The following is a 112,393-nucleotide window of genomic DNA, read 5'->3' as shown; positions in this document are numbered from 1 at the left end:
TAAGCTTTGATGACGTGATTGAGCGACTGACAAACGAGGAATGCTTTGAGGCCATAACCGGCCATGGCGCCCATCATCTTTTCGAAGAAGTCGAGACGGCCCAGTTGAGGAAACTCGTCGAGCATCAGCAACAAGCGGTGGCGCTTCTCACGGCCATGGCCGTCCCGGGTCTGATCTTCCATCAATGTGCGCGCGACCTGACCGATGAAGAGACGCATCAGCGGCATGAGGCGTGGGCCATCTGACGGGGGCGGCTGGAGGTAGAGCGTTGCCGGCCGCTCTGCGCACATAAGGTCGCCGATGCGGAAGTCCGAGCGGCTCGTTTTCTCGACCACGACGGGATCGGCGAAGATGCCAAAGAAGGATTCCGCAGTTGCTTTGATGCCCGAGCGGAGACGCTCCTCGCCGGTTAAATAGGAGGTGGAGGCGTGCAGAACTTCAGGATGCACCTCTGGCATGTTGGTGCGCGGATTGAGGCGATGAAGCGTCAAGCGCATCTCGTCGGCGGCGCGGTCGAGGTCGGCCAGCTTTTCCCGCACGACCGCAAGCGTCTTGCGCTCCACCGGTTCAGTGTAGAGCACGTGCAGAATGACGCCGGTTAGAATGTTCTTGGCGCTGTCGTTCCAAAACCGCTCGCCGCCACGGGTTTGCCCGTGTGGATCGATGATGATGTCGACCACATTCTGGACATCGCGGACTTCGTTTTCGTCTTTGCGAATTTCGAGGAGCGGATTGAAGCAATTGGATGAGCTCTGGGTCGGGGCAAAGCGCAAGACTGGTCCCAACAGCGCGCGATACCCAGACGCGCCCGGAAACCCGTGCCGGCGGTCGCCGTGGTCGAGTTCTCCTTTGACGTCGAGCACGATTACCGATCCGCTCCATGACAGAAGCGTCGGCACGATGTGCCCGCGGCCTTTACCCGAACGCGAAGCGCCGATCAGAATCTGGTGGCCCGGCCCGTCATAAGCCAGGATTTCACCCTGGAACCTGCCGAGGATGGCGCCTTGCTCTGCAAAGAGCCCGGCTGACTCTATGTCGGCGAAGTTTGCCCATGCGTCCTTGCCGAACGGTTTGAGCTGAAACCGTTGTCGTAACCCGAGAGCCGCGACAAGAATACTCGCCGCGAAGCCGGCAAGCACGACAAGACGTGCGACCGCGAATGGCTTGGGAAAACGATCTGACCAGCGCTCAGTCCATTCGAAGACCGCCCAAGGTGCATAGAGAGCGCCCGCTTCCGTTCTCATCCACGGTCCACCCAGCGCCGGCTGATACGCGAAAACCTGCGCCAGATATTGCGTGGCGGCCCCTGCGCCGATCAGCGCGATCAAAAGTGAAACCGCAATGATGATTGCGCTGCGCATGTCCGCTCGCGTTTGGCGTCGCTGGGCACTGTGAGCCGTCGGGCGCACGGCGTCTTTGGGCCGAAGGGCCCATTGCCAAAGGGTTCTTTCCCTAGCTACGGGAATTGCGCGAACGCTTGATCATCTTCCGCTAACGTGCAGACTTTCGGCGGGAAGCGTATTCGCATCTTTCAGTTTGATGCTGCGGCGTGAGCAAATAGGCTTCGACCCGATGAAACACGCAACACAGTCTGGATCTGATCCGCTCGGTGATGTGGCGCGCCTCTGCGAGGAGCATTTCAGAACACACGGCCTAAATATCTTCGCCCGGGTGCGGGAGTCAGATCGAGCTATGGACCTAGCGCTCAGTTCGACCGCTGGGGATGTTCTAACCGTTGTACGCTGCGTCGTGCGGATTGAACCCGCCGATTATCGCGCTCTGCGGACGATGCTCATCCAAGGGGACTTCAACGGCGCGGCTCTGGTCTACACGGCGGAAGACCAGCCACACCTTGCAAATGAGATATCATCCTATTCTCTGGGTCGGGTCGATGAACTTGCTGCTTTCCTCTCCAGGGACAGCGCCAAATAGCCAACGCGTTCCACTTGGCCATGCTCTTCAAAGTAGGCGCTCGCGGCTAACTCACCACCGCCCTCACATGTCGCTCGAAGATCTGGCCACAGCGGTGCCGCGACTGATGCTTTCACGTTGAAGCCGTGGCTCAAGTCCGAAGGGCTGGTTCGCGAACGGACGTCTAGCGCTTCAAACGTACACCTGCGCCACCGTCTTTGCTCGACTTGGGCTCAAGGAAAATTACGCCCGCACCTTCCAGCGCTCGGCGAACGGCTTCCACATTCGCCTCCGTACTACCCGACGGGCCGCGCGCGCCCTCCATCCGCTTGATGGTCTGCACAGAAAGCTTTGTTGCCTCGGCAAGCTGCTGTTGGCTCCAATTAAGAAGCCCGCGTGCTGCCCTGATTTGTCCGGCCGTCAGCAAATGTCACCTTTAGCGCCACAAGTCACTTTTAGTTTGACCAAAAGGGCCAGAAGGACTAAAAGGCGACTCCTGTAGCTGAAGGTTACCCCAAATGACCCGACGCCCGCCATCGGCGGCGAACGCGAGTGCGTGCCGAAACGAACCTACCCGTCGACTGATCCTGGGAGCCGCCGCCGCGCCGCTCATCCCTGGCGCCGCGCTCGCTGCCGACCCTGCCGCTGAGGCGTGCCACGCTTGGCTCGCGCGCAACGCCGAACATGAGCGGCTCGCGGTTCAATGGAGCCGGCTGGAGGCCCGCCTGCATCGCGAGCACAACTGGATGAAGCTAACGCGCGCTCAACGCCGGCGTTTTCCTGAGAGCCGCGAGTTGGACGATCTCGACGACCGCATTGAGGTACTTAGCGACGAAAACGGCGCCTTGCTCAAGGCGCTTCCAGCCATCGTCGCCGCGTCGCCGTTTGGCATTTGCGGCAAGCTCACCATCGCCGTCCTTGAGACGAAGAACGATTGTGAGGATGTGCACAGGCTGATCGCGAGCATCCTGCGCGATTATCGCGCACTGCATGGAGACGCGTGAGGCCATGGCCCGCGCGTCCCGCCGTAACGTGATCGCCGCGATCGGCGCGGCGCCCGTCTTGGCGCAAGGCGACTTCGCCAAAGCCGCTCTGGCTGATCCGGTCATTGTCCTTTGCGCCCATCTATTGCGCCGCCGCGAGGCGCTGATGGGCGCTTGGAGCGACCACGAGCTTGCGGACTCTCGATGGACCATAGAATGGAAGGTTGAGGCCTGTGCCGAAACCCAATTCGAGCACCACACCTTCTGGCGTCGATGATGTAGCTGTTCAATGCCGATATGCTTCAGCCGGTAGAGAAAGAAGATGACGCCGCTGATTTCCTGAATGTATCCCTTGTCGCCCTCCGCGACCACCATTGTGTGGGCGCTATTGTTTCGGGTGTTGCTTTTATCATTCTCAGCCTAAAGGTCGCGCTTGCGCGCCAGCGTCATCAACGTCCAGCCCCAGCCAAGACGTTCCTTGAAACGCTTTGGGCCCTCGCCGAACAACGCCTTCAGCGCTTTGTCCACTTTGTTGTTGGAAACAAGCTTCCAGGGAAAACGATTGGCGCGCGGCGTAATCGCGTTGAGCTCCCACACATCAAAGTGAGGCGACAAGAGCGCATTGAGTTCATCGCGATCCACCCATTGGCGAATTGCGCCTGGCTCGGGCGGCGGCACGCGATTTAATCGCTCCAGCACCGGGCGGTTTTGTGTCGCCAGCATCAGCATGCCGCTGGGCCGCAAGAGCTGCGCAAGCTTGGCCACGAACGCGGGTTGATCGGCGACGTGGGAGAGCACTTCGAGCGAAACGACAACGTCGATTAAGGACGCCTCAAACGGCAGGCTCATAAAATCGCCGGCGACAAAGCGCACCTCCGGCATCCGCACTTGCGCGCGCGCCAGAACGTCTGCCGAGAAGTCGGTTCCAGTCACCCGGCCGAAGTTAACAAGCGAGGGACAGAGCCACCCTGCTCCGCAACCGACATCGATGATATCGAGATCGGTGCGGCCCAAGCGCTGAAGCCAGGCCACGACGTAATCGCGTTGATCGGTGCTCACTTCGCCCAAGCGCTGCTCGCGCGTCTCCGCGTTCCATCGTTCCCAGGCCGCGCGCTGCGCGGCGAGCGGCGGCTGATCGGTCACGAGGCGCCTCCCGTTCCGGTCGGAGCGACCGGGGTCTGTTCCCAGCTTTCGAGTTCTTGCTCTGCGTCGCGATGAACCAGGCGATAGAGCGCGGGCAACACCAGCAGGGTGAGGATGGTCGAGGAGATAATCCCGCCGATCACCACCGTCGCCAAAGGCCGTTGCACCTCGGCGCCGGCGCCGACATTGAACGCCATCGGGATGAAACCCAAACTGGCGACCAAGGCGGTCATCAGCACAGGCCGCAACCGCGTCAGCGCGCCCTCACGTATGGCGTCTTCGACAGAACTGCCCTCCGCACGCAGCGAGCGGATGAAGGAGAGCATGACGACGCCGTTCAACACCGCCACACCTGAAAGCGCGATGAAGCCCACCCCCGCCGAGATCGAGAGCGGCAATCCACGCGCTAGCAAGGCGAGCACGCCGCCGGTCAATGCCAGCGGCACGCCGGAGAAAACAATTGCCGCGTCCTTGGCTGAGCGGAAGAGCGCATAGAGAAGCCCAAAGATCATCAGCAGCGCCAACGGCACGACCAGCGCCAGACGCTGGGCGCCCGAGATCAATTGCTCGAACGTGCCGCCATACTCGACCCAATAGCCTGGCGGCAGCTCGACCTCCGCGCCGACGCGGCGCTGCACGTCTTGCACAAACGAGCCCAAGTCGCGGCCCCGCACGTTGGCGGTGATGACCACACGGCGCTTGCCGTTCTCGCGGCTGATCTGATTCGAACCGACCGAGAGTTCGATTGTTGCAATCTCGTGCAAAGGCACGAAGCCGCGAACGCCGTCAGCGGCGCCTGGCAGTGGGATGCGAAGCCTGCCGATTGCATCGACATCTTGGCGGATTTGCTCTGGAAGCCGCACGACCACATCGAAACGGCGATCGCCCTCGAAGATCTGGCCTGCCACTGCGCCGCCCAGCGAAGCGCGAAGCGTGTCTTGCACATCGGAAACGTTGAGACCAAACCTCGCCAAAGCGGCGCGATCGGGCGTGACTTGAAGCACCGGCAAGCCGGTGATCTGCTCGACCTTAACGTCCTGCGCGCCCGGAATGGCCGCAACAATGTCTTCGATCTCCGCGCCCGTCGCCAGCAAGGCATCAAGATCGTCGCCGAAGACCTTGACCGCGACGTCGGCGCGAACACCTGATAGCAATTCGTTGAATCGCATCTGGATGGGCTGGGTAAATTCGTAATTGTTGCCTGGAATTTCTTGAACCGCCGCCTCCATTTCGGCGAGGAGATCGGCGCGAGAGCGCCAGCCATTCGGCCATTCGCTGCGCGGTCGAAGGAAAATGAAGGTGTCCGCCACGCTCGGCGGCATCGGATCGGTCGCGACTTCAGCGGTGCCGATCTTGGACACCACGCGCTCGACTTCGGGAAACTGGCGAAGGCGCTCTTCGAGCTGGGTTTGCATCTCGATGGCTTGGCCCAAGCTGGTGCCAGGGATGCGCAAGGCGTGGAGCGCGATGTCGCCCTCGTCCAGGTTCGGAATAAATTCCGATCCCATGCGTGAGGCGATGAGAGCAAACACGACGACAAGGCCGACAGCGCCGGCGACGACCAATGTGCGCGCCCGCAGCGCCCATTCAAGCGCAGGCTCGTACCATCCGCGCGCCGCACGCATGACCCGGCTTTCCTTTTCGTCGACCTTGCCGGTCACGAACATGGCGACGGCGGCAGGCACAAAGGTGAGCGACAAAATGAGCGCCGCCGTCAGCGCGAACACGACCGTGAACGCCATCGGATGGAACATTTTGCCCTCCACGCCTGAGAGCGCAAAGATCGGCAGATAGACGAGCGCGATGATCATCACGCCGAAGATCGAAGGACGGATCACCTCAAGGGTGGCGCTTTCGGCGAGTTGGAATCGCTCGTCATGCGTCAGCAATCGTCCGAGCCGGTGTTGCTCCATGCCGTAACGCCTGAGGCAATTTTCGACGATGATGACCGCGCCATCGACGATCAGTCCAAAGTCGAGCGCGCCAAGGCTCATGAGATTGCCGGACACTTCATTTTGAACCATGCCGGTGATGGTGAGCAGCATGGAGAGTGGGATGACCGCCGCCGTGATCAGCGCTGCACGGATATTGCCGAGCAACAAGAAGAGCACGACAATGACAAGGAGCGCGCCTTCGAGCAGGTTTTTCTCAACCGTTTCGATGGTGCGGTCGACGAGTTCGGTGCGGTCATAGACGGGGGAAGCGATCACACCCTCAGGCAATGCGCGTGAGGCTACTTCGAGGCGTGCGGCCACAGCCTGTGCGACTTGCCGGCTATTTTCACCCATCAGCATAAAGACGGTGCCGAGCACGACTTCACGCCCGTTCTCGGTCGCAGCGCCGGTGCGCAGTTCCTCGCCCATGATGACGTCGGCTACGTCCACGATGCGAACGGGCACGCCGTTGCGATTGGCGACGATGATGCGTTGAAGGTCTTCGATGCCCTGCGCTTGGCCTTGCGAACGCACAAGCAATTGCTCGCCGTAGCGCTCGACATAGCCTGCGCCGACATTGGCGTTGTTCTCCGCCAACGCCTCGATGACGTCGTTCATCGAGAGGCCAGCCGCAGCCAAACGATCAGGCCAAGGTGTAACGTGATATTGGCGTTGGTAGCCGCCGATGGTATTGACCTCGGTGACGCCGGGCGTGTTGCGCAATTGCGGGCGGATCACCCAATCTTGCAGCGTGCGTAGATCTTCAGGCGTCCATTCCGAGCCATCGGGCTTAAGCGCGCCCTCTTCGGCTTCGATCGTGTACATGAAGATTTCGCCGAGGCCGCTAGCGATCGGGCCAAGTTCAGGCTCGACGCCTTCAGGCAATTGGCTGCGCACCGCGAGCAAGCGTTCGTTGACGAGCTGACGGGCAAAGTAGATGTCGGTGCCGTCGGCAAAGACAACGGTCACCTGGCTCAAACCATAACGAGAGATCGACCGGGTGTATTCAAGGCCGGGGAGGCCCGCCAGAGCGGTCTCAACTGGAAACGTCAAACGCTGCTCAGCTTCGAGCGGCGAATAACCTTCGGCTTCGGTGTTGATCTGCACTTGGACATTGGTGATGTCGGGCGTCGCGTCGATGGGCAGACGCTGGAAACTCCAAACACCGACGCCGGCGCTCAAGAGGACCAGAGCGAGCACGATCCAACGATGGCGGATCGCCAAATGAACGATACGGTCGAGCATGATCGCTTCCCCTTAGTGGTCGTGGCTCGCGCCGGACTTTTCGATATCGGCGCGGATGAGGAAGGCGTTGTCGCTCACATAGACTTCGCCGGGTGCGAGACCGGATAGGACTTCGGTCCATTCCGGTGTTTGGCGGCCGAGTTCGAGCATGCGCACTTCATAGGTCTCGCCGACGCGAGCGAAGACGACAGTGAAATCGCGGAAGCGCTGCAAGGCGCGGGTGCGCACCGCGAGCGGCGCCTCGTATCGTGAGACCACAGCCGCACCCTCCACCGCTTGCCCAGGGCGCCAAGCTCCGTCTGCGTTTGGCAAGTCAACATGGGCCACGATGGTTTGGGTCATCATGTCCGCGGTCGGCAAAATGGCTTCGATCTCGGCGCGTACGCTATGTTCGCCGCTTAAGCTTCGGACCACGACCGGCTGGTCTGCGCGCAGCCGTTCGGCGTCGCGTGGATAGACATAGAATTCAGCATGGACCTGCGCTGCGTCAGCAATGACGTAGATGGGCGCGGCGCCCGCTACATCGCCGACATTGGCGTTGCGAGCCATCACCACGCCCGCGATCGGCGAAGGGATTGCGTAGGTTTGGAGGCTCTCGCTTGAGGTGACGCTGGCGAGCGTTTCGCCGCGGCGCACGCGCTCGCCGATGGCGCGGTTCATGCCCACGATGCGGCCAGGATACCAAGCGGTGATCTCGGCCCGCCCTTGCGGCTGCAGTTCAACGCGCCCGGAAAGCGCTATGGTCTCCTCCAATGTCGCCGGACCCGCCGCTTCCACCCGAATTCCGGCGGCTTCGGCCTGCGCCGCGCCGATCGTGGTGCGGCCCTCATAGGAATCATAAGCCCATTCGTGGGTGGCGCCGTCATAGACCGCGCGCACCGCCACATCGAAGGAATGCGGCTCGGTCACAACGCCCGCGCCTTTGAGGTAGTCGGCTTCCGGGGCGAATTGGAACTGATCGACGGCCCCGCCCAGTCTCGTCAGCGCCACGCTCAACTGAACCTCGCGTGGATCGACAGGTTGATCGTTCCGATAAGCGTAGATGTGAAACTCCGGCGGCACGCCATCCTCGAAGATCGTCATCTCGATGGCGAACTCGCCGTCACGAAGCATGCGGCCTCGATGCGGCCCGCGCTCGTAGTCGGCGGTCGCGGCAGCGTCCTCACCCTCAGCGCCGTTGCCCGCACCGCAGGCGGCGCCGAGCGACAACATCAGCGCGACCGCAGCCGCGCGCATCCAGGAACGAGGCGTGTTCATTGGGAAATCTCCTCGGCGCGTACGCCGGAAAGGCGCTCAAGCGAAGCGAGCGCACGGTGATAGGAACGAAGCGAGGCGATGCGGCGAAGCCGCGCTTCAGTCAGCGCGCGCTGGGCTTCGAGCACGTCGATGTAGGAAAAGGCGCCGCGCACATAGCCGTCTCGGGCAAACCTTAGCGCCTCTTCGCTGCTTGGGATGACGCGCGCGTCGAGGCCTTCGACTTCGAGGCGTGCGGTGTCCATCTGATTGAGGAGCGCCCCACGCTGGCGCGCCGCGGCGCGCGCAAGGGCCTCGCGTTGATGCCCGGCGCGATCACGCTCGGCCCGCGCGCGCGTCACGTTATCGCTGTTGCGATCCCAAAGCTGGAGCGGCGCGGCGAACCCGACGACAAGAGCGGTTTCGTCGGTCTCGCTGAACTCACGCAAACCGACTTGCACATCTACGTCCGGAATGCGCCGCGCCCGCTCCAAGCGTAACTGTGCTTCGGCGCGCGCTTGGCGCGCTGCGCCAAGCTGAAGATCGGGGATGGGCGCCTGCAACACGTCGCGTGGCGCATCGCCAAGACGCTGGAACGAGGTCAGCTCGACGCGGAATTCGCTGGTGCCATTCCAATAGCTGGCGAGCCGCTCACGCGCGCTGATCGCCGCGCGTCGCGCGCTTTGCGCTTCGATCTCGGCTTCGGCGAGGCGCGCTTGGGCTCGCGATCCAGCCATGAATGGATCGCGCGCGGCCTGGACCCGTCGGTTCACAGCCGCGGCTAAGTCTTGCGCCACCGCCAATCGTTCCTCGGCCACGGCGAGGGTAGCCTCCGCCGCTTGTGCATCGATGAAGGCGTGCTCGACTTCTTCGACGACGTCGAGCCGCTCTAGCCCCGCGCCAAGGCGCGCGAGGTCGCGCTCACTCTCAGCAATGTGGCGGCGGGCGGACCGGTCACCGCCTAGTTCGAGCGGCTGACGCAAGCCATAGGTCGTCTCGGCGCGGTCACTTCCCGAGTAAAGACCCGAGCCCTCAAAATTCTCGCGCGTGATTTCGAGCGTTGGATTACTCCAGCGCCCGGCCTGACGCAGGCTCGCATCCGCAGCGCGCTCATTGGCGTCCGCCGCGGCGACGTTTGGATCGTCAGCAAGCGCGCGCTCAAGCGCGTCTTCGCGCGTCAGCGTCGGCGCTTGTTGCGCCTGCGCATGAGCTTCGCAGGCGACGCCCGCGAGGCTCGCGACCCCATAAAGGGCCGCCAATACTCTGGTAGACAAGGATCAATCCCCTCTGTCGCAAACAAGCGCGCACGATCCTCAGGATCGGCGCAGCGTTCGGATCAGAGGGTGGTGCGCGGTGGCCGCAGCGGCGGCGAACCCAAATAGGAAATCACCGATGCGCTTCGCACAGGCCATGTGAGCTCACGGAGCATCACCGGCGCTTTCAAAGCACTGTGGTTGCCGAGCGGCGTGAACTGAGGACACACGTGCACATGCGCGTGCTCACCATGACTGGTATCGTCGTCGGAATCAGGCGCTGACGTGTCGCCGAGAGCCAACGACTGGCCATCTTCATGGTCGTCGCCGCCGTCATCGTGATGAGTATGATGATCCGCGGCGCCATGCGCTTGCGAGAGCACGATTTCCCGGACGCCGTGCCCATCGCCGCTTTCGTGGGCGTGCGCCGGCGCGGTCGCCAAGACGCCGAAATGCGCCACAGCGAACACCAGAAGCCCAGTCAGGAGGCGACGAAGCGTAGACATTTTCCCGAGCTTTAACCTCGATTGGTTACCGCATCTTGAAGACGCATTCGTCCCGCCATAGTCGCGAGCGTCGGCGCGCGCAAGCCCGCTCGCCCAGTGATACAGGTTCAAGAATCCGAGCTGCGGCATCCCGCCCATGCGGGTTCGCTAATGAGCACCGCCTATCGGCGGTGACAACCCGATAGCGGAGTTGCGTCCGACTGCAGCATAGGGTACCCCCCTATACTATGTCCCATACGATAAAGTCAAAAACCCAATTGTTGGCGCGCGTACGGCGGATAGCCGGACAGTTGAAGCGGATTGAGGCAGCCCTGGAAGAGGAAGCTGGTTGCGAAACCGTGCTTCACTTACTCGCGGGCGCGCGCGGTGCGTTCATTGGCCTGAGCGAGGAAATCATCGCCGATTTTGTGCGTGAGCATGTCTCAGGCCCGCGCCTCAGTCCTGCTGAACGTCAGGCAGCGGGGGAAGAACTCATCACGCTTATCCGTCGATACGGACAGTGAGCACGCCGGTGACAATACCTCACTCCTTCACCCACGACCACGTGTTTCTCGCGCGAGATCATGACCGTAACACGCGGCGAACGATGTGGGTCGTCGTGCTGACAGTGATCATGATGGTTGCGGAGATCGTCGCCGGCGGCATCTACGGTTCGATGGCGCTGCTGGCGGATGGTTTCCACATGGCCACGCACGCCGGGGCGCTGGCGATTGCGTTTTTGGCTTACCGCTACGCAAAAAGGCATGCGCGCAATCCGAACTTTACCTTCGGGACCGGCAAAGTCGGCGATCTGGCAGGCTTTGGCTCGGCGCTGGTATTGGCCGTGATAGCGCTCGCCATAGGCGCTGAATCGCTTCAGCGACTATTTGCTCCAGGACACGTCGCTTTCGACCAGGCGCTGTTGGTCGCGATCGTCGGCCTTGTCGTCAATCTCGTCAGCGCATGGCTTCTGTCCGCCCAAGGCGGGAGCGATAAGCACGAAGACCATCCCCATCATCACAGCGATCATCACCACGCGCACGGGCACGACAACAATCTTCGCGGCGCCTATCTGCACGTGCTCGCCGACGCCCTTACTTCAGTGCTTGCGATCGTAGCGCTCGCGGCCGGCAAGTTTGGCGGCTGGATCTGGCTCGACCCCTTGATGGGCATCGTCGGCGCCCTCGTGATCGCCCGCTGGTCCTGGGGGCTCATGCGCGACACCGCTGAGGTCCTGCTGGACCGCGCCGATCCCCGCTTGGTTGCTGAAATTCGCGAACAGATTGAAGGCCCTGGCGATTGCCGCATCACCGATCTCCATGTCTGGCGCCTCGGGCCCGATGCGCACGCGGCAATTGTGAGCGTGATTACGGATGCGGAGCGCGCTCTTCTGCAAGCCCGTCTCGCACACGTGCACGAACTTGCTCATGTAACTTTGGAGATACGCGAAGCCGCAGCAGCGACGTAGTCAACAGGAAGATAGGGCGCGCGTCCTCAGCAGCATTATGTCGATACACCCGCCGCCGCCTTGGGCTTGGGGGCTTGGTGTAAAGGCGGCGGCGGGTGTCGAGACGCGGCGCCTCACGTATGCCATCGCCTCCGCCCCTTGTTAGCGCCACATGTGATGATGGCCAAGTTTTGGCTCTTTGCCTCGCATCACAATCTTCGCGTGGGCGACCAATCTGAGGGATCGGCCCGGTTCGTGCGGAAAAGTAAGGTGCACGGCGCCTCTCTCAAGCGGTCTGCCGCTGCGCCATAGCGACGCCGGCGATAATGAGCCCCGCGCCAGCGATTTCCGGAAAGCCAACACGCTCGCCGAAGAAGACACCGCCAAGCGCCAATGCAAACACCGGCACAAGGAAACTGAAAGCGTTGGCCGCGCTCAGAGGCGCCGATTTGAGCGCTTCGAACCAGAGCCAGAATGCGAGCGCTGTGCCAAAGAGCGATAGGACAGCGAGCGCCGCGACGAATTCACTCGACCAGGCAATGGCGATGTCTTCGGTTGCGGCCGATGCGATCGCCAGCGGGATTGCTCCAAGCGTAAGACTCCAGCCCACAGCGGTCGCCGCGTCCACGCTCTGACTGATGCGCTTCATGACCACATTGCCGACGGCCGTTCCCGCCGCCGCCGCGATCACGAAGCCCGCACCCGTCAGGTAGAGCGAAGCACTGGGCGAAGTGAGTTGGGGCCAGCTGGCGATGGCGACACCTGTAAAGCCCAGCACCAGCCCAAAAGCGCCCCGAGCGGTCAATCGTTCGCCAAGAAACATGCGCCCGAGCACAGCGGCCACGAGCGGCTGAGTGCTGAAGATGAGCGTGGCGAGGCCGGGCGAAAGGAAGGCCGCACCGTGAAACATGCCGAGAAAGCCGAGCGATGTCGCGCCTAAGGCCAAAAGGACAATCATGCCCCAGGCGCCGGCGTCTTTTGGCATCGGCCGGCGCAGGACCAGCGAAACGCCAATGAGCGCGATCCCGCCAGTGGCGGCGCGGAGCGCCGCAAACGCCAGATGTGGCGCAAGTTCAAGCCCTACGGCGATCAGCGGAAAGCACGACGCCCAAAGCGCCATCACTAGGACGAGACGAACTTGAGCGCCGAAGCTCACCGGAGCGATCCCGACAGAAAAACGGCGCGTGGTCGTGCGACGCGGTTGCTGCGCCCTTGGACGGCGCTAAGCCTCCTGAGGTTTGGGCCCCCCAACAACTTCACTGGGTTCCGCGGCGCTCGATCATGAGGGGACCACAGCGTTGGTGCGTATATGAGATGAGCGCGCCGGCCTGGGATCCAACCCTCGCGCCCCTCCCCCCGTAATGGCGCAACCTCGGGCCGCGCGCGCTCACTCGCTCTTGATCCTTTGGTCCGGTGACGTACGCGACGGAACCTTCTCATCCAGCGCGTTCCAGATAACGCCGTGTTCGGGGAACGGCGTCCTGGCGGCGCGCGAGTTGAATCTGAAACACTTCGTGGCCGCCATATCGAAACGCAGCTTCGCTTGCGGCCAGGTAAAAGCGCCACATACGGCAGAAGCGCTCATCGAACATAGCGCGCACATCATCAAGGCGCGCTTCGAAGCGCTCTCGCCATGCGCGGAGGGTGTAAGCGTAGTGAAGCCGCCAGACTTCGATGTCGGTCACATAAAGTCCGGCGCGCTCGACAGCAGGCATGATCTCAGACAGCGCGGGAATGTAGCCGCCAGGAAAAATGTAGCGGTCGATCCAGGGGCTGGTGGCGCCCGCTCCGTCCGCGCGTCCGATCGTATGCAACAGAGCAACGCCATCCTCGGCGAGCAGCGACGCAATTTGCCGGAAGAATTCGTCATAGTGACCGCGCCCGACATGCTCGAACATGCCAACCGATACAATGCGATCGAACGCGCCTTCGGTCTCTCGATAATCTTCGAGTACGAATTCGGCCTGTGCGGCCAGATTCTGCGCCTGGGCGCGCACCCGCGCCACCGGCAATTGCGCCTGCGAGAGCGTGATGCCGCGGACATTGACGCCCCGCGTACGCGCCAAGTGGAGCGCAAGACCGCCCCAGCCGCAACCTATGTCCAGAAGCGAAAGGCCCGGACGCAGGCAAAGTTTCGCCGCGATGAGCTCCTTCTTGGCGTCCTGGGCCTCTTCAAGCGTCTCCGCGCCGGTTTCGTAATAGGCGCAGGAATATTGCAGATCCTCGTCCAGAAAAACCCGATAGAGTTCGTTCGATATGTCGTAGTGATGCGCCACATTGCGTTCGGCGCGCTTTCTGTCGTTGATTTCGCGGCGCGGCGCCTCGAAGAGGCGCATGCCCGGTGGCGCGGCCCCGGTTTTGAAGCCATGGCGCCGAAGGTTTTGTAGAACGAGCGCCAGCAGGCCATCGATATCGTCGCCGTCGATGGCGATAAGGCCATCGACGTAAAGTTCGCCGAAAGCCAGTTCTGCATTGGCCATCAGCCGGCTAAGTGCGCTCGCATCTTTAATTGCGACAATAACGGCCGATCCGGCGTCCTCGCCGAATTGGCGCTGCTCACCGCTGGGAAACGTGACGACAAGGCGCCCGCGCGTAATGAGCTGATCGAGCGCTGCACTAAGGAGTGTCTCGGACGGGCGAAAGTGACGCTGTTGGCGGCGCGCGGCGCCGCTAGGTGGCGAGTCGGTTGATCGTTCAAGCATCGAAGTCGCGCTTTCCTCTCACGTGCGCTTCTGGGGGCGTACGCTCAAACGCACGTTCATATTGATTACGCACGACAGGGTGTTCGCCCTGGGTGAACGCCAACAAAGACTGCTGGTTCAGGGCAAGAGCAATCTGGCGCGTATTCTACTGCTGAGGCGCCGAGCGCCGTTGCGAGGAGATTGTCGATATGCCCGTGTTGAAAATCGTTGTTTCTGTCGTGTCCGCCGGCGTGCTGCTGGCGCTTGGCGCATGTACGACGCCGGCTGATACGCATCGCCATGGCCCCCGTGGCGCGGCTATGCGCGATTCCGCGATGCCAGCAGAGCCGACCGATTGTCCTTACGATACGGCGAGCCACGATATGAATCGGCCCCACGACAACGGTCGCATGCTGACCGCGGCTCACCCTGGCTGCCGTGAGCAACAAGCAGAGACTGAGGCCGCGCCGGCCGAGACGCCAGCTCAACCGCAATAATTCTTGCGCACCGGCCCTCCGCTCGCCGACTCATCGCCGGCGAGCGGAGCGTAGCTCAGCGCGAGCATGGCCACGCCCTATTGAAGATGGGTGGGCCTTGGGCGGTCGCGCGGCGAGCAGGCGCCGAGAGTTGGATCGAGCGCGCCGATGGTTGCGGTCGCCAAAGATTTCTTAACTCGCACTCTACGGCGCTTATTTTCTGTGGCCTTAAGTGGCGGATCGCTTTGCGCTCGATCCACCTCACGCGATCTAGAGCTTCACCCAGCGCAGCAGCAGCGCGTTGGCCGCCACGATCACCGAGCTTCCTGACATTGACAGCGCCGCGATTTCGGGGCTGAGCAGCAGCGGATAGAGCACGCCTGCCGCCAACGGGAAGGCCAGCACATTGTAGCCTGCGGCCCACCATAGATTTTGATGCATCTTGCGCAGCGTCGCGCGCGACAATTCGATGGCGCGCACGACATCATAGGGATCGCTGCGCATCAACACGACATCGGCGCTCTCCATCGCCACATCAGTGCCCGCACCGATGGCGAAGCCCACGTCGGCCTGCGTCAACGCCGGCGCGTCGTTGACGCCGTCGCCAACCATCCCAACCTTTTTGCCCTGCGCTTGCAGCTCCTTGATCTTTGCGGCCTTCTGGCCGGGCAAGACTTCGGCAAGCACTATATCGACCCCGAGTTCGGCGGCGATGCGCTTGGCCGTCGCCAGATTGTCCCCGGTCATCATCGCGACTTCGACGCCTTGGCGCTTGAGACGCTCGACCGTCGCCGCCGCGGTCGGCCTTGCTGCGTCGGCGATAGCGATGAGGCCGATGAGAGCTCCGTCGCGGGAGATGTGAGCGACGGTGCGCCCGGAACCCAGGAGACGATCGGCTTCGCCGGCGAGCCTGCCGAACGCCACCTTGTTGTCGGCCATGAGCATGCGGTTGCCCGAAAGGATCGTTGCCCCGCCAATGCGGCCGCTGACGCCCTTGCCTTCGAACGAGGCGAAGTCAGAAACCTCTGGCAGCGGCTGATCCTTGGCGCGTTCTTTTAGGGCGACGGCGATATGATGTTCTGAACCGCCCTCGACGGCGGCGGCCAGTGCGACAAGTTCGCTTTCGCTTAGTCCCTCGCCCGCGACCACCTCAACCACCTTCGGCGCGCCTAAGGTGAGCGTGCCTGTCTTGTCGAAGACGACGACATCGAGCTTGGCGGAATCCTCCAGCGCCACTGCATCCTTGATCAGGATGCCGTGACGCGCGCCGATGCCGGTGCCGACCATGATGGCCATGGGCGTGGCGAGCCCCAGTGCGTCAGGGCAAGCGATGACCAGCACTGTGATCGCCAGAGTGAGCGCAAACAGAAGCGGCTGACCGATTGCCAGCCACACCACAAACGTCGCCGCAGCGATGATGATGGCGGCGATCACCAGCCATTGCGAGGCGCGGTCGGCCAGCAATTGCGCCGGCGCCTTTGAGTTCTGCGCCTCCTGCACGAGCTTGACGATCTGCGCCAAAGCCGTGTCGGCGCCGATCTTGGTGGCGCGGTAGCGGATCATCCCGCTCTTATTGATGGTGCCGCCGATGACGGCGTCGCCCACGCTCTTGCTCACGGGCAACGATTCTCCCGTGAGCATGGATTCGTCGATGTCGGAGCGTCCTTCGATGATGACGCCGTCGACTGGGGCTTTGCCGCCGGGCTTCACCACGACAATTTCGTCGAGCTTCACGTCCGCTGTTGAGACCGCGACCTCCTGGCCCCCGCGCACGACGATCGCCATCGGCGGCGCTAGATCCATGAGCCGTCGTATGGCTTCCGAAGCGCCTGCCCGCGCGCGCATCTCAAGCCAGTGGCCGAGCAGGATGAAGACGAGCAGGACCGACGACGCTTCGTAGAATTGAGCGCCGCCCCAAATGAAGGTGGCGCCTATGGAAAAGAAGTAGCCAGCGCCGACGCTCAGCAGCACCAGCACCGCCATATTGAAGACGCCGTGCCTCAGCGCGCGCACCGCCGCCACAAAGAATGGCCAGCCTGGGTAGAGGATGGCGCCGCTGGCGAGAAAGAAGAGCGTGACTTCGAGATCCCAGCCGAACGGCGGATCGATCCGCATCGCCTCCATGCCCATCGGCGCCAGGAGAAAGATCGGAATGGAAAAGCCGAGCGCGACCAGAAAGCGATTGCGCATGTCCCTGGCCATGGCAGCCATGTCCATGCCCGCGCCATGGCCCATCTCGTGGCCCACGTCACTCGCGTCTTGATGACCGCGCTCGGAGGGCGCCGGCGCGGCCTTGTGCGCGTGAGCCTCGTGTTCACGCGCACGCGTCAAATGAAGGGGAGCCGACACGCCGCGGCAATGAAAACCGCAAGCGCTCACGGCCTCGCGTACGAGTGCGACGTTGGTCAGCGCCGGATCAAACTTAACCGTGACCGAGCCCGTTGCAAAACTGGCCTTCGCGTCAGCGACGCCCGGCGTGCGTTTCAAATGCCGTTCGAGCACGAGGGGATCGAGCGGCGTGACGAGATCGTCGAACGTCAAGGTTTCGGTTTGCATCGTTTTCTGTTCCCGCTCGCCGCGCCGGCAAATCGCTTTTAGGCCGCAATGATGGAGAGCGCGCGATTGGTTTTGGCCATTGATAGGGCCGCGTCTCGTTCTGCACCCGTCAGAGCTCGAATGGCGTCGATGGTCTCGGGGATGACAATCGCTTGATTGTCGACCATGTAAGCGCAAAACAATTCGCCGTTTTCGACCGTTAGCGTGTCTTCAAGCATGGCGACTTCATAAAGGTCGCCGCGCGGCCGGCCAAGATCGAGCATGCGCTCTTTGACGGCATTGAGAGCGCCAAGCCCCTCGCTCGCTTGCACGAACGCCACGCGCGGCGAGGCTGCGAGCACTGAACGTACGTCCTCCCGGCTTGGGCGACCGACAAGATCGGCCGACCAGAAATGCATATGCCCAAGCGTCTCGGGCACTTTGACCGCCATGGTGACAATATCGAGTGCGGGATCCACCGTTTGTGCATCGGGCCCTTGGTGACTGGGAACGCGCGTTTCCGGCACGAGCGTGTTCATGATGCCGCCGAGATGACTTTCCCAGGGATCGAGCGCGCGCCGCAGCAGTGTGCCGCGCGCGCGCAGTAAGAGGCCTGCGCGCCGCAGGGCGCCGAACACCCGCACGATCGAGGTCGTGTTGCACGATACGACGCGTGTGGACGGCCGGTCCAAGGCGCTTGCATAACTTGCTTCAGCCACGAAAGAGTGGCCCGTTACATCGTGTTTCTCGCCACCTTGGACGATGAACTTTCTACCGAGCTCACGATAAAGCGCCGCGTTCTTAGCCGCGACGCCTTTGGGCGTACAGTCGACAACAAGGTCTGCGCCGCGGGCCATGTCCTCCAGCGAACCGGCGCCGGCTTCGCCGGTCGCGGAATAGACGGGCACGCCGCGATCGCGCGCGACGGCGATGCGCCAATCGCCGGCTATGTCGCAAACGCCTGTCAGCACCATGTCGGCTTGTTGTGTGACCGCGTCGGCGACACGTTTGCCGATCACGCCATAGCCGTTGACAGCCACCTTAATCGTCATGCCCGCCCTCAAGCGCCGCGTCGCCGGCGATGTTGTTTCAGATGATGCGATCGGCGCGCGCGATAAGGTTATAGACCGGCGCGAAGATAAGCGCGGCAAACCAGGCGCCGACTGCGCTGAAGATGCTGCCTTCGATGAGCTGCTCTGTCGACCCGGCTGGTTCAGCGGAGAACAATTGCAGCCAAGCATGCGTGAAGGGCGCGGCAAATGGGGATGCGGCGACAAGCCAACAGGCGCCGTAGCCGGCCAACAGCGTCACCGCCAGCGCGATGCCCAAGGGCAGGACGCCGATGCCAGAGGGCCGTTCGGCGTTTGGTGGCTGGCTCATGGGATCCTCCTCAACAAAGGCCGCTCGCGGGCTCTCTCCCTTCATACGCGCCTCGTCGCAATTTCCCTGGGCGAGGTCCCAAAGCGATCAATTGAACCCGGTTCCAGGGAACGCGGTTCAGCGTGCGTATAAGATTGCGAGCGCGACAAACTGGGGCACCGATCTTCCGCCTTCCCCGCCTGTCGACCCGGCTTGGCGCGCTCACCCAGATCGCCGCCGAAGGATCAGAGCATGAGCCTGCACGCCCATCATGAACCCGCTTCGCCCGCCCCGCCCGGCGGCCAGCGCCCGCGCACGCCTTGGCTTGTGCGCCTTCTGATGTTCGCCGTACTCGGCGTAGGCGCCTACTACATCATTGCCGAACACGGCGCGCACCTTTTGGCGGCATGGCCGCTGCTTATCCTGCTTGCCTGCCCTTTGATGCACATCTTCATGCATGGCGGCCATGGCGGGCACAATCAAACACAACAGCGCAGCGAGGGGGGTAGCCAATGACTGAGCATGCCGCCTTCTCGGGCTATGGGTTATGGCTTTTGGCCTTCGTCAATTCCGTCTTCTTCATCGTGTTTGCGCTGAGTTTTGCTAAACCGCAAACGGCGCGCGATTGGCGCAGCCTTGGCGCCTTTTCCGCCTTCATCGTCGCGCTCTTCACCGAGATGTACGGCTTTCCGCTGACGCTCTATTTGCTTGCGCCTTGGCTGCAGAGCTTTGCGCCAGGCGCCGACATCTTGACGCACAATGCTGGGCACTTCTGGCCTACACTCTTGGGCTGGCGCGGCGATCCGCACTTCACCCCGATCCACTGGCTGAGCGACGGCCTCATTGTCGCGGGGCTCTGGCTTCTGGTGGAATCCTGGACCGTACTGCATCGGGCGCAAGCCGCCGGCGCCCTCGCCGTCGAGGGCCCCTACAAGGCGATCCGGCACCCGCAATATCTCGCCTTCATCCTGGTGATGATCGGGTTTCTGGTGCAATGGCCGACAATCTTGACCGCGCTCATGTTTCCAGTGCTGGTGTTCATGTACCTACGGCTGGCCAAGAGCGAGGAGCGCGAAGCGGAAGCGCAGTTCGGCGATCAGTGGCGCGCCTACGCGGCGCGCACGCCGGGTTTTCTGCCTCGCTTCCTCGGCGGACGCGTAACGCCGCCAGGTAATGTCGCCTCCGCGTCATAGATGCGCGCTCGAACTGGGGAGGCGGCAATCGCGATCTTTGAGACCATCAAGCGCCAGCTTGACGCCCTACTGGCAAAGACGCCGCTGCGTCCCGCCCAGCGCTGGCCGGCGGCGATCGGGGCGTTCATTGTCCTCATCGGCGCGACGCTCGGCTCGTACGTATGGCTAGCCTCGCCGTCAGATCCGCCCCCGGGCTTTGCTAAGGCGAACGGCCGGCTCGAGGCGCGCCAGATCGATATCATCGCCCGCTATCCGGGACGCCTGCTCGAAATCGCGGTGCAGGAAGGCGACGCGGTGGCCGCGGGCGAAGTGATCGCGCGTCTCGACACGCGCGAACTTGAGGCCGCTTTACGCGCCGCGGAGGCGCGCATTCAGCGGGCGCGCCAACAGCGCGCCATGAGCGAGGCGTCAATCGCCCAGCAAGGCAGCGCGCTTAGGCTTGCCACGCTTGAGTTCGGCCGCGCCGAGACGTTGCATCACCGCGGCTTTGCCCCCGAACAATTCTTGGATCAGCGGCGCGCCTCACAACAAACCGCGGCGGCTGGATTGCGCGCCGCGCAAAGCGCGCGCTCAGCCGCCGACGCCGATATCGCCGCCGCACAGGCCGAGGCCGATCGGATCAACGAGCAAATCGGCGAGGCGACATTGGTTGCGCCGCGCCCGGGGCGCATCCTCTATCGCTTGGCCGAACCTGGCGAACTCATAAATGCGGGCGGGCCGATCGCTACCTTGCTTGACACCTCCGACATCTACATGACCGTGTTTTTGCCCACGCGCGAAGCCGGCGCGATCGCCATGGGCGCCCCTGCCCGGATCGTGCTCGACGCCGACGCGAGCGCGCCCTTGCCGGCGCGGGTCTCGTTTATTTCGCCCGAAGCCCAATTCACGCCGCGCCAAGTGGAGACACGCGGCGAGCGCGACAATCTCATGTACCGCGTGCGCGTACGCATCCCCGAAGCGCTAGCGCTGAGCCGCACTGAACGGCTCAATGTCGGCGTCACCGGCGTGGCCTACATTCAAATGCGCCCGAACGCGCAATGGCCAGCGCGACTCGAATCCGAGTTGACGCGCCGCCTTCGGGATGCGCCGCGACCATGAGCGAGGCGCCGCCATGGGCCGCGCGGCTCACCGGCGTTCGTCACGCCTACGGAAACACTCCTGCTCTCGATGATGTCAGCCTTGCAGTCGCCGCCGGCGAGGCGCTGGTCGTTATCGGTCCAGACGGGGTCGGCAAGTCGACCTTGCTCGCTTTGATCGCCGGCGCCAAACGCATCCAACACGGCGCGGTGGAAACGCTCGGGCGCGACCTCTCGCAAGAACGCGCGCGCGCCGCCGTGCAGCCGCGCATTGCCTTCATGCCGCAAGGGCTTGGCCGCAATCTCTACGCTTCGCTCAGCGTCCGCGAGAACATCGACTATTTCGCAGCCCTGTTTGGCGGTGCGCCAAGCGCGCGCGTCGAGGCGCTGATGGACGCCTTGGGGCTTGCGCCGTTTGCGGCGCGCGCAGCGGGAAAACTCTCCGGCGGCATGAAGCAAAAGCTCGGGCTCTGTTGCGCGCTGGTGCATGACCCCGACATTCTCATCTTGGACGAACCGACCACGGGCGTTGACCCGCTGTCACGCCGTCAATTCTGGGATCTTGTCAGCGCCATTCGCGCCGCGCGTCCGGCGATGGCGCTGATTGTCGCCACCTCCTATCTCGATGAAGCAGAACGTTTCGGCCGTGTGGTCTTGATGCAGGCGGGCGCCATCATCGCCGATGGCGCGCCCATGGCGCTCAAAGCCGAACATGGCGCGGTCTCGATGGAAGCGCTGTTCATGCGTTTGACCGGCGCTGAGCTTGCCGCTCGCATTGCACGCAACGCGCCCGCTGCCGACGCGCCCATCGCTGTGGAGGCGCACGGGCTCACGCGCCGCTTTGGCGCGTTCGTGGCTGTAGACCAAGTGGAGTTCAGCGTTCGGCGCGGCGAAATCTACGGTTTCTTGGGCTCGAACGGGTGCGGCAAGACCACGACGATGAAGATGCTGACCGGGCTTTTGCCCGCGAGCGAAGGCGAAGCCCGGATGCTCGGGCGCCCCGTCGATGCACGCGATCTGGCAACACGCCGGCGCGTTGGCTACATGTCGCAGGGCTTTTCGCTCTACGGCGAATTGACCGTGCAGCAGAACCTCGATCTTCACGCCAAGCTCTTCGGCCTGGAAGACGATAAGGGCGCACTGCGCATTGCCGCGCTCAAGGAGCAATTCGGTCTCAACCCCCATGCAAGCGCCATTGCAGGCGCACTGCCGCTCGGCGTGCGCCAACGTCTGTCGCTCGCGATCGCGATTTTGCACGAGCCGGAAGTGCTTATCCTCGACGAGCCGACCTCCGGTGTCGATCCGGCCGCGCGCGAGGCGTTCTGGCGAGAAATAGAGAGGCTCGCCCGCGACAAAGAAGTCACGATCTTTATCTCGACGCATTTCATGAGCGAAGCCGAACGGTGCGACCGCGTCGCCTTCATGCATGCGGGCCGGGTCATCGCCGAAGGCGCGCCCGACGCATTGCGGCAAAGCCAGAACGCGGCGACGTTGGAAGACGCTTTCGTCCGCTACATGCAGATCGGCGGCGCCGGCGAGCCGCCGGCGCACGCCCTTTCTGCGCTCATCACCGGGGTCAGCGACAAACCGGCAAAGCAAATGCCGCGCCTCTTGGCCGTGGCGCGGCGCGAAATTCTCGAAATGCTGCGCGAACCGGTGCGCTTTGCGATGGCGCTCGCTGGCACGCTCGTCTTGGCCTTGGCCTTCGGTTATGGCATTTCCTTCAACGTTGAGGACGTTTCGCTTGCGGTCATTGACCGCGACCGCACCCCAGCGAGCCGCGCCTACGTTGAGGAATTTGCCTCCTCGCCTTATTTTGAACTGAGAGCAGCGCTCAACGACGACCGCGCCGTCGAACAGGCGTTGCGCAGCAACAGGGCGACGCTCGTTCTCGACATTCCCCCGGGCTTTGGGCGCGCACTTGCCTCCGGACGGGCGCCCCCGATTGGCGCCTGGGTCGATGGCGCCATGCCGTTTCGGGCCGAGACTGTGTCCGGCTATGCGCTCGCCCTGCATCAGCGCGCCATCGCGGCGGCCGCGGGCGGCAGAGCGCCTCTCCCCGCCGCCTATGAGCTGGAGCCGCGCTTTCTCTACAATCAGGCGTTCCGCAGCTTCAACGCCGTCGTGCCGATTATGATCGGCATTCTGCTCGCGATGATCCCGTCCATCCTCACTTCACTCGCCGTGGTGCGCGAAAAGGAGTTGGGATCGATCACCAACTTCTACGTGACGCCAATCTCGCGCACCGAGTTTCTGCTCGGCAAGCAATTGCCCTATATCGCGCTGGGCTTCGTCAACTTCTTGTTGCTCGTCGCGCTCGCGATCGTGCTCTTCGGCCTCAGCATCAAGGGCAGTCTGATCGCGCTATTGCTCGCCGGCCTTCTCTACGTGGCCGCCACCAGCGCCGTCGGCTTTGTCTCCTCGGCGCTGACCCGCTCGCAGACTGCGGCCGTATTCGGCACCGCCATCGTCATCATGGTGCCGGCGGTCGAATTCTCAGGGCTGATGCAGCCGCTCGCCAGTCTAGAGCCGGTGGATCGGGCCATAGGCGCGCTTTTTCCGACCTCGCACTTTAACCAGATCAGCACCGGCGTTTTCGCCAAGGGCCGCGGCTTTTTCGATCTCGCGAGCGAGCTCGCGGTGCTCGCACTCTTCTGGCTCGTTTTGTTGGCGATTTCCATTGCGCTTCTACGCAAGCAGGAGCGCTGAGATGAATTGGCGCATCGTCCTTGCTCTGGCGCTGAAGGAATTGCGCAGTCTCGCCCGCGACCGTTTCCTGCTCGGGTTTGTCATCTACGCCTTCACCGCTTCGATTTATGTGCAAGCCACCGGGAATGCGCAGGATATCCGCAACGCCAGCATCGTCATCGCCGATGAAGACGGCTCCGAATTGTCGCGCCGCATCGCGGGCATGTTGCCTCAGCAGCACTTTCGCCAACCCGTCATGGTCACGCCCGGCGAACTCAGCGGTCTGCTTGAATCCGGCGAGGCGACATTTGCGCTCGATATCCCGCCCCGGTTCGAGGCCGAATTGCTCGCCGGGCGAAGCCCCAGCATCCAACTCCTGATCGACGCCACCGCCATTTCGCAGGCGGGCCTCGGCGCCTCTCATATCGCCGCCAGCCTCAACCAGGAGGTCGCCGACTTCTTGCGCGCGCGCGCGCGCCCGCCGCCCCGCGCCCCGCCTTTTGAATTGCGCGCCGCCTTCAATCAGGGGCTGGTCAGCACCTGGTTCACCGGCGTGGTCGAACTCCTCGACACCACGACAATGCTTGCCATCCTGCTCGCCGGCGCGGCCATTGTGCGCGAGCGCGAGCACGGCACGCTTGAGCACTTGCTGGCCATGCCGGTGCGCCCCGTTGAGATCATGACGGCCAAGACCCTTGCCAACGGCGCCGTTATTTTAGCGCTCGCGGGACTTGCACTCGTATTCGTCGTTGAAGGCCTGCTCGGCCTTGAACCGGCAGGCTCGGTACCGCTCTTTCTCTTGGGCGTTGCAAGCTATCTTTTCTTTGCCGGCAGCTTCGGCATTTTCCTCGGCACAATTTCGCGCTCCATGCCGCAATTAGCGCTGATCTTCATATTGGTGGTGTTGCCGATGAACCTCTTGTCGGGCGGCAACACCCCACTTGAAAGCATGCCTACCTGGCTCCAGACGGTGATGCAGGCCTCGCCATCGACGCACTATGTCGCCATGACGCAGGCAATCCTGATACGCGGCGCTGATCTTTCGATCGTGTGGCCCCACTTTGCGGGCACGCTCGGCATTGGCGCGCTTTTCTTCGCCTTCAGTCTCTTCCGCTTCCGCCGCTTCCTCGCCTCCCAAGGGTAATCGCAGGCGCCTATGCCGGCGCAACCACACGCGGGGGCGTATCGGCGCCTTTGCGGAAGATCATCCACACCAGATAAGACGACATGATCGCCCCGCCCATGCAGAAGACGGAAATGTAGGCGTAGGAGAAGAAGAAGTAGGTGATGGCAAGCACAAGCGTCACCAGGGCGCCGAAGACACGCGCCGCGCGGTCGCTCGAGACAATGAGCGGCATGATGATGAACACGAGATAGAGCAGATAGGTTGCTTCGCGCGTCATCAGCGCGTCGAGTAATTGGGTGTCGCCATAGCTGATGGCGTTCGCGAGGAAGGTCGTCGTCAGCCAGCCCTCATGGGTAAAGTACGGGATATATTGCACCCCACCTAGCATCGCGCCGCCGACGGCGAAGGCGATGTAGAGCGGCCTCCGGCGCGGGGGTTCTAGGAAATAGACCGAGACCGGCACCCAGACCGGCCAAGCAATCCAGGAAAAGAACATGTAGGCGAGCGAGAAACGCTCGACCCAAGCCGCGTCGGGGCCGCCGCCGGCGACCCAAACCATGCCCTCCATCGCCTGCTGAAGTCCAAACAACAATGGAAGCGCACAGATCGGCGCATATTTGGGCGCGACCTTTGCCGCTCGAACCACTGCGAGCCCGCCCAGCGGAATCAACAGGGCGGCGGCGGTGAAACTTGCTTCGGCTGAAAAGCACATGATGTTCTACCTCGCCAGCATCGAAGCCGCGCGTGCGTTCTTGTCAAGGCGCGGCGCCAAATGCGCGCGGCGGCGCCCACTTCGTGCAAATTTTTCGAGGGGCGAAGGCGGCGCGTGCGTATTAGCTTTTAGACCTCACGCGAGAGCCGCCATGAGCGATACCGCAGCCCCACCCGTCCAAGCGCCTCAAGCTTCACCGCGCCCTGGCGGCCGGCTCATCTTTATGGTCGTCGGCGCATTGATGATCGCCTTCGGTGTCGCCGCCGCCTTCGCGCCAATGCTCGCCACATTCGCCGCGAGCGTATGGTTCGGCGCGGCGATGCTGGCGGCCGGCGTCTCCGGCCTGGCGCTTTTAATCGTCGATTGGCGCGCCAAGGGCTTTGCGTGGCGCTTGCTTTGGTCGGTGGTCGCGATCCTCGGCGGAATCTGTTTGCTTCTACATCCCTGGCCGGGGGCGCTCGCACTCACCGTGATACTTGGCGCGGCCCTTATCGCACAGGGAGCGATCGCGATTGGACACGCCTTGGCGCATCGCACGCACACATCGTGTCCGTGGGGGCGCATGGCCTTGGGCGGCGTACTCGCGATCGTTCTGGGCGGCTTGCTCATTTGGGCGCTGCCGCACTCAGGCATGATCGCGCCTGGCGTCTTCTTGGCGATCAACCTTATCAGCTTTGGACTTTCTCTCTTTGCAGCGGCGCCCGCGCGTCCGGCGCCATGAGGCTCGATCAAGCCCCGCGCAACTGCGTGCGCCGCCGGTTCATCGCAGCGTTCGTGCTGATGGCTCTTACGGCCTGCGCGCCCGCGCCGCGGCATGAGACCATGTTCGTCCAGACCGCTGATGGGGTCACGGCATATCTGGGGGTTGCCCCCAGCGCGCTGATCGCAACGCACGCGCCAAGTCACGCGGAGCGGCGCATGCATGCGGGCAAGGGCGGCGGCAACGCACATGTCATGATCGCGCTGTTTGACGCAAACACCGGCGCACGCATCGAAGATGCGGCGGTCGACGCGACTTTGCGCGGCGAACGCCACCGCGGTGCGCGCCGGTTGCGGCTTGAGCCCATGCACATTGAAGGCGCCCTCGCCTATGGCGGCTTCACGACACTTGCGCGCGACCGCTATCATTTGAGCATCGAGGCGCGCCGTCCCGATCAGCCAGTGGCGCGCCTGAACTTTGTCTATGACGCCGCGGCGCTGCCCTTGCCCGACTGATGCACAAGAACTTGCCGCGGGCGAGCAGGTGAGGAACACGCGCAAAGAGGAGCGACCGTGACGCGGATCTGCGAAGAAGAGAGTGCGCTGGGCGAGACCGCGCATGCCCTCAACCGGTCATGCCTCTGCCAAACGCTTGACGAGACCGCGCTTAGATCGGCGCTAGAGCGCGAGCTTGATGGCGACGCTCTGCTGGGCGATCGCCCCCACCTCTTCTCCAACGTCGCGGTGTTTGTCTCGCGTTCCGAAATCGAGACCATGGGCGAGGTCGTCGCCGCGATCGAAAGTTTGACGCGCCGCCCCGCCTATATCGCCGCGGCTCTGGCCTGGGCGCCTCCTATAGCGCGCCACGATTACGGGCCCCGCGGGGTGCTTATGGGCTATGACTTCCATCTCGGTGCGACGGGGCCCGCACTGATCGAGGTCAACACCAATGCGGGCGGCGCTTTTCTGAACGCGGCGCTGGCGCGCGCGCAGCGTGTCTGTTGTGAGGAAGCGCGAATCGCGCCGGCGCCGGCCGAACAATTCGAGGATACGTTCCTTGCCATGATCGAGGCGGAATGGCGCGCGCAGGGACGCGCGGGCAGCCCTGCTTCTATCGCGATCGTTGACGATGATCCAAGCGCGCAATTCCTTTACCCGGAATTCCTGCTCGCAGCGCGCGCGCTCGAACGCCATGGCGTCGAATGTATCGTGGCTGATGCGCGTGACCTTAAGTTCTCCGACGGGCGTCTCCGCGTCGACGGCCAAGTGATCGATCTTGTTTACAACCGGCTGGTCGATTTTTCTTTGTCGGAAGCCGTGCATGCGCCGTTGCGCGCCGCCTATGAATCGGGCGCGGCCGTGGTGACGCCCAATCCGCACGCGCATGCGCTCTTCGCCGACAAGCGCAATCTCACGCTGATGAGCGATAGCGCTTTGCTCCGCGCGTGGAACGTGCCTGAAGCTGACATCGCAGCGCTCGCGGCGATCCCGGGGACTCGCCGCGTCACGCCCGAAAGCGCGCCGGGGCTCTGGGCCGAGCGCAAGCATTGGTTTTTCAAGCCGGCCCACGGTCATGGCAGCAAGGCGGCTTATCGCGGCGATAAGCTCACGCAGCGCGTCTGGGCCGAGATCATCGCCGGCGACTATGTCGCGCAAACCATTGCCCCGCCGGGAACACGTGCGATTTTGATCGACGGCGCGCGCCAAGACCGCAAAGTCGATGTGCGGCTCTATACCTACGACGCCAAGATCGTGCTGGCGGCTGCCCGTCTCTATCAGGGCCAGACCACTAACTTGCGTACGCCTGGCGGGGGGTTTGCGCCCGTCTTTGTGATCTAGGCCCGCTACAGCCAAAGCGACGAAGACCAAGCCGCAACGCGGGGCCGCGGCCATCTCTGCCCTGCTTCATTTCGCGTCTCTTTGCGGCGAACGATTTCCACCAGGGCGTGAACGGCCCGCCCGCGTATAGCCAAGTGAGTCCGGCGTCCATTTCGGGCAAGGCCTCACCCCGCGGCCGCCAAGGAGGCGCCTCATGATCAAGTATCACCCGCTCCCCTATCTGCCGACGATGTTCGGCGCGTGCATGCTGTTTATGACCATCTATCTCGCATGCCTTGCGATCTGGACCTTCATGCCGGAGCTTCCCACGCACGCACTGCTCTCGACCATCTTCCCCCAATTTGAGCTGCTCACTTTGCCCAGCTTCTTCTACGGGCTCATCGCCAGCGCCCTTTATGGCTGGTTCGTCGCGGTCGTCTTCGTGTTCTTCTATAATCTTTGGGGCGCTATTGCCCGTGTCGTGGTCGGCGGCAAGGACGCGCAGGAGAATGCGAGGGCTGGCGCGCGCTGACACGCCGCGCGAGCGGAGGCTTTGTGCAACGCCAGCTTGCGACGTGCGGTTAGCGGCGGGCGCCGGCCAAATGCAACAGCCGGGCACCTTCCATCCTTCCGGCGCGAAGGGACAAAGATGAAGCTCGCGGTGTTCGAAACTGAGCAGTGGGAACATGACGCATGCCTGCGCCTAAGACCCGCTTATGAAGTGAGTTGCGTGCGAGATGTTCTCGACGAAGCGTCCGCTCGCATCCATGCCAAGGCCGATATCATCTCATCGTTCGTCTATTCGCAGCTCGACGCGCGCGTGCTGGCGCATTTTGCGCAGCTCCGGCTCATCGCCACGCGCTCGACCGGGTATGACCATATCGACCTTGGCTATTGTCAAAGCCGCGGCATCATCGTCTGCAACGTACCAGGCTACGGCGACACGAGCGTGGCCGAACACGTGTTTGCGCTGCTACTAGGACTTGCGCGCAAGATCGCCGGCGCCGCCGAGCGCACCCGGCGCGGCCGCTTCGATCAGGCCGGTCTTCGTGGCTTCGAACTGAAGGGTAGGACAATCGCAGTCATTGGCGCCGGACGCATCGGCCGGCGCGTGATTGAAATCGCGCGGGGCTTTTCCATGGATGTCATCGCGGTCGATGCCCGCCCCGACGAACTGGCGGCACAGCGTCTTGGCTTTCGGTACGCTTCCCTCGATGCGGCGCTTGGCCAAGCCGACATCGTGACCTTGCATGTTCCGGCAACGCCGGAAACGCGACGTCTTATCGCCGAGCGGGAATTTGCGCTGATGAAACCAGGCGCGGTGCTCATCAACACCGCCAGGGGCTCTGTAGTCGATGCGGAGGCGCTGGTGCGCGCGCTCGCCGAGGGGCGCCTCGCGGGCGCTGGCCTCGACGTCATGGCGCAGGAGGCCCAGCTACGCGACGAAGCCCAGATATTTCGCGCTGGCGCCGCGACCAACGCCGACCTTAGAGCCTTCGCCGCTAATCACGCATTGCTGGGTTTTGCCAACGTGTTGGTGACGCCGCACAATGCCTACAATACGACCGAGGCGCTCGCCCGCATCATCGATACGACGCTGGCCAACATCGAGGCGTTTGCGCGAGGAGCGCCGCGGAACGTCGTCGCCGCGCCTTGACCTCAGACCCGACGCTCGCGAACGCTCGCCCGCTTGCACCCGCGTCTTCTCGAACTATCACCTCCCGGAGGGCGCGGCATAGGCGCAACGCCCGTACCGTCCAGATGCGTCCCACCCCGCATGCGACCAGAGCACTCTCGCCGGGAAGAGCTGCGTCCACGCGCGGGTGCAGGCAAGCAGGGCTGATGAAACGCGGACAAGGCTCCAGGGGCGATCCGATCCGCTGCGTATCAAGAAATAAGGAGCGGCAAGTCCCGCCGCTCTCACAATGAGGTCGGTCATGGATTGGCTAGCCAGCAATTGGGCGTGGATTATCCTGATCATCGCCTTTTTCGCCCTTCACCTGTTTGGACATCGCCATGGCGGGCATCGCCACGGCCGTCGCATCACCCAACGCGCCGACGAGACGCCGGACGCGCACGCTGATCACGGCGGCCAACCGACATCGGACGCCGATCGCAGGCGCGGCTGCTAATCAGGCGCCATCGCTCCATTGCAGCGCGTGGCGGTTACGAAGGACGACTAACAGAGGAACAACCCACATGTCGCACTCACACGACGAGCGCTTCCCCGCTGCGCCAGCAGCACGCGCCGACATGTCGATCGATCTTGGGCTTCGCCGCTTTATGCTGGGCGTCTACAATAAGGTGGCGCTCGGACTTACACTGTCGGGGGCGCTTGCTTACACAACAAGCATGATCGCGCCTGTGCGCGATACCTTGTTTCGGGTGACACCCGAAGGCTCTTTCGCCGGCTACACGCCGGTTGGCCTCGCTGTCGTTTTCGCGCCGCTTGTCGTGCTCCTGGGCGCCATGTTCGTCATGCGCCGCCCGAACGCCAGCGGCGCGAGCTTCATATATTGGACGGTCGCGGCTCTCATCGGGGCATCGTTGGGGGTGCTCGGACTTGTGTACACCGGCGCCTCGCTGGTCTCGACTTTCCTGATCACGGCCACGGCGTTCGGCGCCCTTTCGCTGTTCGGCTACACCACGCGGATGGACATGTCGGGCTTCGGGAGCTTCCTGCTTGTCGGCCTCGTTGGACTGATCATCGCAACTTTCGTCCAGATGTTCTGGAATCCGCCCGGCTTTTCGTTCGTCGTCAGCGCTGCAGGCGTCCTCATCTTCGCTGGCCTCATCGCGTATGACACCCAACGGCTCAAGAACGCCTATTATCAGCTTGGCGGCGATGCGGCCGCCTTGGGCGCGGCCACCTCTTACGGCGCGCTTAGCCTCTATCTCGACTTCATCAATCTTTTCCAATTCCTGCTCGCCTTCTTGGGCGAGCGACGGAGCTAACCTCGCTGAACCAATCGATGCACTACAAGCGAGATCGCGGCGCTCGTAGTCCTCTCGCCCGACAACTCGCGCCGAGCCAGGCCTCACCGCACCGGCGAAAGAGAATGGCTAGCGAACGCCCGTCTTCGGTTCAAGCGTCGGCTCCGGGGATCGTCGAGCCTCACGCGTATAGCTTGGTGGGTCCGCGCTTCGTCCCCGGCCGATCAGCGCGTTGTGGGCTCGCCGCCGGGGCTAGGAGTTGACGACAAATGTCATTGCGGGAGCCTCGTCACAACGAACCTCGAAAAGGCGGAGCAGGCTCTCAAACCTCCTGGTTCATGCTCTTTTTTACGTCAGCAGCATTCTGGTTTGTGCGCTATCTCATCGTCGCGCTCTTGATTTTCGCATTGCTCGGCGCGCTTGCTCACTACGCCATCGTCGAACACGGCGTGCATCTGCTGGTGGTGTTGCCGTTGCTGATAGTCGCAGCGCTCCTCTTGGGCGTTTATCCTTTGTGGCGGCGCTCGCGATGATTGCAGTTGCGAGGACGAGCGGTCGCCAAGATCCAACTGCACCGCAGGCTCGCCTGCGCCCGGTCTCATCGGTCTCGCGCGTCACGCGGCGTTCTCCTGCAGCACGCGAAGGATGACGGGCATGACAAATCGCATCACAGATGCGGCGCACGAAGCTCTGGACCAATCCTTCCCTGCCAGCGATCCGCCCGCTTTTTCGCCCAGTCAACAGCGCAACACGAAGCCTCCAAAGAAGCCTACGGCTGCGGCACGAAGCCGTGAGAACCTGTGGGCCACGTTCGACTGCGCCGGGGCCGTTAGGGCGGCGTGCGTATAATCAGGATCAACATCGCGCCAAGGGAGATGACGGGCATGCATATATTGAGTTCAGGAGCGGTGCTGGCTCTGGCGTTTAGCCTCGGCGGCTGCGCCGGCATGGGCCATGGCATGCATGGCGCCCATCACGATGGCATGATGGGCGCCATGTCGGGAGAGCATGGTCAAGCGAACTGTCCAGGCGCTCAGCAAAGCGAACATGCGCCAGCGCCTGCGCCCTCCGGACAAGCACAGGGCGAGCATCAGCACGCCGATCCGGCGCCAGCGGAATGCCCGCCAGTTGCCGCCGACCCGCATCAACATGGCGAGACGCCGCAGCCGAACTGACGCCTGCGGGTGAGCTCCATGCGACAGCGGACGCGTGCTCATGTGCGCTGAGACGACAAGCGGCGTGTGTGCGCCAAGGCTTGCGTGCAGGCCTCACTCATTCTCGCATCTCGTCGAGAGCATCGCAGTGCTTGCCGAGGACGCCAGCATTGGCGAACCGACAAGCGTGAGCGTTGCCGACATAATGGCGGTGATCGGCCGGCGCTCCTATGGCCCATTGCTCCTGGTGCTCGGACTATTTTCCGTCTCTCCGGCCACCATATTGCCAGGCATGACTTCCGCTGCGGCGCTGGTGACGCTGGCGGTGTCTCTACAACTGGCCTTCGGGTCATCGCATCTTTGGCTGCCAGGCATGCTCTTGCGCCTGCGCATCGCTCGATCGTCCATTAAAGCGGCGACCAGTGACGGCTTGCGCAAGTGGGCGCGTCGGCTCGACCGTGTGCTTCAGCCCCGTCTTGTCTTTCTGTCCGAGACGCCGTTTGCGAACGCAGCGGGGCTCTTGTGCGCGCTCGCGGCGATCGCGACCTTTCCGTTGAGCTTAATTCCTTTGGCGCCGCTGATCCCCGGGCTTGCCATCACCGTGTTGGGTCTTGGGCTTTTTGCGCGCGACGGTTTCCTCCTCATTCTGAGTGGCGTCCTCATCGTGGCGGCAATTGGCGCGGCGCTAGCCGCCGCGTTGCCCGTGTGAGTTCGAGACGTTGCGTCCAAGTAAACTGTGAGACGCCGGTCACGCCGGCGCCAGCAGCGCCGCTACGCTAATGGCGTTCGAAGCATGCGGCACGGTGTCTGTCGAAACGACGCGCTCGCACAGGCTCAAGAGCTCGGCGTAGGATTGATCGGCAAAAAGCGCATGCACGGCGACACAAACCGGCTTGGCCATGCCAGCTGCGCTCAACTTGCGCGCAGTCTCGATCATGGTGCGCCCCGAGGAGACGATGTCGTCGACAAGAACCGCCCGCCTGGCGCGTAGAGCGGACAGATCCGGCAGGTCAATGCTCACGTCGCGGTCGCCGCGGCGGGTTTTGTTCGAGACGATGTGCGGCGCGCCTGCCCGCCCGGCGACCGCTGCAACCCATTGCTCGCTTTCCGCATCCGGTCCCACCACGAGGGGGTCGCTCACATTGTCCTTGATCCAGTCGGCAAGGAGCGGCGCTGCATGCTCTACGCGCGTGGCGATAGTGAATATTTCGCCCAAATCGCGGCGGCGATGCAGATGCGGATCGATAGTGATGAGCCCGTCAAACGATCGCGACAAAAGCCGAGCGAAATGCATCGAGGAAATCGCCTCGCCGTCCTTGAACCTCTTGTCCTGGCGCATGTAGGCTAAATAAGGCGCGATGAGATTGACGCGCGCCGCGCCCATCTCGCGCGCAGTTTCGGCGGCGAAGATAAGGCTCAAAAACTGCTCGTCCGGCCGCGCCAGCGTGCAGACAATCTCAACCTCGCGGCCCTCGACCGCCGAGAGAAGCCGGACATAGGCTTCGCCATCGGGAAAGCGGCGCGTCTCGATCGCGCCGAGTTCGGCGCCGGCCGAGAGAGCAAGCGCACGGGCGATGGTCTCGTTTCCGGGCATGGGGAGGTAAAGGCGCGTCACGTTCAAGCCTCGATTTCGAATATGTCTGGGTTGGCCGCCGCATAGGCGAGCGCATAGGCGAGTTGCCCAGGTGCTTGGGCGTGCACGGTCACAAGCGGGGCCCCGGCGACGACGCCATCACCTAACCGCACATGCAACACAATTCCGGCGGCGGGATCGTCGGGCGCGCCCGCGAGCTTAGCGAGGCGGGAGATCTTGCGATTGTTGATGTTGGTGAGAATGCCCGAACGGGCCGCCGCCCATGGGCGCGTGAGCGGCGCGCTCGGAGGCGTGCGCATGCCGCCCTGCGCTTCGCAGATGGCTTGAAACTTCGCCCAAGCGCGCCCGTCGTCGAGCGCAGCGCGCGCCAACTCATACCCTTGTCCGTCAGGCGCCGTTCCTGAAAGCTCAAGCACCGCGCCCGCGATCGCGAGCGCCCGCTCGCGCAAGTCTGTTGGCGCATCGGCAGCGCCGACGAGCACGGCGAGCACGTCCTTGGCTTCGAGCGCCGGCCCGATGCCGCGTCCAACGGGCTGCGCGCCATCGCTCAATACAAAGCGTGTCTTAAGACCAAACGCCTCGGCGACGGCGGTCAGGTGCGCGCTCAGATCGCGCGCCGCCTCCCGCGTGCGGATCTTCGCTGTGAGCCCCACAGGCAGATCGAGCACGACGTGACTGGCGCCCGCGGCGATTTTTTTGGACAGAACCGAGGCGATGAGCTGACCTTCGGTGTCGATATCAAGCGCGCGCTCGATGCGGATGAGCACGTCATCGGCTGGCGAGAGGCGCACGGCGCCGCCCCAGGCGATGCAGCCGCCTTCGGCCTCGACGACGCGGCGCATGGCGGCAAGGTCGAGATCGACGGGCGCCAAGGTCTCCATTGTGTCGGCCGTGCCCGACGGCGAGGTGATCGCGCGCGAAGAGGTCTTGGGCATGAGGAGCCCCAAGCTCGCGACGATAGCGACCACGATTGGTGTGGTGCGATTGCCAGGAAGGCCGCCCACGCAATGTTTGTCGACCACCATCGCCGAAGGCCAGGAGAGACGCTCGCCCACTTCCACCATGGCGCGCGTGAGCGAGGTGATTTCATCGAGATCGAGCGGAAAGGCCGAGCACGCGGCGATAAACGTGGCGAGATGAATGTCGACATAGCGACCACCGGCGATGTCGCCGATGATAGAGCGGAATGCGCGCTGATCGAGGCGGCCGCCATACATGCGCCGTCGCACGTCAGCAAGCGAGTCAAGGGGCGGCGCATGACTGACGGCTATGTGTTCACCATCGGCTACGGCCAGGCGTTTCCACGCCGCCTCGGACAACCCTGCTTCATCGACAGTCAGCCAATCGTTCTCGACCTGGTAGAGCGTTGCGATCACGCGCCGATCACCAGCGGTCAAGAGCACGCGCGCGCGCGCGGACAGCCCTTCGGACTTGCAGACGTGACAATCGGTGCGCATCAGAACGATCGCGTCGTCTTGCGAGAGAAGCTTGAGGCGCTTGGCCACAAGATGCGAAGCGTGTTCGCCCTCCCTGGTCGTTGGCGCGGCGCTCATGCGAGTTCATACCTGCGCTGATCATCGACAACCGCCGCGTCCCAGCCGAGTTCGCGCTCGATGCGCACGCGCAGCGCATCGGAAGCGTCCGGCTCGCCGTGCACTATGAAGGTGCGGCGCGGCGGCTTTTCAAAGCCGCTCAGCCAGCGGATGATCTCGCCGGCGTCGGCGTGGGCTGAGAGTTCAGGCAGGTTGGCGATTTCAGCCCGGATCGGAATCCATTGGCCAAACATCTTGATCTCGTTTTCACCAGCAAGCAGACGGGCGCCTCGCGTGCCGACGGCCTGATAGCCGGCAAACAGGATCGTATTCTTGGCCTCGGGCCCGAACGCCTTGATGTGGTGCAAGACGCGCCCGCCGGTCGCCATGCCGCTGCCTGCAATGACGATCTTGGGCATCGGATTTGACACAATGGCCTTTGAGTCTTCGACATCGCGCACATAGGTGGCGATGGCGCAGGATTGCTCGCAGGTCTCGGCCGAAAAGCGATGGTCGTCTAAATGGCCGCATAGGAGTTCGGTCGCATTGATCGCCATCGGACTGTCGAGAAAGATAGGCACGGACTGGATGCGTCCTGCGCGCTTCAGCATCCACAGGTGATAAAGGAGAACTTGAGTGCGCCCGACGGCGAACGCGGGAATAACGACGGTGCCGCCGCGGCGCACCGTCCGCTCCACGACCGCGCCCAAGGCTTCCATCGGATCGTTTTTGGGATGGATGCGATCGCCATATGTCGATTCAACGACCACATAATCGGCCGCGTTCACCGGCGCGGGATCAGGCATGAACACGTCATCATAACGTCCCAAATCGCCGGAAAATACGATTCCGCGCCCTTGCCAATTGAATTCGACCGTGGCCGCGCCGAGGATGTGGCCTGCACGGCGCAGCTGCATCTTGGCGCCGCCTTCAACGCTTGTTTCCGTCTCGAAGGCGATCGGCTTCAGCTGCTTCAATGCGGCCTCAGCGTCGCGCACGGTGTAAAGTGGAAGCGCGGGCTTATGCTTTGTGTGGCCTCTACGGTTGGCGTATTCGGCATCGTTCTCGGCTATTCTGGCGCTATCCTTCAACAGGATGTCGCAGAGATCGGCCGTCGCGGAGGAGCAATAGACGGGCCCCCTAAAGCCGTCGCGCACGAGCTTCGGGAGATAGCCGCTGTGGTCCAAGTGCGCATGCGTCAGCACCACCGCATCGATCGACTCCGGCGGGATCGCGAGCGGCGCCCAATTGCGCTCGCGCAGGACCTTAAGCCCCTGGAACATGCCGCAATCCACCAGAATGCGCCGGCCGGCCGCCTCCAAGAGGTGCTTTGAACCGGTGACCGTTCCCGCAGCGCCGAGACTCGTTAAAGTCAAACTCATGTCGTTGGCTTCTTTCTACTGAGGTGCAACGCGTAGAACATTGGGGTCGCCGCGTCCGTCGAGTGCGTTCAGTTCGACCTCCGACAAAAACTCCTCGCGACCACAGCCGAGGATGCGAGCTGCGGCCTCAAGCGCATGCGCCCAGGTCGAGTGGTTGGCGAACAGCATGCCGAATACGTCGAGCGTGCCGCCCCGATTGATGAAGCCAAGCGCGCTGGTGCGTGAAGGTCCGGCGTCGAGCCGGCGCAAGGCCCCAAGCAGAGGCTCTGGGCGAGTATGGGTGAGAAAAACGCGCGGCGTCCCCTCCGGGAAGAAATGTCTGCGCTGCGCCTCGCTCGCGGCATAGGCCGTTTCGATCTCGTCGCGCCCGGCGCGGAAGCGGCCAGGCTCCAAAAGCGCGGTGACGCATGCCGAACGGCCACGCGCCATCAAGCGTTCGCTCGCACGTAGGGCTTCCGCAGTTTGATAGGCGCCAATCGCGACGAATTGGAGGTCAGCCTCTCTAGGGTCGCCGAGGAGAAGTGCTGCGCCATCCGCAACGGCTTGTTGGGCGCGCGCCCCGCTGAGCAAGCGAGCCACAGCGCGCTTGGGCGTCACGAGGCACGCGATTTGACCATGCGAGGCGTAGACGCTTCGAAGCGAGGCCGCCGCGGAATTGGCGTCGATCGGAAACAGCACGCGCGCGGTATCCGCCATTTCGCCCAGAAGCGCCTCGGGCAAGGTCGGATCCTGGTGCGATTGTTCGTTCTTGGCGTTCTCCCAGGTATGCGACGTGGCGATAAGCGCCACCGACAGCCAGCGCGGCGGCGCGCCGATCTCACGTTGACGGCGGGCAAAGATGATGTCTTGGCGCAGCGCCCCCAGCATTTTCATGGCGAAGGCTTCGTAGCTCACGGCGAGATTGAGCCCGCCTTTATTGCCGAGCGCCGCGCCAATGACCGCTTCCTCATTGAGCGCGGTAATGACGGCGCCGTCCACCGCTTCCGGTGCGCCCGGCTCGGGCGCATTCACGCGGTGGCGTAACAAATCGAGCGTTGCGCCCATGTGATTGCTTTTCAACTCGTCAGGATTGCCGACACGCACGCGTAGATCCGGATTAGCTTTGACGATCTCAACGAAAAGTGCGTCGAGCGCCTCCATGGCGCAACTTGCGCCCCCCTCGGGCGCCCAAGCCGGCTCAGGCAAAACCGGCGATGGGATAGACCTCGCTGTCATCGGATGGCGGCTTTCGCGCGGCCGCTCTTGCGCATCGTGGACAGCAAACGCCTGCGCCGCCGCATCGAGTTCAGCTTTCGGCACAAAGAGAGCGCGCGCGCCCTCATTAAATTGCCGCCGCGCCTCGGCGTCGGCGCGAGGATTTCCGGCAAGCGGCAGATTGTGCGCGCGATTTGTGCCCGCCCCCGGAAAGCCATAGCCCTTGATGCAGCGCGCGATCACATAGGGAAGCCGCGCTGGATAGGTCCGCTCCGACATGGACGTGAAATGCATGAGCGCAGATTCGGCTTCGATGATGGCAGAGGCGTAGGCAAGCGGATCGTGACCGTCGATGATGATGGGATCAAAACCGCTTAGCCGCAGATGCTGAGCGAGCCACTCAGCGCCTCCCTCTTGGCCGATTCCGGTGCGCTGCTCGATGCGCCTGCCATTGAGGATCATGACGGGCACGACAAAGCCGCTATCTTCGGCGCGCCACCAGCGCGGCGACCAGTCGGAGCCACGCTGTTCTTCGAACGCTCCATCGCTCAAGAACGCAACCAAGCGCTCACCCGGCAAAGGCATATGAACGTATTGGGTTTCGGCAAAACCCAGATAGCCGCCTTCGGAGACGCCGCCTGCGGTGTGCGGATTGACGTGACTGCCGAGCGGCGCCGCTGGGCGCCCTTCTGGCGTCAACGCATAAGAATAAAAGTCGGCCGCGAGCCGCGAGAGACCAGCTTCGCTGCGCCCGTAGCGCCCCTGTTGGGCGGGAGATACATCCTCCAAGAGCGCGTTGACCGCTTCGATCGCAGCCACGCAATGGCCCTGCCCCAACACCCAGGCGCGCGTCTGCCCGGTGAGCGCGTTGGCAAGATGATAGCCGACAAAGGCGATGGCTGCGTTGAGCGAGCCGCCCATATGGCCTTCGGGCGCTGTCTTAAAAGCGTCCGCGGCCAAGTCTGCGCCGCTGAGATCGACGCGCGTGGCGTAACTCATGTGCGCTACGGTCCACAACGCGGCGCTGGCGAGGCGGTCAGCGGCCGCGCACAAGGCAAGCGCCCTGTCGCGATCAGCCAGCGCCCCGTCCATCCAGTGGCGCGCGACAAGGTTTTCGATTTTCGCGACGGTCTCGGGCCGGTGGCGGATGACGCCATACCCCTCCCGCCATGCGGCGCTGGCTGGTGCTGACACGACAATGATCCGCTTGGGGCCGGCGCGCGCCCTTCTTCTCGCCATCAACCAATACGCACGCCAGCGTCCGCGCCCTGACACATGGGTGTGCGTCCAAATTAGCTCATCGTCGCCAGCGCGGCGCGGGTCTCACGTGCGATGACGGCTTCTTCGTCGGCGGCGCGCGCCTCGATGATGACTTGCGCGCCGTCGCGCGAAATCACCCCCGCGCCCGCCTCGTTACGCGCCTGATCGAGGTCCACGCCCATAAAACTCAGGCCCTCGCATATCGCCGCGCGCACGCGCGGCGCGTTCTCGCCAATGCCGCCGGTAAACACCACCCGGTCGACGCCGCCGAGAACGCCCGCGAGGCCCGCAAGCCAGCGCCGGGCCGTCCGGCAGAAGAGTTCCACCGCTTCCGCGGCGCGGGAGTCTGGCGAAACCAACAATTCGGCCATATCTGCGCTCACGCCCGAAAGGCCGAGCAATCCTGATCGGCGATTGAGAAGATCCTCGACGTCCTCAAGAGAGCGGCCGGCGCGCAGCAGGTGCAACACAACGCCCGGGTCGATGTCTCCGCTCCGCGTCGCCATCGGCAAGCCCGAAACAGTTGAGAACCCCATTGATGTCTCGATGCTGCGCCCGCCTTCGATCGCCGTCATCGATGCGCCGGCGCCCAGGTGCGCGACGACGATGCGTTCGCGGCCAAGGTCGACACCCTCGCTTTGCAACGCCGCCAAAACCGAAACAATCGACAGTCCATGAAAGCCGAAGCGGCGTACGCCAGCGTTAAAGAAATCCCGCGGCAGCGCCATCATCGCCGCCGCCTTGGGTAGATTGGCGTGGAAGGCGGTGTCGAAGCAGGCGACATGCGGGCGGTCGGGCCAGCGCGCCCGGGCCGCAGCGACGCCCGCAAGGTTGGCGCCTTGGTGCAAGGGCGCCATGGCGGTAAAGTCCAAAAGCCTTGCCTCGACCCCGCCCCCAAGCAGAGTGGGCGCCACAAAGTCGGCGCCGCCGTGGACCACACGGTGGCCAATGGCGTTAGGCGCGATCGGCGGCAAGGCGTTGAAAAGCGCTTCAAGCGCCTCGCCATGATCGCCGGCGCGCGATGGTTCAATCGTTTTCATTTTGCCCGCGCGCCCGATTGTGAGTTGCGGGTCCTCGCGCCCAATGCCGCTGAAATGGGCGCGCCACACGACATCGGCTTCAAAGCAAGCCACGCGCACGCTCGATGAGCCGCAATTGATTGTAAGAATGGGACCCATCTTCAAGGCCGCCTCAAGCGTGCGATTTGTCCCATGACTTCAGGGCCAAAGCTAGCGCTGCGGCGTCGCGCGGCGCGCCATCTCGCTTGCAAGCAATTCGCGCGCCCGATGCACGCGATATTCGAGCGACTTGACTGAGCAGCCGAGCGTTGCACTGGCGGCCGCTTGCGATAGACCGTCGACGGCTGTCAGCATCAGCGCCTCGCGGAGATGTTCGGGCAAGGTCGCCAGCGCCTGGCGCAGTATGCGCACTTCTTCGCGGCTTATCGTCTCCGCCTCGGGCGAGGGCCGCTCGTCGGCGACGCGCAGGTCGTCGCCATCAGGACACTGGCCCCAGAAGGTTCGACGGGTCGCGGCGCGTCGCGCTGCGTCCCGGCATTTGTTCAACGCGATCGCGTGGAGCCAGGTCTTGAATGAACGCTCTGGATCGAAGCTCGCCATTGCGCCCCAGGCCGCGACGAAGGCTTCTTGAACGACATCGCTTGCCGCATCGGCGTCGGCGACGCGGCGGCGCACGAAGCGAAAGAGGTCGTCTTTATGGGCGCTCATGAGCGCGCTGAACGCGGTCCGGTCGCCCCTTTGGGCGCGGGCAATCTGATCATCGAAACCACCGATGAAGGTTGCGCGCCGCAGCGGCAAGCGGGCTTGCCTCGACAGCGCGGAAGGCTGAGCCGCAATGGAATTCATGGTCGCCTCGCTGGCCGCAAGAAGCGCGGTCCCATGACAAGATCGCGCCTCGCTTGCATCCGTGCTTTGCTTTGGATCAACTTCCTGTATTTGCGCCTTGGGCGTCTTGTCCTTGCTCTGGCGGAGCCCGATGGGCTAGCTCTCCCCAGGGCGCGCGCCGCCGCGCGCGTATAGAAAAGTGTGATCGCCCGGAGGCTTCCCTGACCGACCTTGATCGCCAACTCGCCGCTTTGGGCCGGGTGGACATCGACACAGCATTGGACGGGCTGGAAAGCGATGTCTGGGCCCGGATTGATGCGCGCGCACAAGGCCGCGCGAGCGCTGGCGCCAACGGCGCCGTGGCCGGCGTCTGCGGCTTTGTGCTTTTGGTCAGCTCGGCCATCGGCGTATCGACGGCCACCGCGTCGGTTGCGGTCGATGTTGGACCGTTTGCGCTCGATCAGCCCTACGCGCCGGCCACTGCGCTCGGCCGATAAGTCATGCCGAAAACTTGGAAGCTGCTGGCGCTCGCAGCACTCGTCGGGTTCGGCTCTGGGCTGGGGGGCGTCTTTGTCGGGACAATGCTCACGCGTTCCGACGCCCATCGGGACACGCTCGATGCAGCGGTCCATCGCGAACTTGATCTGACGCCTGAACAGGACCAGCGTCTGGAAGCAATCGAAGCCGGTTACGCCCTGCGCAAGGGCGCCCTTGACGCTGAGCTGCGCGCAGCCGCGCGCGACATCGCTGCCGCAGTGGCCGAGGATCACGCCCAGAGTGAGCGCCTCAGCCAAGCGATTGATCGGTTTCACAACGCCATGGGCCAAACCCAAAGAGACGCTATCGCGCACGTCTTCGAAATGCGCGCTGTGCTCAATGCCGATCAACAGGCGCGGTTCGACATGATCGTGCGCGAGGAATTGCTGCGCGGCGTGGACGAAGAATAAGCGGCCGCCGCTTTCGCGACGTGAAGGAAACCAAGAATGGCGATCGGCGCGCATGGGCTTTAATGAAGCGGGCGCGGAAGAATGGCCCGCACCCGTGCTTTCGTAAGACTGCATCGTCACTGGAAAGCCTGGTTCATGCTTGGGGCGCCCCTTGAGAGACAGGACGCTGCGGCGCCCCAATTATTACAGGCAGCCCCTCCGCGACCGATTGGACGCCCCCGCTCGCCCATTATTTTGTGGTCTTTCGCCTACCCAAGAGGGACAGACAAAAACGATGTCGTTCAGCGCTTGGCTATCAACCTTCGGCACTCGCCGGGTTGGGCGGCGGACATTCGCAATCGCCAAAGCCGTGGATGACGCACACGGCGCAGAGTCGCAGCACCAGCGCTCGTAGCCGCGCCCGCGCGCGGTGTAAGCGGACGGTCAGCGCATTCAAGTTGAGACCCAAGGTCGCGGCGACACTCGCTCGATCTCGCCCCTCGATATCGATGGCTCTGATCAGCGCCGCGTCATTTGCCGAAAGAGCATCCAGAAGCGCCAGCAAACATGCGCAAGCAACGCTGTCGGTCTCTGCCTCGGTAGCGAGAGAGCGCAGATCCTCGGTTGGCGCTTCGCGCGCCCGCTGGCGAGCGAGACCGCGATAGTGATCGGCGATGGCTGTCGCCAGCACGCGCGACAACCAGGAACGCGCCGCGCCGCCCTCTTTCAGATCGCCGGCGCGCTCCAAGGCGCGGGCGCAAAAAGCCTGCAGCACTTCGTCGGCATGATTTGGATCGCCCAGCCTGGAGCGCAGGTACGCGCGGATCTTGTCGAGGCCCTCTTCGAGTGCGCGCCGCACATCCGCTTCAGGCAAGTCGTTTGGGTCCCCAGCCATAGCATTGATCGCTTCTTCAGGAGGGCACTGTTGCGGCTAACCAAGCGGAAGCCAAGCGCCACGGAGCCAGTGGGGCCGCTACGCGGCCACAAAGGGCGGCCACGCGGCCGCCCTCCCCACCCACAACGGGAGTCAGACCCGTAACGAGCCCAGACGCAAAGAGTTTGCAATCACCGAAACCGACGATAACGCCATCGCCATGGCTGCGATCATCGGCGAAAGCAGCGCCCCTGTTATCGGATAGAGGACGCCTGCGGCGATCGGAATGCCCGCGACGTTGTAGGCGAACGCGAAGACGAGGTTTTGGCGGATGTTGCGCATGACCGCTCGCGAAATGATGCGGGCGCGCACAATGGCGCCAAGGTCGCCGCGCAGCAGTGTCACACCCGCACTCTCGATCGCCACATCAGTGCCACCGCCCATGGCGATGCCAACATCGGCCGCCGCAAGAGCCGGCGCATCGTTGACGCCGTCGCCCGCCATCGCCACGACGCGCCCTTCCCGCTTCAGCCGCTCGACAATTTGCGACTTGTCCTGGGGCAGCACTTCGGCCTCGATCTCATCGATGCCAAGGCCGCGCGCCACCGCCTCGGCCGTAGTGCGATTGTCGCCGGTCAGCATGACGAGCCGCATGCCTTGAGCCCGCAAAGCTTCAAGCGCCGCCGGCGTCGTCGCCTTCACCGGATCGGCGATCGCAAATAGGCCAGCAAGCTCAGTGTCGATCGCAACATAGATCGCGGTCGCGCCGTCGCGCCGCGCCGCGTCCGCTTCGCTCTTCAAACCCGACGCGTCGATGCCCTGCTCGTCTAAAAAGCGTTCGGCGCCAATCACGACATTGCGCCCCTCGACGACGCCGAGGACGCCCTTGCCGGTGGGCGAGTCGAATTCTGTAGGCTCGACAAGCCCAACGCCGCGCGCCTGCGCTGCGGCGACAATAGCCAAGCCGAGGGGATGTTCGCTGCGGTTCTCAAGGCTTGCGGCAAGGCGCAGCGTTTCGTCGAGATCGCCGCCCACAGCTGTGTGGATCGCTGTCACCGCCGGCTTGCCTTCGGTCAGCGTGCCGGTCTTGTCGAGCACAAGCGTATCAACCTTCTCGAACCGCTCCAACGCTTCGGCGTTCTTGATGAGGACGCCCGCGCGCGCCCCGCGCCCCACGCCCTGCATGATCGACATGGGCGTTGCGAGCCCGAGCGCACACGGACAGGCAATGATCAACACCGAAACCGCAGCGATCAGACCGTATGACAACGCCGGCGATGGACCAACGGCCCACCACACCAAAAAGGTGATCACGGCGACGCCAATAACGGCCGGCACAAACCAGCCCGAAACCTTGTCCGCTAGCCGCTGAATTGGAGCGCGCGAGCGTTGGGCCTCGGCCACCATCTGGACGATGCGTGAGAGCATTGTGTCAGCGCCGACGCGATCGGCTTCGATCACCAATGCGCCGGTTTGATTGAGGGTCCCGCCGATCACGCGCTCGCCGCCCTCCCGCGTCACCGGCATGGATTCGCCCGTCACCATGGATTCATCGATGGAAGAGCGACCGTCGAGCACGATGGCGTCGACGGGGATTTTTTCACCCGGACGCACGCGCAGGCGGTCGCCCACGACGATCTGATCGAGCGGAATTTCTTCTTCGGCGCCGTCACGCAGACGACGCGCCGTTTTGGGCGCAAGATCAAGCAGTGCACGAATGGCCCCGCCGGTACGTTCGCGCGCTTGCAGCTCAAGCACCTGACCCAACAGAACAAGCACAGTGATCACGGCGGCCGCCTCGAAGTAGACAGCCACGAGGCCGTGCGCGTCGCGGAACCCCGCCGGAAAAAGCGAGGGCGCTAGCAAAGCGATGACGCTATAGGACCACGCCACGCCGGTCCCCAGCGCGATCAAAGTGAACATGTTGAGATTGCGCGTCTTGAGCGAGGCCCAGCCGCGCTCGAAGAACGGCCAGCCGCCCCACAGCACGACAGGGCTCGCCAGCGCGAACTGCAGCCAACCATTCCAAGCTGGCGGCACGAAACCATCGATACCAAGGAAGTGGCGGCCCATTTCGAGCGCTAACACCGGCAATGCGAGCGCAGCGCCGATCCAGAAGCGGCGCGTCATGTCGATCAGTTCCGGATTGGGTCCGGCGTCCGCGCTGGGCATCATCGGCTCAAGCGCCATGCCGCAGATTGGGCATGAGCCTGGACCGGCGCGCACGATTTCAGGATGCATCGGGCAGGTCCACTTCGACCCCGCCGGAACGGTGTTGAGATCGACGCTAGGCGCCCCGTGCACCCTATGTCCGTGCCCATGGCAAGAAGCGCCGGCGCTCGCTACGGCGGGTTGCGCGCAGTAAGCATGCTCTTCAGCGGGTTTTGTGTATTTCGTCGGGTCAGCCTCGAACTTGGCCTTGCAGCCAGCGCTGCAGAACAACACCTCTTGGCCCGCGTGCATGAGCCGATGCGGCGTGTCAGGCTTAGGCGTCATGCCGCAGACGGGATCGCGCGGCGCGCTATCGGCGCCTGCATGGCTCTTATGATCGTCGCTGTGGTCGTGGGTGTTCATAGCTGACTAACGCGAGCGCTCGCGCTCCTGGTTTGACTTGAAAAGCAATCTGCACCTTCCCACAATGGGAAGGTCAACGGGAAAAATTCACGAGCGAATTCCAAATGAACATCAGCATGGCCGCCGAGCAATCGGGCGTATCGGCGAAGATGATCCGCTATTATGAGAGCATAGGCCTCATTGAAGCGGCCGACCGTCGCGACAACGGCTATCGCGACTATGGCGACATGGAAGTCGCGATGCTCCAGTTCGTCCGGCGGACCAGGGATTTGGGTTTCTCGCTTGACGAGGTCGCCTCGTTGCTGACGCTTTGGCGCAACCGGCGCCGGTCCTCGCGCGAGGTGCGCCGCCTTGCTGAAAAGCACCTGGCCGACATCGACGCCCGCATAGCGGACATGCGAGCGGTGTCGCGGACGCTGAAGCGGCTTGTCCATGCCTGCCACGGCGACGATCGTCCCGAGTGCCCGATTCTCGACGACCTTGCGGCCACGCCGGCCCCCTCCACGCCCACGACGAAATCCACACGCGCGCCAAACCGGATTAGGAAGGCGAAATGAAGTCTCGCAGTCGCTCATGCAGCCCCATCTCCAATGCCTTGATTTCCGTTTGCACGGCCTTTGCGTAGTGAACGCGCATATTGATCAGTCGGTCGCACTGCAAAATGAGCGCGCGATGTTCCATGTGCTCGATGTCATGAATGAACTCGCCAAGCCCCGCGGCGCGCATCAAATCGTCGTTCATGGGTCCATAGCTGATCGAGAGCACCGGGCGGCGCATTTTGAGGGCGGCAATCTGCACATGGTAACGTGACGCCACGACCACATCAGTGTCGGCGACCACACTCAAGATGTCTTGATATGAGCGGACTTGACGCTCAGCATCGCTCATAAGCGTATAGCCTAAGCGCGCTTCAAGATCGCCGACGGCGATGAGATCAGTCGGCCGTTGACCGATCAGAATGCGAACCTTGTGCTCCTTGAATTTCAGCCATTCGATAAGATGGGCGATGCTTTCGATGTAGGCGCGATAGACCTTTTCGTTGGTGCGCCAACCTCGATAGTTCATGACACCGACGCCAACGACAGCTTGTTCGACGACGCGATCGTTTGGCGTCGGCGCGGGCAGCAAGAAGGCGATATCGCCGGTGACCAGGCTCTGGCTTTCATCCACCCCGCGCGCGCTCATGTAGGCCCGAGAGCTCTCGTCACGGTAGCAGCGCCGGGCCGCGAGCTTTGCCGCCCAGACCATCATCAATCGGCTGACCGGGTTGAGAACCGGACCCGCGCCAACGCAGGCAAACCAAACGGATGCGCCGCGTAGACGCGCGGCAAGTATCCAGCGCAAGAAGCGGCTGGGCCATCCCCAGGGGCGGTCACGGAAATCATGAATGGCGCCGGTGCCGGCGACGACCAAGAGATCACAGCGCTTCAACGCGCGAAGACAGACCAGCCAATTCAGCCAGAGGCTGGGCTGGCGCAGCAGCAATGTGTCCAACCAACGCGGCAGGACCGATGCAGACCTCAAGCTAACTGCCGGAATTCCAAATCGCTTTGATGTGAGCTCCGGATCGACGCAAACAGCCAGGATCGACGCATTGGTGAAGGCTGTGCGCAGCCATTCGAGCGTGGCCTCGAAACACGCATCATTGCCAAAGTTGCCACCGCCATAAGCGCCAAAAACAACTATGCGCCGCCGCCAGCTCATCGGTGCTGCATCAGGCCGAAGCGGGATAGCTCGCAAACACGCTCCGTTCGGCGCCGAATGCTACGACATCGAAGGCGTCGCGCCGCCCATCCGGCATTTCCATGCCGGGCGAACCCGCGGGCATGCCGGCGACCGCAAGTCCTCGGACGCCGGCCGGACGGTCTTCAATGAGCCGGATGATTTCGCGCACTGGCACGTGGCCTTCAATCACAAAGCCTTCCACCTCTGCGGTATGACATGAGGCAAGATCGTCGGGCACGCCCAGATGGCGCTTCAACGCGCCCATATCCGCTTCGTTGACGAGTGTTGTACGAAAACGTCCGCTCGCCCCCATTTGCTGGGTCCATACTTCGCAACACCCGCACCCGGCGTCGCGCCGCACCTGCATCGGTGTCGCTTGCACCTCTTGCGCGCAGCCGGGCGTCACGCTGGCAGCGAGCAACAAAATGGTGGTTGATAAAAGTCCGCGGCGGTTCAAATGCTGTCCTAACTTTGCTTCAGCGTTTTCGCGCAAGCGTAATGAGCGTCCAACCCAATCCCGCTCGCGCCATCGCGTTTTCGAGGCTCCGTCCAAACACTGTGCGCATAGCGCGCTTGGCTTTGCGCCCGAGAATGAGCCGATAAAAGCCCTTGTTGGCCGTAGCAGATATGGATCGCAGTCGCCGTATCTCAAAGTGCGGCATCAGCAACGCCGTCAATTCATCGCGATCGACCCAATTGCGCAATTGCTCTGGCGCGGGCGGCGGTACAATATTGTGCTTCTCAAGCACCGGACGGTTTTGCGTGGCCAACATCAGCAGCCCTCCTGGGCGCAAAAGGCTGGCGAGTTTGCCCATGAAGGCCGGATGATCAGCCACATGCGACAGCACTTCGAGGCTGACGATCACATCAAACTGTTCGCTCCCCAAGTCGACTTCCATGAAATCGCCGGCGACGAACTTAACATCAGGGACGCGCTCCGCCGCCCCGCGAAGCACCGCGTCGGAGAGATCGGTGGCGGTGACTTTTCCAAATGGCTTCAGCGAGGGGCAAAGCCAGCCTGCCCCACATCCGACCTCAAGAATTTTAAGGTCGGTGCGCCCAATCTCGGACAGCCATTGCACCACCAACTCGCGCTGATCGGCGGAAATGTCAGAGAGCGGGCGCTCGTTCTTGGCCGCGTTCCAGTCGTTCCAGTACGCCTGCTGAACAACAATCGGTTGATCCATAAGCCCGTGCTCCTTCGCCCTGAGGGTTGCTCACCCCTCCCTTTTGCTACGCAGCGCCTGTCCAAACCCCTCAAGCAGAGGCCCCTTGAGGGTTCCGGCGCAATCGTGCGTATTGCTGGTGGAACAAGAGTTAGAGACCATGAACGTTGATCTTGAACGATTGCTGTCAGCGCTTCGCGACCGTCCCCTTGACCACCGGCTCGATCAGCTGGAGCCTCGGGTGTGGGGCCGGATCGAAGGCGCGCGGATACGTGTTGGACAAACGCGCGGTTGGCGCTGGCAGGCGGGTCTGGCAGCCGTAATGCTCACGTTCGGCGTGTTCGCGGGCAGCGCCGTGGCCCGCCCCGAAAGCGACCTCTCGCCGTTCGCGGTCCACGCGGCTTATGCGCCCTCAACATTGCTCGGGGATGATCGTTGAAACTTTCGGTTCGGGCCATCTTGGTGACGGCCCTGGTGGCGCTGGCGGCAGGCTTTGGCGGGGTCTGGTTAGGCATGAAGGCGCTAGCGCCTGCGCCCGCCCCCTCCATGCACGATGTCGTGCATCACCGGCTGGAGTTGAGCGGCGATCAACTCGCTAGAATTGAGACGCTGGAGGCAGCATTCGCCGCCCGCAAGCACGCGCTTGAACTTGAAATGCGCTCCGCGAACGCGGAACTGGCCGCGGCCATCCGCGAAGAGCACGAGAATGGTCCAAGGGTGGCCGCTGCCGTCGAGAGATTTCATGGTGCGATGGGACGGCTGCAGACCGAAACCATCGCTCACATGTTTGCGATGCGCGAGGTCTTGAACGATGAGCAGAAGGCGATTTTCGACGACACCGTCGTTGAGGCGTTGACCACCGAGCCGCAATGAGCGTCCCATCGCCCGAAAGCGATGACGCTTCGCTCGTGGCCGCGGCGCTCGCCGGTCAGGAGGCGGCATTTTCTCTGCTCATGCGCCGCCACAAGGAGAAGGTCTATCGGTTCGTGCGCTCCTATGTCGCCGACGCCGACGAAGCCTATGACCTCACACAGGAAGCGTTTGCCGCTGCCTGGCTGGCGCTTGCTCGTTATGACAAGGACCGTCCATTTCCCGCGTGGGTCAAGCGGATCGCGCTCAACAAATGCCGCGACTGGGCCCGCCGCCGCGCCGTCCGGCGCTTCTTCTTCGGCGCCGAAAGTATCGAGACATCCCCAGATATCGCCGCCACAACAGATTCAAGCGATGAAGCCTTGCAACGCAACCTTGCACGGCTCGATTCCGCGATTGCAGCCTTGCCGGCGGGTCTGAAAGAGCCACTGCTGCTAACGGCGATTAGCGGCATGAGCCATCATGACGCGGCGCGCGTGCTGAATTTGACGACCAAAGCGGTCGAAACGCGCGTCTACCGCGCCAAAGTCGCTCTCGCACGGGCGCTTCGCGATGAATAAAGCCGCCCAATGGCGCGGCGCAGCACGCATCGGGCCGTGGTGGGCCGCATTCCTGGGCGCTGCAGGCGACAATGACTTTCATAGCCACCACGCCATTCAAGCATTCGCTGGCCCCCACGCTCTGCTCGTGGACGCAAGCGGGCAACATCACGGCCAAGGATTTGTGGCGCCCGCCAACCTGGCCCACCGCGCTACGGCTGCATATCCCAGCAGCTTTCTCTACGTCGATCCCGACAGCCCATCCGGGCGGCGGATCGCTCATGCAATCGGCGATCGGATCAGCGTGCTGTCCCCGGTCCAAGCAGAAGAATTAGCCACCATTGTTGAAACCTCGATCGCGGATGAAGACGCCGATCCATCCGAGCGACTAGCCCATTTGTTGGGCGCGGCGGAGATTGCGCCAACCCGCGACGCTCGCATTGGTAGAGCGCTCGCCGCCTTTCACGAGAGCGAGGCGCCACTTGACGCGCGCGCAATCGCGCGCGCTCTCAATCTCTCGCAATCACGCGCCGCGCACCTTTTTCGCGATGAAATCGGGATGCCGATCCGGTCTTTCCTGCTTTGGTCAAAGCTCCGCCGCGCCATGACCGGCGTCGCCCAGGGCCTTTCGCTCACCGAGGCCGCTCATCATGGCGGCTTTGCAGACTCGGCTCACTTCTCGCGGACTTGCGTGCGCATGTTTGGCGCAAGCCCGCTCACCATCACGGGCGCGATCAAATTCGACGAAATGTAGCTGTTTCGTTCAAGCCTTAAGGGACGGCCCTCGCCAACTTGGACGCGAGGAGACCCCAATGCGCCTTGCCGTTCGCTATCTAGCTTACCCGCTCATCATCGGGATCGTATCTATTGGCGCCGTGACGTTGGCCGCCTCGCCGGGCGCCGCCATTGCTCTACCCATTCTGACGCTTGCCGGCGCGCTTGTGATTGGGGGACTGGAGCGGCTCTCGCCATATCAGCAGGCCTGGACCAAGAACCACGGCGATCTCTGGGCTGACATCCAGTATAATCTTATGGGTGCGGCTCTTATTCAGGCGAGCGTGCATTTCATCTACCCGCTCAGCACAGCGGCGCTGTCACGCGGACTTTGGCCCAACACATGGCCACTCTGGGCCAGCGTTCTCGGCGTCGGAATTGTTATCGATTTCGGCCTCTATTGGATGCATCGCTGGAGCCATCGCTCGGCAATTCTTTGGCGTTTCCATCAGCCTCATCACAGCCCCGAACGTCTCTATTGGCTGAACGGTGAGCGCCGCCATTTGGTGAGCGCGCTCCTTCTGGCGACGCCAGGACTTGTCGCTGTGGCGGTTCTTGGCGCGCCGCAGGCAGCGCTTGCCGCATGGTTTGCGATTCTGCCGGTGCATCTGGCTTTCCAGCACGCCAATATCGACTACACACTCGGACCATTCCGCCGCCTGTTGGGCGTCGCCGAGATGCACCGCTGGCACCACAAGCGTGACTACGAGGACGCCCAAGTCAATTTCGGCGAGGTCTTGCTCATTTGGGATTGGCTCTTCGGAACAGCGCATGACGATCGCCGCGGCGTCGCCGCCGACGAATTAGGTCTGCGTGACGCCGATTACCCACGTGGTTTTTGGCGCCAGCATCTGGCGGCGTTCAGGTCCCGCCGAGCCCGCTTGTGAACGCACGAAACGAGCAGCGCTGATCGCCCTTAGTTTGCTGGCGGCCGCGGTGCACGAGCGGAGGAATGATAGACGACGATACGCCACGCGTCGCCGCGACGCTGCAACACGCTGGTGGCGACTCCGCGACGTGAAATCGGCGCGCGGGCTGCGGCTTGAGGGAACGTGATTTCGTAAGTGTAGACTTCGCTGGCGTAAGCGAGATCCCCCACCACTTCGACGTCAGTCTCAAGGCCGTCAAAATCAAAGCTGGCGATTTCGAGCAGTTCGGGCCCCAAGTGGTGAGCAAGGTAGGTGGCAAAATCGCCCTCGACGCCGCCTTGCTCGAAGACTTGCGAGTCCGGCCAGAAGTAGCGTGCGGCCGCCTCGCCGTCGCGGGCCTCAACCGCTTGCCGGTAACCTGAGAGGACCGCTTCCACGGCCGCCTCGTCGGCGCTGGGCTGTGCCGCCGCCGCGCCCGCCATGGCCCAGGCCGCGACAAAAACGACGATCAATTTCTTCAGCATCCACGCCTCCCCTTTTTCAGTGCTGCATCTATTGGCGTTTACGCGCCGGTTGCCGATTTCCCGCATCCTGGCGCCAATCTCAGGCGTAAGGGCTGAGGGATCGCGCCGAAGCGCGCGTATTCTAAGATACTGTCGGGTTTTTCTCAGAGTGGAGCAACATGGTGCGCAAGGCCCTCGACCGTCGATCGCTATTGAAGGCTGCGGGCGTGGGAGCCGGCTGGCTGGCGTTCGAGAGCGTGCTTCCTGCTTGGGCCCAGACGGGCTCGCCCGGCATCGCGCCGGCCATGACCACCTTCACCGGCCCCGATGTGGCGCTAAGCATCGGCCGCTCACCTTTTACGGTGGGCGGGAGAACCGGACACGCCGTGACCATCAACGGCACGCTGCCAGCCCCGTTGTTGCGGTTGAGAGAAGGCCAAAACGTCCGCCTCGCCGTCACCAACACGCTCGACGAAGACACTTCGATCCATTGGCACGGTATCCTGCTTCCCTTCCAAATGGACGGCGTGCCGGGGATCAGCTTTCCGGGCATCCGTCCGCGGGAAACCTTCGTCTATGAGTTCCCGATCATTCAGGCGGGCACGTTTTGGTATCATAGCCATTCAGGCCTGCAGGAAGCATTAGGCCATTACGGACCGATCATCATCGATCCGGCTTCGCGCGATCCGATCGAATACGACCGCGAACATGTGCTCGTTTTGTCGGACTGGAGCTTCATGCATCCGCACCAGATCTTGGCGCGCCTGAAGCAAAGCCCCGGCTATTTCAATTATCAACGAACGACGGTGGCGGGCCTCCTTTCAGGTGAAGACCGGATGAGCGCCGCCGACCGGCGCATGTGGGCTGAAATGCGTATGGACCCGCGCGACGTGCTCGACGTCAGCGGCTCAACCTACACGTATTTGATCAATGGTCATGGGCCTGACGAAAACTGGACGGGTCTCTTTCGTCCCGGCGAGCGCGTGCGGCTGCGCATCATCAACGCCTCGGCGATGTCGATCTTCAACGTGCGCATTCCGGGCCTCGCCATGACCGTCGTCCAAGCCGACGGCGAAAACGTGCGACCTGTCGAAACCGATGAATTCCAAATTTCCGTCGCTGAAACCTACGACGTCATTGTCACACCGACCGAAGACCGCGCTTACACGATTGTCTCCGAAGCCATAGACCGCTCCGGGATGGGCCGCGCCACCTTGGCGCCACGGCTTGGCATGAGCGCTGAGGTCCCGCCACTACGCGAAGTCCCAAATCTCACCATGCGCGACATGGGCATGGATATGGGCGGGATGGGCGGCATGGATATGTCCGGCGCCATGCCCGGTATGGACCACTCAGGCATGGACATGAGTGGCATGGCCGGGATGAACCACGACATGGGCGCTGGCGCGAACGCTATGGATCATTCGAGTATGGACATGGGTGCCATGAATATGCGCGACCCAGAAAACGCCCCGCCAGACATGGCGGTCGGCGTCGGCGTCCAAACAATTTCGCCGATGCCGCAAAACCGGATGGGCGAGCGCCCGCTGGGGCTCGAAAACGTCGATCACCGTGTTCTCGTCTACACCGACCTCATCGCACTGACGCCCAATCGCGACCGCCGTGCGCCCTCCCGGACGATGGAGATTCACCTCACCGGCAATATGGAACGTTTCATGTGGGGCTTTGACGGGCGCCGCTTCAGCGAACTGGTCGAACCAATCCGGTTTGAGCGAAACGAGCGCGTACGCGTGACGCTGGTCAACGACACGATGATGTCGCATCCCATTCACCTCCACGGCCACTTCTTCGAACTGGTCAACGGCCATGACGGTCACCAGCCCTTGAAGCACACTGTGAATGTCGCGCCGGGCGGCAAGGTGACTTTCGACCTCACCGCCGATAATCCTGGCGATTGGGCGTTTCATTGCCACCTCTTGCTTCACATGCATGCGGGCATGTTCAACGTCGTGACCATCCGTCCGCTTGACGGAGACGTCTCGTGAGATTTTTCGCCGCCACCCTCACCCCGCTTGTGCTCGCGGTCGCAAGCCCCGCGCTTGCGCAAACAAGCGATCATTCCGCCCACCAGCAAACGCCTCCAGCGACTGCGCAACCGGCTCAAACTGTCGATCCGCATGCAGGCCATACGATGCCAGCGCCGCAGGCCACACAACCCGATCCGCAGGCGCCGGCCCATGACATGCCTGGCATGACCATGCCGTCAGCGACGCCTGATCCACACGCCGGCCACACCATGCCGGGCATGACCATGCCGCAGGCGACCCAGCCCGATCCACATGCTGGACACGACATGTCGACGATGCCCGAGATGGCCTGGCCGCAAACGCCCCCAAGCGAGGCCGGTCAAGACATGACTGGCATGACGATGATGCCCAATGTGGAGACCAGCGCCGACAATGCGGGGCGACCACCCGAGCCGCCTCCTCCGGCTGCTGCAGGCGCAGGCCCCGCGCACGCGGCCGATCTTTACTTCGATGCTCAGCAAATGGCTGCCGCGCGCGAGCAATTGCTGGTTGAGAATGGCGACATCCGCACCAGTGTCGTCATTCTCGATCGTCTTGAGGCGACGTTCGGCGATGGCGCGGACGGCTATGTCTGGGACGCACAGGGCTGGTATGGCGGCGACATCAACCGCTTCTGGTGGAAGAGCGAGGGCGAAGGCGCCATCAACGGCGAACTGGAAAGCGGCGAAATTGAAGCGCTCTACAGTCGCGCATTCACGCCCTACTTTGACTTCCAAGCGGGCGTCCGCCAGCGTTATACACCCGACGCTGATCGCACCGATCTTGTCGTCGGGGTGCAAGGTCTTGCGCCCTATTGGTTCGAGGTCGATGTCGCGGCATTCTTGTCCAATGAAGGCGAGTTGAGCGCACGCGCTGAAGCCGAATACGATCTGCGTTTAACCCAGCGCCTCATTCTGCAGCCGCGCGCCGAGATCGACTTTTCGGCCGAGGACGTTCCCGAACTTGCAACGGGCGCTGGCCTCACGAACGCAGAACTGGGCGTGCGCTTGCGCTACGAAATCCGACGCGAATTCGCACCTTATGTCGGGATCGAGTGGTCAAGCAGCTTCGGGGACACGCGCGATTACGTTGAAGCGAGAGGCGAAGACGCGGAAGACACCCGTTTGGTCTTGGGCATCCGCGCCTGGTTTTGAACAACTCCAGAAGGAAATCGACAATGAGAAAATTCGCGATCGTTGCTCTCGCCGCCGCCGCGCTTGCGGCATGCCAGCCAGCGGCCAATCAAGATGCATCCCCGCCAACTGACACTGTGACGACACAAGAGCCCGCGCCTGCCGCGCCGCAAACGGCAGAGACGGCGCCCGCGACCGAACCGGCGGCAACGCCCGCACCGAGCACGCCGGCGCCACGGCGGCCCCGCGCTGAGCCCACGCCTGCACCTACCCCCGCGCCCGCGCCAACTACGCCCGATCACGACATGTCGGACATGCCTAATATGGAGCATCCGCCGGGGCAGTAATCAGCGCAGTAGTCAGCTCCGCCGCACGCGCAGCGCCGCGGGCGACATAGAACTACGAACACCTGGGGGGGGACATCGTGAATCTCGCGCGTTTGGCGTCTTTTGTACATAAATGGCTTGCGCTCCTGGTCGGGGTGCAGATTGTCTTTTGGGTTGTCAGCGGACTCTTCTTTACGATCATCCCGATCGAGCAGATCCGCAGCGAGCATTTGATACGCCCGCCTGAGACGGCGTCTCCGCTCGCCATCGCCGATGGGCCGGCTTTAGGCGGGCTCCGCGACGCACAAGGCAGAGCCCCCATCAAGTTGACTATCGAGACGCGTCCCACGCTCGGGCAAGTCATCGTCGCCGAGTTCGCAGACGGCCCGCCAGCACTCTTTGAGGCCGCCACGTTTCGACAGCTGTCGCCGCTCGATGCTGAGGCCGCCACTGCGGTTGCGCGAGGTCACGTAACGCTCGCCTCGGCGCCTACGCGGGTCGAGCTGATCGAGACCGAAAGTTCAGAATATCGTGGCGCCCTGCCTGCGTGGCGGGCCCAATTCGCAGATGGCGGCTTGGCGGTTTATGTCGCCGCCAATACTGGCGCTGTCACCGCGCGCCGCTCCGATATTTGGCGGCTCTATGACACGTTGTGGGCGCTCCACATCATGGACTGGCAAAACCACGAGGATTTCAATCATCCTCTTATCATCATCGTGACCGCTATCACGCTTTTGTCGGTCATCGCCGGCATCGTGCTCATCCCCTACCGCATCCGGTTCGGCGGCGGGCGCCGGCGCAAGAACGGGCCGACGGCCAGCGCCGCAGCGGACAGCTGAGGGATTGGCAAGCCGCGCGCGTATTGAAGGATGTGAGCGGCCCCGACGCTCACGAACGGAGAATTTACATGAAACGCAAACTTCTGGTCACCGCGATTGCTGCGGCGTTGGCGTCAAGCTTCGCTATGGCCGCGCCAGCCCTCGCCCATCAGGGAGAAAACCATCAGGCGGTGCCGCAAACCGCCGAGGGTGAGGGAACGGTGACCGCCCTTGATGCGCAGGCCGGCACCGTCACCCTCAATCACGGCCCGATCGCGAGCCTCGGCTGGCCAGCAATGACGATGACTTTCCGCGTGCATTCCGCCGCCGTCTTGCAAGGCGTCAGCGTCGGCCAGCGTGTTCATTTTGAGCTGATGAACGACAACGGCCGTCCGATGGTGACGGAAATCCACGTGCTTTGATTCGAAACGGAAGCGAGCGCCGCACGCAGCTAAGGCTCGTGCGGCGCGGGCCTTTGAGGGGAAGAATATGGCGAACACGAAGTCGATGGTCCGCATTGCGGCAGTGCTGGCCGTGGCGTTTTCGCTACTGCTGCTAACCCCACAAATCTCTTTCGCTCACAGCGGCGAGCAACATCCCCCGCAAGCAGCGCAAACCGACGCATCGCAGGCCGCACCCGAACACGACATGGGCGCGATGCAGCCCGGCGAAATGACATGGCCGACCGCTGAAGGCGCGGGCGGTATGATGATGGATCATGATGCCCGCCCAACCACCATGTCAGGCAGGATCATACGCTGGCTTGGCGTGTGGCACCCAGCCGTCATCCATTTTCCCATCGCCTTGCTGCTTACCGTCGCATTCTTGGAAGCGATGGCCGCCATCCGTCGCAAGCCCATCTACGCGGCCAGCAATAAGATCTTGCTTGCTGTGGCCACGCTCGGCGCTTTTGCCGCCGCGCCATTGGGTTGGGCCAATGCAGGTCTTCCTGCGGCTGATGATGAATCCGCGCTTGTTCTGCACCGGTGGATCGGCACCGCGATCCCGTTCCTCATCGCCTTCGTTTGGTGGCTCAAAAAACCGGTTGACGAGGCCGCCGTTCGCCAAGGCAGCCGCTTCTACGAAACAGTCCTAGCTTTGAGTGTGCTGGTGATCCTCGCTCAGGCCTATCTTGGCGCGGAAGTGACACACGGCGCCGGACACTTGGCGTTCTGATGAACGACGATGCGTTCGGCGCTCTGCGTGCGGCGTATCGCGACTATTCTGCTTCGTATCGGGGAAAGCGGCGTTCGGCCGACGTTGAGATTTGGACCGGATCGATAACGCTCGACTGGCTCGCTCGGCTGCAGCCGCTCAGTGTCGATATCCTCGATATCGGTTGCGGGGGCGGCTGGCTTGCGGGACGCCTCACAGCCTATGGGCCCGTAAGCGGAATCGATGATGGCGATGTTGGACGCTCGCTTGGGATTCGCGCGCTCGCGCGAGGCGAGTATCACGCGGGCGACAGGAACGATCGCTTGCTGCCTAGGTACGTAACAGGTGGCGTCCCCTCGCCTCGCAGCAAAGATGGTTTCAGCGTCGCGCTGGCGCTCAATGCGCCCACATTACCTAGCGATTTTTTCCGCTTCTGCGCCAGCATCGCCGACATACTTGCTGACGGCGGCTGGTTCGTGTGGAGTCCCCCGACACATCAGGCCTTCAACGAAACCGAGGATTGGGGCGCGGTGCTCGGCGCGAGCTTCCAGCTTGTAGACAAAGCTGTCATGCCTTCGTTGCTTGGCGATGTGGCATCCGATCCAGCTGCTGCGCTTATCTTGCTGGCGCAAAAGCAATCGCACTGAGCAATACTCCCTCGGCGGGCTGCGATAACACATCGACGCAACGGCGGGTCTGGATCGGCGTGCCTGATGACGATTGCGTTCTTAAACGAGGGCGAGAAGCTGGTGCCAACAGCCGATGACCCCAACGCCAGCGATAACGGCGGCGGCGTTAGGGCCGACGCGTTTGGGCGGCTTGTCGCGCTATGCTCATCTGGTGGTGGTTGCAGATTCCCAAGCTCGCTTGGCGGCGGGAAAGCATGAGCAGCGGAGATCCGATTTTTGAGGCGAAGCATGCGTCGATGCAAACCCATGCCGTCAATGGCGCCCTCGCTATCGGCATCGCGCAATGCTTGAAGCTGCCGTTTCAAGCGGCGTCACTTCTCATTTTGCCCCGTCTGTTGCAGCCGATCGATTATGGCGTCTACGCCATGATCGATCCTCTCGTTTCGATTTCGGCGCTCATCCTCAATTTCGGCATAGGCCAAGCCCTAATCCAGGCGCCCTCGCTTCGGCGCGACCAAGTGAGCGGGCTCTTCTGGATCACGGCTTTAGCTGGCTGTGCCGCCGCAGCGCTCATGCTTGGTGCGTCTCCGTTCGTTTCTGACTTTTACAACGACCCGCGCGCGGGCGCAGTCGCGGCGGTGTCATCAATCTTCTTGATCTTGACCGGCCTCACCAATGTCCACGAAGCGCTGCTCAATCGGCAAATGAAGTTTGGCTGGGTTGCAATGATCGGCGCTTTGGGCATGGCGCTTGGCTTTGCCGCGAGCTTAATCGCGGCGCTCTTGGGCGCGGGCTATTGGGCGCTTGTCCTGGGATTTGGCGTTCAACAATTGGTCAGTCTTCTTGGGGTGTGGCTGGGCGTCGGCTGGATCCCTCGCGAAGCGCCCTCGTTCCGGGGCCTCTTTCGCTTCTACAAGTTTGGCGCCGCCATCATGGTCGCGGAAGGCGCAACCGTGATGGCGCGCGAGGCCGACAGCGTTCTCATTGGCCGGTATGTCGGCGGCGCGCAGCTTGGCTTCTACGATCGCGGCAACAAGCTTGCGATTATCCCGATCCAACGCATCAACACCTTGCTGCAGCAATTGCTGTTGCCCATCCTCTCAAGGCTCAACGACGACGGTGAACGCTACCGCTACGCATATCTTCGCGTCATCCGTCAGCTCATGTTGTTCCTGACACCCGGCGTCGTCGCGGTCGGCGCCACCGCGCCGGTGCTCGTGCCGTTTGTGCTTGGCGCCCAATGGGCGCCGGCCGCGCCGATCTTTGCTTGGCTCACCCTTGCGGCGCTGCACCGCCCCGTCAGCATGTCGATGGACCTTTTGTTCATCAGCCAGGCGCGGATGCGCGATTACTTGGCCTGGAGCGCCTTCAGCACGCTCACCAGCGTCACTGCGTTCGTGGTGGGACTGCGCTGGGGCGCGGTTGGTGTCGCGGCCGCATTCGCGTTGAGCGATCTCTTCGTGCGCATGCCCGCGCTTTGGTGGTGGGCCACACGGCGCGGCCCCATCCGGTTGAGCGATCTTTATCTCACCGCCGCCCCCTTTGCGGCGGGCGCCGCAACAGCATTTGCCGCCCTCCACTTTGTGCAGCGTTTGACGTTTACGAGCGACTTCACGCAGCTCGTTGTCAGCCTGATCCTTGCTTACGCGATCTCATGGAGTACGATTGTCTTGTTTAGACGCGGCCGCGCCGCGCTGAGCGACACCGTGGGTCTTGTCGGGACCGAACTTCCCCGTCTGCTGCGTCGGCAAAGCTCCGAACCCACAGGGCGGCGCTGATTTTTGATCGATGCACGTAAGTAAGGGCAAATCCGCAGCGAGACGCTCTACTCTCCGCGGTGCAATGTATGCACGAGCAGCGACACTCAATGGGGTGGAGGCCGCCCAGGTGATTCGAACACCCGACCTTCGCATTACAGCTGCGCTGCTCTACCACTGAGCTAGGGCGGCCCCATCGAACTGAACATGCATTGCGTCGCACACGGCCACAAGCATGGCCGTCCGACATTCCGAGTTTGAATCTTGTCCCAAGATTCTTCGCCGTCGCGCTGCGGGATTTCAAAGATCGATGCGTATAATTTTATAGACGATTGTCGCGACGAAGTCGTGCGGCTCGTAACGCGCGCGACTCTTTGAACGGATTGGGCGCACGTGATGCGATACGCCTTATTGGGCGCTGCTCTCGCCGCGACCGCATTGTTATTACTGCTGGCTTGGCTCTTTACCCTGGGCCCGTACCGCAGTGTGCGACTAGATCGGCCTGTCTTGAGCAGCAACGCACCTTCAGCGCTTGCGCGAGGACACGGCGAACCTGTCTTGACCGCCGAAGCGTGGCGGCAGCGGCGCGTCGAAATTCTGGGCGCGTTGCAGTCAGAAGTGTATGGACCAATGCCAGCGGACGCGCCCGCGATGGTTGTGCAACGGCGCATGATTTCAGCGGTTGACGCCGGCGGCATTGAAGGCGTCGAGCAGATCGAGATCGAGGTTGCAGGACGCGCACGTTTCAATCTCGTTTTGGTGTTGCCGCGGCGCGAGACGCCGGCGCCCGTCATTGTCATGCAAAACTTCTGCGGCAACCAAGCTGCGTTCCCAGGCCGCCCTGCAGCGATTGACGCACCACTTCTCTACTACCCATTCCCCTGCCGGTACGGCGTGTTCGACCCCTTCCATCGGGCCGTGTTCGGGGAGTGGATGCTAGGGCCGCCGTTTCGAAGCCTTGCTGAGCGGGGCTATGCGGTCGCGATGTTTTATGGCGGCGATGTCGTGCCGGATCACCCGCCGGACGCCCAGCCTGCGCTCTCCTCACTTGACGCGGAAGGTGCGATCGCCGCCTGGGCCTGGGTGCATGCCCGTGTGATAGATGTTTTGGAAGCCGACCAGCGCTTGGACCAAGACCGCATAATTGCGTGGGGACAATCGCGTTTCGGCAAAGTGGCTTTGCTTGCGGGCGCTACCGACCCAAGGATTGACGCGGTTCTGGCGTTTCAATCCGGCCGCGGCGGCGATGCGCTCACATCGCATCGCAGCGGCGAGAGCGTGAGCGCGATCACGCGCGGCTACCCGCATTGGTTTTCTCGCCGCTTCAGCGCGTATGCCACGTCGCCACCGCCTGTAGATCAACACGACCTCCTAGCGCTCATCGCACCTCGCCCGCTTCTTCTGGCTCATACAAGAAGAGATAGCTGGGCTGATCCCGGCGGCGCCTATCGAGCAGCCGCGGGCGCGCGCCCGGTGTTCGATCTTTTGGGCGCGTCAGCGCCGCGCTTTGTGGTCCGCGACGGCGTCCATGGCATAACCGACGAGGACTGGCGGGTGACCTTTGCCTTCTTGGACGAACACTTGCTCCGGTAGATCGTTAGTCGCGGCGATCTAGCATCTGCTTCATAGTTTCGATCTCTTGGCGCTGACTGGAAACGATGCCCGCGCACAATTGACGGATTTCTTCGTCGGTGATCGACGCCTGCTGACACATGAGAATAGCGCCCGAATGGTGGGGAATCATCGAGCGCAAGAACTCGTCATCCCCAATCGCGGCCTGATCTCTTATCGCCCAAAAAGCGCCAAGCAAAACGAGAGCGCTGCCCCCTAGAACGAGCATGTTGGTTCGCTTGTTCGGATACATCGAAGACATCAGGACGATTTCAATCGCAACCATTGGCGCGGCCATCAAAGCGGCCATGTAGGCCTGGTTGAGATTGGGATAAACGCTCGAGAAGCGGTCAACCATTGCGTACATCAAGATGTACATAGCGATGAAGGAAAGACCCGCCATCCACGCCAAACGCGGATAAGGGTTGTGCTTGTCATGTTGCATAGTCATGGCCACTCTTTCTTCAACTAACTCATGTTAATCCGCGCGTGACAGCCTATCGCGAAACAGCGCACTGTGCGCGACCGTTCCCGAAACATCGCTATTTGGGCATTCATGCGTGATCGGCGAATGCGCTGCGTATAAGAAAGATGTGCGTAAGGTCGCTCGTTCAAAAAGCCCGATTTAAAAAGGCTTTTGGCGACATTGTGCGGAACGAGATGCGTTTATCCCCGTTGATCAAAGTTCGAGGGGGAACCTCCAATGCGCATTCATCTCATATTCTCGGCCGCCGTTTTCATACTCTTCGCGCCCACGGCCGCCGCACAGCATCAAAGCCATACACCGGCGACTACGCAGTCAAGCGCACCTGCAGCGACCGCAGCAGAGGCCGAAGCTCCTCCTCCGCAACCGACTGAACCCCTGCCGCCGAGCGAAACGCCCGCCACTGATTCCGCAACAGAGCCGATGCTGACGCCAATGCCGAGCGAGATGTCGCAATGGATCATCAGATGAGCAGCATGCAAGGCGTACTCGGCCCCTATCCCATGTCGCGTGAAGCCTCAGGCACGTCTTGGCAGCCCGACACGAGCGAGCACATGGGTCAAATGTTTGAACGCGGCGAGTGGACGTTGATGGGCCATGTCATGCTGAACGGCGTCTATGATTGGCAGGACGGGCCACGCGGCGATGAGAAGGCATTCGTGTCGGGCATGCTGATGGGATCGGCGCGACGTGACGTCGGCGCTAACGGTCGGCTCAATCTACGCGTCATGCTTTCTCCCGATCCTTTCATGGGCCGCGATGGCTATCCTCTCCTGCTCGCGTCCGGAGAAACGGCTGATGGCGTTACGCCTCTTGTCGACCGCCAACACCCACATGAATTGTTTATGGAGCTCTCGGGCTCCTATTCCTATCGTCTATCGGCTCGCGAGAGCGCATTCGTCTATCTGGGCTATCCAGGCGAACCAGCGTTCGGCCCGCCCGCGTTCATGCATCGGTTGTCGGCCCTCGATAGCCCCGAAGCCCCGATCACCCATCATTGGTTCGATTCCACCCACATTACGTTCGGCGTGCTGACAGCGGGTTATACGCGTGGCGATTGGCGCATTGAGGCGTCCCAATTCACGGGTCGTGAACCTGACGAGGACCGCTACGACTTCGATGAACCGCAATTCGACTCGACATCGGTGCGCCTCAGCTGGAATCCAACTGAACGGCTAGCGTTGCAAGCGTCTTGGGCGGATCTCGAAAGCCCCGAACAACTAGAGCCCGAGATCGACGAAACCCGTTGGTCGTTAAGCGCCATCTATACCATGCCGCTCGGAGAAGAGAGCTGGTGGTCCACAACGGTCGCTTACGGCGCGAAGGACCCGACGGACGAGAACGCTCTGACAGGTCTCGCGATCGAGACCGCGTATCGACCCAATCGCGATTGGACTTTTTTCGGACGCGCAGAACAAGTGGAATCGCATGATCTCGCACCCGGGGAAGTCTATACCGTCGCCAAGGCTTCCCTCGGCGCGCTTCGCGATTTTCGGATCCGCGACAATGTCACCGTCGGTGTCGGCGCGCTCTACAGCCACAACTTCGTTCCGGATGAATTGGAGCCTTCCTATGACGGCGACCAGGACGGCGCCATGGCCTTCGTGAGGCTTCGGATCGGCTAGCAACATGTGGGGGGCCAACACCAGGAGAACTTTTTATGCATGCCCAGCAGATGATTTCATCCCACCCGCAGGTCAGCGGACCGAGCAACGACGCACTCATACGCTGTATTGAAGAATGTTTTGATTGCGCCCAATCGTGTACGGCTTGCGCCGACGCGTGCCTCGGCGAAGACATGGTGCTGCAATTGCGCCAGTGCATCCGCCTCAATCTCGACTGCGCCGACATTTGCGAGGCGACCGGGCGATTTGCCTCGCGGCGAACCGGAACCAACGAGAGCGTCCTTATAGCGGCGCTAAATGCGTGCGAAGAGGCATGCGCGCGCTGTGCCGACGAGTGCGAGCGCCACGCAAAGCATATGGAGCATTGCGCGATCTGCGCTGAATCATGCCGGCGCTGCGAGGCTGCGTGCAAGAGCGCCGCTGGTTCGATCACCGCGCAGCACTGAGACGCGTCGCCCCATAGTTTAAGTCACAGGAGCATCCAAAATGCGAATCTTTTCAACTACAGCGGCGTTCGCCATCATGGCGAGCTTGCTTGCGGGCTGCGGCGGCCAGGACACCGGGCAGTCGATGGCGGAAGGCGAAAATCAGCAAGCCAGCCAACAGAGCGCAAGCGACATCTACATGCCTGCCGAGACCGCAATGAACGAGCGCATGGCCGCCGCGGAGGGCGCGAGCGCCGCCGACACCTGGATGCTCAAGATGATTGAGCATCACCGCGGCGCCATCTCCCTCAGCGAACTCTTATTGTCTCAACCCAATGTGGAGCCAGCCGTAGCCGAGCGGGCCCGTATGACCGCTGCAGATCAACAGCGCGACGTGGCTGAGCTTCAGAGCATGCTCCAAGGCGTGCAAGGTACGGGTAGTCCCGATGCCTACATGGCGGCCGAGCAGCAAATGAGTCGGCAAATGATGGCAGCCAGGGGGGCGAATGTCTCTGAAACCTGGTTGCGTAAAATGATTGAACATCACCGCGGCGCGGTCGCGATGGCCAACATCGCGGTGACCTCGGCCGGCAATGAAATGGTCATCGCCATGGCGCGCCAGACGATAGAAAAGCAGACTCGTGAGATCGCGGAGCTTCAGCGACTCTTGCCCAGTTGACACCCTAGCGGTGCAGACAATGCAAGAGCCGCTGTTTCTATCCGCTTTCCAATTAGGTGGCCGGCGCAGCAACGCCGGTCCCCACTGGCATTAATCAATCGTCGCAAGCACGCCCACTTAAGGCTTGCGCTGCAGCATCGCAGCGCGTGCGAAGCGTCTCGTCTTCTGGCGCCGGACGCAGCGCCTCGCGAAGTTCGCGACAGCGCTGCGCCAACTGATTCTGACCACCGACTTGGCGGTATCGATGTCCAGCTTGACAGGGGTCGCGGGCGACCGCGGCGACCTGGGTGCGCGATGTAAAGCTGGAATGGTTTGGTTTGTGATGGGCAAACGCTGGCGATGCGACCAGCGCAAAGGCCCCGGCTAGAAGAAGCATACGCATATTGATCCTCTTGAATGTGTGTGATTGACGTGTGTGCGCTCCAAAGCGACGCCGCTGGGCGCCTTGCTTCCATTGGCCAACTTTATTTGCGGGGCACTGGAGGGTCTCGCGATCGATGAAAGCTATGGAGCGGTTCCGAGGGCGACGGTTCAACCCGTGAACGCGGCGCCGAGCCAAAAGCGCGCGCTGTGCCTAATGGCGCAGCGGTTACGCTGCATGTGACGGTGCAGCACACGGAGCACATCTGTGCGCGCTCCCGACAAACCTCGCCGGCCATACCGTCCATCGACGCGCAAGGAGAACTCATATCTGCGCCAAAGGCGAGCGGTGGTCGCGGTGTCATCGTCGCGACGAATACAAAGCTCAACAGCAGGAGCGCGAAAATCCGCATCAGGGTTCGTCCACCCTCTACTGTTGATGCGCGGCGTCCTGTTTTTCCCCGCACGCTTGACGGGCTAGTCTTTGGTGACCACCACCACCACGGTGTTTTCCGCAGCACTCTTCAGTTCAAACCGGACGTGATCACCAACGGCGACGCCCCGCAGGATAGCTGGGTTTTCGGCGGTGAATTGCATCGTCATCGCAGGCCAGCTGATCGCTTCGATGGCGCCGTGATTGATCGTGATGGTGCCGGCCGCCGCGTCGACCTGCGTCACTGTGCCGGCGCCGGTGACCGCCCCTGCCGCCGCTGGCGCTGACGCTTCCATGTTCATTCCCGCATCCGCCTTAGCCGGTTCTCGCTATGCTGGCGGCGAGCATGCAGCAGCGAGCAAGGCGATCGGAACAATAAGAGCCGTTCATCGTCAACTTCCCCTCTGGGTGATCTGGTCTGTGTTGGAGTGAACACTCCGCGCTTGCCGTGGGCCGGACTATGAGCATGCAATCTTGCGCTCACTCCTTCAAATCTTGGGCCTGCATCGTTCGGACTTTTCCTTCAGCCCAACAAAGCTCGATAGAGGCAGTTCCACCCGCGGCCTTGACCAATCGCGCGGCCGAACCCTCGTCGCGTCGGCGGCGCGTTAACAGCGCCGGCCCGTCAACGCGCCAGAAAGACGGTCGCAGCGTTCGCGCAGCGCAGCGTCGTTGGGCGAGGCGCGCACTTGCTCGACAAGACGGCGGCAGCGATGCGCCATCGCCTGCAGCGCCGCGTTTTCGTGCGGGCTATTGCTGACGCCGCCGCAGGGATGGGGCGCCGCACGGGTGGCGACCGGACGCTCCCCGAAAAAGTCCCCGTGGTTGGGCTTGTGGTGCGCCCAAGCGGGCTGAGCCAGAAGCGCCATCGGGATCGCGAGAAGAAGAATACGCATCGTCCAAACTCCAACTGGTCAAGCAGCCGAGGCGACGCCTTTTGGCCGACCTGACGTTCCTAGAGATGACTTCGCGACCTCGCGTTCGAACGATACATGGTGAAGGCGGATTCCTCGCGATCGAGAGGGGAGCATCATCTCCACGCGTCGCTCGAACAGGCGCCTCTTGCACCTGCGAATTCGAGCGGCGCGAAACAGCTGACGTGCGACGCTGGATATCGCGCCTCAAAACCAGCTGCTTACGCCTATTACTAGGCGAGTGTCCTCTGCGCGTTCGCCAGCGGCGCGTGCGAAATCGGCAGTGTCGCCGAACCTTCGCCGATAACCGACGCCGATATAGGGCGCCGCGCGATCCGTGAGTTCATATCGCAGACGAAGCTCCGCGTTGATGTCGGAGAGACCCGAGCCGATGCGCCGCTCCGGATCATCCTCGGAATAGAAGTTGAGCTTGATTTCGGGCTGCAGCGTGAGCCTTTCGGCGAGCAGGCGATCATAGGACGCACGCAGCGCCAGCGCGGCGCGACCCTCCTCGCCCACGTAAGCCGTGGCCCAACCTTTGAAGAGATGAGGAACGTGGCCCTCGACGCCGAACGCGGCCCATGTGCGCCCCGGCAGAGTATCGAGGTCGTAGCGCAGGCCCGCCTGAATGTCGAAGAAGGCGCTGATCGGATGATCGTAAAGCACGTCGAGACGGCCGTTGCGCACGTCGCCCTCGCTGTCGATCCGCCCTTCGCTTCGGAGCCACAGTCTGTGCTTGAAGCTTCCCGCCCAGACCTCACCCTCCCAGCGAAACTCCTCGTCCTGCCCAAAGCCGAACTCAAACTGATCGAGCGCGCCGTTCGCATAGATCCCACTATCGCTTGTCTCGGTCGGCGCTTCTGCTTCGACCGGCGCTTCCGGTTCAGGCGGCGCCTGTGCTGCGGCGGACGCGCTCATGGTCCAGATCGCGCCGGCCAGCACGGCGTGTTCGATCTTCATGACAATACCGGCCCTTTCAGCCGTGAGTGGCGAAAGCACGCCGCGCGCCGTTGCGCTCGAATGCAAAAACGACAAAGCGATCGCGGGCACCGTCGGGCGTCTCCATCCCCGGCGAACCGCGCGGCATGCCCGGAACCGCCAGACCACGAACATTGGCCGGCCGTTCGCGTAGAAGCCGTAACACGTCCCCGACGGGCACGTGGCCTTCGATCACATAGCCTTCGACCACGCCTGTATGACAGGAGGTTAAATCGTCCGGCACGCCGAGACGACGCTTCAGCGCCGCCATGTCGGGCTCGTCGGTCAAGCTCGTGCGGAACGAGCCCGATCTCCGCATCGCTTCAGCCCAAGCATGACAGCAGCCGCAACCCGCGTCGCGGCTCACGCGCAGATCATAGACTGGCGCCTGCTGCTGAGCATGGCCTGAAACGCCGAAGAGCATCGCTGAGCCAACGCCAGCCGAGCCAAGCAGCCACAGCCGCCGGTTCCATGTGAGCTTGTTCACTTGAGCAATCTCCTCCGGTTCGAGCAACGCCGCCGCCTGCACCGCGCAGACGGCGGCCGACCGGTCACTGCTGCTGGACCATGGTGACGACGCCCGTTTCCGTTGCGCTCTTGACCTCGAACATCACATTATCTCCGACGGCTATGCCCTGCAGGATCGCTGGATCCTCCGCCTGGAATTGCATGGTCATCGCCGGCCAGCTGATCGCCGGAATGGCTTCGTGATTGAAGGTGATCGTGCCCGCGGCAGCATCGACCTGGGTCACCACGCCGGTGGAGCGTATCGGGCCGCTCGCTTGCGCCGGCGCCGGCATCTCGCTCATCTTCTCTTCCGCAGCGGGCGCTTGGCCCGTTGAAGAACTTGGCGGCGAACAGGCAGCTACGGCCAAGGCCAGCGATGCCGCAGCAACCACCGCAAAGATTTTTCCCTTCATGTTGTTTCTCCTGCTTCCCTTCCGATCCGTGTTTGAGAAGGTGCGAGCGCTTCGCGCTCGGCCGCGCGGCGGCGGATCAGGTAATACGCCGCGGGAATGACGAAGAGTGACAAGAGCGGCGCCGAGAACATGCCGCCAACCATGGGCGCCGCTATCCGACGCATGACCTCAGCACCTGCGCCGCCGGTCCAGAGTATAGGCAAGAGGCCGGCAAGGATGACAGCGACCGTCATGGCTTTGGGCCGGAGGCGCAGCAGCGCGCCCTCGCGCACGGCCTCAGCGATGACAGCCGGCGTAAGTGCAACGCCACGTTCTTCGCGTTCATGGATCGCGTTCTTGAGATAAATGAGCATGACGACGCCGAACTCTGCCGCCAAACCCGCAAGCGCAATGAACCCGACCGCGACTGCGACGGAGAAGTCGTAACCCAGCAGGTAAACGAGCCAGATGCCGCCGGTCAGCGCGAACGGCACGCTCGCCATCACAATCGCTGCTTCGTCGAACCGGCGGAAGATGAAGTAGAGCAGCACGAAGATGATGGCGATCGTAGCTGGTCCGACGATCATGAGCCGAGATGCGGCGCGCTCCAGGTACTCGAACTGTCCCGAATAGGCGACGCTGACGCCAGCGGGCAGCCGCACATCGTGGCCGATCACACGTTGTAGATCACTCACGACCGAAGCGAGGTCGCGGCCACGGACATCGACATAGACGTAAGCCGAGAGCCTGCCATTTTCGCTGCGGATCATCGAAGGACCGTCGGCGATGGTGATGTGTGCGACTTCACCGAGTGTGAGACGCAAGCCGCCCTCGGTAACGATCGGCAGCGCGATTAGCCGCTCGAGAGAGTCGCGCACCTCCCTTGGGTAGCGCAGATTGATTGGATAGCGGGCGCGGCCGTCGACAACCTCGCCGATATTCTCCCCGCCGATCGCGCCGGACACGACGTCTTGCACGTCAGCGATGTTGAGGCCGTAGCGCGAGGCGGCAAAGCGGTCGATTTGCACATCGACATAGCGACCGCCGGAAATGCGCTCGGAAATCGCCGACGACACCCCCGGCACATTGCGGGCCGCAGCCTCGATGGCGCGCGCGGCTGTGTCGATCGAGGCGAGGTCTGGCCCGCTCACCTTGATGCCAATCGGGCTTTTCACGCCCGTCGCCAGCATGTCGATGCGATTGCGGATCGGCGGCACCCAGACATTGGTGAGCCCAGGCACGCGGACGGTGCGATCGAGTTCGTCGATGATGCCTTCGGGCGTCATGCCTGGGCGCCACTCCGATCTTGGCCGCAGCCGGATCGTCGTCTCGAACATTTCCAGCGGAGCGGGATCGGTCGCTGTTTCTGCGCGCCCTGCTTTGCCGAACACGCTTTCGACTTCAGGCACAGTGCGGATAAGCCGATCGGTGACTTGCAATAGGTCGGACGCCTCCGCCGCCGACAATCCGGGAAGCGCGGTCGGCATGTAGAGTAGATCGCCCTCGTCCATCATCGGCATGAACTCGCCGCCGAGACGCGAGAGCGGCCAGGCCGTGGTCGCCAAGGCGAGAGCAGCGATCAGAAGGATGAGCTTCGGGCTTGCGAGCGTGAAGTCGATCGCCGGTTGATAAAGCGAGGCCAAGAAGCGATTGAGCGGATTGGCGTCCTCGTGTGGGATCTTGCCTCTGATCCAAAAACCCATCAGCACCGGAATGAGCGTCACTGCGAGCGCGGCTGACGCCGCCATCGCATAGGTCTTGGTGAAGGCGAGCGGCGCGAACAAGCGCCCTTCCTGCGCCTGCAACGTGAACACCGGCACGAACGACAGCGTGATAATCAAGAGGCTGAAGAAAAGCGCCGGGCCCACTTCGATCGAGGCCTCGGTGATAGCGCGCCAATGATCAGCGCCTTGCGGCATCTCGCCATTGTGTTCCTCGCGCCAGCGTTCGAGCCGCTTGTGCGCGTTCTCGATCATGACGATGGCGGCGTCGACCATCGCGCCCACGGCGATAGCGATACCCGAGAGCGACATGATGTTGGCGTCGACGCCTTGCGCTCGCATGATTAGGAATGCGGTAGCGACGCCGAGCGGGAGCGTGATGATCGCCACCAGCGCGGACCGCAGGTGAAACAGGAAGAGAGCGCACACGAGCGCCACAACGATGAACTCTTCGATGAGCTTGCTGGTGAGATTTTCGATCGAGCGGTCGATCAGCTGAGAGCGGTCATAAGTAGTGACGATTTCGACACCCGCCGGCAGGCTCGCCCTTAGCTCCTCGATCCTCCGATGCACGCCTTCAATCACTTCGCGCGCATTGGCGCCCGCACGGATCACAACAACGCCGCCGGCGACTTCGCCTTCGCCGTTCAATTCAGCAATGCCGCGGCGCATCTCTGGGCCGATTTGCACCCAAGCCACATCGCTCAAACGAACCGGAACACCGCCCGCGCCCATGCCCAGTGGGATGCTGTTGAAATCCTCCAGCGTTCGCAGATAGCCCGACGCGCGGACCACGTGCTCGGCCTCCCCCATCTCGACAACGGCGCCGCCGCCTTCTTGGTTGGCGTTGCGCACGGCCTCGGCGATCTGGGTCTGCGTGACGCCGTAAGCGGCCATGCGTTCGGGATCGAGTACGATTTGGTATTGGCGCACCATGCCGCCGATCGAGGCGACCTCGGCGACGCCTGGCACTGTCTTCAGTTCGAAACGCAGCAGCCAATCTTGCAGGCTGCGCAATTGTCCGAGGTCGTGACGGCCGCTGCGATCGATCAGGGCGTATTGATAGACCCAGCCGACGCCGGTGGCGTCCGGGCCGAGCGAAGAGCGCGCGGTCGGCGGCAAACGGCCTTGCACTTGATTGAGATATTCGAGCACGCGCGAGCGCGCCCAATAGAGATCAGTCCCATCCGCGAAGATGATGTAGACAAACGAGTCCCCGAAGAAGGAGTAGCCGCGTACGGTCCGCGCACCAGGAACCGACAGCATCGTCGTCGTCAGCGGATAGGTGACCTGGTTCTCGACGATCTGCGGCGCCTGTCCAGGATAGGACGTGCGGATAACGACTTGAACATCGGAGAGATCAGGCAGCGCGTCGACAGGTGTCGAACGCACCGCTAGAGCGCCGGCGATTGCGAGGACCAATGTCGCCAGCACAACAATGAAGCGGTTGGCGACGGACCACCGGATGAGCGCGGCGATCATTGCGGCGCCCCGGTCTTGCTGATCTCGTCAACGACGTAGGCCTCGCCGCTTTGCCGGAAGCGGAACGCCACCTGGTCACCCACGCGAAGGTCTCTCGCAAGTTCGGGTCGCGCCAAGGTGAACTGCATCGACATGGCCGGCCAACCGAGGCTAGCGACTGCGCCGTGCGCGATCGTAACGCTCGTGTTCGTGAGGGCCGTGACGCGCCCCGATGCGGTGTGGAACGAAGCCGGTTGCTCATCTCCTCTTTCGCTTGACGCTTGGAGGCGTTCCAAGACGCCCGACAGGTTCGCCTCGGAGTCGATCAAGAACTGGCCAGAGGCAACGACGCGCTGTCCTTCGTTGAGGCCGGTGCGTATTTCGACCACGTCGCCGCTCTGGCGTCCGAGCGCGACTTCTGTCGGCGCATAGCCGCCTTCATTGGCGACGATCACCATCGTGCGCGTTCCCGTCCGAATGACTGCTTCCATCGGCACGACAAGCACCGGGCGGGCGTTTGCAGCTTCGATCTCAACGTCCGCCGTCATGCCGGGCCGCAACCGCCCGTCACGATTTGCGAGCGCGATGCGCACCTCGATGGTGCGCGTCGCCGGGTTTGCGGCCGGGAGCACATTCTCAATGCGCCCGGAAAAAGTTTCGCCGGGATAAGCGGCCAGCCTAGCCGTCGCACGCCCCCCTGGTTGCGCTGCGGCCGCATCGCCTTGCGGCACGGAGACAACGAGCCAAACCGGTGACAATCCGCTGATGGTGGCGAGCGGCGCGCCCTGCATGACGGTCATGCCCTGGCGCACATCGAGCGAGGTAACCGCTCCGGTGATTGGTGCGGTCACCGTAAAGACCGGGCGAGGCGCGCCCTCTCGCTCAACGCGCTCGATCAGCGAGGCTGGCATGCCGAGCATGGCGAGACGCCTGCGCGCAGCTTGCGCGATATCGCCGCCCATGCCTCTAACCGCGAGATACTCCGCCTGCGCAGCGGTCCATTCCGGCACGCGGATGTCGACGATGGGCGCGCCGGTGCGCACGACGTCACCGACGGCGCGTGCATGCGCGCGTTCGACGAAGCCGCTCGCGCGCGCTTGCACGATGGCGACGTTGCGCTCGTTGAAGGAGATGACGCCGGCAGCCGTGACGGATCGCGCGAGCGAGGCGCGCTCGACGGTGGCGAGGCGCACGCCGAGATTTTGCGCCACGCCAGGATCAATGCGCACGCCAGCCTCCGAGGACGCTTCATCCGCGTAGCGTGGAATAAGCTCCATGTTCATGGACGATCTGCCCGGCCCCGGATAGCGTTCGTTGGGGATCATCGGATCGTACCAATAGAGAATAGGACGCCCCGATTCTGCGCTCGAAGCGGCTCCGCCGTCGCGCTGGGTTCCAGCCCAATAGCCGCCGCCTGCGGCGACGAGAGCAACGATAACGACGCCGGCCGCAACAAGCGCGATGCGTGGGACGCGGGGTTTGGCCTCTTCGCTCATGGCTGGGCTCCAGAATATTGCCCCGAATATTGCAACGTGAGCGCGGCCCCCAAGGCCGCTACGCGCTCCTCAAGATCGATAACGTCCATCTCGGCTTCGAGAGCCTGACCGCGCGCCAAGATGAGCGTGGCGATCGTCGAGGTTCCGGCGCCATAGGCGGCGACGGCCGCTTCGGCGCGCTGGCGTGCGCGCGGCAGGCGCGTGCCGCGAGCGCGCGCGAGGTTGGCGGCAGCGGCCTCGTACTCGGCCAAGCCCGCCTCGAGCATGGCCAGATGTTCGCGCTCGACCGCGGCGCGTTCGGCGCCGACGCGTCGCACCTCGGCGCGGCGCGCATCGATGACCGGTCCCTGCCGCCAGGGCTGGAGCAGCGGCAGGCCAACACGCAATTCGACCGAGGCCATGTCTTCGAGTTCGGGGGAGCGGCGCCCATAGGAGACTTCCCAGGACCAATCCGGCCAACGCTCTGCGCGTGCACGGCGAAGGTCCGCTTCGGCGCCGGCGCGCTCTGCGCCGAACGCCGCAAGCGCGGGATGATGGCGAATATGCTCGCGCAAAAAAACCGGATCGATCGCAAATGCGGGCGCTGTTTCCGCGATGGGCTCGTCCGCCGCGGCGCCGATCCAGCGCCTCAGTCCCGCGCGAGCCGACACCACCGCAGATCGCGCTTCCTCCTCGCGGTCTTCGACGCGCGCGGCCTCAACTTCGGCGGCCAGCGCATCGTCGACGCCGGCAGCACCTGCGGCCAGGCGAGCGCGTGCAGCTTCCGCTGAAGCGCCGGCCTCCGTCGTCAAGCGGGCGAGCACCGCCAGGCGGCGCTCTGCGTAGTAGAGTTTGATCCAAGCATCCGCCGCGCCGAGCCGTGCTTCCAGCCGCGCAATGTCGAGGCCAGCATTGGCACGTTCTATGTTGGCGTCGGCGACAGCGCGCTGAGCGCCCCTTTCGGCGCCGCTCGGCATCTCCTGCATGATGCCGACGCGGCTCATCGTCATCTCGTCGCGATTGAGACGCAACCGATCGGGACCGGTGATGGGGACGTTGTCGTAGGCGAGTACGAGTTCTGGATCGGGCAATCTGCCGGCCGCACGCCGCTCGCGCCGCGCTGCTTCAACGCGGGCCTCACCCGCCTCAATGGTCGGGCCCTCGACGCTCGCCTGGGCGACCGCATCGGAGAAGCTCAGGTCTTGTCCGTACGCCGGCGATAAGCCGATCGCGCAGATGAAAAGCCATGCCTTGCGCATGTCTGACTCCAAGGAAAATGGGACAGGCCCACGCGCGCGCGCTATCCGCGCGAGCACGTTAATCCGGTGTCAGGTGGTTCGCGGTGGTCGGAAGAGTTGTTGGAGCGGGCCGCTTGGCGCAGCTGGCTCGCTGATGATCGGCTCTGAAACCGAGATCACAGCAATCGGCAGGCGAACCGGCGCAACGAAAGGCCCAGCGACTGGACCAGCGCGACAAGCCATGCCCATCAGGCAGCCGTCCATATCGTGCTGATCTTGGTCCGGCTTGGACGGCTGTTGGTTCTCGGGGCAGCAATCATGCACCGCCGCACCCGCCGCCGATTGCATGGGGCAGTCCTGCGCAGCCATCGCATTGGCCACGCCGCTCGCCGTCAAGGCGAACGCAACAAGGATGGTGATCCAGACCCGACGCATGGGATTAAGATAGTGCAGATTGGTCGACAAGACGTCAACGCGAGCACCCATGGTGACCTTCGCCGCCGACATCATTGCTTAACAATCTGATCGATCACTTGACCGGAGCCACTCTCCTGGAATCGGACGTGATCGCCAGCGCGCAGGCCCTCCAGCAACGCCGGTGATTGCGCCTGGAACGTCATGTTCATCGCCGGCCAATTCATTGACGCGATCGGCTCGTGGCGGAGCGTGATCTCGTTGCCGCCGACCGCCGTGACAACGCCGGCGCCTTCGTGCGCTGCGCAAGGCGCTGCGCTCATGCGGTGCTGCCCCGCGCTCCCTGCTGCAATGGAATGGCTGGTGTTGTGATGGGCGAAGGCCGGTAGCGGAGCGACGGCGACCGCGGCGATGGTGGCGAAGATGGTCATGCTCTTGCGCATCAAATGTCTCTGTTGCTCGAAGGGTTCGAACCAGCCGTTCAGCGCGGGGCGGAGCGGTCGTCGCTTTGGCCGTTGTTGTCTGCGCCGGCGCTGCGGTTCATCCCCCGCATGCACATGAACATCAAGATCGCGCATGGAAGTGAGAGGATGAGCGGCGTCAGTGCGCCAAGCGAGAGCCATTGCCGATCGACGGCGACGCCTAGTGCGATCGCACCAACGGCGACACCCGCGACGATCCAGAGCCTATTCGGCCGTTTGCCCGAACGGCCGGACTGCTCGCCATGACAGGAGGACGCCTGCGCCGAGTTACGATCTGAAGCATCAACGCTCATCTCTCTCTCCGAACACCCAGCGGGGCTTGCTACCAAGGGGTTCGGAACGAGGACGGTGAACGATACGGCGAGCAGGCGATTCATCATTGAGGCGTCCCGGGCGCGGCGCCAGGTCGCGCCTTCATCTCGCGAGCTAAGCAATGGCGCAGACATCCGGGAATTTCTCATTCCCGGCCCGTATCGATTTGCGCCGCGCTTTCGAAGCCATTGGGGAATGGCCGCCATTTCAACTCTGACCTGGGCCGCGTTCCCCGCCCCCTACCCTGGATGGACGCCGGCGGGTAGCGACGGGCTGAGACGGCGATCAGCGCGTGCGATAAGAATTGCGTCCGGCGAAGGTCACAGCGACCGCCTAGCCCGCGCGAGAGGGGGAACAAGTCGCGTGAGCGCCTACGAAACCAAACTGCACGATCTGATGGCGAGAGGCCTTGATGGCGACAACGGCGCCTACCGGCAATTCCTCGACAGCCTAACGGGGCTCTTCCGCGCCTTTTTTCGCCGCAAGCTCGCGATCCACGATCCTGCTCAGGCAGAGGATCTGGTGCAAGAAACCCTGCTTGCAATCCATCTTCACCGCGAGAGCTACGATCGGAGACGCCCGATCACAGCGTGGGTTTACGCAATCGCGCGCTATAAGCTGGTCGATCATCTGCGCCGGACGCCGGCGTCGCGGGAATTCATACCGGTCGACAATGTCGCCGACCTCTTCTCGGAGGAGGCTGCCGACGCCGCCGACCCAGCGCGCGACATCGACGCCTTGCTGAAGCATCTGCCGGTGAAGCAAAGCACAGCCATACGCCTCGTCAAACTTGAGGATTGCACCGCCAAGGAAGCGGCCCAGCGCATGGGCGTTTCGGAGGCCGACGTCAAAATCAGCATCCATCGTGGCCTCAGAAAGTTGATGGCCCTCGTCAAGGAAGAAGCCTCATGAAGACCGATCAATTGGTCGAAGCGCTCGCGCGCGACGCGGGGCCCGCCCGGCGCGGCGTCGTCGAACGACGCGTCGTGTTCGCCGCAGGCGCCGGCCTCCTTCTCTCCCTCGTCTTGATGACCGTCATGTTCGGCGTGCGCGCCGATTTCGACAGCGCGTTGGTCGCGGTTCTTCTGAAAGTCGGATTTGGACTTGCAGCCGCGGCCGCCGCCGCGCCGCTCCTCTTGGAACTCGCGCGGCCCAATACGCGCGCGCGCCATGCGGCGCTCCCTGCGATCTTGTTTGCAGCAGCTAGCGTGGCGATCGCGTTCACCGCGTTTCTGGTCACCCCCGCGGAGGCGCGCATGAGTTCATGGCTTGGCGGGGGTGTTCCCGAATGCCTCTATCGTATTCCGCTGCTCGCGATCCCCATCGCCGCCGCCCTTTTCGTGGCCGTGCGCGGCCTCGGCGCTACGCGCCTGACATTGGCCGGCGCAACGATAGGCGCTTTGTCAGGAAGTCTCGCCGCCATAGCATACGCAAACTGCTGTCCAATGGATTCCGCGCTCTACGTTGCGAGCTGGTACATCGCCGCGATCCTGTTCTGCGCTGCGGTGGGAGCGCTCGTGATCGGCCGCGCCCTCAAATGGTGACGCCGCGCGCGTATCTCCTCGGGCTTCGACACCGAAGCCAATGGTAAGGGGGCTTCATTGCCTCGCCCACGAGGAGAACCATCATGCGCGTTTACGCCATCGCCCTGGCGGTTATGCTGACGGCCCAACCTGCTTGGGCGCACCACAAACCGAACCATCCGGGTTTTCCGCGGACCCCTTCTGCGGTCCAGATCGCGAGATATCCGTGCGGCGTGAGCCACGCTCCGCGGCAGAACCCTGGCATCCGGGCGCTCGTCAATCACTGCCGGCGATTGCTTGCTCAGTATCGCGCTTCGCCAACGACATCGAGTTGCGCGATCGCTGCAATCGCGCGGCCATGGCGCGTACAGGCACGCCGTGCGAGCCGCCTGCGCGCTCGCGCCCGAATTGGGAGGCGCGACCTCGAGTAAAGCCTCCGCCGGACCCTAGGTTTTCCTCCCGCGGAAACATCGGCAAACATACCAGTGCGCGAGCGCTCGCCGTCGCCGCCCTTCAAACTAGGGTGCGCCAGAGCAGGCACATGAACTCCACAATACTGGTCCAACGCTCTTTAATTCGTCAACGCGGCGCACCTGGTTGCAGCGAATTAACCACATGCGTGCCGGTGAGGCCTTGGAAGAGCAAGTCTCAGCAGCGCAAGCACTAGAGCGACCAACGCGCTCGCCGCCAGCCCAAAACGCGCATAGACCGTGACGGGGAGCGGTGCGGGAAGCCGTGCTTCAGCGTAACCCGCGCCCCGATTTGCATCGATCACGCGTCCCTGCGGGTCCACAATCGCTGAAACGCCGCCCGATGCGGCTCTTGCTATTGGCAATCCGCTTTCGATCGCACGGTAGCGCGCAATGGCGAAGTGTTGCGATGGGCCGACCCCGTTGCCAAACCAAGCGTCGTTGGTCACCGAGATGATCCAGCCCGGCCGATCATCGCCAGCGGGCGCGAGGCCCGGAAAGATCGCCTCATAGCAGATGAGGATGGTCGCGGCCGGCGCATTCGCGAGCATTATCCGCCGCGGCGCTCGCGCGCCCGGCTCGAAGCCCGCCCCGATCCGCTGCAGCGGCGCAATGTTGAAACCGCTGACCAGCCGCCAGAACGGGATGTATTCGCCGAACGGCACGAGCCGATGCTTGTCATAGATGTCCACGATTTCCGCCGCGCCGCTGGCGCCATTGATGACGACAGCAGAATTGTAATGGACGAAGCGCTCTCCCCGCGGCTCCCTGCGCGTCAGCCCCAGCACAAGCGCGCGCTCTCCCATGGCGGCGGCGAGCGCATCCAGGAGCGCTTCGTTTTCGAGCGCGTATGAATTCACCGACGGGATGGCGCCTTCCGGCCAGATGACGATGTCGGCCTCGTTCGCCGAGCCGCTGGCTTCAAGGTAACGCTGCACCACGCGCCATTCCTGGTCAGGCCGTTCGGCCCACTTGTCAGCTTGGCTCATACCGGAATCGGCGACGCGCACGACGGGCAGGTCCAGAGCACGAGGCGTTGGCTCGGCGAGACGCCGCCAGCCCCATGCCCACGAGGGAGCAAACACCAGCGCGACGGCGAGGACGGGAGCGAGGCGCCGTAACGGCTTTATCCCGGCATCAAAGAGGACAGCCGGCGAGGCCGCCAGCAGCAACGTGAGCGCCGACAGTCCATAGACGCCCACGAGAGAGGCGAGCTGTGACATCGGTTCGCCGGGCGGCCAAACATAACCGGGCAACAGCCACGGAAATCCTGTGAAGGCATTTCCGCGCAGCCATTCCGACAACGCGACAGCCGCCGCAAAGATCGGCACGCGGCGCATGTCGCTGGTCCACAGCATCATCGCCAGCGCAGAGCCCAAGCCCCAAAAGCACGCAAGCAGCGCGGCTAGAAGCAGGATAGCGGCGCCGCCGAAAAGCGGTCCCCATACGCCGAAATCATAGAGAAACGCCGAAGAGATCCAATGAAGGCCGGTGGCGAAGTGCCCGATGGCGAAACACCAGCCTAGGGCGAACGCCGCCGCGATGCGCTTCGGGCGAAGGGCTGCCCGATCGAGCAGCCGAACGAGAATAACGATGGCGATCACATAAAGGGCCACGACATGGAACGGCGCATGCCCCAGAGTCGCTATGGCGCCGGCCATCGCCGCGGCGCCACGCTCAAGCCAAACCTTTGGAAGATTCTCCCGTTCGGCGTTCACCCCGCCTCCCGCGCGAGTGGAATGATCTGGCGATATTTTCCCCCCGCCGATTGTTCGGGCGCTTCTTCGCCGCGTTCGACGCGCACGTGCGCGAGGCCATGCTGGGCAAGCACGTTGGCGATTTGGCCGCGCACGGCGCGCCAAACGAAATCCGGATTCTCATCGGCAATCGTCGAAAGCCTGATGCGCAATTCGGCTGGGCCAGTTTGCACAATCTGAAAGCGCTCAACGCCCGGGGTCCGATCAACGATTGTGCCGAAGAGGAGCGGCGGCAGCGCCACGCGCTCGCCGCGCTCGTTGGCGAGATTGAGCACCTCGGCGGATCGCCCTTTGACTTGGATGGCCGGCAGCGGATTCCCGCAAGGACACGGATCAGGGCGCATGATGATGCTGTCGCCAAGATCGTAACGGAGGATCGGCTGCACGCGATTGGCGAGATTGCTGACAAGGACTGTGTGTGAGTGAACGCCCGGCGCCACCAGCCGGTGCTCAGCGTCGACAGGTTCAAACGCAACCCAGTCGGCATTCACATGCAGCCAATGATGCTCGCAGCTATAGCTCAGGAATGTCACTTCGGTAGCTGCGTAGCTGTTGCCGACTTTGCACTTGAACGTTTCTGCGATCCGATCGTATTCGCGCTGGGGCAACCCTTCCGCCGAGAGCGCGAGCAGCGCCGGTTTGATGCGTAGTCGGCCGGCCTGCTGCTCATCGGCGAGCAACGCGGCGATACTGGCGTAAGGCGCAACCAAAAGCGGGCGGTGCTGATTGAGGCGCTCGACCAGTTCCGCCATCGGCATGTGCACCGAGATGACCTGCACGGCCTTGGCCGCGCGCCCCTTTCGCAAGCGCGCCGCGGCGACGGCGGAAGCGAAGTGCCCGCCGGTCGCCATCACCATCGAGGTGCGCCCGCCGCCGCCGACGAGCTTCATGACGTCGCCAAAGCCAAGCCACGAACTCAGCATGCGGTAGGCTATAGCCTGGGTGACCGCCATGGTGCTATCATCGAGGAGGAAGACGCCGCGTGTTCCGGTGGTGCCGGACGTTGTCGCCAACGTGTAGCGACCGAGGAATTTTTCCCCGATCGCATCTTCGCGCTCAGCGAAGGCGCGCGCCTTCTCGAATGTCGCCTCGGGATCGGTCACCCAGTCATCGAACCGCGCCATCAGCGCCTTCTTGTTGGTGATCGGCAAACGAAAGGGGTCGTCGATGCCGTCGGGAAGATCTTTGTAGAGTTCGCGATAGTAGCGCGAATGTGCGCGTGCATGTGCGACCGCGTCGCGAAGGTGCATCCGCTGGCGTGCAGCGATGGCTTCCGGGCCTTGCTTCATCGCATTACGTGCGTCCAAGAGCAGGGACAGTGTGTTCTCGCTCACATGTCTTCTCCTGGCTGTCGGCGGCGCGCCGGCTTGAACACTTTCAAGCTTGCTCGCGGTTGAGAAGGCGAAGGCCGTTCAACACGACAAGGAGAGAGGCGCCGACGTCTGCGGCGATGGCGCCCCACAGCGACGCGGCGCCCAACACCGTCAACACCGTGAATACGGCTTTGACGCCGATCGAGAAGGCGATGTTCTGGCGGATAATTCCAAGCGTCGCCCTTGAATGACCGATGACCCACGGCAGACGTGAGAGGTCGTCCTGCATCAACGCGATGTCCGCGGTTTCGATTGCGGCATCCGAGCCGATCGCGCCCATGGCCACGCCGAGGTTCGCACGCGCCATCGCCGGGGCGTCGTTGACGCCGTCGCCAATCATCGCCACCGCGCCATAACGTGAGACCAGCGCCTCCACCGCCGCGACCTTATGTTCGGGTAGAAGTTCGGCTTGAACTTCATCGACGCCGGTTTCGCCGGCTATGCGCTCGGCTGTCGCCCTATTGTCGCCAGTGAGCATGACCACGCGCTCGATGCCGGCCGCGTGCAGGGCGGCGACGATCTTTCTTGCTTCGGGCCGCACCGCATCGGCGACCGCGATCAAGCCCCAGACGCTTTTCCCGTCGCCGACGGCGACCACGGTTCGGCCGGCGACAGCAAGGGCGCCCGCACGCGCCAATGCCTCTGTGTTGTTTGCAGAAGCCGCACGCTCTTCGAGGAAGGCGCGCGAGCCGAGCCACGCGTCCCGATCTGCCACACGGCCGATCACGCCTTTGCCCCGTATCGCTTGAACGCCTTGGCCCGGCGAGAATTGCACGTTTTGCTCGGCTGCTTTGGCCAAGATGGCTTTCGCCAGGGGATGCTCGCTACGCGCCTCCAGCGCCGCGGCCAAGCTCAGAAGCGCCTCCGGACTGCGCCCATCGAAGGCCGCGATCTCGACGACATGGGGGCGGCCCTCAGTCAGCGTCCCGGTCTTATCCATGGCGATGGCGCGGAGTTTTGCTGGCGTCTCCAGATGCACGCCGCCCTTGATTAGGACGCCCTGCTTAGCCGCGCCGGCGAGCCCTGCGACGACGCTCACCGGCGTCGAGATCACCAATGCGCACGGGCAAGCGATCACAAGCAGCACCAGCGCCCGATAGAACCATACGTCCCAAGCGCCACTGAACAACAGCGGCGGGACGAGCAGCACTAAAACCGCAAGCGCCATCACGATTGGCGTGTAAATGCGCGCGAAGCTTTCCACCCATTGCTCGGTGGGCGCGCGCCGGCTGTGAGCGGACCCGACCATACGAATGATGCGCGCGAGCGTGGTGTCGCCCGCCGCCTTCGTCGTCTCGACTTCGAGCGCGCCTTCGCCGTTGATTGTGCCAGCATAGACAATAGCCCCAGGCGACACCGGAACCGGGACGCTTTCGCCGGTGATGGGCGCTTGGTTCACTTCGCTTTCGCCGGCGACAACGCGCCCGTCGAGCGGCATGCGCTCGCCCGGACGCACGATGATGTGCGCGCCGATGCCCACCTCGCTCGCTGCAACTTCGCGCTCTGCGCCGCTGGCGTCCTGCACCGTGGCGATGTTAGGCGCCAGCTCCATCAGCGCCGCCACTGCGCGTCGGGCGCGTCCAAGGCTCCACGCCTCCAGCGCCAACGCCAGCGCGAACAGAAACGACACGGTCGCGGCCTCAAACCATTGGCCGATGGCGACTGCGCCGGCGACGGCCACGACCATCAAGAGGTTCATATCAGGTCGCAGGCGGCGTGCAGCGAGCAGCGCCTTGGGCGCCACGTAGCGCGCGCCGCAGAGAATGGCGCCGGCATACGCGATGACGGCAGGCAGCGGCGGCGGCGGCGACCCGCCTGGTGTCTCGCTCAAAGCCGACACGAGATCGCCGGCGACAGCGGCGTGAATAGCGAGCCCAACCACGGTCAGGACGCCGCTCGCGGCGGTCAGCCGCGACTGCATCTTGCGCCTGCGCGCTTCAAGAGCAGCGCCTTCACCTACGGCGCCCTCGCTCCACACTTCTGCGCTCATACCCGTGCTGGCGACCGCACGCTCGATGCGCGTTATAAGCTCTGCGTCCGGAGACCCTGCAACTGACATGCGGCCGTTGATGAGATCGAAGGAAAGTCTCTCTTCGGCGACGACGCTTAAGAGTTCGCGCTTCAGCGTGGCGACCTCGTCGCCGCAATCCATGCCATGAATTTTGAGAACTAATGCTCCGGACGCGCTGGCCGGTACGGGCGAGGTCAGCGCCTCGTCGCTAACGCAGCTATGACACGCGGCCGCCTCCTCCTCGCGAGGCCACAAGGCCGCTTTCATACCGGTGGTCGCCACCGCGGCCTCGATCGCATCGTCGGACGCGCTCACGCCAGGTGCGATCTCCATCCATCCGGCTTTGGTGTCGAACGAAAGCTTGTCGTCGCCGCCGGCAAGCGGTCCCACCGCCGCTTTGAGCGCGCGCACTTCGTTTTGACAATCGAGGCCCGTCACCTTGAAGCGCCGGCCGGCGCCGACATCGTCCCCGGTGAGATTCGTTACCGACATTGATTGGCCACCTGTCGTGTTATTGGCGCGTTTCAATCTTCGTCCTTGGTCCGGCGTGCGTCGCCGATGATGTCGATGCCGCCTTTGATCGCGACCAGGGCCACCAACAGCCCCACGACAAGGTCGGGCCAGCGCTGCCCGAGCCAAATCACCAGCCCACCGGCGACCAGCACGCCGCCGTTGGAAATGAAATCGTTGAAGCTGAAGGTCTCGGCGGCGCGCAAATGCACTTCCTTCTTTTTCAACCGGCCGAGCAGCCATACGCACAGGAGATTGATGGCGCCCGCAAACAAAGCGACGATCATCATCGTGGCGCCGATCGGCTCCGATCCGGTCAGGAACCGGCGCACGGTGTCGGCGACAACGCCGAGGCCGAAGAGGATCAACAGCACGCCAGAAGCGCCCGCCGCGCCTCGCTTCCAATTGAGCGAACGGCCGACGGCGAACAAGCTTAGTGCATACACGCCAGCGTCGGAAGCGTTATCGAGAGCGTTGGCGATCAGAGCGCTGGAGTCCGACCAAACGCCGGCTCCTCCCATCACAACAACAAGCAACAAATTGAGGCCGAGCACGATCCACAACGTTCGCCGCTGTTGCGCCGTCACGGCCTCGTAGCTTTCATCATCGCTCACGGCGCAGCTCCACTGTTTCGGCGGCGCCGGCGACAAGATGGTTTATCGCGGCCTTCTCAACCGAATTCATCAGCACAAGGCGATCCTCCATGGTGCGAGAACGTGCGCTAGACGTCTGCGCGTTGAGCGCGATAAATCGAAATCGACCCCGTGACAGTCGCAATGACCTGCGTTTCCTCCACCGCCGCGAACCCCGCCTCGCGCATCAGCTCCGGCAGAACGCCACGCGCGTTCGGCTCGGTATTGTCGAAGCCGTCGAGCTTTTGGATCTGCCGAAACGCGGCGCGCATCAGCGGCGTGCGCTGTAGTCCATAATCGGCGACATGCAGGGTCCCGCCGGGGCGCAGGGCGCGCCCGATCGCAGCAAAACCGGCGCGCTTTTCCTCCAATGGCACTTGGTGGAACACGAGGCTGGAGACGACTTTCGTGAAGCGCCCCGCGTCAGCGTCCGCATCACGTGCGAAACCTTGTCGAAACGCCACTTCTGCGGCGGCTTTGGCGGCCTTGGCGCGCGCCCTTACGAGCACGTCCGCATCGGGATCAAGACCGACAAGGTGCGCGCCGGGCTCAGCCCGCTTCAGCATCACGGCGAAGGTTCCAGTGCCGCATCCAACATCCAGAATGCGATCACCTGGGGCAGGCGCGGTCTGGCGCAGCAGAGCAGAACGCCAACGCCGCTCGCGCGTCAGCAGAGCGATGGCGAAATCATAGAAAGGCGTCCACTCGGCGCGTCCCGCTGCTGGCGTAAATGTCCTATCATTACTCATTGGATGGGGTGCTCCTTGCGAGCGCGCAGCATGTCGATGACCAGCATCACAGCCCCGCATGTGATTGCTGCGTCGGCCAGGTTGAACGCTGGCCAATGACGCGCCAGCAGATGCAAATCGAGAAAATCGGTGACTTCGCCGCGCGACAACCGGTCGAAGAAATTGCCGAGCGCACCCCCCAACACGAACGCTAGTCCGAGGCGGGTGAGCGCTCGCGGTTCGCGCCAAAACCAGACGCCGAACATGAGGCTGATCGCGGCGGTGACCAGCAACACAACAAGGCTGCCTGCGTCGTTCAGCAGTCCGAACGCGACGCCGCGATTGTAACCCAGCGTCAAATTCAAAAACGGCAAGACCTCGATCGGTTCTTCGTAGCGCAGTTCGGTTCGCGCCCAGCCCTTCGTAACGAGATCAAGCGCAACCAGCGCAGGAATGAACACGAGCTGTGTGAGCCGCCCAGTTATCGTGGGACTGCTCATGGGGAAACTCTCCCAGAGCCTGCCCATGGAAGCGCGCGACGCCCGAACCAGCGCCCTACTCTTGCGGCATAAAGTTCGTATCGGTCGCCGTGCTTCTCGCGCAGCGCCTCTTCCTCAATGCGCACTTGCACGAGCGTCAGCGTCCACGCGCCAGCGAGAACCGCGGCGCTCATTACGGTGGGGCTCCACAGCAACAACGCCGCGAGCGCCGCGAGCAAACCTACGAAAATCGGATTGCGCGACCAGGCGAAGAGACCGCGAGAGACGAGTTCGCCGGGCCCTTCTTTCGGCACGCCAACTCGCCAAGAGGCGCCCATCTGAATCTGTGCAACGGCGATGATCGCGAGCGCGGCGACGAACAAGATGGCCGACACCCAGCGCAGGGGCGCGAACAAAGCCCAGTCCGGCCGGCCTAGCGCGGCCTCCAAATCGGGTGCGAGCCAAGCGACCGCCGATAGGGCGAGCGCCGCCAATACGGCGAGCCGCCAGAGCCGTTCAGCCACACCTTGAATGGCGGCTTGGCGGCCGAAGCCATAGGCGCTGACGCCGGACTGGCGGGTGACCAGCCAGAGCCGAAGGGCCGACCAGGCGATAATGAGGCTCAGAACTACAAATGGGATCCAGGACGGAGGCATCGAAACTCTCGCAAACCAACGCCCCGTGGTCTACATCCTCTAGTGACTAGAGGATCAAGCCCCAATGCTAAGTATCGGCAAAGTTGCGAAAAAAACCGGCCTGAAGGTCCCGACCATCCGCTTTTACGAGCAGGAAGGCCTGGTTCGTACGCCTCCCCGCACGCAAAGCGGTCGCCGACTTTATGCCGACGCCGACGTCCGCCGGCTCAGCTTCGTGCGCCATGCCCGCACGTTGGGGTTTGAACTCACCGATATACGCTCTCTGTTGGACCTCGCCGATCACCCTCACCGCCCGTGCGGCGACGCCGACCGGATCGCGTCGAAGAATCTCGAGACCGTGCGTCAGCGCATCGAGCAATTGCGCGCACTCGAACAGGAACTTTCGCGCATGATCGTCGCGTGTGCAGGCGGGCCCGCAAGCGAGTGCCGGATTATAGAGTCGCTGAGCGATCACGGCCTCTGCACGCGCAACCACGACTAAGAATTAGCAAGCTGACCACTCACGAAGGAATTCAGCGTGCCCGCGTTAGAACCGATGGTTCATCGGCGTTCGCTTCAGCGGTGAATCATGGCGCCGTTATAATGTTACTTGGCTTTCGGCACATCGACGCCAACCTTCGCTCGGTGTGCATCGCGCAACATCTTCGGCAACATTTTGGTCATACTCGCAGCTGCCGCGACGGCTGCGACACGATCGCCCTGGCCTGACTTCGCTGTGGGCGCCATCATGTGTTTACTGTTCGTCAGTGGGTCATGGGCTGTATATAGCCAAGCTCGCCGCGAATCGTCTGCGGTCGTTCAAGGGTGAAGCAGGTGCAAGCTTCGGGTGACATGAACTGGAGGCGCTGGGTCGCGATGCTCTGCATCGCGCTGCTCGCTTTCGTCATGTTCGAAGAAGCCTCGCCTGCTCATGCCGCGGCTGACTTGGCCCAAGCGGCGATAACTTTCGACGCCGTCAATGGCGCCGATCAAGTCCAGCCGTCTTCTGATCAGGACCAGTATCCGGACGGGCCGTTCCAACCGGCGCATCATTGCTGCGCGGCGCACACCAGCAGTGTCGCGCCTGTGATGCACAATACCGCAGTCCTCGCGCAACCATCGCTTCGCGTGCGTGTGCCGCTCAGCGTAGAGGCGGCGCTTTCGCACGCGCCTGAAGGTCTCGAGCGACCACCAAAAGCTACCGCGATCGTCTAAACGCGCCGTGGGCTTGTCTGCGGCGCGTGACTTTTCACGCATCGCGGACTTTTCATGCTCGATTCACACCGTTCAAGACGGCGTTCGGCGCGCATTCTGCGCTATGTCGCCACCGTTTCTCTCAGCGCGATCGCAGCGCCCCTCATCGCGCCGCCCGCGCTCGCTCAGGAGCGTGCGCCGCTTACGATGGCGAGCGCCATCGAGCGCGCGCTCCAATCCGATCCGGGCCTCAGCGCCGCGGGCGCGGGCGTCGAGGCGGCGCAAGGCGGGGCGCAACAAGCCCGCGTCCGCCCCAATCCAACCCTCGACGCCGAGGTTGAGAACTTCAATGGCCGCGGCGATCTACGCGGCTTCAGCGGCGCGGAGACGACCTTCTCACTTTCGCAAGAAGTCGAGCTCGGCGGCCGGCGCGGCGCTCGCATCCGCCTTGCCGATCGCGAACTTCACGGCGCGGAACTCGACCGCATTCTGCGCGGTCTCGATCTCGCGCGCGATGTTCAGACCGCCTACTACGACGCGCTCGCAGCAGAAGAGCTGGTGACGATTGCCGAAGAGCGTCTGGCCACCGCGGAAGCGCTCAGCACGTCGGTAGCACGCCGGGTGGCTGCTGCGCGCGATCCATTGATGGCGGGCGCACGCGCCGAAGCAGGCTTGTCGGAAGCGCGTATCGCGCTCACGCGCGCGCGCTCCGAAGCCGCAACAGCCCGCGCCCGCCTTGCATCTTACTTTGGCGGCGACGATGGCTTCAGCCTGGTGTCCGCGGATTTTGCATTGCCGCGCGCACGAGATCACGAACACGATGCGTTAGGTGATGCGAGCCCTGATATCGCGCGGCTCGCGGCAGAGCGCGACCGCTCGGGCGCGGCGCTCAGCGTGGAGCGGTCGCTCTCCTGGCAGAATCCGACACTCAGTCTTGGCTATAGAAGGTTCGAGGATCGCGACGGCGAAGGCGCGCTGGTCGCCGGCGTGTCGATCCCGCTTGGCGTGTTCGACCGCAATCAAGGCTCGGTCGCGCGCGCCCGCGCCGAGCAGCGGCGCGCGGAACTGGAGCTGGAAGCGGGACGGCGCACGCTTTCGCGGGAATATGCAGCGCTTGAACGCGCAATCGCGACCGATGCGGCCGCGGTGCAATCAACCGAAGAGGATGTCATCCCGCAAGCCGAACGCGCGCTCTCTTTGGCGCAAGACGGCTACAATCGCGGCGCCTTTTCCTATCTCGACGTCCTCGACGCTCAGCGCGCGCTCTCAGACGCGCGCCAAGCGCGCGTCGAAGCCCTGCGTTCTTTCCATAACAACGAGGCAGCACTTGACCGCCTCACGGCGCGCTTCGGGGAAGCGCTGCCCTTCGAGGAGCAACACCAATGAACACCTTCAGAATGAAGTCTGCCGCGTTCGCCCCTATCGCGCTGGTTCTAGCGCTTGGTCTCGCCGGTTGCGGCGCGGGCGAAGCTGAGTCCGAACAGCCCGCCGCCGAGGCCGGCCACGAGGAAGGCGAAGAAGCCCATGAAGAGGGCGAAGAAGGTCACGCCGAAGGCGAGGAAGGCGCCGCAGAGCGCGTCACCATTCCGGTCGAGGCGGCAGAGACTTCCGGCATTGTCGTCGCGACCGCGGGGCCTGGGGCAATCGAGGAAACGCTCAACCTGACAGGCCGCATCATGCTACAGCCTTCGGCGCGCGCTGAAGTGCATGCGCCTTATCCTGGGCCTGTTCGCGCGGTTCTGCGCAACGTCGGCGATAGCGTCCGGCGCGGGGAAACCTTGGCGCGGGTCGAAAGCGCCGAGAGCCTTCAGACTTACGCTGTCGGCACGCCAATCGCGGGCGTGGTGCTCGACCGGCAGACCAATATCGGCGATGTGACGAGCGATCAGCCGCTTTTCGTGGTCGGCGATCTTTCGCGCCTGCAAGCCGAACTCAATGTCGCCACACGCGACATCGGCCGCATAAGCGCCGGGCAACGCGTCTTCATCACCGGTCTCGATGGAGCCACGCGCGTCGAAGCCCAGATTGCGAGCGTCCTGCCAACCGCCGACGCACACAGCCAAACTTTGATCGCGCGCGCGCCGCTGACGGCCGCGCAAGGCTCGTCGCTGCGTCCCGGCATGGCCGTGCGCGGCGCGGTCGTGACGGCCGCACAACAAGCGGCGGTCGCAGTGCCGCGTGACGCGGTGCAGACGGTCGAAGGCAGAAGCGTCGTCTTCGTGCGCGTGTCGGAAGACACTTACGAAGCGCGGCCAGTCACACTGGGACGAACCGGTGCAACGCAAGTTGAGATCCTCTCGGGCCTCGCGGCCGGCGAAGCCTACGTCTCCGAAAACGCCTTCTTGGTGAAGGCCGAGATCGGCAAGGGCTCCGCCTCGCACGACCACTGAGACCGCCCCTCTTCAATCCCGACCGGATCCTACACACATGATCAGCCGCCTTATCGAACTCGCCGTCAGAGCCCGCTGGGCCGTCATGGCGATCGTCCTCATCGTCGCCGGCATCGGCGTCTACAACATCATGCGTCTGCCGATCGACGCGGTGCCCGACATCACCAACCGGCAAGTGCAGATCAATACGGTCGCGCCGTCGTTCGGTCCCCTCGATGTCGAGCGGCTGGTCACCTATCCAGTCGAAACCGCGATGTCGGGCATCGTGGGATTGCAGAACACGCGCTCGATCTCGCGCAACGGCTTCAGTCAGGTCACCGTTGTTTTCAACGACAGCGTCGATATCTATTTCGCCCGCCAGCAAGTGGCCGAACGGCTGACCCAAGCGCGCGAAAGCTTGCCCGAAGGCGTCGAGCCGCAAATGGGGCCAATTTCAACCGGCCTTGGCGAAGTTCTGATGTGGACGGTGCACTATGCCGATCCCAATGCCGAGGGCGCACGCGTTGAAGCAGGCCAGCCCGGCTGGCAGCCCGACGGCGCCTATCTCACGGTCGAGGGCGAGCGGCTCACCGATCCGGTGTCGCAAGCTGGATATCTGCGCACGATCCAGGATTGGATGATCCGTCCGCAAATGCGCTCAGTTGGCGGCGTGGCGGGCATCGACTCGATCGGCGGCTATGAAAAGCAGTACGTGGTCGAACCCGAGGCGGGCGCGCTCTCCGCTTATGGCATCTCCTTTTCCGAACTCGCCGAAGCGCTTGACCGCGCCAATCTTTCCGTTGGCGCGAACTTCATCCAACAAGGCGGCGAGTCGTTCCTTGTGCGCGCCGATGCGCGCATTCGCACGCTGGAAGAAATTTCCGAGGCTGTCGTCGCCACACGCGACGGCGTGCCGATCACCGTGCGCGACGTCGCCAATGTAAGCGTCGGCGGCGATCTGCGCACCGGCGCGGCTACCGAAAGCGGACGCGAGGTTGTCGTCGGCACGGTCTTGATGCTGACGGGCGGCAATAGCCGCACAGTTGCCGCCGCCGCGGCCGAGCGGCTTCAGCAAATCACCCAGACTTTGCCGCCCGGCATCGTCGCCGAAGTCGTCTATGATCGATCTAAGCTTGTGAACGCCACGATCGCCACGGTCGAGCGCAACCTCGCCGAGGGCGCGCTGCTGGTGGCGGTCGTACTCTTCCTGCTGCTCGGCAATATCCGCGCGGCGTTAATCGCGACACTCATCATTCCGCTGTCGATGCTGATGACGTCGATCGGCATGAATGTCTTTGGCGTCTCCGGCAATCTTATGAGCCTTGGCGCGCTCGACTTCGGCCTCATCGTCGATGGCTCGGTCATCATCATCGAAAATTGCCTGAGGCGATTGTCGGAACGTCAGCATCACGAAGGCCGGCTGCTGACCCTTCCAGAGCGTCTCCATGAGACGCTCGAAGCCGGCCGCGAGATGATCAAGCCGACCATCTTTGGTCAGATGATCATCTTTCTCGTTTTCGCGCCGCTGCTCACCTTCTCGGGCGTCGAAGGCAAGATGTTCTCGCCGATGGCGATCACGTTGATGTTGGCGTTGGCGGCGGCATTCATCCTGTCGCTGACCTTTGTGCCGGCGATGGTGGCGCTGCTCATTCGCGGCAAGGTCGCCGAAAAGGAGGTCAAGGCGATCGAGGTCGCACGCAACCGCTATCAGCCGGGTCTCGATTATTCGCTGCGCAAGCCAAAGACCGTGATCGCCGGCGGCATCGCCGTCTTCGCAATCGCGGGGGCGCTCTTCTTCACCCTGGGTCGCGAATTCATCCCGCAGCTCGATGAACAGGACATCGCCATCCAGGCGGTGCGCATCCCATCGACCTCGCTGCAGCAATCGACCGCCATGCAAGCGCGCGTCGAGCAGATCATCTCAGAGTTTCCCGAGGTCGCCTTCGTGTTCTCTAAGACCGGCACGGCGGAAGTGGCGTCGGACCCGATGCCGGTGAACATCTCAGACTCGTTTGTGATCTTGAAGCCGCGCTCGGAATGGCCGAACCCGAACGAGCCGAAGGCTGAGCTGATCGCGCGCATGGAAGCGAGGCTCTCGCAGCTCATCGGCAATTCCTATGAATTCACCCAGCCGATCCAGATGCGGTTCAACGAACTCATCGCCGGCGTCCGCGGCGACGTGGCGATCAAGCTCTACGGGGAAGATCTCACCGAAATGAGCCAAGCGGCCGGACGGATCGCTGCGGTGCTGCAGTCGATCGATGGCGCCGCAGACGTCAAGGTCGAACAGACCGGTGGTTTCCCGACGCTCGATGTTCGCTTCGACCGTGACGCCATCGCCCGCTATGGCCTCTCATTGCAGGACGTCACCGACACGGTGGCGACGGCGATGGGCGGACGCGAAGCCGGACTCGTCTTCGAAGGCGATCGCCGCTTCGACGTCGTCGTGCGTTTGCCCGAAGCCGTGCGGGACGATCTCGACGCCGTCGGCGCATTGCCTGTGATGCTGCCGGAAACCGAGAACGGACCTCGCGCCTCCATTCCACTTCGCGAAGTTGCGACCTTCACCTTCTCGGAGGGCCTCAATCAGGTCAGCCGCGAAAACGGCAGCCGCCGCGTGGTCGTGCAAGCGAACGTGCGCGGCCGTGACTTGGGCTCATTCGTCACCGAGGCGCAGCGCCGCGTGCGCGATGAAGTGACCCTGCCGACCGGGGCGTATCTCGATTGGGGCGGCCAGTTCGAGAACCTGCAATCGGCTTCGCAACGCATGTCGCTCATCGTGCCGGCCTGCTTTGTCTTGATCTTCGGCATTCTCTATATGGCGCTAGGCACTTTCCGCGCTGCGGGCGCTGTGTTCACCGCCGTGCCGCTGGCGCTGGCGGGCGGGGTCTACACCCTCTTCCTGACCGGCATGCCGTTCTCGATCTCGGCCGCGGTTGGCTTCATCTGTCTTGCCGGTGTCGCGGTGCTGAATGGCCTCGTCGTCATGACCAGCATCAACAGCCGCCTCGACCTCGGCATGCCTGTCGACGAGGCCATCCGCGAAGGCATGATCGAGAAGTTCCGCGCCGTGTTGATGACCGGCATTGTGCCAGCCATCGGGTTTGTGCCGATGGCGATCGCGCACGGCACCGGCGCTGAAGTGCAAAAGCCTCTGGCCACCGTCGTCATCGGCGGCCTCATCACCGCAACGCTGCTCACGCTCTTTGTGCTGCCGGCGATCTGCCGTCTGATGCTGAAGAGCGGCCATCAATTGCGCGAAGGCGAGATGCCGACCGCCTATTCAGGCGGCGGCGCAGCTCCGGCGCAAGCCGAATGAGCCGGCTCTCGCCGCTTTTCGCCGCGTTGGCGGTTGCGCTTCTCAGCGCGGCCGCAGAGCCGGCGGCGGCGTCCGGGGCCGGCCATTGCGGCGGCTTTGTTCGTCAGATCGGACGCGGCGAAATCGAACTCGCGGTGCGCGCGCAGCGCATCGAGGTGCGCCTGCACGATGAGTCGGGCGCGCCGCTTGATGCGACGGCGAGCGCGTCCTTCGCCTCCGCGCGCGGCGTCGAAGCCGTCACGCTCTTGCCCGCGGCGCCAGGCTTGATGATGGCGGATGCGCCGCGCCCCATCACGGCGCGCTCGATCATGCTGCGCGTCGCCTTCAATGACGGCGTTGTCGGCGCCGCGCGTTTTCCGGTGCGCCGCGCCACGTGCGCGGCGCCCTCCGCGACCCCTCGTTTGGAAAGGTAGGTTACCCTATGTCGTTGCAATCCCTTCGCGATGCACTTCCCGCCTACGCCGCCGATCAAAAGCACAATTTGATCACGCTGAGCGAAGAGCAGCTCTTGAGCGAACAGCAGAAGTGGGGCTGCTTTCTCGCCTGCGCCTACGCCACCGGCCAAGCACGTCTCATCGCCGCGCTCGAAAGCGAGGCGTCCGCCCGGCTGACGCCCGCCGCGCGCAATGCCGCCAAGTCCGCCGCAACCATCATGGCGATGAACACGGTCTATTATTCGGCGGTCAATCAGCTCAACAATCACGATTATCGCGGCCAACAGCCCGGCCTCGCCATGACGGCGCTCTCGCAGAAAGACGTCGACAAGATCGACTTCGAACTCTGGGCGCTTGCCGTTTCCGCCGTGCGTCAATGCGGCGTTTGTCTCAATGTCCATGAAGCCGAGCTGCACAAGCGCAACGTAACGCTTGAGCGCGTCCAAGCTGCGTTGCGGATCGCCGCCGTCATAAGCGCGGTCGCCGCCGTCATCGCCATCGAGAGCGCTGCGCCATGACGCCTCATCGCCGCCGCTTCCTCATCACGGCAGCCGCCGCGACAAGCGCGCCGGCTTGGGCCTACGCGCAATCATCGGACAACATGACCATTGGGTCGGAGTCAGCCCCGCTCCACCTCACCGAATACGCCTCGATGACGTGCCCTCATTGCGCGCAATTTCATCTCGCCAACTGGACGGCGCTGAAGGCGCGCTACATCGATACGGGCCGCGTTCGTTTCACCTTGCGCGAGATGGCGACGCCGCCCCCTGCCGTCGCCCTGGCGATGTTCCAGTTGGCGCGCTGCGAGCGCGCGAGCCCGGACGAATATCTCCGCCGGGTCGGCATTCTGTTTGAGCGCCAGAGCGCGATACTCGGCGCAGGCACGCTGGGCGGCGTACGCGATGCACTGCTCGCGGCCGGCGGCGAATGGGGATTATCCCAAGCACAGATCCTCGCCTGCTTGAACGACCCACAAGGCGTCCAGCGCATCCAACGCAGCATCGAAGGCGCCATGGCGCTGGGCGTCAACCACACGCCCTCGTTCCTGTTCGACGGCGCGCTCGACGAGGATCACGCCTTCCAGACGCCCGACGGCATGGTGCGCATGCTCGATGCGCGCCTGGCGCGGCTTTAGACGCGGGGGGACGGGGCGCAACTCATGGCCAACGCCAAGAAAGAACGTATCGACGTCGGCGGCTTGTTGCGCTCACCCTCAGCTGGGCGCTGCCAACGCTGCGCGCTTGACCTCACTAAGCGCGTTCAAACCATCGCCGCGGTCAGTCAAGCGCATGTCGTCAACGACGCCAACCGCGGACCGCTAAAGATCTGTGTCCATTACGACCCCGCGCGCACCACGCCAGCCAAAGTGCGCGCGACGGCCGCGCAAATGGGCGCGCAAGTTGGTCGCCACCGCGGTCACGTCACGCTGGCGTTGCCCGCAGACAAGCCCAAGCAAAGACTGGCTCGGCTGCGCGAAGCCAAAGGCGTCATCAATGTCGACGAGTTCGATAGCGGTGAAGCGCTGATCGAATTTGATCCCAAATCGCTCGACGACGCGCGCGTGCTTGCGCTGCTTGAAAGCGACGCCACGTCCGCCAAGACCAGCGCTTCGCACACTCATGAGACCGGCAAAGCTCATGATCACGCGCATGGCGGACCGTTCGGCGAACGCAGCGAGCTCATTTTCGCATTGGGCTCTGGGGCAGCGCTTGCCGCCGGGTGGCTCGCCGAACGCGCTGGCATAGAGATGCTGCCGCTGGTCGCCTTCATCGGCGCTTACCTGCTGGGCGGTTATTTCACGACGCGTGAGGCGTTCGACAATCTGCGCCGGCGGCAGTTTCGCATCGACTCCCTCATGCTGGTGGCGGCCATTGGCGCGGCTCTGCTCGGCGCTTGGGCCGAAGGGGCGCTCCTCCTCTTTCTCTTCAGCTTAGGTCATGCGCTGGAGAATTGGGCGATGGGGCGCGCCAAGAAGGCGATCGAAGCGCTTGGACAGCTAACGCCCGAACGCGCTCAATTGCGGCGCGGCGACACCGTCGAAGAGGTGGCCGTCGCGGACCTGAAGATCGGCGACATCATCATGGTCTGGCCCAATGAGCGCCTGCCGGCAGATGGCGTGGTGATCGCCGGCGAAAGCGCAGTCAACGAAGCGCCGATCACGGGCGAGAGCGCGCCGGTGGAAAAGCAAGCCGCCGCCAGCGCTGATGCTTACCCCGACTTCGCCAAGGCGCCGGCGCAGCACCGGGTGTTCGCGGGCGCGATCAATGGCGCGGGCGCAATCGATGTGCGCGTGTCGCGTCTCGCCACCGAGAGCATGCTCGCGCGCATCGTCACGCTGGTGGCGGAAGCGGAATCGCAGCGTTCGCCGACACAGAATTTCACCGACAAGTTCGAGCGCATTTTCGTGCCGTGCGTGCTCGCCTTGGTCGGCGCGCTCATGTTCGCCTGGGTCGTGGTCGACGAGCCGTTCGCCGACAGCTTTTATCGCGCCATGGCGGTGCTGGTGGCCGCAAGCCCTTGCGCGCTCGCCATCTCGGTGCCGAGTGCCGTGCTGAGCGGCGTTGCACGCGCCGCGCGCGGCGGCGTCCTGGTCAAAGGCGGCGCAGCGCTTGAAGCACTCGGGCGCGTCAGCGCCATTGCTTTCGACAAGACCGGCACGCTGACTGAGGGCAAACCCTATCTGACTGATGTGAAGCCCCTCTTCGGCGTCACCGAAGAAGAATTGCTCGCCGTCACCGTGGCGATCGAACGCAGCAGCGACCATCCCCTCGCGGGCGCGATCGTGCGTGACGGCGGCGAACGTTTGGGTGAGGCGCCCGTGCCGCGCGCTGAAGCGGTCGAGAGCATCACCGGCAAAGGCATTCAGGGCCGCATCGACGGCGCTGTCGTGCAGATCGGCAAGCCGGGTCTCTTCGAGACTGGTCCCGCTCCGATGCCGAACGAGCTTCGGCTCATCGTCACCAACCTGGAATCGTCAGGGCGCACCGTCATGGTGGTGCGGCGCGGCGCCCGCTATCTGGGTGTGCTCGGCGTCATGGACACCGAGCGCCCAGCAGCGAAGGCGACGGTCGAACGACTCCGGCGTCTCGGCATCCGGCGCGTCGTCATGCTGAGCGGCGACAATCAGCGCGTCGCCGACGCGGTTGCAGGCAGCATCGGCCTTGATCAGGCGTTCGGCGCGCTGATGCCCGATGAGAAAGTCGCGGCGATCAACACGCTCAAGGTTGAGCCAGGCGGCGTGGCCATGATCGGCGACGGCGTCAACGATGCGCCCGCACTCGCCAACGCCAATGTCGGCGTCGCCATGGGGGCTGCGGGCTCAGACGTGGCGCTTGAAACCGCCGATGTCGCCTTGATGGCGGACGATCTCAAGCACTTGCCGTTCGCGGTGGGCCTCAGCCGGCAAACCACCAGCATCATCCGGCAAAATCTTTGGGTGAGCCTGGGCGTCGTCGCCGTGCTCATCCCTTCCACGATCTTTGGCCTGCAGATCGGCGCGGCGATCATTTTCCACGAGGGCTCAACGCTCATCGTCGTCGCCAACGCACTGCGATTGCTCGCCTACAAGGACCCCGCCACATGAGCCCATCCTCTCATGCAAGGCGGCGCGGCCGCGTCACTTTCCCGGCCCCCCCGGGCGCGGCCGCGATAACCATTGCGGCGGTGTCGTTGGCAGGATGCGTCGGCGCTGGACTGGCGGCGCAAGCCTTTGCGACAGCGCCCGAGGCCACCAAGGCGACATACACTTTACCGGCGCCAGCCCCGGAACTGGTGAACCCAACGGGTCATTCGCTGCGTGGTGAGGATGTCTATGGCGCGGGCGCCTTCGGGGCCTCGCGCGGCGGCGGCGCACGCCGCCATCGCGGCGCTGACTATGTTGCCGAGCCCGGCGAAGTGGTGCGCGCCCCGATCACCGGCATCGTGCAGCGCATCGGCTTCGCCTATCGCGGCGACGAGCGTTATCGCTACGTCGAACTCACAAGCGAAGATCAAACGCGCGACGTGCGGGTGCTCTATGTCGGGCCCACGGTTCAACTCGGCGTCGTCGTGCGCGCGGGTGAACCGATCGGGCGCGCGCAGGATCTAAGCGCACGCTATCCGCGCGGCATCACCAACCATGTCCATGTCGAGATGCGAGAGAACGGCGCTCTTGCCGATCCTGCCAGTGTGCTGCCTGCGGCGTCCGACCAACATGAGGAGATCGATGCATGAGCAGCCTCGCCCCTCGATTCATCAACACAGGTGCTGGGTCAACCAAGGAGGACGACATGAAACGTCTCATTCTCGCCGCCGCATTGGCGCTTTGCGCGACGCCCGCGCTGGCGCAGGAGACGCACGGCGACAACGCCGAAGTGCAATCGGCGCCGGCCGACGATGCGGTGCTTGCGGCGGCGCCATCGGCGCTGTCGCTGACGTTCGAGCACGCCGTGGTGTTGACCCAAGTGCAATTGCATGGCCCGGACACACCGCCATTCCGGTGACGTTCACGCCGCCAGGGGCGGCGACGGCGAGCTATTCCATTCCGCTGCCGGCGCTCGGATCGGGCGCCTATGAAGTGCACTGGACCGCCACCGGCGACGGCCATGCCATGGAAGGCACGCTGCACTTCACCATCCAATAAACCACGGGCTGGCGGCGCTGACGCATGGCGTTGGCGCCGCCGGCTCACCTCACCACGGGGGCACACATGAAAGCAGTCTCGATTTTTCTGGCCGCCCTGCTCGTTGCAGGTTCGGCAGCCGCGCAAGCGTCGGCGCCGGAAGCCGCTGTCGAATTGATAAGCGGCCACAAAGTCCGCCTTCGCGGCTTTGACCTCGAACGCCGCGCCGATGGGCGCGCTTATGTTCATGGCTGGGCGCGCCGCGAGACAGGCCGGGCCGGCCTCATCAACGCGCATCTTCATGTCGAGACGTTCGACGCCAATGGCGCGAGCCTCGGGCTGACCGAAGGCGGCTGGAACGACCCGCTCTCGGTGCGCGACCGCTCCTCAAGTGCGGTCCATGTCGAACTCGCGCCGGACCCGACGGCGCAAATTGTTCGCGTGCGCATCAGCGTCGAGCCCGGCGCGCGACACGATTAGGGGAGCCAATCCAGTGAACCAGCCGATCGAGTTGCAGCGCAGCTATTGGAACGAATGGAACGCGTCCCATCGCGAGCAGAGACTGAGCGATGTATCGCTGGATCAGCGCGACGCCGTTTTCCGTTGGCTTTCCAATTTAGGCCGAACCGACCTCAGCATCCTGGAGGTCGGCTGCGGCGCGGGCTGGCTTTGTCCCGCGCTCAAACAATTCGGCCAGGTGACCGCAACAGATCTGTCGGATGAAGTTCTGGCGCGGGCGCGAGGGCGCGTGCCGGATGTGAAGTTTATCGCCGGCGACTTCATGGCGCTCGACTTCGAGGAACAGTTCGACGTTGTCGTCAGTCTTGAAGTGCTCTCCCATGTCGAAGACCACGACGCCTTTATCGCCAAGCTCAGCGCACTTCTGCATCCCGGCGGATATTTGATGCTGGCGACGCAAAACCGGCCGGTGCTCGAGAAATTCAACACGGTGGCGCCGCAACAGCCTGGACACCTGCGCCGATGGTTTAACCGCGACGAACTCAAAGCGCTGCTAGCGCCTCATTTCGAGCTTCTCACGATCGAGACGCTCACGCCGGCCGCCAATCGAGGCCCGATGCGTGTGATCGCGGGCTTACAGGCAAAGCGCGTGTTGCGCGCCGTGTTCGGGCGCGGCCTGGAGAAGGCGCTTGCGAAAGCGGGTTTCGGTTGGACGTTGGCGGTGCTTGCACGGAAGCACGAGCCATGACGCACCTTGAGACGAACCGACCGGCGAGCGCGCCGCACGCCGAAGATCGCAGCTCATGGTGGCTGCTGCTCGCAGCCTGGCTGATCGCGCTTTGCGCAAGCCTCGGGGCCTTGTTCATCGGTGAGGTCTTGGGTCAGGCGCCGTGTTATCTGTGCTGGTTCCAGCGCGCCTTCATGTTTCCGCTCGCCATCATTCTCTTAGTCGCGTGCATCCGCTCCGATGCTGGCGTCTGGCGTTACGCACTGCCGCTGGCCGCGATCGGCGGGTTGGTCGCGCTCTATCACACCCTCCTCCAAGTCGGCCTCATCCAAGAACCGATCGTTCAGTGCGGGGCGGGACCATCCTGCTCCAGCGCCGCCATGACGCTCTTCGGATGGCTATCGATTCCAGCTCTTTCACTCGCCGCATTTTCGGCAATCGTCGTTCTCCTCATATTTGTTCGCCGGAGGTCATCGTGAACAGACGCACCATCGTCATTGCCATCGCCGCCGGCGCGCTCGCGCTCTTTGCGCTGGCAGCCTTTTTCTTTCGAGGCGCCGGCGAAGACGCCACCATTGACTTCGCGCCGCCGCAGGCGCCGATCGCGGCGCCGATTGATGCAGCGCCTGATGCGCCAACCGGCAGCGCCACCGATACTGGAGCGGCCTCCGCCGATGGCGAAGCCCCAGCAGCAAGCGCGTCAGTGCCCGCTCCAACATGGAACGTCTATGTGCGGCGTCATTCTCCGGTGATCGGGCCCGCTAACGCACCCGTGACGATCGTTGAATTCTTTGATCCTTCTTGTGAAGCCTGCCGCGCCTTCCATCCGATCGTGAAGCAGATCATGGCGCAATATCCCAACGAGGTACGCTTGGTGCTGCGCTACACGCCCTTGCACGAAGGCTCCGACGAGGCGGTGCGCATTCTGGAAACGGCGCGGCGGCAGAATGTTTTCGAGCCGGTGCTGGAGGCTTTGTTCGTCGAACAGCCGCAATGGGCTGTTCACGGCAACCCGCAACTAGAAAGGGCTTGGACCGTCGCCGCAGGCGCGGGTCTTGATGTGACGCAAGCGCGATCGGGAATGATGGCGCCCGCAATCACCGCCGTGCTCAGACAAGACATCGCCGATGCGACGGCGCTTGGCGTCAGGGGAACGCCCACTTTCTTTGTCAACGAAAGGCCGCTGCCAAGTTTCGGTCCGCAGCAATTATACGATCTCGTGCGCGCCGAGGTCGAAGCCGCCCGCCAGTAAGAAATAACCGCTATCCACGACAGGGCCGCCTTAGCTCAGCTGGTAAGAGCGCCGCATTCGTAATGCGGAGGTCAAGTGTTCAAATCACTTGGGCGGCCTCCACACCACGCGCGAAAGAGATAGAGGCGCCCGCGCTGTGCAACGCGGGCACAACCATCGCGCCCTGAGACGTCTACCGGTGTGACTCTCTTGACCCCGGCGCGAACGGCCTGAAACGCCGCCAGATGCAGACTTATTGCTGCGCAGAGCCCTCGCGTGCTTCTGCCGCCTTCAAGGGAGATTTTCAGGGCCTCGCGCGCCTTCGGCGCGCCAGGCTCTTGCGCTTCGCGCTGAGCCGGCTGTGCCGTCTCAGCCCGTTGGGCGGCGAACCCTGAGGCTACCGCCTCTTCCGCGACTTAGCCGCGGCATCCGGTGTCACTAGATCGACGTGTGAGACGCCCAGGGCCTGCGAGAGTTCATACAAGGTGACGATTGTCGGGTTGCGTTTGCCCTGCTCCAGATCGCTTATGTACTGCTGGCTGAAGCCTGATCGTTCCTCGACCTGCTCCTGGGTCAGCCCTTTCTCTCGTCTGATGCGTGCAAAGTTGCGCCCCACGAGCGCGCGCATATCCATGCAGCATGCCTCGCGCGCTACGCACTATAATGTTATCTACTATATTATGTATTCGTGCTCGCCGGGCAGGCCGATTACTTGAGCTTGAGCTCCCGAACGGCGACCTCGTCCATTGTCACCAAGTCTACCGCCGAGGCGCCTACGGCCTTTGCTAACCCAAACAATGTTTCAAGTTCAGGATTACACTTTCCGTTCTCAAGCTCACTCACATATTGCTGAGAAAAGCCCGCGCGTTCTTGGACATCCTCTTGGGTGAGGTCTGCCCTTAGTCGGAGTCGCCTAAAGTTGCGCCCAACCAGCGCACGCACGTCCATGGCGAAAGCGTGACGCGCCACAAACTTTGATGTTATCGTCTATAGTATGTATTCGACGCGAGCCGCCGTTTGCGATCAGCTCAACTTTACTGAGCAGCAGGTGAAACTTGTGGCGTCGCTTGATGCGTTTGGTTTGCGTCCGCTTGCCTCTGTCTGTTCGGATCTTGGGGATCACACAGACGTCGCGCTCATAGATGACGGACGCCGGTCCATCCTCCTGCGGTTCGTAGACAAGGCGCCAAGCGCTTCCTTGGAATTGACCACAATTCTTTGCCAGGGGCCATTCGAAGCCGCGTTCTTTGTAGACGGCGATGGCATCCCATTCGACCACAAGTGTGCACGTATATGCGGGGACGCCGCGAAAGCAATCGCATTGCGGGGCGTTGCTTAACATGGCGCCTCCGCCCGATCTTGTTCGTTTCTTCCGCGCGGAGTCTTCAGGACTTCGGCGCTTTCTGCGTTCATTTGGGCGCGTTGTGTCGCCAGACGACATTGCGCAAGACGCCTTCCTGAAGCTCTGCGCGGTGGACGCCAGACAGATCGTTTCGCCACGCGCCTTTTTATTCCAGACGGCCAAAAATATGGCGGTAGATGCGCTTCGAAGGCACAAGGCAGCGCCCTATCGCGCCGTCGCGAGCATTGATCTTGTGCCGGCTGCTGCGAACGCGCCTAGCCCCGAGGATCATTGCATTGCCGCTGAGGAGGCAGCAGCCCTGCGTGCGGCGATCGCGGCGCTACCGGAACTTGAGCGCAAGGCGCTGCTGATGCGCCGGGTTGAACTGTTGCCGCCTGCCGAGGTCGCTGCGGCGCTTGGCGTGAGCGAGCGTCAGGTGCAACGGCTCGTCTTGAGGGCCATCGCTTTTTGTCACGCCAGGCTCACCGCCGCTGACGGCGGCGCTTCGGCGCCTTAAGACAGATCGCCATGCCCCACCGCGAGCCAACACAGGCCGAATTGGAGGCCGCGCATTGGCTCGTGGTCTTGGACGAGCCCCGCGTCAGCCGCCAAGACATCGACGCGTTCCAGGCTTGGCTTGCCGCGGACGAACAGCATAAGCGCGCCTATGACGCGGTCTCGGCGACAGCCGACAAGATCGATGCCGTCTTAGCGACAGAACCCGTCGGACACGAGATTGGCCGTCGGAGAACAAAGGTCCCAGTTCGGCCGATCGCGATGGTCGCGCTCTCGGCAGCGGCCGCTCTCGCCTTGTTCGTCATCTCACCGCTAAGCCCGCTTCGGGACGAGCCGGGCGCCGTCTATGCCACGGCGCCGGAACAGGAGCGCCTAGTGCGGTTAAGCGACGGCACCACGATCGAAATGGCGCCTGGCGCGCGGCTGCGGGCGAGTCTTGAGGGCGATGAACGCCACGTGGATTTCGAAGAAGGCGTGGCGCTCTTTAATGTTGCGCACGACGCCTCTCGGCCCTTCGTCGTGACGACCAAGTTCGGAGAAATCCGCGTGCTCGGGACCTCGTTCGTCGTGCGCCTCGGACCTGATGCGGCTATCACCACGGTGCTGAGCGGACGGGTCGAAGCGCGGCGCGAGATGCTGTTCTCACCGGACAACAGCGTAGCGGCTTCAGCCGATCAGGAGATCGAGCTTGGCGGGGGCGCTCCCACCGTTTCAGTCCTGGCGCGGGACGCCCTGGATCGCCGGCTGGTGTGGCGCGACCGCATGGTGGCGCTCGACGGCCAATCCTTGCGCGAAGCAGCAGCCGAGGTGACGCGCTTTTCGGGCGTGCGCTTCGCATTCGCCGACACCGCGACCGCGCAGGTGCGTCTCGCGGGATACGTCGCGGGGGACGACGTTGAAGCGTTTCTGGCTCTGCTTGAAAACAATGTCGGGGTTAGCGCCGATCGGCGCGCCGACGGCGTGATCGTGCTGCACTCTGATTGAGCGCGTGAGAAAAACTTCTCCGTCGTTGTCGTTTTTGCCAAGCCCGTTCGTCTCCCCTTCTTGAAGACCGAGCATGCGGTCCAAGGGGAGGTGAGCTTGACCAAAACCGTCAAGCGCGCGGAGCGCGTTTCGCACTGGGTTGCCGGACTGTTATTGGGCGTGTCGCCATTTGCGTTTGCGCCTGACGCACGCGCTCAGACCAACGGCGCTTCGCTCGCTGGCGAAACCCGGATCGAATACAACATCCCGGCTCAGCCCCTCTCCAGCGCGCTGGCGCTTTACGCGCAACAATCCGGATTGAGCACGCTTGTACCAGCAGATCGCTTTGCGGGCCAATTTTCGCCAGCAGTGCGCGGCCGCTTCACGCGCGAAGAAGCGCTGTCTCAGTTGCTTTCCAACTCCAATGTCCGGGGCGAGATTACGCCCATAAATACGCTTTCGCTGGAGCAAGATCAGAGCCCCCAGCCCGGCCGCGCGAACGGTGACACGCGCGTTCGCGCCGAAGCGAACGCCAACGCGGAGGCGCCCGACGTTGAGGCGGACGAAGAGATCGTTGTCACCGGCACACGCATCCGAGGCGCCGCGCCCGCCGGTTCGAATTTGATCGAACTCAGCCGCGAAGATCTGGACGCCACCGGGCGCTTGACGCTGCAGGACGCGTTGCAGACTTTGCCGCAGAATTTTGCTGGCAGCCAAAATGAAGGAACGGTGGAAGGCTCGCTCAACGCGCGCAGCAACTTTTCTTACGGCTCGACCATCGATTTGCGAGGCTTAGGCGCCGACGCAACACTGACCCTCGTCAACGGCCGTCGGCTCGCGCCCGCAGGCGTCGGCAATTACGTGGATGTCTCAATCATTCCGCTCGCGGCTGTAGAGCGCATCGAAGTTTTAGCCGACGGGGCCTCGGCCACCTATGGCTCGGATGCGGTCGGGGGCGTCGTCAACATCATCCTCAATGACAGCTTCGAGGGCGCTGAAACGCGAGGCTATGTCACCGGCACATCGCAAGGCGGCGCCGAAGGCGTAGGCTTCTCGCAATTGTTCGGCTTCGACTGGAACAGCGGGCGCTTGACCGCCGCCTACGATTATCGTGATCGCCGCGAACTCGACATCGACGACCGCGATTTCTTGGCAAGCTCCGACTTCCGTCCCGAAGGCTCCAATTTCTCGCGTACGCTCGCCAATCCGGGCAACATTATCCGCATCGGCGCGACGCCGGTTTCGCTCGCCATCCCGGAAGGTCAAGACGGTACGTCTTTGACTGCGGCCGACCTCATCCCAGGGGTGCTGAACCTCAACGAACTCAATGAGGGCGCCTGGCTGTTGCCTGAGCAGACGAGCCACTCGATCTTTGTAAGTGCGCAACAAGATGTGAGTTCGGTTCTTACGCTCAGCGCCGATCTCATCGCGACAGATCGTGAGGCATACCTCGAGCGAGAGCAACTCTTCGCCAATATCGTCGTGCCGGAGTCAAACGCCTATCGGCAGCTGAACAATTTATTCCTGGGCCAGGGACCGCTTACGATCGCGTACTTCTTCGGCCCCGACTTGGGGCCGGTGCGCAACGTCAGCCGATCGCAAGCTTACTCGGCGGCATTTACTGGCGACATCGCGCTTCCAAACGATTGGACACTGTCGGCTTCCCTCACCCACTCGCAAAGCCGCGAGTCCATCGACAATGAAAACTTCTTCGACTCCGCAAACATTGCCCCGTCGCTCGCCAGCGGCAACCTGAACACCGCCTTCAATCCCTTTGCAGACGGCTCCAATACAAACGCGGCCGTGCTGGCGGGCCTTACATTCGACATCGCCACCGAAAGCGAAGGCCGGGTCACGAGCTACGGCGTCACTGTGGATGGCCCGCTCTGGGCCTTGCCTGGCGGTCCGATCCGCGCCGCCTTCGGCGTCGAACAACGCCGCGAACGCTTTTCGATTTCGCGTTTCGAAGACCATGCGTCAGGTGTCGCCGATCAATTCATTCAGGACCCTGGCGCACGCACAGTCGATGCTGTTTTCGCCGAATTATACCTGCCTCTGATTGCGCCCGATAACGGCGTGCCGCTTGTGCATGCCCTCACGCTGTCGGCGTCAGCCCGGCGTGAGGACGCGAGCGACTATGGCGCATCGACTACGCCCCGCGTCGGCGTCCGCTGGGCCTTATCCGAAGCCTTCGCGCTCCGCGCCTCTTGGGGCCAATCCTTCAAGGGGCCGTTGTTCGATCAATTGCTGGGCGGCACAGCGATCTCGTATCTCACGGCGAGCGCCGCACAGGACCCACTCGCAGACAACGGCTCGACCGGGGTCTTGGCTATTGCCGGCGCCAATCGCGAATTGCGTCCCGAACAGGCGGAGAGTTGGACCGCAGGCTTCGACGTCGAACTCGGCGCGGGCTTTACGCTCTCGGCGACGTACTACGACATAGATTTCGCCGACCGCATCACCTCGGCGGGCGGCACGTTTGCGATCCTGCGCAATCCTGCCGGCTTCGAAAGCATCATCTACCGCGATCCATCGCCTCAGCTCATATCCGAATTTTTGGCGCTCGGACCGCCCCCATTCGGCGTGCTGCCCGCTGACGGCGTTGAGGTCATCGTCGACCGGCGCCTGGTCAATCTATCGGCACTGCGCGTGCGCGGCATCGATCTCTCTGCGGCCTACACTTTTGAGACCGACATTGGGCATATCTCGCTGACCTTGGCCGCCAGCAACATGCTGCAGTATGAGACCACGTTGGCGCCGGGAGCGGCGCCAGTGAGCGCGCTCAACACTTTGAATGGGCCGGTAGACCTTCGCGGCCGCGCCACTTTGGCCTGGCAGGGCGTACAAACCGGCGCCGCGCTCACTTTCAACTACGTGGACGCTTATCGCGACACGTTGAGCCTACCGGCCCGTGACATAGATTCTTTCCAGACCTTTGATTTTCGGCTTACGCACGATTTCGGCGACCGTGAGCGCGGTCTCGTGGTTGCGTTTAATGTGAATAACGTCTTTGACGAAGACCCGCCCTTCGCCAATAACCCGACTGGCTTCGCATTCGACGCCGCGAACGCGTCGCCGCTTGGCCGCGTAATCTCGCTCGAGTTGCGGCAGCGCTGGTGAGCGCGACGATGCGATTTCAATTAGCGATGATCCTCGGCTTCGCGCTTGTCGTGTCGCCGCCAGCGGGGGCGCAGGCAGAGCAGCGTCGTGCCGCGACGCTGGAGGACATCTACCTGCTTCGCGATATCGGGGGCGATGTCGATCCATTCCTTGAGATATCGCCAGACCAGACTCAAGCCGCCTTCTTCGTGCGCGAAATCTTGCCCGAGGCCGACGACTATGCCTATCGCTTGGCGCTGACCGATATCGCAAGCGGACACACCCGCATCATCGCCGATGCAGGCCGGTTTGTGTTCCGCACCGACGGCGGCTACCGCTCCGGGCTGGGTGTCGATCGCATTGCCCGCTTTTCCCCTGACGGCGCGGCGCTCTACTACACCGCCGAACGCCACGGACAGTTGAACATTCGCCGTGTCGACTTGAGAACGGGTGATGACGCTCAGGTGACCGACGCCGAGGGCGATATCCGCGGCCTTTGGTTCAGCGGCAATGTTCTGATGTTCGAGACCGCCACGCCGCGCCAGCAGGCGCGCGCTCAGTTGATCGAGGACGAACGCCGTGGTTTTCGCGTCGATGAGAACTTTCGAGCGGCGTACGGCCTTGCCCGCGTCACCGATGAAGCCGCCGGAGCGCGCACTTGGAGCTACGATCTCCCCTCCGGATTGACGCGTGCGGCTGACGACAGCGCGCCTCCGGCGCCTGCCTACATCAGGGCGATTGATTCCACTTCGACGGCTGCAGAACCCGCGCTCGGTCTCTTCGCGCCGGGCAATGAGCGGTGCATGGACCCCGCATGCGCAGGCGCGCTCGATGCAGCCTGGCTCATGTCAGGCGATCACGCCGAAGAGGTGCTGTTCCTCCGACGTGAGGGCCATGGGCGCGCGTTGCACGCCCTATACATGTGGTCGCCAGCGTCCGGCGCCGTGCGTTTGATACGGCGGGCGGAAGACCGCCTCTTTGCCTGCGCGCCCGGGCGCGCCGCCCTCGTCTGCTTTCAGGAGAGCGCACTGACGCCGCGCCGTTTGGTTTCAATCGACCTCGCGAGCGGCGCGCTGAGGCCACTTTTCGATCCGAACCCCGCGTTTGGAAGCATTGCCGCCCCGCGCGTGGAGCGGCTCGACTTTACTGACGCCGAGGGCAATGAGAGCTTCGCACATCTTGTCTATCCGCTGCGTTATCGTCGCGGCAGGACTTATCCCGCCGTTGTCGTTCAATATCACTCTCGCGGTTTCCTGCGCGGTGGCGTCGGTAATGAGACACCAATCTTGCCGCTCTCAGCGCGCGGTTATTTCGTCATCAGCGTCGAGCGCCCAGAATTCCGCTTACGCGCCGCGCGCCTGACTGCTGCAGAGGTGCAGCGCGAGACCGAACTCGACGGTTCTGAAAGGCGCGCCAAGCGCGAGGCGCTTAACGATTTCATCGCCCGCGCCGTCGCGCGAGGCGCCGATCCGGCTCGAATCGGCATTACCGGTTTGTCTGATGGCGCCGAGACCGTCTACGCCATGTTGATGGACGAGCCCAATACCTTCAGAGCTGCAGTCGTTAGTTCGCCCCCGACTGATCCCGCAAGCTGGCCGCTCCAAGCATCGGCATATCGCGATCGCAGCCTCGCGCGCATTGGCCTTACTTCGCCGTGGGTAGAAGGATCGCCATGGACACAATGGTGGCGTGACAACAGCGCTTCGTTGAACGCTGAGCGGCTCAGTACGCCCACGCTCTTCAACTGGGGCGAAAGCGAAGCCGTGCGCGGCTTCCCCCTGCTGGCGCGTTTGCACGAAAATGGAACGCCTTATGAAGCCTACATCTATCCGGGCGCCTATCACCTCAAATATCGGCCCCAACATCTCTTGGCCGCGCAGCAGCGCACCATGGACTGGTTCGATCGATGGCTTCAGCCAGAATGAAGTTTGCTTCCCAGCTCTGACGAAGGCTCCGCTCCAGCCCGTAAAGCCGGCGCACACGCTGCTTTTGTTTTAAGGAAGCGCTGGACCCAGAGTTCAGTGATGAAGGCGGTCATGATCTGCGCCTTGGTTTTCGCATCGACCACCACATCCCGCCGAAGCGCGGTTTCCAGCGGTTCGCGCGCCAATAACCCGAGCTTCACGAGTTCGCCGTCGCACAGCATCTCACGGATGAACGGCAATTGCCGTTCCAGCACCGCGCGGTGATAGCGGGTGGTGTCACCCTTATGGCGCCGCTCCAGAATAACGCGCGGAATCCAGTCGCCAAACGCGGCTCGCGCCAGCGCTCGCTCACGCCCTCCGCGGGTCATGTCATAAGGCGCGATTGACAAACAGCACTCGACCACCGGCTGACATGCGAGCAAGGGCGCGGCGACAAAATCGCTCAACGACGAGGGCTGGTGATAAAAGTGGAGATCGACCACATGCGCCATGCGCAGCGCTCTAGCTGGAGTGGCCTTATTCATCGCGCTCGCCCATGGGTGGGCCGCCCATTCCGCCCTTGCTGGCAGCGATCCTTCGGACGCAAGCACGTTGTCGAAGACGCTATTGTGCGGTGAAAACTGCCGCCACGGCGCGACTGCGCCCGTCATGGCCGCGAACACATCCCAAACCGGAGCGCGAATGAGGTGGGCGGTTTCGAGCGCGATCCGCCAAAGATCAGCGGGAGGGCAGCCGTCCATCATGGCATCCGCCGCGATCGATGCCGTGCGGCTGCGATGCAGCACTTGATCGCCGCCCTGCCCCGAAGCAACAACACGCGCACCGGACGCGTGAATAGCATCGCCAAGAAGGGAATCGGAGGAGCTGAACTGACTATAGGAAGGACGCGCGCTGAGACGGGCTTCTAAAATGGCGGAATAGGACACATGGTCGGGATGCGCGGCGAGTTCGCTCAGCGAGAAATTCAACGTCTCGGCCGCGATGCGGGCGAATGCGCGCTCGTCGCCCTCTGGCGTGTCGGCCGGAAATTCGTTGAAGCAAATTACGTCGCGTGCGCCGGCGTGGTGCAGCGCGCACGCGACTAAGGTTGAATCAAACCCACCGGAGAGCCGAAGCGCGATCGGCCCTCTTTGCTGGCTGTAGCCGACCCACGCCGACGCCGCGCGGCCAACGGCGCGGCGAAGCGCTGCTTGACCGTTGACGTAGTCAAGCTTCGGCTCTCGCACGGACGGCTGCCACAGCAACGCCTCTCGCCGGCCAGTCCGCATCAACGTCAGGCCAACGCCAGGCAACACCTCACGCACATTCCCCAAGCCTGTGCGCGCCGTTACCAAGCGAGGTTGACAGAGGAAGGCGCTAAGCATCGTCTGATCGAGGTCGAGTTCTGGATCTACGGCGAACAGATCCTCGGCATCGCTCGCAAAGACGGTGAACTCACCGGCGTCGAGCACGTAGAGCGCGCCGGCGCCGCAGGGATCACGCAAGAGGTGCAGCTCATCGCGGCCGTGGTCATGCAGAACAGCGCAATAGCCGCCCCAATAGTTCTGAACCAAAAGTGCGCCGCCGCTTTCGGCCAGCTTCCAGGCGTCAGTGGACGTTATTGAGGTTACTGGCTCGTCGCGTTCTTCACCGAACACAAATAGCGGACCAAGCACGACGCCGAGGTCGTCTGGCAGGATTCGCGAATCTGCGTCGGCCGCGGCAAGCGCAATAAGAACGCCGCGCCGCTCGCTCACCTTCGAAAAACTGGGGCCGAGTCTTTCCAACCGAGCGCGCGCTTCGCGTTCGCCGTTTCGATCGGTCGGGCGCCAGCGGAAACCGACCATACGAGCGGTCATAGCCGGACGATCTCTTGCATAGAGGCGCAGTCTTCGCCGCCGTCATCGACAATGGCGCCATCAAGCTCCACCCAACTATGGGCAAGAAAGGGCCGTGCCCGTACGCCAATCACAAGCGTCGCATGCGTGCCGCGCGACAGGAGAAATCGAATGAGACAAAGCGCGTCGAATAAGCAGACGTAACGCTTTGGCAGCCACGGCCGCATTTCATTGAATTGGAGGATGGCTTTGCGGCCTACGTCCACGTCCTGGCGGGACGCCCGCTTCCATGACCTGATAAATTGAGCCGCACGCCACATGTCCCCTCGCCGCACCGTTGTGGACGCCCACTGCGCAGCCCACGCAAACTGCATGATCGTCGGCGCATTAATGCGTCCGGAATGGCCAATCAGCTCTTGTGGAGGGTGCGCGTCCTTTGCAGTGGTCAGCACCCCTCGCGCCGCCAGCTTCTGAAGCGCTCCGCTTTCTACGGCCGTCTCGTCATGACGCGCGTTCGCAATACCATCGATGGCCGCCGATTGCGCCGCGCTGACCGCGAAGTATCGATTTGACTTCAGATCCAGAAAGATGAGCCAATCGCCATCGATGCAGGCATGGACGTGAGGTGCGAGAACATACTTTTGCATCTGCGCGCCACTACTTGCTGAGCGCGGCGCCGGAGGGCCTCCGGCGCCGGCCGGGATCTCAGTCGCGATGATCCATCTGCCCCGTCGATTCCTCGAACGGGACTTTTGGAATGCCCAGCGTCACTTCGCTGACGGCGCCGAGATCGATGACGTCCGAGTGGACGTCTTTCACTACTTCAGCCATTGCGGGCTCTCCCGTGTTGAGCGCGAACTCAGTCGCGATAATCGGGCAGGCCCGTCGACTCTTCGGCGAAACGCTGCACGATGCCGCGGGTCACTTCGCTGGCCGCGCCCAGATCGGTGAGTTCGTCTTGTTCGAGGTCTTCACGCATAATTTCCTCCATTGAGGTGGATCGCTCATTCGATCCGGTGAGAGCGTGTGACACTCCAAGCGAATAAGAGAGTTTATAAGAATGAATATTAAGCCGGAAAGCGTCTAGGCGCCGTTCGCGGAAAGACCTAGCAGGGCGGCGCAGTCCCGAATGCGTTTGGCGTTCATACAACGCCGCATGTGATACTTTCGAAGTGCGTTTCTGATCGGAGCGATGTTGCCGCTCAAAATCGCCTTACTGATGGGCGCGAGGTCCTGCTCGACGTTTGGCCAGATTTCGGCTTCAGCGACCCGCGCCACACGTAGCCGATCATCAGCATTCCGGGTTGCGTGTAAGAGTTCGGCATGCGCGGCAGTTGCTAACCCTGCCAATAGGTCTGCGGCCTTGTCAGGGTAACTCGCTGCGGCATTCACCATCGGTTGGGCCGCCGCAGCGAAATTCGCAAGCGCCAGCTCGGCGAGTTCGCCCCGCCATCGATAAAGATCGCGCAGACCGCTCTCGCTCCACATGGCGACAGCAAAGCCGTGCGACGGACGGAAGCTCACGAGCCGTTCTGAAGTCAACCGCAAGAGAGCCTCGCGCACCGGCGTTGTCGATACGCCGAGGTCGGACGCGATCGCGTTAGCGTCCAGTCGCTGACGCAGCCTGAAGCGGCCGGCTAAGACCCTTGTCTTTATTTCCTGATACGCGCGTTCAGGTATGGGTAAGTCAGGCGTCCTCGCCATAGTGAGCCTTGAGCTGGCGCGCGATATCGGGCGTCAACGCGTCCACGTGCGGACAAAGCGTATGAGGGTTTGTCGCCAGCGCTTGGATCGGATCCTGCCCCTCCCAGCCGCCAAGATTGGGCCGGTGCATCTGATAGCCGATGAGCCGCTGCAGCGGCGTTGGAAATGACCGCGCGACGGCGGGTGGGTAAGCCAGGAATTGGTTTTCGTACTGCTTCAGCCAACCCAAACAATAGGAGACGATGATGCCGTCACGCGGCGCGTTTGACCGGTTCTCGCCGGCGCCGTGCGTCAGCGCACCGAGGAAGACCAGCGCATCCCCGGGCTGCATCTCCGCGGGGATCGACCGCGCTGGATCAATGCTGCGGTCGAGCACGTCCGTGTGACTGCCTGGCCAAAGGCGCGTCGCGCCATTCTCTTTGGTGAAAGCAGTCAACGGCCACATCACATTGATGAGCCAGGGGCGGAGCTTCGGTTCGTGGGGCCACATCTCTTCATCGCGGTGCGGCGCCTGAGCTCGCTCTTGTGGGTGCACGCGAATGGCTTGCGTCAGATTGAGCTGGATGCAATCACACGACGGCTGCAACGCCGCACGCGTGATCGCGAGCACGTCTGGATGGAGAACAAGGTCCTGCGTTGACGGCGCCTTGTTGAGGAGACCTCCGACTCGCGTTGTCTTCCATCCGTAAAAATCGCCTACGCACCTCGGCGCGGCGGCCAAATGCGGCGCGACCTCGGCGCAAATCAAACGCGATTTCAGATGACTGATCGCTTCGGGCAAGATGACATAGCCATTCCGCATTAAGTCCTCAAACGCCCGCGTGAAACGAGCCCCTGAATGAAGCGCCGGTGGAATAGACATGCGCGGGGTGGCGACTTGCATGACGGCCTCCTTAACGTGTTGAGTTGTTTCGCGCGCGCTCAGGCGGCGCGCGCCAGTCCGGCATCAGCGAAGCGTGTGACAGGACCGGTTAGCCGCGCCCGCTGGCGTACGGCGGCAAGGCCATCGCTGGTGACGTCGGCCAGCATGGCGACGAGACGCTCTCGCCCCATCCTCTGCTTTGGACCCAATGCCCGCACGCTCCAGCCCGCTTGATCTGCAAGCGGCGCCAGCGCGGCGCCGGCCACGAAACTTACCTTCTCAATCCCGAAGAGGATCGAAGTCTCCAAAATCCCCGCGATCATCCGCGCCAGCAGTTCGCGACGGGGCGCCCCTTTCGCAATAGTGGGCGCGGGGCAGAATCGGGATGCTTCCCAAACGCGCGCCGATCTGGGCGGTCCGTCGTCGCAGAGATTGGCGAACACTTCGCTCATGAGATGTGGCGAGAGCGTTGGCAGTAGCCGCGCCGATTGCTGCACGTCGCCGTGTGCATCGACATCGATTAAATACATCGCCTCTTCGCTGTCGAACTCGTCGATCTCAAGGCCCATGCTTTCACTCAGCCGCCAATGCATGCGGTCGATGAAGACCTGCTTGCGTTGGCGATGCATCTCCATCAGCGCGTGATG

Annotated in this window: 114 protein-coding genes, 2 tRNA genes and 1 pseudogene (2 of these 117 running past the window's edge); 62 read left to right on the top strand and 55 right to left on the bottom strand. The window is 63.1% G+C overall.

The features are described from left to right. On the bottom strand, positions 1-1,361 hold the 5' portion of the coding sequence (locus EPJ54_RS01055; RefSeq protein ID WP_135209823.1) for a type IV secretory system conjugative DNA transfer family protein. It extends 634 nt beyond the left edge of the window; 1,361 of the gene's 1,995 nt are visible here — the first part of the coding sequence; the start codon lies at positions 1,359-1,361; its stop codon lies beyond the left edge, outside the window. A 734-nt stretch (positions 1,362-2,095) separates the two neighbouring features. Further along, on the bottom strand, positions 2,096-2,338 hold the full coding sequence (locus tag EPJ54_RS20345; RefSeq protein ID WP_135209822.1) for a helix-turn-helix domain-containing protein: 243 nt from the start codon (positions 2,336-2,338) through the stop codon (positions 2,096-2,098). Between the two features lie 91 nt (positions 2,339-2,429). Here EPJ54_RS20345 and EPJ54_RS01045 point away from each other — a divergent pair, with 91 nt between their 5' ends. Both EPJ54_RS01045 and EPJ54_RS01040 read left to right on the top strand, forming a co-directional pair. Then, complete coding sequence (locus EPJ54_RS01045; protein ID WP_135209821.1) at positions 2,430-2,915, top strand: hypothetical protein; 486 nt, start codon at positions 2,430-2,432, stop codon at positions 2,913-2,915. A gap of 4 nt (positions 2,916-2,919) precedes the next feature. Beyond that, positions 2,920-3,171 carry a hypothetical protein gene (locus EPJ54_RS01040; RefSeq protein ID WP_135209820.1) on the top strand — a complete coding sequence of 84 codons (252 nt, stop codon included), beginning with the start codon at positions 2,920-2,922 and terminating at the stop codon, positions 3,169-3,171. A gap of 11 nt (positions 3,172-3,182) precedes the next feature. Here the strand turns inward: EPJ54_RS01040 and EPJ54_RS20340 are convergent. The 6 genes and pseudogenes from EPJ54_RS20340 to EPJ54_RS01015 all read right to left on the bottom strand — a co-directional run. After that, positions 3,183-3,284: pseudogene (locus EPJ54_RS20340) on the bottom strand (HupE/UreJ family protein); the annotation flags it as partial. 30 nt (positions 3,285-3,314) lie between these two features. Next, positions 3,315-4,037, bottom strand: a complete 723-nt coding sequence (locus tag EPJ54_RS01035; RefSeq protein ID WP_135209819.1) for a class I SAM-dependent methyltransferase — start codon at positions 4,035-4,037, stop codon at positions 3,315-3,317. After that, positions 4,034-7,216 carry an efflux RND transporter permease subunit gene (locus tag EPJ54_RS01030; RefSeq protein WP_135209818.1) on the bottom strand — a complete coding sequence of 1,061 codons (3,183 nt, stop codon included), beginning with the start codon at positions 7,214-7,216 and terminating at the stop codon, positions 4,034-4,036. Before EPJ54_RS01030 ends, EPJ54_RS01035 begins: the two co-directional genes overlap by 4 nt. A 12-nt stretch (positions 7,217-7,228) precedes the next feature. Further along, a complete protein-coding gene (locus EPJ54_RS01025; RefSeq protein WP_135209817.1) occupies positions 7,229-8,473 on the bottom strand; it encodes an efflux RND transporter periplasmic adaptor subunit in 1,245 nt (414 codons plus the stop codon). Beyond that, complete coding sequence (locus tag EPJ54_RS01020; protein WP_135209816.1) at positions 8,470-9,723, bottom strand: TolC family protein; 1,254 nt, start codon at positions 9,721-9,723, stop codon at positions 8,470-8,472. The genes EPJ54_RS01025 and EPJ54_RS01020 overlap by 4 nt, the downstream gene beginning before the upstream one ends. A gap of 62 nt (positions 9,724-9,785) precedes the next feature. Then, positions 9,786-10,208 carry a hypothetical protein gene (locus EPJ54_RS01015; protein ID WP_135209815.1) on the bottom strand — a complete coding sequence of 141 codons (423 nt, stop codon included), beginning with the start codon at positions 10,206-10,208 and terminating at the stop codon, positions 9,786-9,788. A 227-nt stretch (positions 10,209-10,435) separates the two neighbouring features. Here EPJ54_RS01015 and EPJ54_RS20310 point away from each other — a divergent pair, with 227 nt between their 5' ends. Further along, a complete protein-coding gene (locus tag EPJ54_RS20310) occupies positions 10,436-10,711 on the top strand; it encodes a metal-sensing transcriptional repressor (protein WP_135209814.1) in 276 nt (91 codons plus the stop codon). Continuing rightward, positions 10,708-11,655, top strand: coding sequence for a CDF family Co(II)/Ni(II) efflux transporter DmeF (gene dmeF, locus EPJ54_RS01005; RefSeq protein ID WP_135209813.1), 948 nt, complete (start codon positions 10,708-10,710; stop codon positions 11,653-11,655). Before EPJ54_RS20310 ends, dmeF begins: the two co-directional genes overlap by 4 nt. 265 nt (positions 11,656-11,920) lie before the next feature. On the opposite strand, the gene EPJ54_RS01000 is transcribed toward dmeF, so the two are convergent. Together EPJ54_RS01000 and EPJ54_RS00995 are read right to left on the bottom strand one after the other, a co-directional pair. Further along, on the bottom strand, positions 11,921-12,790 hold the full coding sequence (locus EPJ54_RS01000) for a DMT family transporter (RefSeq protein WP_135209812.1): 870 nt from the start codon (positions 12,788-12,790) through the stop codon (positions 11,921-11,923). A 280-nt stretch (positions 12,791-13,070) separates the two neighbouring features. Further along, positions 13,071-14,336: an SAM-dependent methyltransferase gene (locus tag EPJ54_RS00995; RefSeq protein WP_135209811.1), complete on the bottom strand. Its 1,266-nt coding sequence runs from the start codon at positions 14,334-14,336 to the stop codon at positions 13,071-13,073. 188 nt (positions 14,337-14,524) lie between these two features. Here EPJ54_RS00995 and EPJ54_RS00990 point away from each other — a divergent pair, with 188 nt between their 5' ends. Further along, complete coding sequence (locus EPJ54_RS00990) at positions 14,525-14,812, top strand: hypothetical protein (RefSeq protein WP_135209810.1); 288 nt, start codon at positions 14,525-14,527, stop codon at positions 14,810-14,812. 249 nt (positions 14,813-15,061) lie between these two features. On the opposite strand, the gene EPJ54_RS00985 is transcribed toward EPJ54_RS00990, so the two are convergent. The 3 genes from EPJ54_RS00985 to EPJ54_RS00975 are packed head-to-tail and all read right to left on the bottom strand — an operon-like array spanning position 15,062 to position 18,706. Continuing rightward, a complete protein-coding gene (locus tag EPJ54_RS00985; protein ID WP_135209809.1) occupies positions 15,062-17,347 on the bottom strand; it encodes a heavy metal translocating P-type ATPase in 2,286 nt (761 codons plus the stop codon). A gap of 38 nt (positions 17,348-17,385) precedes the next feature. Then, a complete protein-coding gene (locus EPJ54_RS00980; protein ID WP_135209808.1) occupies positions 17,386-18,378 on the bottom strand; it encodes a type II glyceraldehyde-3-phosphate dehydrogenase in 993 nt (330 codons plus the stop codon). 37 nt (positions 18,379-18,415) lie between these two features. Next, the gene (locus EPJ54_RS00975; protein ID WP_135209807.1) at positions 18,416-18,706 is read right to left on the bottom strand and encodes a hypothetical protein; all 291 of its coding nucleotides are present in this window, start codon (positions 18,704-18,706) and stop codon (positions 18,416-18,418) included. Positions 18,707-18,937: 231 nt separating this feature from the next. Here EPJ54_RS00975 and EPJ54_RS00970 point away from each other — a divergent pair, with 231 nt between their 5' ends. The 5 genes from EPJ54_RS00970 to EPJ54_RS00950 are packed head-to-tail and all read left to right on the top strand — an operon-like array spanning position 18,938 to position 24,786. Continuing rightward, the gene (locus EPJ54_RS00970; RefSeq protein ID WP_135209806.1) at positions 18,938-19,201 is read left to right on the top strand and encodes a DUF2933 domain-containing protein; all 264 of its coding nucleotides are present in this window, start codon (positions 18,938-18,940) and stop codon (positions 19,199-19,201) included. Continuing rightward, the gene (locus EPJ54_RS00965) at positions 19,198-19,878 is read left to right on the top strand and encodes a methyltransferase family protein (protein ID WP_135209805.1); all 681 of its coding nucleotides are present in this window, start codon (positions 19,198-19,200) and stop codon (positions 19,876-19,878) included. The genes EPJ54_RS00970 and EPJ54_RS00965 overlap by 4 nt, the downstream gene beginning before the upstream one ends. Next, positions 19,879-20,976 carry an HlyD family secretion protein gene (locus EPJ54_RS00960; protein ID WP_135209804.1) on the top strand — a complete coding sequence of 366 codons (1,098 nt, stop codon included), beginning with the start codon at positions 19,879-19,881 and terminating at the stop codon, positions 20,974-20,976. Continuing rightward, positions 20,973-23,663 carry a ribosome-associated ATPase/putative transporter RbbA gene (gene rbbA / locus EPJ54_RS00955; protein ID WP_135209803.1) on the top strand — a complete coding sequence of 897 codons (2,691 nt, stop codon included), beginning with the start codon at positions 20,973-20,975 and terminating at the stop codon, positions 23,661-23,663. The genes EPJ54_RS00960 and rbbA overlap by 4 nt, the downstream gene beginning before the upstream one ends. A 1-nt stretch (position 23,664) precedes the next feature. Continuing rightward, entirely contained in the window at positions 23,665-24,786 is a 1,122-nt protein-coding gene (locus EPJ54_RS00950; RefSeq protein WP_135209802.1) for an ABC transporter permease, read from the top strand. 10 nt (positions 24,787-24,796) lie between these two features. Here EPJ54_RS00950 and EPJ54_RS00945 read toward each other — a convergent pair whose 3' ends face one another. Then, positions 24,797-25,480 carry a DUF6629 family protein gene (locus EPJ54_RS00945; protein ID WP_135209801.1) on the bottom strand — a complete coding sequence of 228 codons (684 nt, stop codon included), beginning with the start codon at positions 25,478-25,480 and terminating at the stop codon, positions 24,797-24,799. 151 nt (positions 25,481-25,631) lie between these two features. Here EPJ54_RS00945 and EPJ54_RS00940 point away from each other — a divergent pair, with 151 nt between their 5' ends. The 8 genes from EPJ54_RS00940 to EPJ54_RS00905 all read left to right on the top strand — a co-directional run bounded on the left by EPJ54_RS00940 (position 25,632) and on the right by EPJ54_RS00905 (position 31,464). Continuing rightward, complete coding sequence (locus EPJ54_RS00940) at positions 25,632-26,201, top strand: HdeD family acid-resistance protein (protein ID WP_167755518.1); 570 nt, start codon at positions 25,632-25,634, stop codon at positions 26,199-26,201. Positions 26,202-26,398: 197 nt separating this feature from the next. Next, positions 26,399-26,695, top strand: coding sequence for a hypothetical protein (locus tag EPJ54_RS00935; RefSeq protein WP_135209799.1), 297 nt, complete (start codon positions 26,399-26,401; stop codon positions 26,693-26,695). 57 nt (positions 26,696-26,752) lie between these two features. Then, positions 26,753-28,018: a hypothetical protein gene (locus EPJ54_RS00930; protein WP_239590698.1), complete on the top strand. Its 1,266-nt coding sequence runs from the start codon at positions 26,753-26,755 to the stop codon at positions 28,016-28,018. A gap of 193 nt (positions 28,019-28,211) precedes the next feature. Continuing rightward, complete coding sequence (locus EPJ54_RS00925) at positions 28,212-28,529, top strand: hypothetical protein (RefSeq protein ID WP_135209798.1); 318 nt, start codon at positions 28,212-28,214, stop codon at positions 28,527-28,529. 117 nt (positions 28,530-28,646) lie between these two features. Next, the gene (locus tag EPJ54_RS00920; protein WP_135209797.1) at positions 28,647-29,654 is read left to right on the top strand and encodes a hydroxyacid dehydrogenase; all 1,008 of its coding nucleotides are present in this window, start codon (positions 28,647-28,649) and stop codon (positions 29,652-29,654) included. 280 nt (positions 29,655-29,934) lie between these two features. Next, positions 29,935-30,129: a DUF2933 domain-containing protein gene (locus tag EPJ54_RS00915; protein ID WP_135209796.1), complete on the top strand. Its 195-nt coding sequence runs from the start codon at positions 29,935-29,937 to the stop codon at positions 30,127-30,129. A gap of 67 nt (positions 30,130-30,196) precedes the next feature. Beyond that, a complete protein-coding gene (locus tag EPJ54_RS00910) occupies positions 30,197-30,952 on the top strand; it encodes a Bax inhibitor-1/YccA family protein (RefSeq protein WP_135209795.1) in 756 nt (251 codons plus the stop codon). Between the two features lie 317 nt (positions 30,953-31,269). Next, complete coding sequence (locus EPJ54_RS00905) at positions 31,270-31,464, top strand: hypothetical protein (protein ID WP_135209794.1); 195 nt, start codon at positions 31,270-31,272, stop codon at positions 31,462-31,464. A gap of 366 nt (positions 31,465-31,830) precedes the next feature. On the opposite strand, the gene EPJ54_RS00900 is transcribed toward EPJ54_RS00905, so the two are convergent. Continuing rightward, positions 31,831-32,082: a hypothetical protein gene (locus EPJ54_RS00900; protein ID WP_135209793.1), complete on the bottom strand. Its 252-nt coding sequence runs from the start codon at positions 32,080-32,082 to the stop codon at positions 31,831-31,833. 64 nt (positions 32,083-32,146) lie between these two features. Between EPJ54_RS00900 and EPJ54_RS00895 the strand changes: the two genes are divergently transcribed. Continuing rightward, positions 32,147-32,794 (top strand): exopolysaccharide biosynthesis protein, encoded by a 648-nt coding sequence (locus tag EPJ54_RS00895; protein WP_135209792.1) that lies wholly within the window; start codon positions 32,147-32,149, stop codon positions 32,792-32,794. 39 nt (positions 32,795-32,833) lie between these two features. Here EPJ54_RS00895 and EPJ54_RS00890 read toward each other — a convergent pair whose 3' ends face one another. The 6 genes from EPJ54_RS00890 to EPJ54_RS00865 all read right to left on the bottom strand — a co-directional run bounded on the left by EPJ54_RS00890 (position 32,834) and on the right by EPJ54_RS00865 (position 40,912). After that, complete coding sequence (locus EPJ54_RS00890; protein WP_135209791.1) at positions 32,834-33,700, bottom strand: ribose-phosphate pyrophosphokinase; 867 nt, start codon at positions 33,698-33,700, stop codon at positions 32,834-32,836. Between the two features lie 2 nt (positions 33,701-33,702). Then, positions 33,703-35,232 carry a thymidine phosphorylase family protein gene (locus tag EPJ54_RS00885; protein ID WP_135209790.1) on the bottom strand — a complete coding sequence of 510 codons (1,530 nt, stop codon included), beginning with the start codon at positions 35,230-35,232 and terminating at the stop codon, positions 33,703-33,705. Then, positions 35,229-36,593 (bottom strand): MBL fold metallo-hydrolase RNA specificity domain-containing protein, encoded by a 1,365-nt coding sequence (locus tag EPJ54_RS00880; RefSeq protein WP_135209789.1) that lies wholly within the window; start codon positions 36,591-36,593, stop codon positions 35,229-35,231. The genes EPJ54_RS00885 and EPJ54_RS00880 overlap by 4 nt, the downstream gene beginning before the upstream one ends. Positions 36,594-36,608: 15 nt before the next feature. Next, complete coding sequence (locus EPJ54_RS00875) at positions 36,609-38,981, bottom strand: phosphoketolase family protein (RefSeq protein WP_135209788.1); 2,373 nt, start codon at positions 38,979-38,981, stop codon at positions 36,609-36,611. Between the two features lie 98 nt (positions 38,982-39,079). Then, positions 39,080-40,225, bottom strand: a complete 1,146-nt coding sequence (locus EPJ54_RS00870; RefSeq protein ID WP_135209787.1) for an acetate/propionate family kinase — start codon at positions 40,223-40,225, stop codon at positions 39,080-39,082. Between the two features lie 51 nt (positions 40,226-40,276). Then, positions 40,277-40,912 carry an RNA polymerase sigma factor gene (locus EPJ54_RS00865; protein WP_135209786.1) on the bottom strand — a complete coding sequence of 212 codons (636 nt, stop codon included), beginning with the start codon at positions 40,910-40,912 and terminating at the stop codon, positions 40,277-40,279. Between the two features lie 239 nt (positions 40,913-41,151). Here EPJ54_RS00865 and EPJ54_RS00860 point away from each other — a divergent pair, with 239 nt between their 5' ends. Together EPJ54_RS00860 and EPJ54_RS00855 are read left to right on the top strand one after the other, a co-directional pair. Then, entirely contained in the window at positions 41,152-41,388 is a 237-nt protein-coding gene (locus EPJ54_RS00860; RefSeq protein ID WP_135209785.1) for a hypothetical protein, read from the top strand. A 3-nt stretch (positions 41,389-41,391) separates the two neighbouring features. Next, the gene (locus tag EPJ54_RS00855) at positions 41,392-41,838 is read left to right on the top strand and encodes a periplasmic heavy metal sensor (RefSeq protein WP_135209784.1); all 447 of its coding nucleotides are present in this window, start codon (positions 41,392-41,394) and stop codon (positions 41,836-41,838) included. Between the two features lie 295 nt (positions 41,839-42,133). On the opposite strand, the gene EPJ54_RS00850 is transcribed toward EPJ54_RS00855, so the two are convergent. Continuing rightward, positions 42,134-42,712 (bottom strand): RNA polymerase sigma factor, encoded by a 579-nt coding sequence (locus tag EPJ54_RS00850; RefSeq protein WP_135209783.1) that lies wholly within the window; start codon positions 42,710-42,712, stop codon positions 42,134-42,136. A gap of 132 nt (positions 42,713-42,844) precedes the next feature. Next, entirely contained in the window at positions 42,845-45,265 is a 2,421-nt protein-coding gene (locus EPJ54_RS00845) for a heavy metal translocating P-type ATPase (RefSeq protein WP_135209782.1), read from the bottom strand. A 116-nt stretch (positions 45,266-45,381) separates the two neighbouring features. On the opposite strand from EPJ54_RS00845, the gene cueR reads away from it, so the two are divergent. Beyond that, the gene (cueR, locus tag EPJ54_RS00840; RefSeq protein WP_239590695.1) at positions 45,382-45,822 is read left to right on the top strand and encodes a Cu(I)-responsive transcriptional regulator; all 441 of its coding nucleotides are present in this window, start codon (positions 45,382-45,384) and stop codon (positions 45,820-45,822) included. On the opposite strand, the gene EPJ54_RS00835 is transcribed toward cueR, so the two are convergent. The 3 genes from EPJ54_RS00835 to EPJ54_RS00825 form a co-directional block, all read right to left on the bottom strand. Beyond that, on the bottom strand, positions 45,806-46,969 hold the full coding sequence (locus EPJ54_RS00835) for a polysaccharide pyruvyl transferase family protein (protein WP_135209780.1): 1,164 nt from the start codon (positions 46,967-46,969) through the stop codon (positions 45,806-45,808). The two genes, cueR and EPJ54_RS00835, sit on opposite strands and share 17 nt — an antisense overlap. Positions 46,970-46,979: 10 nt before the next feature. After that, on the bottom strand, positions 46,980-47,303 hold the full coding sequence (locus EPJ54_RS00830) for a DUF411 domain-containing protein (protein ID WP_239590694.1): 324 nt from the start codon (positions 47,301-47,303) through the stop codon (positions 46,980-46,982). 163 nt (positions 47,304-47,466) lie between these two features. Then, a complete protein-coding gene (locus tag EPJ54_RS00825; RefSeq protein ID WP_135209779.1) occupies positions 47,467-48,177 on the bottom strand; it encodes a class I SAM-dependent methyltransferase in 711 nt (236 codons plus the stop codon). Between the two features lie 139 nt (positions 48,178-48,316). Between EPJ54_RS00825 and EPJ54_RS00820 the strand changes: the two genes are divergently transcribed. The 5 genes from EPJ54_RS00820 to EPJ54_RS00800 are packed head-to-tail and all read left to right on the top strand — an operon-like array spanning position 48,317 to position 51,226. Continuing rightward, positions 48,317-48,595, top strand: coding sequence for a hypothetical protein (locus EPJ54_RS00820; protein WP_135209778.1), 279 nt, complete (start codon positions 48,317-48,319; stop codon positions 48,593-48,595). Further along, positions 48,592-49,029: a Spy/CpxP family protein refolding chaperone gene (locus tag EPJ54_RS00815; RefSeq protein WP_135209777.1), complete on the top strand. Its 438-nt coding sequence runs from the start codon at positions 48,592-48,594 to the stop codon at positions 49,027-49,029. Before EPJ54_RS00820 ends, EPJ54_RS00815 begins: the two co-directional genes overlap by 4 nt. A 35-nt stretch (positions 49,030-49,064) precedes the next feature. After that, entirely contained in the window at positions 49,065-49,586 is a 522-nt protein-coding gene (locus EPJ54_RS00810) for an RNA polymerase sigma factor (protein WP_239590693.1), read from the top strand. Then, entirely contained in the window at positions 49,579-50,319 is a 741-nt protein-coding gene (locus EPJ54_RS00805) for a helix-turn-helix transcriptional regulator (protein WP_135209775.1), read from the top strand. Before EPJ54_RS00810 ends, EPJ54_RS00805 begins: the two co-directional genes overlap by 8 nt. Before the next feature lie 58 nt (positions 50,320-50,377). After that, positions 50,378-51,226 carry a sterol desaturase family protein gene (locus tag EPJ54_RS00800; protein WP_135209774.1) on the top strand — a complete coding sequence of 283 codons (849 nt, stop codon included), beginning with the start codon at positions 50,378-50,380 and terminating at the stop codon, positions 51,224-51,226. A 29-nt stretch (positions 51,227-51,255) separates the two neighbouring features. Here the strand turns inward: EPJ54_RS00800 and EPJ54_RS00795 are convergent, their stop codons facing one another. Beyond that, positions 51,256-51,798, bottom strand: coding sequence for a YybH family protein (locus EPJ54_RS00795; protein WP_135209773.1), 543 nt, complete (start codon positions 51,796-51,798; stop codon positions 51,256-51,258). Positions 51,799-51,890: 92 nt separating this feature from the next. Here EPJ54_RS00795 and EPJ54_RS00790 point away from each other — a divergent pair, with 92 nt between their 5' ends. The 7 genes from EPJ54_RS00790 to EPJ54_RS00755 all read left to right on the top strand — a co-directional run bounded on the left by EPJ54_RS00790 (position 51,891) and on the right by EPJ54_RS00755 (position 59,577). Then, positions 51,891-53,717, top strand: coding sequence for a copper resistance system multicopper oxidase (locus tag EPJ54_RS00790; RefSeq protein WP_135209772.1), 1,827 nt, complete (start codon positions 51,891-51,893; stop codon positions 53,715-53,717). Next, a complete protein-coding gene (locus tag EPJ54_RS00785; protein ID WP_239590692.1) occupies positions 53,714-54,892 on the top strand; it encodes a copper resistance protein B in 1,179 nt (392 codons plus the stop codon). Before EPJ54_RS00790 ends, EPJ54_RS00785 begins: the two co-directional genes overlap by 4 nt. A 403-nt stretch (positions 54,893-55,295) precedes the next feature. Beyond that, positions 55,296-56,036 carry a PepSY domain-containing protein gene (locus EPJ54_RS00775; protein ID WP_167755516.1) on the top strand — a complete coding sequence of 247 codons (741 nt, stop codon included), beginning with the start codon at positions 55,296-55,298 and terminating at the stop codon, positions 56,034-56,036. Between the two features lie 68 nt (positions 56,037-56,104). After that, positions 56,105-56,437 (top strand): copper-binding protein, encoded by a 333-nt coding sequence (locus EPJ54_RS00770; RefSeq protein ID WP_135209769.1) that lies wholly within the window; start codon positions 56,105-56,107, stop codon positions 56,435-56,437. 103 nt (positions 56,438-56,540) lie between these two features. After that, the gene (locus EPJ54_RS00765; RefSeq protein ID WP_239590691.1) at positions 56,541-57,191 is read left to right on the top strand and encodes a DUF2231 domain-containing protein; all 651 of its coding nucleotides are present in this window, start codon (positions 56,541-56,543) and stop codon (positions 57,189-57,191) included. Continuing rightward, positions 57,191-57,817, top strand: coding sequence for a class I SAM-dependent methyltransferase (locus tag EPJ54_RS00760; RefSeq protein WP_135209768.1), 627 nt, complete (start codon positions 57,191-57,193; stop codon positions 57,815-57,817). Before EPJ54_RS00765 ends, EPJ54_RS00760 begins: the two co-directional genes overlap by 1 nt. Positions 57,818-58,053: 236 nt before the next feature. Continuing rightward, positions 58,054-59,577, top strand: coding sequence for a lipopolysaccharide biosynthesis protein (locus EPJ54_RS00755; RefSeq protein WP_167755515.1), 1,524 nt, complete (start codon positions 58,054-58,056; stop codon positions 59,575-59,577). Positions 59,578-59,676: 99 nt separating this feature from the next. On the opposite strand, the gene EPJ54_RS00750 is transcribed toward EPJ54_RS00755, so the two are convergent. Beyond that, positions 59,677-59,748, bottom strand: a tRNA-Thr gene (locus tag EPJ54_RS00750). 366 nt (positions 59,749-60,114) lie between these two features. Between EPJ54_RS00750 and EPJ54_RS00745 the strand changes: the two genes are divergently transcribed. Continuing rightward, on the top strand, positions 60,115-61,149 hold the full coding sequence (locus EPJ54_RS00745) for an alpha/beta hydrolase family protein (protein ID WP_135209766.1): 1,035 nt from the start codon (positions 60,115-60,117) through the stop codon (positions 61,147-61,149). A gap of 4 nt (positions 61,150-61,153) precedes the next feature. Here the strand turns inward: EPJ54_RS00745 and EPJ54_RS00740 are convergent, their stop codons facing one another. Next, positions 61,154-61,618, bottom strand: a complete 465-nt coding sequence (locus tag EPJ54_RS00740; protein ID WP_239590805.1) for a DUF305 domain-containing protein — start codon at positions 61,616-61,618, stop codon at positions 61,154-61,156. A 500-nt stretch (positions 61,619-62,118) separates the two neighbouring features. Here EPJ54_RS00740 and EPJ54_RS00735 point away from each other — a divergent pair, with 500 nt between their 5' ends. The 3 genes from EPJ54_RS00735 to EPJ54_RS00725 are packed head-to-tail and all read left to right on the top strand — an operon-like array spanning position 62,119 to position 64,380. After that, complete coding sequence (locus EPJ54_RS00735) at positions 62,119-63,276, top strand: hypothetical protein (protein ID WP_135209765.1); 1,158 nt, start codon at positions 62,119-62,121, stop codon at positions 63,274-63,276. A gap of 35 nt (positions 63,277-63,311) precedes the next feature. Further along, the gene (locus EPJ54_RS20335; RefSeq protein WP_135209764.1) at positions 63,312-63,722 is read left to right on the top strand and encodes a four-helix bundle copper-binding protein; all 411 of its coding nucleotides are present in this window, start codon (positions 63,312-63,314) and stop codon (positions 63,720-63,722) included. A 40-nt stretch (positions 63,723-63,762) separates the two neighbouring features. After that, a complete protein-coding gene (locus EPJ54_RS00725) occupies positions 63,763-64,380 on the top strand; it encodes a DUF305 domain-containing protein (RefSeq protein ID WP_135209763.1) in 618 nt (205 codons plus the stop codon). A gap of 837 nt (positions 64,381-65,217) precedes the next feature. Here EPJ54_RS00725 and EPJ54_RS00720 read toward each other — a convergent pair. The 11 genes from EPJ54_RS00720 to EPJ54_RS19665 all read right to left on the bottom strand — a co-directional run bounded on the left by EPJ54_RS00720 (position 65,218) and on the right by EPJ54_RS19665 (position 75,048). Beyond that, positions 65,218-65,475, bottom strand: a complete 258-nt coding sequence (locus EPJ54_RS00720) for a copper-binding protein (protein ID WP_135209762.1) — start codon at positions 65,473-65,475, stop codon at positions 65,218-65,220. 306 nt (positions 65,476-65,781) lie between these two features. Next, positions 65,782-66,069 carry a hypothetical protein gene (locus tag EPJ54_RS00715; RefSeq protein WP_135209761.1) on the bottom strand — a complete coding sequence of 96 codons (288 nt, stop codon included), beginning with the start codon at positions 66,067-66,069 and terminating at the stop codon, positions 65,782-65,784. Positions 66,070-66,294: 225 nt separating this feature from the next. Then, complete coding sequence (locus EPJ54_RS00710; RefSeq protein WP_135209760.1) at positions 66,295-67,047, bottom strand: copper resistance protein B; 753 nt, start codon at positions 67,045-67,047, stop codon at positions 66,295-66,297. Positions 67,048-67,063: 16 nt separating this feature from the next. After that, on the bottom strand, positions 67,064-67,552 hold the full coding sequence (locus EPJ54_RS00705; RefSeq protein ID WP_239590690.1) for a DUF411 domain-containing protein: 489 nt from the start codon (positions 67,550-67,552) through the stop codon (positions 67,064-67,066). Positions 67,553-67,616: 64 nt separating this feature from the next. After that, positions 67,617-67,985, bottom strand: a complete 369-nt coding sequence (locus tag EPJ54_RS00700; RefSeq protein WP_135209759.1) for a copper-binding protein — start codon at positions 67,983-67,985, stop codon at positions 67,617-67,619. Beyond that, positions 67,982-71,167, bottom strand: a complete 3,186-nt coding sequence (locus EPJ54_RS00695) for an efflux RND transporter permease subunit (protein WP_135209758.1) — start codon at positions 71,165-71,167, stop codon at positions 67,982-67,984. Before EPJ54_RS00695 ends, EPJ54_RS00700 begins: the two co-directional genes overlap by 4 nt. Further along, complete coding sequence (locus tag EPJ54_RS00690; protein ID WP_135209757.1) at positions 71,164-72,642, bottom strand: efflux RND transporter periplasmic adaptor subunit; 1,479 nt, start codon at positions 72,640-72,642, stop codon at positions 71,164-71,166. The genes EPJ54_RS00695 and EPJ54_RS00690 overlap by 4 nt, the downstream gene beginning before the upstream one ends. Beyond that, positions 72,639-73,880 (bottom strand): TolC family protein, encoded by a 1,242-nt coding sequence (locus EPJ54_RS00685; RefSeq protein ID WP_135209756.1) that lies wholly within the window; start codon positions 73,878-73,880, stop codon positions 72,639-72,641. Before EPJ54_RS00685 ends, EPJ54_RS00690 begins: the two co-directional genes overlap by 4 nt. Before the next feature lie 69 nt (positions 73,881-73,949). Beyond that, a complete protein-coding gene (locus tag EPJ54_RS00680; RefSeq protein ID WP_135209755.1) occupies positions 73,950-74,345 on the bottom strand; it encodes a hypothetical protein in 396 nt (131 codons plus the stop codon). A gap of 20 nt (positions 74,346-74,365) precedes the next feature. Beyond that, positions 74,366-74,716, bottom strand: coding sequence for a copper-binding protein (locus EPJ54_RS00675; RefSeq protein ID WP_167755514.1), 351 nt, complete (start codon positions 74,714-74,716; stop codon positions 74,366-74,368). A 38-nt stretch (positions 74,717-74,754) separates the two neighbouring features. Beyond that, complete coding sequence (locus EPJ54_RS19665) at positions 74,755-75,048, bottom strand: hypothetical protein (RefSeq protein WP_167755513.1); 294 nt, start codon at positions 75,046-75,048, stop codon at positions 74,755-74,757. Positions 75,049-75,103: 55 nt separating this feature from the next. Here EPJ54_RS19665 and EPJ54_RS00670 point away from each other — a divergent pair, with 55 nt between their 5' ends. Both EPJ54_RS00670 and EPJ54_RS00665 read left to right on the top strand, forming a co-directional pair. After that, positions 75,104-75,979 carry a sigma-70 family RNA polymerase sigma factor gene (locus tag EPJ54_RS00670; RefSeq protein ID WP_239590689.1) on the top strand — a complete coding sequence of 292 codons (876 nt, stop codon included), beginning with the start codon at positions 75,104-75,106 and terminating at the stop codon, positions 75,977-75,979. After that, complete coding sequence (locus EPJ54_RS00665) at positions 75,976-76,611, top strand: NrsF family protein (RefSeq protein WP_135209752.1); 636 nt, start codon at positions 75,976-75,978, stop codon at positions 76,609-76,611. Before EPJ54_RS00670 ends, EPJ54_RS00665 begins: the two co-directional genes overlap by 4 nt. A gap of 586 nt (positions 76,612-77,197) precedes the next feature. Here the strand turns inward: EPJ54_RS00665 and lnt are convergent. The 7 genes from lnt to EPJ54_RS00630 all read right to left on the bottom strand — a co-directional run bounded on the left by lnt (position 77,198) and on the right by EPJ54_RS00630 (position 85,206). Then, the gene (lnt, locus tag EPJ54_RS00660) at positions 77,198-78,778 is read right to left on the bottom strand and encodes an apolipoprotein N-acyltransferase (protein ID WP_135209751.1); all 1,581 of its coding nucleotides are present in this window, start codon (positions 78,776-78,778) and stop codon (positions 77,198-77,200) included. Then, positions 78,775-80,151 (bottom strand): phenylacetate--CoA ligase family protein, encoded by a 1,377-nt coding sequence (locus EPJ54_RS00655; RefSeq protein ID WP_135209750.1) that lies wholly within the window; start codon positions 80,149-80,151, stop codon positions 78,775-78,777. Before EPJ54_RS00655 ends, lnt begins: the two co-directional genes overlap by 4 nt. A gap of 43 nt (positions 80,152-80,194) precedes the next feature. Continuing rightward, complete coding sequence (locus EPJ54_RS00650; protein WP_135209749.1) at positions 80,195-82,693, bottom strand: heavy metal translocating P-type ATPase; 2,499 nt, start codon at positions 82,691-82,693, stop codon at positions 80,195-80,197. Positions 82,694-82,725: 32 nt separating this feature from the next. Continuing rightward, entirely contained in the window at positions 82,726-83,325 is a 600-nt protein-coding gene (locus EPJ54_RS00645) for a cation efflux transmembrane domain-containing protein (protein WP_239590688.1), read from the bottom strand. Between the two features lie 107 nt (positions 83,326-83,432). Next, on the bottom strand, positions 83,433-84,092 hold the full coding sequence (locus EPJ54_RS00640) for a class I SAM-dependent methyltransferase (RefSeq protein WP_135209748.1): 660 nt from the start codon (positions 84,090-84,092) through the stop codon (positions 83,433-83,435). Beyond that, entirely contained in the window at positions 84,089-84,571 is a 483-nt protein-coding gene (gene lspA / locus EPJ54_RS00635; RefSeq protein WP_135209747.1) for a signal peptidase II, read from the bottom strand. Before lspA ends, EPJ54_RS00640 begins: the two co-directional genes overlap by 4 nt. Further along, positions 84,568-85,206 carry a methyltransferase family protein gene (locus EPJ54_RS00630; RefSeq protein WP_135209746.1) on the bottom strand — a complete coding sequence of 213 codons (639 nt, stop codon included), beginning with the start codon at positions 85,204-85,206 and terminating at the stop codon, positions 84,568-84,570. Before EPJ54_RS00630 ends, lspA begins: the two co-directional genes overlap by 4 nt. Before the next feature lie 64 nt (positions 85,207-85,270). Between EPJ54_RS00630 and EPJ54_RS00625 the strand changes: the two genes are divergently transcribed. The 17 genes from EPJ54_RS00625 to EPJ54_RS00545 all read left to right on the top strand — a co-directional run bounded on the left by EPJ54_RS00625 (position 85,271) and on the right by EPJ54_RS00545 (position 99,641). Beyond that, positions 85,271-85,687, top strand: a complete 417-nt coding sequence (locus EPJ54_RS00625; protein WP_135209745.1) for a MerR family transcriptional regulator — start codon at positions 85,271-85,273, stop codon at positions 85,685-85,687. Positions 85,688-86,037: 350 nt separating this feature from the next. Further along, the gene (locus EPJ54_RS00620) at positions 86,038-86,400 is read left to right on the top strand and encodes a hypothetical protein (protein WP_135209744.1); all 363 of its coding nucleotides are present in this window, start codon (positions 86,038-86,040) and stop codon (positions 86,398-86,400) included. Between the two features lie 54 nt (positions 86,401-86,454). Next, on the top strand, positions 86,455-87,765 hold the full coding sequence (locus EPJ54_RS00615) for a TolC family protein (protein WP_135209743.1): 1,311 nt from the start codon (positions 86,455-86,457) through the stop codon (positions 87,763-87,765). Next, complete coding sequence (locus EPJ54_RS00610; protein WP_135209742.1) at positions 87,762-88,769, top strand: efflux RND transporter periplasmic adaptor subunit; 1,008 nt, start codon at positions 87,762-87,764, stop codon at positions 88,767-88,769. Before EPJ54_RS00615 ends, EPJ54_RS00610 begins: the two co-directional genes overlap by 4 nt. Positions 88,770-88,806: 37 nt before the next feature. Next, positions 88,807-92,067 (top strand): efflux RND transporter permease subunit, encoded by a 3,261-nt coding sequence (locus tag EPJ54_RS00605; protein WP_135209741.1) that lies wholly within the window; start codon positions 88,807-88,809, stop codon positions 92,065-92,067. Continuing rightward, positions 92,064-92,480: a hypothetical protein gene (locus EPJ54_RS00600; RefSeq protein ID WP_135209740.1), complete on the top strand. Its 417-nt coding sequence runs from the start codon at positions 92,064-92,066 to the stop codon at positions 92,478-92,480. The genes EPJ54_RS00605 and EPJ54_RS00600 overlap by 4 nt, the downstream gene beginning before the upstream one ends. Positions 92,481-92,488: 8 nt before the next feature. Next, entirely contained in the window at positions 92,489-93,019 is a 531-nt protein-coding gene (locus EPJ54_RS00595) for a carboxymuconolactone decarboxylase family protein (protein WP_135209739.1), read from the top strand. After that, positions 93,016-93,636: a thioredoxin domain-containing protein gene (locus EPJ54_RS00590; protein ID WP_135209738.1), complete on the top strand. Its 621-nt coding sequence runs from the start codon at positions 93,016-93,018 to the stop codon at positions 93,634-93,636. The genes EPJ54_RS00595 and EPJ54_RS00590 overlap by 4 nt, the downstream gene beginning before the upstream one ends. 24 nt (positions 93,637-93,660) lie before the next feature. After that, on the top strand, positions 93,661-96,084 hold the full coding sequence (locus EPJ54_RS00585; protein ID WP_135209737.1) for a heavy metal translocating P-type ATPase: 2,424 nt from the start codon (positions 93,661-93,663) through the stop codon (positions 96,082-96,084). 86 nt (positions 96,085-96,170) lie between these two features. Further along, positions 96,171-96,713 (top strand): peptidoglycan DD-metalloendopeptidase family protein, encoded by a 543-nt coding sequence (locus EPJ54_RS00580; RefSeq protein ID WP_167755512.1) that lies wholly within the window; start codon positions 96,171-96,173, stop codon positions 96,711-96,713. A 56-nt stretch (positions 96,714-96,769) separates the two neighbouring features. Beyond that, the gene (locus EPJ54_RS20190) at positions 96,770-96,982 is read left to right on the top strand and encodes a copper resistance protein CopC (RefSeq protein WP_167755511.1); all 213 of its coding nucleotides are present in this window, start codon (positions 96,770-96,772) and stop codon (positions 96,980-96,982) included. Then, complete coding sequence (locus EPJ54_RS20185; protein ID WP_167755510.1) at positions 96,979-97,122, top strand: copper resistance protein CopC; 144 nt, start codon at positions 96,979-96,981, stop codon at positions 97,120-97,122. Before EPJ54_RS20190 ends, EPJ54_RS20185 begins: the two co-directional genes overlap by 4 nt. Before the next feature lie 66 nt (positions 97,123-97,188). Continuing rightward, positions 97,189-97,581, top strand: a complete 393-nt coding sequence (locus tag EPJ54_RS00565) for a hypothetical protein (RefSeq protein ID WP_135209733.1) — start codon at positions 97,189-97,191, stop codon at positions 97,579-97,581. A gap of 13 nt (positions 97,582-97,594) precedes the next feature. After that, positions 97,595-98,308 (top strand): class I SAM-dependent methyltransferase, encoded by a 714-nt coding sequence (locus EPJ54_RS00560; protein WP_239590687.1) that lies wholly within the window; start codon positions 97,595-97,597, stop codon positions 98,306-98,308. Then, positions 98,305-98,766 (top strand): disulfide bond formation protein B, encoded by a 462-nt coding sequence (locus EPJ54_RS00555; protein ID WP_135209731.1) that lies wholly within the window; start codon positions 98,305-98,307, stop codon positions 98,764-98,766. The genes EPJ54_RS00560 and EPJ54_RS00555 overlap by 4 nt, the downstream gene beginning before the upstream one ends. Next, positions 98,763-99,539: a DsbA family protein gene (locus EPJ54_RS00550; protein ID WP_135209730.1), complete on the top strand. Its 777-nt coding sequence runs from the start codon at positions 98,763-98,765 to the stop codon at positions 99,537-99,539. Before EPJ54_RS00555 ends, EPJ54_RS00550 begins: the two co-directional genes overlap by 4 nt. 23 nt (positions 99,540-99,562) lie before the next feature. Continuing rightward, positions 99,563-99,641, top strand: a tRNA-Thr gene (locus EPJ54_RS00545). A gap of 274 nt (positions 99,642-99,915) precedes the next feature. On the opposite strand, the gene EPJ54_RS00540 is transcribed toward EPJ54_RS00545, so the two are convergent. Both EPJ54_RS00540 and EPJ54_RS20330 read right to left on the bottom strand, forming a co-directional pair. Next, positions 99,916-100,152 carry a helix-turn-helix domain-containing protein gene (locus EPJ54_RS00540; protein ID WP_135209729.1) on the bottom strand — a complete coding sequence of 79 codons (237 nt, stop codon included), beginning with the start codon at positions 100,150-100,152 and terminating at the stop codon, positions 99,916-99,918. A gap of 74 nt (positions 100,153-100,226) precedes the next feature. Next, positions 100,227-100,466, bottom strand: a complete 240-nt coding sequence (locus EPJ54_RS20330; RefSeq protein ID WP_135209728.1) for a helix-turn-helix domain-containing protein — start codon at positions 100,464-100,466, stop codon at positions 100,227-100,229. 311 nt (positions 100,467-100,777) lie between these two features. On the opposite strand from EPJ54_RS20330, the gene EPJ54_RS00530 reads away from it, so the two are divergent. From EPJ54_RS00530 to EPJ54_RS00515, 4 genes are all read left to right on the top strand, one after another. Beyond that, positions 100,778-101,377 carry a sigma-70 family RNA polymerase sigma factor gene (locus tag EPJ54_RS00530; RefSeq protein ID WP_135209727.1) on the top strand — a complete coding sequence of 200 codons (600 nt, stop codon included), beginning with the start codon at positions 100,778-100,780 and terminating at the stop codon, positions 101,375-101,377. 11 nt (positions 101,378-101,388) lie between these two features. Further along, entirely contained in the window at positions 101,389-102,360 is a 972-nt protein-coding gene (locus EPJ54_RS00525; protein WP_135209726.1) for a FecR family protein, read from the top strand. Between the two features lie 96 nt (positions 102,361-102,456). Next, positions 102,457-105,459 carry a TonB-dependent receptor gene (locus EPJ54_RS00520; RefSeq protein WP_167755508.1) on the top strand — a complete coding sequence of 1,001 codons (3,003 nt, stop codon included), beginning with the start codon at positions 102,457-102,459 and terminating at the stop codon, positions 105,457-105,459. Positions 105,460-105,467: 8 nt separating this feature from the next. Beyond that, positions 105,468-107,363, top strand: coding sequence for an Atxe2 family lasso peptide isopeptidase (locus tag EPJ54_RS00515; protein WP_135209724.1), 1,896 nt, complete (start codon positions 105,468-105,470; stop codon positions 107,361-107,363). On the opposite strand, the gene EPJ54_RS00510 is transcribed toward EPJ54_RS00515, so the two are convergent. Then, a complete protein-coding gene (locus tag EPJ54_RS00510) occupies positions 107,351-108,631 on the bottom strand; it encodes an asparagine synthase-related protein (RefSeq protein ID WP_239590804.1) in 1,281 nt (426 codons plus the stop codon). The two genes, EPJ54_RS00515 and EPJ54_RS00510, sit on opposite strands and share 13 nt — an antisense overlap. Here EPJ54_RS00510 and EPJ54_RS19990 point away from each other — a divergent pair. Beyond that, positions 108,554-108,967 (top strand): hypothetical protein, encoded by a 414-nt coding sequence (locus EPJ54_RS19990; protein WP_239590820.1) that lies wholly within the window; start codon positions 108,554-108,556, stop codon positions 108,965-108,967. The genes EPJ54_RS00510 and EPJ54_RS19990 overlap by 78 nt on opposite strands. A 230-nt stretch (positions 108,968-109,197) precedes the next feature. Here the strand turns inward: EPJ54_RS19990 and EPJ54_RS00505 are convergent, their stop codons facing one another. From EPJ54_RS00505 to EPJ54_RS00490, 5 genes are all read right to left on the bottom strand, one after another. After that, positions 109,198-109,827 (bottom strand): lasso peptide biosynthesis B2 protein, encoded by a 630-nt coding sequence (locus EPJ54_RS00505; RefSeq protein ID WP_135209722.1) that lies wholly within the window; start codon positions 109,825-109,827, stop codon positions 109,198-109,200. Between the two features lie 58 nt (positions 109,828-109,885). Beyond that, positions 109,886-110,011 (bottom strand): hypothetical protein, encoded by a 126-nt coding sequence (locus EPJ54_RS20180; RefSeq protein ID WP_275574737.1) that lies wholly within the window; start codon positions 110,009-110,011, stop codon positions 109,886-109,888. A gap of 252 nt (positions 110,012-110,263) precedes the next feature. Further along, the gene (locus tag EPJ54_RS00500; RefSeq protein WP_135209721.1) at positions 110,264-110,884 is read right to left on the bottom strand and encodes a GntR family transcriptional regulator; all 621 of its coding nucleotides are present in this window, start codon (positions 110,882-110,884) and stop codon (positions 110,264-110,266) included. Next, positions 110,868-111,686, bottom strand: coding sequence for a phytanoyl-CoA dioxygenase family protein (locus EPJ54_RS00495; RefSeq protein ID WP_167755507.1), 819 nt, complete (start codon positions 111,684-111,686; stop codon positions 110,868-110,870). The genes EPJ54_RS00500 and EPJ54_RS00495 overlap by 17 nt, the downstream gene beginning before the upstream one ends. Positions 111,687-111,805: 119 nt before the next feature. Continuing rightward, a protein-coding gene (locus tag EPJ54_RS00490; RefSeq protein ID WP_167755506.1) for an acyl-homoserine-lactone synthase crosses the window boundary here: on the bottom strand, positions 111,806-112,393 show its 3' portion. Its footprint extends 39 nt past the window's final position; the window shows 588 of its 627 coding nt (coding positions 40-627); the start codon falls outside the window, past its right edge — the gene reads right to left on this strand; it ends in the stop codon at positions 111,806-111,808.

The organism is Vitreimonas flagellata, assembly GCF_004634425.1.
GTDB lineage: Bacteria > Pseudomonadota > Alphaproteobacteria > Caulobacterales > Aquidulcibacteraceae > Vitreimonas > Vitreimonas flagellata.
Note: the sequence above shows the minus strand (reverse complement) of the source record. Positions and strands in the feature narration are given on the sequence as shown.

Coding starts and splice junctions, on each gene's coding strand:
- EPJ54_RS01045 (WP_135209821.1), top strand. CDS start 2,430: ATGACCCGACGCCCGCCATCGGCGGCGAACGCGAGTGCGTGCCGAAAC.
- EPJ54_RS01040 (WP_135209820.1), top strand. CDS start 2,920: ATGGCCCGCGCGTCCCGCCGTAACGTGATCGCCGCGATCGGCGCGGCG.
- EPJ54_RS01030 (WP_135209818.1), bottom strand. CDS start 7,216: ATGCTCGACCGTATCGTTCATTTGGCGATCCGCCATCGTTGGATCGTG.
- EPJ54_RS01025 (WP_135209817.1), bottom strand. CDS start 8,473: ATGAACACGCCTCGTTCCTGGATGCGCGCGGCTGCGGTCGCGCTGATG.
- EPJ54_RS01015 (WP_135209815.1), bottom strand. CDS start 10,208: ATGTCTACGCTTCGTCGCCTCCTGACTGGGCTTCTGGTGTTCGCTGTG.
- EPJ54_RS20310 (WP_135209814.1), top strand. CDS start 10,436: ATGTCCCATACGATAAAGTCAAAAACCCAATTGTTGGCGCGCGTACGG.
- EPJ54_RS00995 (WP_135209811.1), bottom strand. CDS start 14,336: ATGCTTGAACGATCAACCGACTCGCCACCTAGCGGCGCCGCGCGCCGC.
- EPJ54_RS00990 (WP_135209810.1), top strand. CDS start 14,525: ATGCCCGTGTTGAAAATCGTTGTTTCTGTCGTGTCCGCCGGCGTGCTG.
- EPJ54_RS00985 (WP_135209809.1), bottom strand. CDS start 17,347: ATGCAAACCGAAACCTTGACGTTCGACGATCTCGTCACGCCGCTCGAT.
- EPJ54_RS00980 (WP_135209808.1), bottom strand. CDS start 18,378: ATGACGATTAAGGTGGCTGTCAACGGCTATGGCGTGATCGGCAAACGT.
- EPJ54_RS00975 (WP_135209807.1), bottom strand. CDS start 18,706: ATGAGCCAGCCACCAAACGCCGAACGGCCCTCTGGCATCGGCGTCCTG.
- EPJ54_RS00970 (WP_135209806.1), top strand. CDS start 18,938: ATGAGCCTGCACGCCCATCATGAACCCGCTTCGCCCGCCCCGCCCGGC.
- EPJ54_RS00965 (WP_135209805.1), top strand. CDS start 19,198: ATGACTGAGCATGCCGCCTTCTCGGGCTATGGGTTATGGCTTTTGGCC.
- EPJ54_RS00960 (WP_135209804.1), top strand. CDS start 19,879: ATGCGCGCTCGAACTGGGGAGGCGGCAATCGCGATCTTTGAGACCATC.
- rbbA (WP_135209803.1), top strand. CDS start 20,973: ATGAGCGAGGCGCCGCCATGGGCCGCGCGGCTCACCGGCGTTCGTCAC.
- EPJ54_RS00950 (WP_135209802.1), top strand. CDS start 23,665: ATGAATTGGCGCATCGTCCTTGCTCTGGCGCTGAAGGAATTGCGCAGT.
- EPJ54_RS00945 (WP_135209801.1), bottom strand. CDS start 25,480: ATGTGCTTTTCAGCCGAAGCAAGTTTCACCGCCGCCGCCCTGTTGATT.
- EPJ54_RS00940 (WP_167755518.1), top strand. CDS start 25,632: ATGAGCGATACCGCAGCCCCACCCGTCCAAGCGCCTCAAGCTTCACCG.
- EPJ54_RS00935 (WP_135209799.1), top strand. CDS start 26,399: ATGCATGCGGGCAAGGGCGGCGGCAACGCACATGTCATGATCGCGCTG.
- EPJ54_RS00925 (WP_135209798.1), top strand. CDS start 28,212: ATGATCAAGTATCACCCGCTCCCCTATCTGCCGACGATGTTCGGCGCG.
- EPJ54_RS00920 (WP_135209797.1), top strand. CDS start 28,647: ATGAAGCTCGCGGTGTTCGAAACTGAGCAGTGGGAACATGACGCATGC.
- EPJ54_RS00915 (WP_135209796.1), top strand. CDS start 29,935: ATGGATTGGCTAGCCAGCAATTGGGCGTGGATTATCCTGATCATCGCC.
- EPJ54_RS00910 (WP_135209795.1), top strand. CDS start 30,197: ATGTCGCACTCACACGACGAGCGCTTCCCCGCTGCGCCAGCAGCACGC.
- EPJ54_RS00905 (WP_135209794.1), top strand. CDS start 31,270: ATGCTCTTTTTTACGTCAGCAGCATTCTGGTTTGTGCGCTATCTCATC.
- EPJ54_RS00900 (WP_135209793.1), bottom strand. CDS start 32,082: ATGTTGATGCGGGTCGGCGGCAACTGGCGGGCATTCCGCTGGCGCCGG.
- EPJ54_RS00895 (WP_135209792.1), top strand. CDS start 32,147: ATGTGCGCTGAGACGACAAGCGGCGTGTGTGCGCCAAGGCTTGCGTGC.
- EPJ54_RS00885 (WP_135209790.1), bottom strand. CDS start 35,232: ATGAGCGCCGCGCCAACGACCAGGGAGGGCGAACACGCTTCGCATCTT.
- EPJ54_RS00880 (WP_135209789.1), bottom strand. CDS start 36,593: ATGAGTTTGACTTTAACGAGTCTCGGCGCTGCGGGAACGGTCACCGGT.
- EPJ54_RS00870 (WP_135209787.1), bottom strand. CDS start 40,225: ATGGGTCCCATTCTTACAATCAATTGCGGCTCATCGAGCGTGCGCGTG.
- EPJ54_RS00865 (WP_135209786.1), bottom strand. CDS start 40,912: ATGAATTCCATTGCGGCTCAGCCTTCCGCGCTGTCGAGGCAAGCCCGC.
- EPJ54_RS00855 (WP_135209784.1), top strand. CDS start 41,392: ATGCCGAAAACTTGGAAGCTGCTGGCGCTCGCAGCACTCGTCGGGTTC.
- EPJ54_RS00850 (WP_135209783.1), bottom strand. CDS start 42,712: ATGGCTGGGGACCCAAACGACTTGCCTGAAGCGGATGTGCGGCGCGCA.
- EPJ54_RS00845 (WP_135209782.1), bottom strand. CDS start 45,265: ATGAACACCCACGACCACAGCGACGATCATAAGAGCCATGCAGGCGCC.
- cueR (WP_239590695.1), top strand. CDS start 45,382: ATGGCCGCCGAGCAATCGGGCGTATCGGCGAAGATGATCCGCTATTAT.
- EPJ54_RS00835 (WP_135209780.1), bottom strand. CDS start 46,969: ATGAGCTGGCGGCGGCGCATAGTTGTTTTTGGCGCTTATGGCGGTGGC.
- EPJ54_RS00830 (WP_239590694.1), bottom strand. CDS start 47,303: ATGGGGGCGAGCGGACGTTTTCGTACAACACTCGTCAACGAAGCGGAT.
- EPJ54_RS00825 (WP_135209779.1), bottom strand. CDS start 48,177: ATGGATCAACCGATTGTTGTTCAGCAGGCGTACTGGAACGACTGGAAC.
- EPJ54_RS00820 (WP_135209778.1), top strand. CDS start 48,317: ATGAACGTTGATCTTGAACGATTGCTGTCAGCGCTTCGCGACCGTCCC.
- EPJ54_RS00805 (WP_135209775.1), top strand. CDS start 49,579: ATGAATAAAGCCGCCCAATGGCGCGGCGCAGCACGCATCGGGCCGTGG.
- EPJ54_RS00800 (WP_135209774.1), top strand. CDS start 50,378: ATGCGCCTTGCCGTTCGCTATCTAGCTTACCCGCTCATCATCGGGATC.
- EPJ54_RS00795 (WP_135209773.1), bottom strand. CDS start 51,798: ATGCGGGAAATCGGCAACCGGCGCGTAAACGCCAATAGATGCAGCACT.
- EPJ54_RS00790 (WP_135209772.1), top strand. CDS start 51,891: ATGGTGCGCAAGGCCCTCGACCGTCGATCGCTATTGAAGGCTGCGGGC.
- EPJ54_RS00770 (WP_135209769.1), top strand. CDS start 56,105: ATGAAACGCAAACTTCTGGTCACCGCGATTGCTGCGGCGTTGGCGTCA.
- EPJ54_RS00760 (WP_135209768.1), top strand. CDS start 57,191: ATGAACGACGATGCGTTCGGCGCTCTGCGTGCGGCGTATCGCGACTAT.
- EPJ54_RS00755 (WP_167755515.1), top strand. CDS start 58,054: ATGAGCAGCGGAGATCCGATTTTTGAGGCGAAGCATGCGTCGATGCAA.
- EPJ54_RS00740 (WP_239590805.1), bottom strand. CDS start 61,618: ATGACTATGCAACATGACAAGCACAACCCTTATCCGCGTTTGGCGTGG.
- EPJ54_RS00735 (WP_135209765.1), top strand. CDS start 62,119: ATGAGCAGCATGCAAGGCGTACTCGGCCCCTATCCCATGTCGCGTGAA.
- EPJ54_RS20335 (WP_135209764.1), top strand. CDS start 63,312: ATGCATGCCCAGCAGATGATTTCATCCCACCCGCAGGTCAGCGGACCG.
- EPJ54_RS00725 (WP_135209763.1), top strand. CDS start 63,763: ATGCGAATCTTTTCAACTACAGCGGCGTTCGCCATCATGGCGAGCTTG.
- EPJ54_RS00720 (WP_135209762.1), bottom strand. CDS start 65,475: ATGAACATGGAAGCGTCAGCGCCAGCGGCGGCAGGGGCGGTCACCGGC.
- EPJ54_RS00715 (WP_135209761.1), bottom strand. CDS start 66,069: ATGCGTATTCTTCTTCTCGCGATCCCGATGGCGCTTCTGGCTCAGCCC.
- EPJ54_RS00710 (WP_135209760.1), bottom strand. CDS start 67,047: ATGAAGATCGAACACGCCGTGCTGGCCGGCGCGATCTGGACCATGAGC.
- EPJ54_RS00700 (WP_135209759.1), bottom strand. CDS start 67,985: ATGAAGGGAAAAATCTTTGCGGTGGTTGCTGCGGCATCGCTGGCCTTG.
- EPJ54_RS00695 (WP_135209758.1), bottom strand. CDS start 71,167: ATGATCGCCGCGCTCATCCGGTGGTCCGTCGCCAACCGCTTCATTGTT.
- EPJ54_RS00690 (WP_135209757.1), bottom strand. CDS start 72,642: ATGAGCGAAGAGGCCAAACCCCGCGTCCCACGCATCGCGCTTGTTGCG.
- EPJ54_RS00685 (WP_135209756.1), bottom strand. CDS start 73,880: ATGCGCAAGGCATGGCTTTTCATCTGCGCGATCGGCTTATCGCCGGCG.
- EPJ54_RS00680 (WP_135209755.1), bottom strand. CDS start 74,345: ATGGGTGCTCGCGTTGACGTCTTGTCGACCAATCTGCACTATCTTAAT.
- EPJ54_RS00675 (WP_167755514.1), bottom strand. CDS start 74,716: ATGCGCAAGAGCATGACCATCTTCGCCACCATCGCCGCGGTCGCCGTC.
- EPJ54_RS19665 (WP_167755513.1), bottom strand. CDS start 75,048: ATGAGCGTTGATGCTTCAGATCGTAACTCGGCGCAGGCGTCCTCCTGT.
- EPJ54_RS00665 (WP_135209752.1), top strand. CDS start 75,976: ATGAAGACCGATCAATTGGTCGAAGCGCTCGCGCGCGACGCGGGGCCC.
- EPJ54_RS00650 (WP_135209749.1), bottom strand. CDS start 82,693: ATGTCGGTAACGAATCTCACCGGGGACGATGTCGGCGCCGGCCGGCGC.
- EPJ54_RS00640 (WP_135209748.1), bottom strand. CDS start 84,092: ATGAGTAATGATAGGACATTTACGCCAGCAGCGGGACGCGCCGAGTGG.
- lspA (WP_135209747.1), bottom strand. CDS start 84,571: ATGAGCAGTCCCACGATAACTGGGCGGCTCACACAGCTCGTGTTCATT.
- EPJ54_RS00630 (WP_135209746.1), bottom strand. CDS start 85,206: ATGCCTCCGTCCTGGATCCCATTTGTAGTTCTGAGCCTCATTATCGCC.
- EPJ54_RS00625 (WP_135209745.1), top strand. CDS start 85,271: ATGCTAAGTATCGGCAAAGTTGCGAAAAAAACCGGCCTGAAGGTCCCG.
- EPJ54_RS00620 (WP_135209744.1), top strand. CDS start 86,038: ATGAACTGGAGGCGCTGGGTCGCGATGCTCTGCATCGCGCTGCTCGCT.
- EPJ54_RS00615 (WP_135209743.1), top strand. CDS start 86,455: ATGCTCGATTCACACCGTTCAAGACGGCGTTCGGCGCGCATTCTGCGC.
- EPJ54_RS00610 (WP_135209742.1), top strand. CDS start 87,762: ATGAACACCTTCAGAATGAAGTCTGCCGCGTTCGCCCCTATCGCGCTG.
- EPJ54_RS00605 (WP_135209741.1), top strand. CDS start 88,807: ATGATCAGCCGCCTTATCGAACTCGCCGTCAGAGCCCGCTGGGCCGTC.
- EPJ54_RS00600 (WP_135209740.1), top strand. CDS start 92,064: ATGAGCCGGCTCTCGCCGCTTTTCGCCGCGTTGGCGGTTGCGCTTCTC.
- EPJ54_RS00595 (WP_135209739.1), top strand. CDS start 92,489: ATGTCGTTGCAATCCCTTCGCGATGCACTTCCCGCCTACGCCGCCGAT.
- EPJ54_RS00590 (WP_135209738.1), top strand. CDS start 93,016: ATGACGCCTCATCGCCGCCGCTTCCTCATCACGGCAGCCGCCGCGACA.
- EPJ54_RS00585 (WP_135209737.1), top strand. CDS start 93,661: ATGGCCAACGCCAAGAAAGAACGTATCGACGTCGGCGGCTTGTTGCGC.
- EPJ54_RS20190 (WP_167755511.1), top strand. CDS start 96,770: ATGAAACGTCTCATTCTCGCCGCCGCATTGGCGCTTTGCGCGACGCCC.
- EPJ54_RS00565 (WP_135209733.1), top strand. CDS start 97,189: ATGAAAGCAGTCTCGATTTTTCTGGCCGCCCTGCTCGTTGCAGGTTCG.
- EPJ54_RS00555 (WP_135209731.1), top strand. CDS start 98,305: ATGACGCACCTTGAGACGAACCGACCGGCGAGCGCGCCGCACGCCGAA.
- EPJ54_RS00540 (WP_135209729.1), bottom strand. CDS start 100,152: ATGGATATGCGCGCGCTCGTGGGGCGCAACTTTGCACGCATCAGACGA.
- EPJ54_RS20330 (WP_135209728.1), bottom strand. CDS start 100,466: ATGGACGTGCGTGCGCTGGTTGGGCGCAACTTTAGGCGACTCCGACTA.
- EPJ54_RS00530 (WP_135209727.1), top strand. CDS start 100,778: ATGGCATCCCATTCGACCACAAGTGTGCACGTATATGCGGGGACGCCG.
- EPJ54_RS00525 (WP_135209726.1), top strand. CDS start 101,389: ATGCCCCACCGCGAGCCAACACAGGCCGAATTGGAGGCCGCGCATTGG.
- EPJ54_RS00515 (WP_135209724.1), top strand. CDS start 105,468: ATGCGATTTCAATTAGCGATGATCCTCGGCTTCGCGCTTGTCGTGTCG.
- EPJ54_RS00510 (WP_239590804.1), bottom strand. CDS start 108,631: ATGCGGACTGGCCGGCGAGAGGCGTTGCTGTGGCAGCCGTCCGTGCGA.
- EPJ54_RS00505 (WP_135209722.1), bottom strand. CDS start 109,827: ATGCAAAAGTATGTTCTCGCACCTCACGTCCATGCCTGCATCGATGGC.
- EPJ54_RS20180 (WP_275574737.1), bottom strand. CDS start 110,011: ATGGCTGAAGTAGTGAAAGACGTCCACTCGGACGTCATCGATCTCGGC.
- EPJ54_RS00500 (WP_135209721.1), bottom strand. CDS start 110,884: ATGGCGAGGACGCCTGACTTACCCATACCTGAACGCGCGTATCAGGAA.
- EPJ54_RS00495 (WP_167755507.1), bottom strand. CDS start 111,686: ATGCGGAATGGCTATGTCATCTTGCCCGAAGCGATCAGTCATCTGAAA.